This is a genomic window from Paraburkholderia phosphatilytica, assembly GCF_003443895.1.
Taxonomy (GTDB): domain Bacteria; phylum Pseudomonadota; class Gammaproteobacteria; order Burkholderiales; family Burkholderiaceae; genus Paraburkholderia; species Paraburkholderia phosphatilytica.
On the sequence record NZ_QQOA01000024.1, the window covers coordinates 1 to 114,697 of the forward strand.

General features: G+C 64.2%; 99 protein-coding genes and 8 pseudogenes (1 of these 107 cut by a window edge). 61 read left to right on the forward strand and 46 right to left on the reverse strand.

All coding sequences use genetic code 11. The annotated features are described in order from the left end of the window. The first annotated feature begins 293 nt into the window (after positions 1-293). Together DVS29_RS23170 and DVS29_RS23175 are read left to right on the forward strand one after the other, a co-directional pair. Complete coding sequence (locus tag DVS29_RS23170) at positions 294-1,226, forward strand: HTH-type transcriptional regulator ArgP (RefSeq protein WP_118182859.1); 933 nt, start codon at positions 294-296, stop codon at positions 1,224-1,226. 107 nt (positions 1,227-1,333) lie between these two features. Then, positions 1,334-1,711, forward strand: a pseudogene (locus tag DVS29_RS23175) (phosphodiester glycosidase family protein); the annotation flags it as partial. 26 nt (positions 1,712-1,737) lie between these two features. On the opposite strand, the pseudogene DVS29_RS23180 reads toward DVS29_RS23175, so the two are convergent. Then, a pseudogene (locus DVS29_RS23180) lies at positions 1,738-2,800 on the reverse strand (IS701 family transposase); the annotation flags it as partial. 85 nt (positions 2,801-2,885) lie between these two features. Here DVS29_RS23180 and tnpA point away from each other — a divergent pair. The 3 genes from tnpA to tnpC all read left to right on the forward strand — a co-directional run bounded on the left by tnpA (position 2,886) and on the right by tnpC (position 5,455). Continuing rightward, positions 2,886-3,374 carry an IS66-like element accessory protein TnpA gene (gene tnpA, locus DVS29_RS23185; protein ID WP_118182860.1) on the forward strand — a complete coding sequence of 163 codons (489 nt, stop codon included), beginning with the start codon at positions 2,886-2,888 and terminating at the stop codon, positions 3,372-3,374. 8 nt (positions 3,375-3,382) lie between these two features. Beyond that, positions 3,383-3,727 (forward strand): IS66 family insertion sequence element accessory protein TnpB, encoded by a 345-nt coding sequence (gene tnpB, locus DVS29_RS23190; RefSeq protein WP_164707970.1) that lies wholly within the window; start codon positions 3,383-3,385, stop codon positions 3,725-3,727. Positions 3,728-3,817: 90 nt separating this feature from the next. After that, a complete protein-coding gene (gene tnpC / locus DVS29_RS23195) occupies positions 3,818-5,455 on the forward strand; it encodes an IS66 family transposase (RefSeq protein ID WP_118182862.1) in 1,638 nt (545 codons plus the stop codon). Between the two features lie 138 nt (positions 5,456-5,593). Here tnpC and DVS29_RS23200 read toward each other — a convergent pair. The 3 genes and pseudogenes from DVS29_RS23200 to DVS29_RS23210 form a co-directional block, all read right to left on the reverse strand. Next, positions 5,594-5,842: pseudogene (locus tag DVS29_RS23200) on the reverse strand (transposase); the annotation flags it as partial. A gap of 191 nt (positions 5,843-6,033) precedes the next feature. After that, entirely contained in the window at positions 6,034-7,302 is a 1,269-nt protein-coding gene (locus DVS29_RS23205; RefSeq protein ID WP_118182863.1) for an SLC5/6 family protein, read from the reverse strand. Then, positions 7,295-8,239 (reverse strand): fatty acid desaturase family protein, encoded by a 945-nt coding sequence (locus tag DVS29_RS23210; RefSeq protein WP_118182864.1) that lies wholly within the window; start codon positions 8,237-8,239, stop codon positions 7,295-7,297. The genes DVS29_RS23205 and DVS29_RS23210 overlap by 8 nt, the downstream gene beginning before the upstream one ends. A gap of 212 nt (positions 8,240-8,451) precedes the next feature. Between DVS29_RS23210 and DVS29_RS23215 the strand changes: the two genes are divergently transcribed. The 21 genes from DVS29_RS23215 to DVS29_RS23315 all read left to right on the forward strand — a co-directional run bounded on the left by DVS29_RS23215 (position 8,452) and on the right by DVS29_RS23315 (position 28,142). Continuing rightward, entirely contained in the window at positions 8,452-8,850 is a 399-nt protein-coding gene (locus tag DVS29_RS23215; protein WP_118182865.1) for an ACT domain-containing protein, read from the forward strand. Between the two features lie 242 nt (positions 8,851-9,092). After that, entirely contained in the window at positions 9,093-9,629 is a 537-nt protein-coding gene (locus DVS29_RS23220; protein ID WP_118182866.1) for a hypothetical protein, read from the forward strand. 116 nt (positions 9,630-9,745) lie between these two features. After that, positions 9,746-9,979 carry a helix-turn-helix transcriptional regulator gene (locus tag DVS29_RS23225; RefSeq protein WP_118182867.1) on the forward strand — a complete coding sequence of 78 codons (234 nt, stop codon included), beginning with the start codon at positions 9,746-9,748 and terminating at the stop codon, positions 9,977-9,979. Continuing rightward, complete coding sequence (locus DVS29_RS23230) at positions 9,972-10,256, forward strand: hypothetical protein (protein WP_118182868.1); 285 nt, start codon at positions 9,972-9,974, stop codon at positions 10,254-10,256. Before DVS29_RS23225 ends, DVS29_RS23230 begins: the two co-directional genes overlap by 8 nt. A gap of 343 nt (positions 10,257-10,599) precedes the next feature. Continuing rightward, a complete protein-coding gene (locus DVS29_RS23235) occupies positions 10,600-11,205 on the forward strand; it encodes a hypothetical protein (RefSeq protein ID WP_118182869.1) in 606 nt (201 codons plus the stop codon). Then, positions 11,205-11,876 (forward strand): lytic transglycosylase domain-containing protein, encoded by a 672-nt coding sequence (locus DVS29_RS23240; RefSeq protein ID WP_118182870.1) that lies wholly within the window; start codon positions 11,205-11,207, stop codon positions 11,874-11,876. Before DVS29_RS23235 ends, DVS29_RS23240 begins: the two co-directional genes overlap by 1 nt. Before the next feature lie 92 nt (positions 11,877-11,968). Continuing rightward, entirely contained in the window at positions 11,969-12,268 is a 300-nt protein-coding gene (locus DVS29_RS23245) for a TrbC/VirB2 family protein (RefSeq protein ID WP_276314336.1), read from the forward strand. Positions 12,269-12,308: 40 nt separating this feature from the next. Then, positions 12,309-12,641, forward strand: coding sequence for a VirB3 family type IV secretion system protein (locus DVS29_RS23250; RefSeq protein ID WP_118182956.1), 333 nt, complete (start codon positions 12,309-12,311; stop codon positions 12,639-12,641). Beyond that, a complete protein-coding gene (locus tag DVS29_RS23255) occupies positions 12,631-15,087 on the forward strand; it encodes a VirB4 family type IV secretion/conjugal transfer ATPase (RefSeq protein ID WP_118182872.1) in 2,457 nt (818 codons plus the stop codon). The genes DVS29_RS23250 and DVS29_RS23255 overlap by 11 nt, the downstream gene beginning before the upstream one ends. After that, positions 15,084-16,244 carry a TrbL/VirB6 family protein gene (locus DVS29_RS23260; RefSeq protein WP_118182873.1) on the forward strand — a complete coding sequence of 387 codons (1,161 nt, stop codon included), beginning with the start codon at positions 15,084-15,086 and terminating at the stop codon, positions 16,242-16,244. The genes DVS29_RS23255 and DVS29_RS23260 overlap by 4 nt, the downstream gene beginning before the upstream one ends. A 14-nt stretch (positions 16,245-16,258) precedes the next feature. Continuing rightward, a complete protein-coding gene (gene virB5 / locus DVS29_RS23265; protein WP_118182957.1) occupies positions 16,259-16,954 on the forward strand; it encodes a P-type DNA transfer protein VirB5 in 696 nt (231 codons plus the stop codon). 183 nt (positions 16,955-17,137) lie between these two features. Continuing rightward, entirely contained in the window at positions 17,138-17,842 is a 705-nt protein-coding gene (locus DVS29_RS23270) for a VirB8 family type IV secretion system protein (protein WP_118182874.1), read from the forward strand. Between the two features lie 2 nt (positions 17,843-17,844). After that, the gene (locus tag DVS29_RS23275) at positions 17,845-18,669 is read left to right on the forward strand and encodes a TrbG/VirB9 family P-type conjugative transfer protein (protein WP_420816157.1); all 825 of its coding nucleotides are present in this window, start codon (positions 17,845-17,847) and stop codon (positions 18,667-18,669) included. Then, positions 18,662-19,906 carry a type IV secretion system protein VirB10 gene (gene virB10 / locus DVS29_RS23280; protein WP_118182876.1) on the forward strand — a complete coding sequence of 415 codons (1,245 nt, stop codon included), beginning with the start codon at positions 18,662-18,664 and terminating at the stop codon, positions 19,904-19,906. The genes DVS29_RS23275 and virB10 overlap by 8 nt, the downstream gene beginning before the upstream one ends. Beyond that, a complete protein-coding gene (gene virB11 / locus DVS29_RS23285; protein WP_118182877.1) occupies positions 19,903-21,021 on the forward strand; it encodes a P-type DNA transfer ATPase VirB11 in 1,119 nt (372 codons plus the stop codon). Before virB10 ends, virB11 begins: the two co-directional genes overlap by 4 nt. A gap of 7 nt (positions 21,022-21,028) precedes the next feature. After that, positions 21,029-21,430 (forward strand): hypothetical protein, encoded by a 402-nt coding sequence (locus tag DVS29_RS23290; RefSeq protein WP_118182878.1) that lies wholly within the window; start codon positions 21,029-21,031, stop codon positions 21,428-21,430. Then, the gene (locus DVS29_RS23295) at positions 21,427-23,163 is read left to right on the forward strand and encodes a type IV secretory system conjugative DNA transfer family protein (RefSeq protein ID WP_118182879.1); all 1,737 of its coding nucleotides are present in this window, start codon (positions 21,427-21,429) and stop codon (positions 23,161-23,163) included. The genes DVS29_RS23290 and DVS29_RS23295 overlap by 4 nt, the downstream gene beginning before the upstream one ends. Further along, a complete protein-coding gene (locus DVS29_RS23300) occupies positions 23,160-25,001 on the forward strand; it encodes a PriCT-2 domain-containing protein (RefSeq protein WP_118182880.1) in 1,842 nt (613 codons plus the stop codon). Before DVS29_RS23295 ends, DVS29_RS23300 begins: the two co-directional genes overlap by 4 nt. A gap of 51 nt (positions 25,002-25,052) precedes the next feature. After that, positions 25,053-26,576, forward strand: a complete 1,524-nt coding sequence (locus DVS29_RS23305) for an LPD7 domain-containing protein (protein WP_118182881.1) — start codon at positions 25,053-25,055, stop codon at positions 26,574-26,576. 14 nt (positions 26,577-26,590) lie between these two features. Next, positions 26,591-27,127 (forward strand): plasmid stabilization protein, encoded by a 537-nt coding sequence (locus DVS29_RS23310; RefSeq protein WP_118182958.1) that lies wholly within the window; start codon positions 26,591-26,593, stop codon positions 27,125-27,127. A gap of 1 nt (position 27,128) precedes the next feature. Then, entirely contained in the window at positions 27,129-28,142 is a 1,014-nt protein-coding gene (locus DVS29_RS23315) for a relaxase/mobilization nuclease domain-containing protein (RefSeq protein ID WP_118182882.1), read from the forward strand. A gap of 250 nt (positions 28,143-28,392) precedes the next feature. On the opposite strand, the gene DVS29_RS23320 is transcribed toward DVS29_RS23315, so the two are convergent. Further along, positions 28,393-28,821, reverse strand: a complete 429-nt coding sequence (locus tag DVS29_RS23320; protein WP_118182883.1) for a hypothetical protein — start codon at positions 28,819-28,821, stop codon at positions 28,393-28,395. A gap of 142 nt (positions 28,822-28,963) precedes the next feature. After that, positions 28,964-29,455 carry a hypothetical protein gene (locus tag DVS29_RS36975; protein WP_124800690.1) on the reverse strand — a complete coding sequence of 164 codons (492 nt, stop codon included), beginning with the start codon at positions 29,453-29,455 and terminating at the stop codon, positions 28,964-28,966. A gap of 210 nt (positions 29,456-29,665) precedes the next feature. On the opposite strand from DVS29_RS36975, the gene DVS29_RS23330 reads away from it, so the two are divergent. Next, a complete protein-coding gene (locus DVS29_RS23330) occupies positions 29,666-29,989 on the forward strand; it encodes a helix-turn-helix domain-containing protein (protein WP_118182885.1) in 324 nt (107 codons plus the stop codon). A 243-nt stretch (positions 29,990-30,232) separates the two neighbouring features. Here DVS29_RS23330 and DVS29_RS38265 read toward each other — a convergent pair whose 3' ends face one another. The 6 genes from DVS29_RS38265 to DVS29_RS36980 all read right to left on the reverse strand — a co-directional run bounded on the left by DVS29_RS38265 (position 30,233) and on the right by DVS29_RS36980 (position 36,703). Further along, positions 30,233-30,457, reverse strand: coding sequence for a zinc-binding dehydrogenase (locus DVS29_RS38265; protein WP_338069345.1), 225 nt, complete (start codon positions 30,455-30,457; stop codon positions 30,233-30,235). Then, entirely contained in the window at positions 30,378-30,770 is a 393-nt protein-coding gene (locus DVS29_RS37925) for a zinc-binding dehydrogenase (protein WP_240655757.1), read from the reverse strand. The genes DVS29_RS38265 and DVS29_RS37925 overlap by 80 nt, the downstream gene beginning before the upstream one ends. Continuing rightward, a complete protein-coding gene (locus tag DVS29_RS37930; protein ID WP_338069346.1) occupies positions 30,767-31,078 on the reverse strand; it encodes an alcohol dehydrogenase catalytic domain-containing protein in 312 nt (103 codons plus the stop codon). Before DVS29_RS37930 ends, DVS29_RS37925 begins: the two co-directional genes overlap by 4 nt. A 527-nt stretch (positions 31,079-31,605) precedes the next feature. Continuing rightward, positions 31,606-32,469, reverse strand: coding sequence for a class II glutamine amidotransferase (locus DVS29_RS23340; RefSeq protein WP_118182886.1), 864 nt, complete (start codon positions 32,467-32,469; stop codon positions 31,606-31,608). A gap of 172 nt (positions 32,470-32,641) precedes the next feature. Further along, positions 32,642-36,070 (reverse strand): ankyrin repeat domain-containing protein, encoded by a 3,429-nt coding sequence (locus DVS29_RS23345; protein WP_118182887.1) that lies wholly within the window; start codon positions 36,068-36,070, stop codon positions 32,642-32,644. Between the two features lie 48 nt (positions 36,071-36,118). Then, positions 36,119-36,703, reverse strand: coding sequence for a hypothetical protein (locus DVS29_RS36980; RefSeq protein WP_124800691.1), 585 nt, complete (start codon positions 36,701-36,703; stop codon positions 36,119-36,121). Positions 36,704-37,049: 346 nt separating this feature from the next. Here DVS29_RS36980 and DVS29_RS23360 point away from each other — a divergent pair, with 346 nt between their 5' ends. Then, positions 37,050-39,305, forward strand: a complete 2,256-nt coding sequence (locus DVS29_RS23360; RefSeq protein WP_124800692.1) for a hypothetical protein — start codon at positions 37,050-37,052, stop codon at positions 39,303-39,305. 20 nt (positions 39,306-39,325) lie between these two features. Here the strand turns inward: DVS29_RS23360 and DVS29_RS23365 are convergent, their stop codons facing one another. Continuing rightward, the gene (locus DVS29_RS23365) at positions 39,326-39,823 is read right to left on the reverse strand and encodes a lytic transglycosylase domain-containing protein (protein ID WP_118182891.1); all 498 of its coding nucleotides are present in this window, start codon (positions 39,821-39,823) and stop codon (positions 39,326-39,328) included. 1,049 nt (positions 39,824-40,872) lie between these two features. Between DVS29_RS23365 and DVS29_RS23375 the strand changes: the two genes are divergently transcribed. After that, positions 40,873-41,684 (forward strand): IS5 family transposase gene (locus tag DVS29_RS23375; RefSeq protein ID WP_118182893.1). Its coding sequence is split into 2 segments (ribosomal slippage): positions 40,873-41,221 and positions 41,221-41,684, totalling 813 coding nucleotides; the frame shifts between segments, so codons are not numbered across the junction. Between the two features lie 66 nt (positions 41,685-41,750). Here the strand turns inward: DVS29_RS23375 and DVS29_RS23380 are convergent. Next, a complete protein-coding gene (locus DVS29_RS23380; protein WP_240655758.1) occupies positions 41,751-42,044 on the reverse strand; it encodes a hypothetical protein in 294 nt (97 codons plus the stop codon). Positions 42,045-42,301: 257 nt separating this feature from the next. Next, positions 42,302-43,066 carry a TorF family putative porin gene (locus DVS29_RS23385; RefSeq protein WP_118182894.1) on the reverse strand — a complete coding sequence of 255 codons (765 nt, stop codon included), beginning with the start codon at positions 43,064-43,066 and terminating at the stop codon, positions 42,302-42,304. Between the two features lie 369 nt (positions 43,067-43,435). On the opposite strand from DVS29_RS23385, the gene DVS29_RS23390 reads away from it, so the two are divergent. Both DVS29_RS23390 and DVS29_RS23395 read left to right on the forward strand, forming a co-directional pair. Next, positions 43,436-44,839 (forward strand): hypothetical protein, encoded by a 1,404-nt coding sequence (locus DVS29_RS23390; protein WP_118182895.1) that lies wholly within the window; start codon positions 43,436-43,438, stop codon positions 44,837-44,839. 270 nt (positions 44,840-45,109) lie between these two features. Further along, positions 45,110-46,522 (forward strand): S8 family peptidase, encoded by a 1,413-nt coding sequence (locus tag DVS29_RS23395; RefSeq protein ID WP_118182896.1) that lies wholly within the window; start codon positions 45,110-45,112, stop codon positions 46,520-46,522. Between the two features lie 10 nt (positions 46,523-46,532). Here the strand turns inward: DVS29_RS23395 and DVS29_RS23400 are convergent, their stop codons facing one another. Next, positions 46,533-50,393 (reverse strand): hypothetical protein, encoded by a 3,861-nt coding sequence (locus tag DVS29_RS23400; protein ID WP_124800694.1) that lies wholly within the window; start codon positions 50,391-50,393, stop codon positions 46,533-46,535. 49 nt (positions 50,394-50,442) lie between these two features. Here DVS29_RS23400 and DVS29_RS36985 point away from each other — a divergent pair, with 49 nt between their 5' ends. The 5 genes from DVS29_RS36985 to DVS29_RS36995 all read left to right on the forward strand — a co-directional run bounded on the left by DVS29_RS36985 (position 50,443) and on the right by DVS29_RS36995 (position 55,758). Next, on the forward strand, positions 50,443-51,519 hold the full coding sequence (locus tag DVS29_RS36985; RefSeq protein ID WP_124800695.1) for a hypothetical protein: 1,077 nt from the start codon (positions 50,443-50,445) through the stop codon (positions 51,517-51,519). A 154-nt stretch (positions 51,520-51,673) separates the two neighbouring features. Further along, positions 51,674-51,853: a hypothetical protein gene (locus tag DVS29_RS23410; RefSeq protein ID WP_118182899.1), complete on the forward strand. Its 180-nt coding sequence runs from the start codon at positions 51,674-51,676 to the stop codon at positions 51,851-51,853. A gap of 5 nt (positions 51,854-51,858) precedes the next feature. Beyond that, on the forward strand, positions 51,859-52,506 hold the full coding sequence (locus DVS29_RS36990) for a hypothetical protein (protein WP_124800696.1): 648 nt from the start codon (positions 51,859-51,861) through the stop codon (positions 52,504-52,506). Positions 52,507-52,632: 126 nt separating this feature from the next. Then, positions 52,633-54,888 carry a hypothetical protein gene (locus DVS29_RS23425; RefSeq protein ID WP_118182902.1) on the forward strand — a complete coding sequence of 752 codons (2,256 nt, stop codon included), beginning with the start codon at positions 52,633-52,635 and terminating at the stop codon, positions 54,886-54,888. Between the two features lie 156 nt (positions 54,889-55,044). Then, on the forward strand, positions 55,045-55,758 hold the full coding sequence (locus DVS29_RS36995) for a hypothetical protein (RefSeq protein WP_124800697.1): 714 nt from the start codon (positions 55,045-55,047) through the stop codon (positions 55,756-55,758). Positions 55,759-55,936: 178 nt separating this feature from the next. Here DVS29_RS36995 and DVS29_RS23435 read toward each other — a convergent pair whose 3' ends face one another. The 3 genes and pseudogenes from DVS29_RS23435 to DVS29_RS23445 form a co-directional block, all read right to left on the reverse strand. Continuing rightward, positions 55,937-57,505: an ankyrin repeat domain-containing protein gene (locus DVS29_RS23435; protein ID WP_124800698.1), complete on the reverse strand. Its 1,569-nt coding sequence runs from the start codon at positions 57,503-57,505 to the stop codon at positions 55,937-55,939. A 242-nt stretch (positions 57,506-57,747) separates the two neighbouring features. Beyond that, entirely contained in the window at positions 57,748-58,713 is a 966-nt protein-coding gene (locus tag DVS29_RS23440; RefSeq protein WP_118182905.1) for a hypothetical protein, read from the reverse strand. A 3-nt stretch (positions 58,714-58,716) separates the two neighbouring features. Then, positions 58,717-59,313: pseudogene (locus tag DVS29_RS23445) on the reverse strand (histidine phosphatase family protein). Positions 59,314-59,688: 375 nt separating this feature from the next. Here DVS29_RS23445 and DVS29_RS37000 point away from each other — a divergent pair. Further along, on the forward strand, positions 59,689-59,895 hold the full coding sequence (locus tag DVS29_RS37000; protein WP_124800699.1) for a hypothetical protein: 207 nt from the start codon (positions 59,689-59,691) through the stop codon (positions 59,893-59,895). Positions 59,896-60,124: 229 nt separating this feature from the next. Here the strand turns inward: DVS29_RS37000 and DVS29_RS23455 are convergent, their stop codons facing one another. The 11 genes from DVS29_RS23455 to sctU all read right to left on the reverse strand — a co-directional run bounded on the left by DVS29_RS23455 (position 60,125) and on the right by sctU (position 69,244). Next, entirely contained in the window at positions 60,125-60,580 is a 456-nt protein-coding gene (locus tag DVS29_RS23455) for a CesT family type III secretion system chaperone (protein ID WP_118182908.1), read from the reverse strand. Positions 60,581-60,668: 88 nt separating this feature from the next. Continuing rightward, positions 60,669-60,875: a hypothetical protein gene (locus DVS29_RS37005; protein WP_124800699.1), complete on the reverse strand. Its 207-nt coding sequence runs from the start codon at positions 60,873-60,875 to the stop codon at positions 60,669-60,671. Between the two features lie 125 nt (positions 60,876-61,000). Next, positions 61,001-61,249 (reverse strand): hypothetical protein, encoded by a 249-nt coding sequence (locus tag DVS29_RS23460; RefSeq protein WP_118182909.1) that lies wholly within the window; start codon positions 61,247-61,249, stop codon positions 61,001-61,003. A gap of 8 nt (positions 61,250-61,257) precedes the next feature. Then, positions 61,258-62,283: an HrpD5 family protein gene (gene hrpD5, locus DVS29_RS23465; protein ID WP_118182910.1), complete on the reverse strand. Its 1,026-nt coding sequence runs from the start codon at positions 62,281-62,283 to the stop codon at positions 61,258-61,260. A gap of 47 nt (positions 62,284-62,330) precedes the next feature. Further along, complete coding sequence (locus tag DVS29_RS23470; RefSeq protein WP_124800700.1) at positions 62,331-63,080, reverse strand: hypothetical protein; 750 nt, start codon at positions 63,078-63,080, stop codon at positions 62,331-62,333. Further along, positions 63,077-63,337: a type III secretion system export apparatus subunit SctS gene (gene sctS / locus DVS29_RS23475; RefSeq protein ID WP_118182912.1), complete on the reverse strand. Its 261-nt coding sequence runs from the start codon at positions 63,335-63,337 to the stop codon at positions 63,077-63,079. The genes DVS29_RS23470 and sctS overlap by 4 nt, the downstream gene beginning before the upstream one ends. 3 nt (positions 63,338-63,340) lie before the next feature. Then, complete coding sequence (gene sctR, locus DVS29_RS23480; protein ID WP_118182913.1) at positions 63,341-63,988, reverse strand: type III secretion system export apparatus subunit SctR; 648 nt, start codon at positions 63,986-63,988, stop codon at positions 63,341-63,343. Then, the gene (gene sctQ, locus DVS29_RS23485) at positions 63,972-65,042 is read right to left on the reverse strand and encodes a type III secretion system cytoplasmic ring protein SctQ (protein WP_118182914.1); all 1,071 of its coding nucleotides are present in this window, start codon (positions 65,040-65,042) and stop codon (positions 63,972-63,974) included. Before sctQ ends, sctR begins: the two co-directional genes overlap by 17 nt. 38 nt (positions 65,043-65,080) lie before the next feature. Continuing rightward, positions 65,081-65,797 (reverse strand): type III secretion system protein SctP, encoded by a 717-nt coding sequence (sctP, locus tag DVS29_RS23490; protein ID WP_118182915.1) that lies wholly within the window; start codon positions 65,795-65,797, stop codon positions 65,081-65,083. A 16-nt stretch (positions 65,798-65,813) separates the two neighbouring features. Next, entirely contained in the window at positions 65,814-67,865 is a 2,052-nt protein-coding gene (gene sctV / locus DVS29_RS23495; protein ID WP_118182916.1) for a type III secretion system export apparatus subunit SctV, read from the reverse strand. Beyond that, positions 67,862-69,244, reverse strand: coding sequence for a type III secretion system export apparatus subunit SctU (gene sctU / locus DVS29_RS23500; protein ID WP_240655759.1), 1,383 nt, complete (start codon positions 69,242-69,244; stop codon positions 67,862-67,864). Before sctU ends, sctV begins: the two co-directional genes overlap by 4 nt. Here sctU and DVS29_RS23505 point away from each other — a divergent pair. The 11 genes from DVS29_RS23505 (at position 69,222) to DVS29_RS23555 (ending at position 79,442) form a co-directional block, all read left to right on the forward strand. After that, a complete protein-coding gene (locus tag DVS29_RS23505) occupies positions 69,222-69,722 on the forward strand; it encodes an HrpB1 family type III secretion system apparatus protein (RefSeq protein WP_164707971.1) in 501 nt (166 codons plus the stop codon). The two genes, sctU and DVS29_RS23505, sit on opposite strands and share 23 nt — an antisense overlap. A gap of 10 nt (positions 69,723-69,732) precedes the next feature. Continuing rightward, positions 69,733-70,149, forward strand: coding sequence for a hypothetical protein (locus DVS29_RS23510; protein ID WP_118182919.1), 417 nt, complete (start codon positions 69,733-69,735; stop codon positions 70,147-70,149). Between the two features lie 129 nt (positions 70,150-70,278). After that, positions 70,279-71,007, forward strand: a complete 729-nt coding sequence (gene sctJ / locus DVS29_RS23515; protein ID WP_240655760.1) for a type III secretion system inner membrane ring lipoprotein SctJ — start codon at positions 70,279-70,281, stop codon at positions 71,005-71,007. Next, on the forward strand, positions 71,004-71,696 hold the full coding sequence (locus DVS29_RS23520; RefSeq protein ID WP_118182921.1) for a type III secretion protein HrpB4: 693 nt from the start codon (positions 71,004-71,006) through the stop codon (positions 71,694-71,696). Before sctJ ends, DVS29_RS23520 begins: the two co-directional genes overlap by 4 nt. Next, on the forward strand, positions 71,681-72,484 hold the full coding sequence (gene sctL / locus DVS29_RS23525) for a type III secretion system stator protein SctL (protein WP_118182922.1): 804 nt from the start codon (positions 71,681-71,683) through the stop codon (positions 72,482-72,484). Before DVS29_RS23520 ends, sctL begins: the two co-directional genes overlap by 16 nt. Position 72,485: 1 nt before the next feature. Continuing rightward, positions 72,486-73,805, forward strand: a complete 1,320-nt coding sequence (sctN, locus tag DVS29_RS23530) for a type III secretion system ATPase SctN (protein ID WP_118182923.1) — start codon at positions 72,486-72,488, stop codon at positions 73,803-73,805. Positions 73,806-73,808: 3 nt separating this feature from the next. Further along, positions 73,809-74,312: a hypothetical protein gene (locus DVS29_RS23535; protein ID WP_118182924.1), complete on the forward strand. Its 504-nt coding sequence runs from the start codon at positions 73,809-73,811 to the stop codon at positions 74,310-74,312. Further along, a complete protein-coding gene (gene sctT / locus DVS29_RS23540) occupies positions 74,305-75,141 on the forward strand; it encodes a type III secretion system export apparatus subunit SctT (RefSeq protein WP_118182925.1) in 837 nt (278 codons plus the stop codon). Before DVS29_RS23535 ends, sctT begins: the two co-directional genes overlap by 8 nt. A gap of 258 nt (positions 75,142-75,399) precedes the next feature. After that, entirely contained in the window at positions 75,400-76,857 is a 1,458-nt protein-coding gene (locus DVS29_RS23545) for a helix-turn-helix transcriptional regulator (RefSeq protein WP_164707972.1), read from the forward strand. 40 nt (positions 76,858-76,897) lie between these two features. Further along, on the forward strand, positions 76,898-78,844 hold the full coding sequence (sctC, locus tag DVS29_RS23550) for a type III secretion system outer membrane ring subunit SctC (protein WP_240655761.1): 1,947 nt from the start codon (positions 76,898-76,900) through the stop codon (positions 78,842-78,844). 109 nt (positions 78,845-78,953) lie between these two features. After that, on the forward strand, positions 78,954-79,442 hold the full coding sequence (locus tag DVS29_RS23555) for a GNAT family N-acetyltransferase (RefSeq protein WP_205962509.1): 489 nt from the start codon (positions 78,954-78,956) through the stop codon (positions 79,440-79,442). A gap of 71 nt (positions 79,443-79,513) precedes the next feature. On the opposite strand, the gene DVS29_RS23560 is transcribed toward DVS29_RS23555, so the two are convergent. Then, complete coding sequence (locus DVS29_RS23560; RefSeq protein ID WP_124800701.1) at positions 79,514-81,211, reverse strand: hypothetical protein; 1,698 nt, start codon at positions 81,209-81,211, stop codon at positions 79,514-79,516. 197 nt (positions 81,212-81,408) lie between these two features. Beyond that, complete coding sequence (locus tag DVS29_RS38170; RefSeq protein WP_164707973.1) at positions 81,409-82,413, reverse strand: hypothetical protein; 1,005 nt, start codon at positions 82,411-82,413, stop codon at positions 81,409-81,411. A gap of 547 nt (positions 82,414-82,960) precedes the next feature. Here DVS29_RS38170 and DVS29_RS23570 point away from each other — a divergent pair. Together DVS29_RS23570 and DVS29_RS23575 are read left to right on the forward strand one after the other, a co-directional pair. Then, a complete protein-coding gene (locus tag DVS29_RS23570; RefSeq protein ID WP_420816158.1) occupies positions 82,961-83,488 on the forward strand; it encodes an RNA polymerase sigma factor in 528 nt (175 codons plus the stop codon). Next, the gene (locus tag DVS29_RS23575; RefSeq protein ID WP_118182930.1) at positions 83,485-83,985 is read left to right on the forward strand and encodes an anti-sigma factor family protein; all 501 of its coding nucleotides are present in this window, start codon (positions 83,485-83,487) and stop codon (positions 83,983-83,985) included. The genes DVS29_RS23570 and DVS29_RS23575 overlap by 4 nt, the downstream gene beginning before the upstream one ends. Before the next feature lie 362 nt (positions 83,986-84,347). On the opposite strand, the gene DVS29_RS37655 is transcribed toward DVS29_RS23575, so the two are convergent. The 4 genes and pseudogenes from DVS29_RS37655 to DVS29_RS23595 form a co-directional block, all read right to left on the reverse strand. Then, the gene (locus DVS29_RS37655; RefSeq protein WP_118182931.1) at positions 84,348-84,533 is read right to left on the reverse strand and encodes a hypothetical protein; all 186 of its coding nucleotides are present in this window, start codon (positions 84,531-84,533) and stop codon (positions 84,348-84,350) included. A gap of 98 nt (positions 84,534-84,631) precedes the next feature. After that, a complete protein-coding gene (locus DVS29_RS23585; protein ID WP_164707974.1) occupies positions 84,632-85,483 on the reverse strand; it encodes a response regulator transcription factor in 852 nt (283 codons plus the stop codon). A 290-nt stretch (positions 85,484-85,773) separates the two neighbouring features. Further along, positions 85,774-85,933, reverse strand: a pseudogene (locus DVS29_RS37660) (IS3 family transposase); the annotation flags it as partial. A gap of 151 nt (positions 85,934-86,084) precedes the next feature. Then, positions 86,085-86,333 (reverse strand): hypothetical protein, encoded by a 249-nt coding sequence (locus DVS29_RS23595; RefSeq protein ID WP_118182933.1) that lies wholly within the window; start codon positions 86,331-86,333, stop codon positions 86,085-86,087. A gap of 139 nt (positions 86,334-86,472) precedes the next feature. Between DVS29_RS23595 and DVS29_RS23600 the strand changes: the two genes are divergently transcribed. Next, positions 86,473-87,168 (forward strand): hypothetical protein, encoded by a 696-nt coding sequence (locus DVS29_RS23600; RefSeq protein WP_124800703.1) that lies wholly within the window; start codon positions 86,473-86,475, stop codon positions 87,166-87,168. Positions 87,169-87,171: 3 nt separating this feature from the next. Here the strand turns inward: DVS29_RS23600 and DVS29_RS23605 are convergent, their stop codons facing one another. Further along, entirely contained in the window at positions 87,172-87,414 is a 243-nt protein-coding gene (locus DVS29_RS23605) for a hypothetical protein (RefSeq protein ID WP_118182935.1), read from the reverse strand. Next, the gene (locus DVS29_RS23610; RefSeq protein WP_118182936.1) at positions 87,407-88,249 is read right to left on the reverse strand and encodes a response regulator transcription factor; all 843 of its coding nucleotides are present in this window, start codon (positions 88,247-88,249) and stop codon (positions 87,407-87,409) included. The genes DVS29_RS23605 and DVS29_RS23610 overlap by 8 nt, the downstream gene beginning before the upstream one ends. 605 nt (positions 88,250-88,854) lie before the next feature. Here DVS29_RS23610 and DVS29_RS23615 point away from each other — a divergent pair. The 3 genes from DVS29_RS23615 to DVS29_RS23625 are packed head-to-tail and all read left to right on the forward strand — an operon-like array spanning position 88,855 to position 91,404. Next, positions 88,855-89,451 carry an RNA polymerase sigma factor gene (locus DVS29_RS23615; protein WP_118182937.1) on the forward strand — a complete coding sequence of 199 codons (597 nt, stop codon included), beginning with the start codon at positions 88,855-88,857 and terminating at the stop codon, positions 89,449-89,451. Continuing rightward, positions 89,448-90,128, forward strand: a complete 681-nt coding sequence (locus DVS29_RS23620) for a zf-HC2 domain-containing protein (RefSeq protein ID WP_118182938.1) — start codon at positions 89,448-89,450, stop codon at positions 90,126-90,128. Before DVS29_RS23615 ends, DVS29_RS23620 begins: the two co-directional genes overlap by 4 nt. After that, the gene (locus tag DVS29_RS23625) at positions 90,112-91,404 is read left to right on the forward strand and encodes a hypothetical protein (protein WP_124800704.1); all 1,293 of its coding nucleotides are present in this window, start codon (positions 90,112-90,114) and stop codon (positions 91,402-91,404) included. Before DVS29_RS23620 ends, DVS29_RS23625 begins: the two co-directional genes overlap by 17 nt. An 8-nt stretch (positions 91,405-91,412) precedes the next feature. Here DVS29_RS23625 and DVS29_RS23630 read toward each other — a convergent pair whose 3' ends face one another. Then, positions 91,413-92,810, reverse strand: coding sequence for a S8 family peptidase (locus tag DVS29_RS23630; protein ID WP_118182940.1), 1,398 nt, complete (start codon positions 92,808-92,810; stop codon positions 91,413-91,415). 48 nt (positions 92,811-92,858) lie between these two features. Beyond that, positions 92,859-93,590, reverse strand: a complete 732-nt coding sequence (locus tag DVS29_RS23635; protein ID WP_164707975.1) for a TorF family putative porin — start codon at positions 93,588-93,590, stop codon at positions 92,859-92,861. 414 nt (positions 93,591-94,004) lie between these two features. Between DVS29_RS23635 and DVS29_RS23640 the strand changes: the two genes are divergently transcribed. Beyond that, entirely contained in the window at positions 94,005-99,038 is a 5,034-nt protein-coding gene (locus DVS29_RS23640) for a hypothetical protein (protein WP_124800705.1), read from the forward strand. Positions 99,039-99,934: 896 nt separating this feature from the next. Here DVS29_RS23640 and DVS29_RS37945 read toward each other — a convergent pair. The 3 pseudogenes from DVS29_RS37945 to DVS29_RS23650 all read right to left on the reverse strand — a co-directional run. Then, positions 99,935-100,286: pseudogene (locus DVS29_RS37945) on the reverse strand (IS3 family transposase); the annotation flags it as partial. A 592-nt stretch (positions 100,287-100,878) separates the two neighbouring features. Further along, a pseudogene (locus DVS29_RS23645) lies at positions 100,879-102,032 on the reverse strand (IS91 family transposase); the annotation flags it as partial. An 18-nt stretch (positions 102,033-102,050) separates the two neighbouring features. Further along, positions 102,051-102,173: pseudogene (locus tag DVS29_RS23650) on the reverse strand (integrase); the annotation flags it as partial. Positions 102,174-103,180: 1,007 nt separating this feature from the next. Here DVS29_RS23650 and DVS29_RS23655 point away from each other — a divergent pair. From DVS29_RS23655 to DVS29_RS23665, 3 genes are read left to right on the forward strand one after another with little or no spacing between them, the layout of a single operon-like run. After that, positions 103,181-103,642 (forward strand): hypothetical protein, encoded by a 462-nt coding sequence (locus DVS29_RS23655; protein ID WP_118182943.1) that lies wholly within the window; start codon positions 103,181-103,183, stop codon positions 103,640-103,642. Positions 103,643-103,652: 10 nt separating this feature from the next. After that, positions 103,653-104,345, forward strand: coding sequence for a nucleotide-binding protein (locus tag DVS29_RS23660; RefSeq protein ID WP_118182944.1), 693 nt, complete (start codon positions 103,653-103,655; stop codon positions 104,343-104,345). Beyond that, positions 104,338-105,108, forward strand: a complete 771-nt coding sequence (locus DVS29_RS23665; RefSeq protein WP_118182945.1) for a hypothetical protein — start codon at positions 104,338-104,340, stop codon at positions 105,106-105,108. The genes DVS29_RS23660 and DVS29_RS23665 overlap by 8 nt, the downstream gene beginning before the upstream one ends. On the opposite strand, the gene DVS29_RS23670 is transcribed toward DVS29_RS23665, so the two are convergent. The 3 genes from DVS29_RS23670 to DVS29_RS23680 all read right to left on the reverse strand — a co-directional run bounded on the left by DVS29_RS23670 (position 105,103) and on the right by DVS29_RS23680 (position 112,025). Beyond that, the gene (locus tag DVS29_RS23670) at positions 105,103-107,328 is read right to left on the reverse strand and encodes a ParB/RepB/Spo0J family partition protein (protein WP_118182946.1); all 2,226 of its coding nucleotides are present in this window, start codon (positions 107,326-107,328) and stop codon (positions 105,103-105,105) included. The genes DVS29_RS23665 and DVS29_RS23670 overlap by 6 nt on opposite strands. A 124-nt stretch (positions 107,329-107,452) precedes the next feature. Next, on the reverse strand, positions 107,453-108,286 hold the full coding sequence (locus DVS29_RS23675) for a DUF932 domain-containing protein (RefSeq protein WP_118182947.1): 834 nt from the start codon (positions 108,284-108,286) through the stop codon (positions 107,453-107,455). 1,165 nt (positions 108,287-109,451) lie between these two features. Further along, entirely contained in the window at positions 109,452-112,025 is a 2,574-nt protein-coding gene (locus DVS29_RS23680) for a DNA phosphorothioation-associated putative methyltransferase (RefSeq protein WP_164707976.1), read from the reverse strand. A gap of 186 nt (positions 112,026-112,211) precedes the next feature. Between DVS29_RS23680 and DVS29_RS23685 the strand changes: the two genes are divergently transcribed. From DVS29_RS23685 to DVS29_RS23695, 3 genes are all read left to right on the forward strand, one after another. After that, positions 112,212-112,475, forward strand: a complete 264-nt coding sequence (locus DVS29_RS23685; RefSeq protein WP_118182949.1) for a helix-turn-helix domain-containing protein — start codon at positions 112,212-112,214, stop codon at positions 112,473-112,475. Positions 112,476-112,654: 179 nt separating this feature from the next. Further along, on the forward strand, positions 112,655-113,953 hold the full coding sequence (gene dndC / locus DVS29_RS23690) for a DNA phosphorothioation system sulfurtransferase DndC (protein ID WP_205962510.1): 1,299 nt from the start codon (positions 112,655-112,657) through the stop codon (positions 113,951-113,953). Beyond that, a protein-coding gene (locus DVS29_RS23695; RefSeq protein ID WP_118182951.1) for an AAA family ATPase crosses the window boundary here: on the forward strand, positions 113,950-114,697 show its beginning. Its footprint extends 1,310 nt past the window's final position; the window shows 748 of its 2,058 coding nt (coding positions 1-748); the start codon lies at positions 113,950-113,952; its stop codon lies off the right edge, out of view. Before dndC ends, DVS29_RS23695 begins: the two co-directional genes overlap by 4 nt.

Below are 114,697 nucleotides of genomic sequence, written 5' to 3' on the forward strand. Positions count from 1 at the left end.
TCCATCTTGGCCATGAACCGTTCCTCCGATCAAGGTACTGACCTTATAACGCGCGAACTGAAGGTCGGTTGTCATGGATTAAGTAAACCTCAATAGGCAGTGACCACCTCCAGATAGCTCGACGGTTGCGCAGTCCTGACGCCGTGTCAAGTCAGAGCGGCCCTGTCCGAGCAGACGGCGGCGTTTGTAGATGGTCACGATTACGGGTTCCTCACAGGTGACATGCTAGTTCGCGGCGCACTCGGAAAGGGAGAAAGGATTGTGAAAACCAATGATTCTTAGCGCCGAGTAAGATGACCTTCGACCGACAGCAACTTGAAACATTTGCCGTACTCATCGAGACCAGGCACTTCGCCCGTGCGGCCGATGCGCTGAACGTTACACGTGGCGCCGTGTCGCAGCGGATGATTGCTCTCGAGGAAGCGTTCGGCACCCCGTTACTCGTTCGCGATGGCATGATGCCCACCCCGGCGGGGGAAACGCTGTTGAGTCACATCCAAGCGCTGAAGCTTCTCGAGGCAGACACCCTGCAACGGATCAAGCCAGGGGGTAAGCAGAGGGCAAGAATCGCGATCGCGGTCAATGCGGACTCGCTTGCCACTTGGTTCGAGCCAGTCGCGTGCGCGATTGCAAGGGAGTACTTTGAGCTTGAATTGATCGTGGATGATCAGGACTACACCCTGTCGGTGCTGACGCGCGGCGAGGCGATGGGTTGCGTGTCGACGGCGAGCATTGCACCGACGGGGTTTGTGGCGGAACCAGTTGGCGCGATGGAGTATGAATGTGTCGCGATCCCTGAGTTTGCGAGGTCACATTTCGCAGAGGGCGTCACGCTGCACCACATGCTTGGGGCGCCTGCAGTACTCTTCAATCGCAAGGATGGACTCCATGATGTCTTCCTGGAGCGCCTGCTCGGGTTTCCCGTAAGCGGTTATGCAACACACTTCTTCCCGTCGCCGATCGCGCTACTTACTGCCATCCGAGCCGGGGTCGGGTATGGTCTCGTGCCCTTGATGCAGGTTCAGCCATTGATCGACGCGGGTGATTTGATTTCGCTGGCACCGCAGCATAGGATCGCGGTAGATCTCTATTGGCATCACTGGAAGGCAGCGCCGCCAAACGCTCGGCAGATCAGTGAACTGATAATGTGTCAGGCCCGTCAGGCACTCCCGCAATTGCCGCCCGGATCAGTCGACAATAAGAGTGGGGGCAGTGGTCGGAACTGATTGACGCGGAAGGTCGGGAAAAGTGATGCCTAAAGTGAGTGAGAACGGTGCCCAGCGCGGTGTCGTACTGTTCAGCTTTAAACGCTTGAATTCTTATATTCTTATAGGGCTGGTTCTACGCGCGAAACCCGCGGACCATGATCGGCGAGGCAGTGGACGAGACCGTTCTGCTGGTGTAGGTCGATGTCCGGCAACCCAGTCTCTCGATCGGGACCACGATCCCGGAAGCGGCTAACGTTATGCAATGGCTCGGGGCGACATCGGCCACGAATCTTTACGGCGGCGGATCAAGTGCGATGATCGTCAACGGTGCGGATGTCGGTCATCCTTCGGACAGTTCGCCGTCGAATCCGACGCAGCGAGCGGTAGCGTCTTCGCTAGTGCGACGACCGGCAACTAGTCTTACTGTGTCACAAATTCCCTTCGTCCCATCGGACTTCGACAGCATGGGCATATGCCGAGACTGGCGACAAGCCCCACGGTGAGTTGATAGCGAATTGTCGCGAGCGAATCAGGTGTGTGGCGTTGCGCGCGGCGGACTTCCCCTCGCAATGTAATCTTCGGGAACACCAGGCGTCTGGCGTGCTGCGAAGTTTTTTTTGGCGCTGACCGCAGCGCCAGTAGCGAGACGTTCAGAGAGCAGAAATCCGTAGGCCGCAATGGCCGGGGCCGCATGGTGATGAAACCCCCGCCACCCTCGACCTTCATAGTGCCCAAGCCTCAGTTCCTGCTTCAGATCCTGGTAGTCCCGTTCAATGCGCCAACGCATGTGCGCATACGCGACGAGTTGCGCCAGCGCGGTGTCGGCTGGCAGGTTGGAGGGGTAGTATTTCAGCGGGTCCGCGTCGTCAGCAGGCCATTCGATGAGCAGCCACTGCTCGGGACGTAACCGTGCCTTGCCGGTATTGCCGCCCGCGTGGCGCGCACGAACCGCTGCGAAACGCCTGCTGAGCGTCTCGTTCGAACCCTCGCGCCAACTGAGCGTCGTGAAGGCATCAGCGGACAGTGAATGGGCCAGTTCTCTCACGTTAACTGGTTGCCGGGAGGGCGTACGGCGCGGCACCACAGGCGGGCGGCCCATGCCGCCATATGGTTTCGGCGGCAATGGTTCGACGCCCGGCGGCCAGACCACCAGCGCCGAGGTGATGCCGACCACGTATGCCAGACCCAGATCGTCCAGATGTTGCCGGAATGCGTTATCGATGCCGTAGCCTGCATCAGCAAGCACGCAGTGCCGCGGCGCCCCCGGCAGCCAGCAAGGTCTCGATCTGCCGCAGTGCTATCTGCGGCTTGGTCTCAAACCCGATATGGGCAGGAATGCCGGCTCTCGCGCGTCGTTCGTCATCCTCTGCCCAGTCCTGCGGCACATAGAGTTGCCACGCCACCGGAATGCTGGCCTGCTCGCAGGCCAGAGAGACACTCACTGCGACCTGGCAATTATCCTTTTTGCCGAGCACGCCGCAGTACTGGCGTGACACACCGACCGAATGACGGCCTTTCTTGGGGAAGCCCGTGTCGTCCACGATCCAGAAGCCGCTATCAGAGAAGTCCATTCGCGGCACGACCCACTGACAGTAAGCGATCGTTTCTACGCGCCTGGCGTGTCCGCTGTCCGGAGATCAAGCTTGCGTCCGCAATCACTCAACTTGCGGACGCAACATGACCCCAGACGAACTTGATTTTCTTCCTCTAAAAGTTACGCACATCGATGAAGGCGGTCGGCGCTGCTTCGATCCTGAGGGTAAGCGACGGCTGATCGAGGCGTGCGAGAACCCCGGCGCATCGGTGGCTGGCCTGGCGCTCAAGGCTGGCGTGAACGCCAACCAGCTGCGCAAGTGGATCATGCTGGAGCGCAGGCGGCTCACGCATACGGACTCGCATAAGTCGACCCGCTCGGGCTCGGTGGAGTTCGTACCCGTAGTGGAGATAGCCGAACCGGATGCTGTGACGGCAGGCACAAGTCTGCCGTCGTCGCCAGCCATGACGCCGGTGCTCAGGCCGCGTGAAGTCGTGCGAAGTTCGCCGCACCCACCGTCACCGTCGCGTCTGGTGGCGCGACTGCCCAACGGGGTGAGTCTCGAACTTGAGTGCGGCGCACAGGATCCGGCATTGATCACGGCGATGATTGACGCGCTGAGGAGCCGGTGATGCTGCGCTTGGCCAACGACCTGAGCGTCTACCTGTATCGCGAACCGGTTGATTTCCGGTGCGGCATCAACACCCTTGCTGTTCTGGTCGAGGAGTCGATGCGGCTGGATCCGCTTGCCGGCGCCGTCTACGCGTTCCGCAATCGTAAATGTGACAGGATCAAGCTCCTGCTGTACGAGCGCACTGGCTTCTGGCTGTTGCTGCGCCGGCTCGAGGAAGACCGCTTCGTGTGGCCGCGACGCGATGAGGACGTGATCGAGCTGAGCACGCAGCAGTTGCACTGGCTCCTGGACGGTATCGATATCGACGCGCTTCGCCGGCATCCTGTCCGTCATTACGAGCACGCCGGCTAGTCTCCCACGTAGCCCGTTCGCCACGCGATGGGCACTGGTTACAAATTGACGTAAACCTGTCGCGCACCACACTCCGCTATCCTGGAGCGCATGACGAATGCACCCGATCTCAAGCGCGTGCCCCATGCCGTCCAGGGCTACATACACGATCTCGAAGAGCGCGTGGCCGGCGACACGAAGCGCATCGGCGAGCTGAGCCAGCGCATTGAGCAGCTCGAGGAGCAGGTCCGTCTGCTGCAATCCGAGCGTTACGCACCGAAGAGCGAGAGACGCCAGGACCGGATGTTCGACGAGGCGGAGCAGCTTGCCAGCGAACCTGGCGACGAAGACGATGCGGATGCGGGGGCTGCCTTGCCCGACACCGGTTTGCCACCGGTCGACCCGCCTGGGCGAAGCAAGGTCGGGCGCAAGCCGTTGCCGGCATACCTGAAGCGGGAGCGCGTCGAGTACGATCTGCCTGAAGAGCAGCGAGGCTGCCCGTGCTGCGGCAATCCGATGCATCGCATCGGCGAGGATGTCAGTGAACAGCTGCACGTCGAGGTGAAATGGACGGTTCGCCAGAACGCGCGCGCAAAGTATGCGTGCCGGCACTGCGAGCGTCACGCCGAACATACGCCGGTCGTGCTCGCGCCGATGCCGGTGCAGCCGATTCCGGGCAGCCATGCAGATGCCTCGGTGATCGCGACGGTCGCGACCGCGAAATACGTCGACGGCATGCCGTTGTACCGGATGCAGGCGGCACTTGCCCGCTGGCAGATTCCGGTGAGTCGGGGCACGCTCGCGCAATGGGTGATCCGTCCCAGTGAACTTCATTACAGTCGCCTGTACGACGCGCTGTACAGGACGCTGCTGTCGCAGTGGCTGATTCACGGCGACGAGACCACGCTTCAGGTACTCAATGAGCCTGGTCGGGCGGCGCAGAGCAAAAGCTATGCATGGGTCTACCGGAGTGCGGAGGATTGTGCCGAACCGGTCGTGCTGTTCGAGTACCAGCCCGGGCGTGGCCAGACGCATCCGCAGAAGTTCCTGGGTGACTACAGCGGCATGTTGATGAGCGACGGATACAGCGCCTGGCGAACACTGAAGAAAGCGACGCACTTCGGCTGCATGGCGCATGCGCGCAGGCTGTTCGTCAAGGCCGACAAGGCTGCGCAGAAGAAAGGGGATGACGGAAAACCGAAAGCGCCGAACGCACGCGTGGCAAAAGCGCTCGAATACTTCCAGGCCCTGTACCGTGTCGAGGCGCTCGCCAAAGGCGACCTGCCTGCCGGTCAGACCCGCGCCGACTACACATACCGCCTGCGACAACAGCACAGCGCGCCGGTGCTCGACGCGTTCAAGGCATGGCTCGATGAACTGGCGCCGAAGGTGGTGCCGCAAAGCCTGCTGGGCAAGGCCATCGCCTATACCCGGAACCAGTGGGTGTATCTGGGTCGCTACGTCACCGATGGCCGTGCCCCAATTGATAATAACGTCTGCGAACGGGACATCAGGCCGTTTGCGACATCAAGAAAATCGTGGCTGTTCAGCGATACGGTCGACGGCGCGAAAGCCAGCGCCACGATCTACAGTCTCGTGCTGACGTGCCGGGCCTGCGGGGTCGAACCATACGACTATCTGCTGCACGTACTCAAGGAACTACCACAGCGCGCGCCAGATGCTGACGTGACTGATCTGCTGCCGTTCAACTACGCGCGCCAGCAACAGGTCGCAACAGGTAGTGGCTGACCAGAGCGAAGCGCCTCCCCCAGCATACGATTGCAGGCACCCCTGCATCTCGCCGACTCAAACGTCTCCGGTGTGACCGGAAAACTCGCCTATCCGTTGCCGACCGTCAACAACCTGGTGTGTTGAATCGATCGCTTACCACTGACAGACCCGGCGCAGCAGTTCATCGTCCGACCAGTCGGCCTTGGCAACGAAGTGGTGCAAGGCTTGATGCCGCGCGCTGGCATGGAGCGGATCGACACTGGCGGCCATTGGCTCCACACTCTTGCCCGTCAATGGCAGCATCAGGCCGGTGTAGTAGGCCTTCAGGCCTGCGTGACGGTCCGCATGCCCCAACCCTCCAGCCAGATGTTCAATGTACTGCTCAAACCGCGTTTGCGCGCCCATTGATCCTCGCCCGATGCCTGGATATCCTTATTGTATTCGTCGCGCAGCATTTGAGTAAATCGCGTCAGTTTTATGACACAGTAAGACTAGGATTCAAGGTGCGCAGCATCAGATCGAGATGAACCAGACTGATGCGGCGGTGCTTCGGAGGAGCACCGCCAGCGTATCGTGCTGGGTAGTCCAATCATGCGTCACGAGTCCCTGATTCGCTCGCTTCCCCGGCAGGCGGTTGAGCGGCGCCAGAGCAATACGGCAATCAGAAGCAGGGGGAGAAAGGAAACGGCCAACGGATTGGTCTCCGGGATCCTCGTCAAGCCTGTCCACCGCGCGAGGTATATTGCGATCGCCATACCGCTACCGATCGCCAGTGTCGCGTTGGCGCACCGGTCGGAAATGCGGCGGTTGAGCAATGCGAATCCCACGAGTGGCCCGACGGCGGTAAGGTAGACCATGTTGAGATCGACCATCATGTCGACCAGGCTCTTACCGTGAAGGGCGACGATCGTTCCGAGGGCGATCGGCACGACGCGAGACCAGATGGGCCGAGCCGTTGAACGCGGGCCGAGAGAGGCCGTGGCGTCGGTCATCGCCCGAAGTATTGAACAGCCGGCGCCCAGTGCGGTTGTGAGCAAAACGACGATGACGAGCGTACTCGCCGTATTCGCCGAATGTCCTGGGAGAGTGTGTATCAGCACAACCGGAATGACCTGAACGGGGTCGGCGAGGTGCTGCAGATGCCAGACCGGAGAAGCCGCGATGACTGCGGACGCTGGCAGCAAGCCGATCAGGAACACGAACCCTGCCGCGAGGAGACAGCCGTTTCGCGCCATCGCGGACGTGCGCGCCGCGAGCACAAACTGCTGATAGTCTGCGCCACAGATGACCATGAGCACGACCGACACGACCGTGAACCCTGTATGGTCCAGCGTCGCGCCCTGAAGTCCGTCCAGAAACTGGACGGGCGCACGCAGCCACACGTCGAGTCCATTGGTCAGGAACAGCGTGCGCACGAGCACGGCGTTGCACGCGAGCATGCAGATCGCGAATCCTGCGGCAAGCCACGACAGTCGCAGTGTCGAAAGACAGATCAATAACCCGTCGACGAGCAGGAGCGCGGAAGTCGGACCGATGCCGGCCAGTGTGAGTATCGCTGCTCCCCCCCGGATCTGTGCAGCGAGTACGCCGGTCATCCAGACAAGGGAGAGCAGGGCCACTGCGCGGCCAACTGAGGTGCCATAGATCTGGTCTAGCCTAGTCCAGATGGATTGCCGCGTTATCGAGAGCCCACGTGCGCATGCGGCGAGCGCAACCAGGCCCAGCGCGCTGGCGACCGCATAGAGACAGCCGACCATTCCTTCTCGAAGCGCGAGTTCGCCGGTGCCAAGGAGAAAGCCCGTACCGCAGCTTGTGGAAACGAGCAGGCTGGCGATCTGAACCGGTTTCAGGGTGCGGTCAGACATGCGCTGCCCCCCACTTCGTTACGCTGGCACGAGCGCCTTTCACGTAAGAATCGCAGATGATCGCGCGTCGACTGAACGCGGGGATCTGTTTCAGGTCGGCGTGCAATTTGGGCAGGTCGAGGTAGGGAATATGCGGAAACAGGTGATGTGTCAGGTGATAGCCATTGTGATGCGGGTGCAGGAGGATGGAACTGAGTCCGTGATACGGAATGTCTCGCGTATACGAAAAAATGCCACCCGGTTCGAGCCCGTAGTGATCGGTCATTTCGCGAAACGTCGTGATGGCATGGAACACCGTCGCGCGCGCGACGATCCATAGCGCAAAAAACAGCAGCGCGAAATGCACTCCGATCGTGATGTCAAGTAGTGCTTCGCACGCGGCCCACCACAGAGCAATGGCGAGCTTCTGACGCAGGGCAAGACGGGCATTGATGAGATGCCCGAACACCGAGCCAGCCCAGATGGATGGTGTGGTCAGCACGCGCAGGTAGACGCTAAACCAGTGGTCACCCGCATGTGTGACGCTGGAGAGATAGTCTGGATCGTGAGCCGGGTCGCCGAGCGAACCGTGATGCCAGGCATGCTGGAGACGGTAGAGCGTGAGTTCGTTGAAAAGTGGCGGTGCAAGCAGGACGCCGGCGATGCGGTCGTTCACGTCGCGGCTGTTGCTCAGGTTCTGGTGTCCGCCCTCATGCAGGAGATTACCGAGCGCCCGCTGGCGGTTGCCGATCACGAAGATCGCAGCGATACTTACCCAGACCCCAATCCGGTAGGCAATCCAGACGGTAAGGCATATGATTGCCCAGTCCGTGGCGATGTCCGAGAGCGATCGCCACGTTCTGGCGCGCGGGGTTATCCAGTCCATGTCTGTAGAGTCCAGGGCGGTGTGCATGGCTGTCTGATCGGCAAAAACGGATGATGATGCGGGTGATCTCATCGCAGGCTCCTTGTGATGACGTGAAGTCCCCGGCGGTCCCCGATCCTTGATTGCGTATCTGTTCAGTAAAAGCTTTGACCTGATCTTAGGCGGTTGATCCTGTCCGGGCCGCGGCAGTTAAAAATGCTGCCCGGTGTGCAGCATTTTTAAACTCATGACGCGTGTGCCGCGCAAGGCGTGGCATAACGTCACCATCAGGGGAGGGTGGAAAGTTGAGTGAAAAGGACCTTGCAAAGCTGTGTGCGACGCTCAGTCCTGTCGTGGCGGAGGCCACCTATGTCTATTGTTCGTTTCCGGACTTCACCTTGCCGGCCGGGCTATTGGCCTTCTGCCTCGTGCGCGAGAGCGAGGGTCTGACGGCGATCATCGAGCGTGATGAAGCGCTGCGGCGCGGACTTGCCTATACCTACGACGCCCGTCTCATCACCCTGTCGGTCCATTCGAGTCTCGAGGCGGTCGGGTTTATCGCGGTGATCAGCCGCAGGCTCGCCGGGGCTGGCATCTCGTGCAATGTGGTCGCGGGCTACTACCACGATCACATCCTCGTGCCGGTCGATCGGGTCGAAGAAGCGATGACGCTCCTGCTCGACATCGCCGCGTCGCCCGGCTGACGCATATCTGCCCCGATGTGCGGGCGCGAAGGTCAGGCCTGCCAATTTTTCTGCATGACGGGCAATTTTTGTTACCCGGGCGGGCTCTGGCTTGCTGTGCGGTGACGCAATCAATAGATTAATGAGACGACAGGGGACCCGGAGTGGCCCCTGCGAAGGAGGAATATCTGCCTGGTCATGCCGTGATTGGAATATCGACGTCGATGTCGAACGGTCCCGTGCTGTACTGGAAAGGAGGGAGCATGTCCGAATCGACTGACGGCCGACCGGTGCAAGGCGCACAGGATCAGACCTCAAACCCCGAGCCTGAATGCTGGCAGCGGCGCAGTGAAGAACTGCAGGCCCTGATTGCGCGCCTGACCGTTCGCCTCAGGGGCCGCGAGCGCCGTATTGCCCGTCTGGAGCTTGCCATCTCCCGGACCGTGGTGATGCATCACGTCTGGGCGTCCCATCTTGAACGCAGGCTCGAACGCCTGCCTTTCACTGTGACCACCGTCGCCGGCGACACACCGGCCGCAGCCGCTGCGCACGGGCCCGGCGTGACGGTGCGTCTGCCTCACCTGACGCGAACGCTGGAAGCGCTCTTTGAGGTCATGCAGGAGTACTGGTCGGAGTGGGAGCCCGATCGCCCGCCCAAATCCTCCACCGTTGCGCGCGCACTCGATGAAAAACTCGGGCTAAAGGGGCAGGCCAATGGCGAGGCGTCGCGCAGCGCGCAGACGTTTGCTGCCGCATTGAGGCCCGACTCGGTCAACGAGTCAGACGGCCGCTATCACTGACAATCACTTCCGACGGGGTCTTCCGACGATATGACGGAATTGCCCGTCAGGCTCCTCGACTGCTTGAATGAGACCCATGCAGCAACTCTTTCGAACAGGACAGCGGGAGGTTGGCCATGTCGGTCCAGTTGAGGGGAACAGGCGCAATACTACGGCGCGGGCAGGTCGAACGGGAAGTGGGCCTGAAGCGGTCGACGATCTACCAGCGGATGCAGGAAGGCACGTTCCCGCGCCCGATCCGTCTGGGCGAGCGTGCGGTGGGCTGGCGTGCATCGGATATCGAGCGGTTCCTCGAGGACCCGGCCGGGTATCGCGTCTCACCGCCTGCCGGGGACGATCGCGATGTGTGAGCGCACCTCGCAACGGTCTCTCGATGCGCGGCTCGATAACTGGGCGAGTGCCGGCCGTGGTCCGTACGATCCGGTTGATGCCGACCATATCGAACGTGCATGGCGGCGGCTGGCCGTGCGTCACCGCGATCTGTTGCGCATGGTGTATCTGTGGCGTGCCGGTCGCGAGGTGATATGCCGCCGGCTCGGGATTCCAAGGTATCCCTGGCGCGGCTATGAGCTTGAACTGTCATCCGCGAAGCAGGCGCTGGCGGGACTGCTGGTGGAAAAGCCATGAATTGAAGGGTCCAGGATGCCGGAACGACGCGCGGCCGATCAGTGCGGCACGATCTCGCGCTTCGGCGGCATAGCCCCGGAAGCAGTTCGACAACCTGTTCCGGCCGATGTGCGACATGCACGGCCGAGTACGCATAAGCGGCCCCGACGTATCGACGGATGCGTGTGAGCATGGCGGTGGTTTTCCGATCTGGGACCTGCGTTCGCAGGTCTTTCTGTTTCTGTGCCTGATCCTGACGACTGATCCCCCTTGAGCCCGCGGTTTGCCTCCCAGGCGCCGCGGGTTCCTTTTTTCCCCATCCGGTTCGACACCTCGGCGCTGCCTCGATGTGAGGAAACGGATCATGAATGTGTTCTGGTTGAAAGCGAATGGAGTGCGATTGCGGGCGATGCGCGGCATCGTGCGTCGGTGGGCGCTTGCCCTGGCGCTGTTCGCCGGCACGTCCGTTCTTGCGCCCGGCGTCGCACACGCGGATGACTGGGGCTGTCAGGTCCTGCTATGCCTGTCCAATCCGGGCGGCCCGGAACAATACGGCGCGTGCGTGCCACCGATCGAGCGGCTCTGGAGCGCCCTGCGTCATGGCGATCCGTTCCCGACCTGTGACTTCGGCGCAGGCGGCTCGCAGGGAACGTCCGCGACCAATACGTTCGCGAGCGGGGGCTATTGCCGGGAAGACCTCCTTTACTGGGGCGGCCCGGAGCAGAGCGAACTGTTGTGCCGTGCCACGGGCGCGATCAATGTCGACATCGACAACCAGCTCTATACCCGCGTCTGGTGGGACGTCGCGGGTGCGGGGTCGACCATCACCGAGTTCTACAGCACGGGCAGTACGCAGGAGCCCTCTCAGATCCCATACGACCCATCGCAGTCTGCTGCGCTCTTCCTGCAGCAGAGCGAACAGCAAGGTGGTCAAAGTGGCCAACGTGGTCAAAGCGGCGGGGGGCACTGATGCTGCCGCTCGATTTCGCCACGCTCGTGCAGCAGTGCGCCCCCCAGGTCTCGCCGATCACGATGGCCGCGATCGTGCGGACGGAGTCCGGATTCAATCCGTATGCGATTGGCGTGGTGCACGGTCGACTGGTGCGTCAGCCAGCGAACCAGGCTGAGGCTGTGGCCACGGTCCGCGCGCTTGCGGCCGCCGGCTGGAACTTCAGCGTCGGTCTCGCTCAGGTCAACCGAGCGAACTGGGCGGCGTATGGCCTGAACGAGCAGAGCGCGTTCGATCCGTGCCGCAACCTGGCGGCGGGAGCTGCGGTCATCGAGGGCTGTTTTACCGCAGCGCGCCTTGCGCAAACGGATGCCCGGCGCGATCCACAGGCTGCGCTGCGCGCAGGCCTGTCGTGCTACGCGAGTGGCAATTTCTCGACGGGGTATCGCACCGGGTATGTGCAGCGCGTGGTCGATAACGCCAGCCTGCCCGAGTCGATTCCCTCACAGACCTTCGTGCCGGCGATTGAGCCCATTCCTGTTGTTCCGGCCGGTCAGGCTGGTCCTGGTGAGCGGACCGTGCCCGCAGCCCGGACGTCGTCACAACCGGCGAGGCACCGGATGCCGGATCCACCGGATATCGCATCCGGCACGAATGCCGATGACTCGCCCGGTAGTGCAGTGGTGTTCTAGCCCGATATCCATTCGATAGTAAATCCAGTTCAGGCAGAAAGGAGTTTTTCATGAATTTAGGAATCCATATCAGAAAGAAGAAATGCGGACGTATGCCTGTCCCGTTTTCTTCTGCCCGTCGGATGGCGCGGTGGGCCGCTGCCATCACGACTGCGCTGCTGGTGGCCTCGCCCGCCTGGGCGCAGCTGTCGCAGGTTAATACGCTGCTGAGCACGATCCAGACGACCCTGCTGGGTGTCGGCGGTGTGATCTGCTCGATTTCTATCATCTGGGCGGGCTTCCGGATGATGTTCCAGCATGCCCGGTTCGGCGACATTGCGAATGTGTTCATCGGCGGTCTTTTCGTCGGGTGCGCGACCGTGATCGCCGGCATGCTCATCCCGACGAGCTGATCCGGGGCCAGCAACCATGAACGCGACCATGAACCCGATGATGAATACGCTCAGGGATCCTGTCTTCAAGGGATGCACGCGGCCCGCGATGCTCTGGGGTGTGCCGCTCGTGCCATTTCTCATGGTCGGTGGCGGCATGCTGATCCCCGCCATCTGGGCCCTGCTGGCCAGCCCACCGCTCGGTGTCGGGCTCCTGTTCCTGATGATCCCGGTGTTCGTCGCCATGCGTGTTGTCACGCGCCGCGACGACCAGCGCCTCGCGCAGTACGCACTGCGCCTGCGCATGGTGCTGCGGCAGGGCAATCGCCGTTTCTGGGGCGCGCGCGCCTACACGCCGGTTCGCCTGAAGAGGAGGGGCCGACATGTTGGCTGATCCGACACACGGCGCCGTTTCGAAACGTGAGGTGGCGCTTGCCGACTACATCCCTTACTCGATGCACGTCACCGATCAGGTGATCAGGACACGCGAGGGCGATTACCTGCGGATCTGGAAGCTTGCCGGCATCGCATTCGAGGCCGCCGATCCGGTGGACATCCTCGTTCGTCACGATGGGTTCAACCAGCTCGTGCGTGCGCTGCCCGGTGGTCATGTCGCACTCTGGTCACACCGTCTGCGCCGGCGTGTCTCGGACCACTTTGCCACGCCTTATGACAACCGCTTCTGCCAGGAGCTGGCGACACGCTACTACGCGAGCTTCGCGGGTTACCGGATGATGGCCAACGAACTGTATCTGACGCTCGTCTATCGCCCCAACCGCACGAAGCTCGGACGCGTCTTCAGCCGTGCGGCGCGCCGCACGCGCGATGACATCCGGCGCGACCAGCAGGAAGCGCTGAAAGTGATGGACGAACTCGGCGCCCAGGTCGAGTCGGGGCTGAAGCCCTATGACCCGGTGGGGCTCGGGGTCTATCGTAAGTCGAGTCCTTTCATGAAGCGACCGCGCCGGTATTCGTCAGCGCTGGAACTGCTCGGCTATCTCGTCAACGCCGTCTGGGAGCCAGAGCCAGTCCCCTCCGGAGCGATCCGCGAGGCACTGCCGACCTCGCGCCTGTTCGTAGGCGTCGAGAAGGTCGAGATCCGCATGCCAGCCGCGACGCGCTATGCCGCGCTGCTCGACCTGAAGGACTATCCCGAAGAGACCGAGCCGGGCATGCTCAATGGCCTGCTGTATGGCGACTTCGAGTATATCGAGACGCAGAGCTTCACGATCCTCGACAAACCCGGTGCGAAGGAAGCGCTGGAGCGGCAGCGCAACCAGCTTATCGCCGGCGAGGATGTGGCTGTCTCCCAGGTCGAGGCGATGGATCTGGCGCTCGACAATCTGATCAACGGCGATTTCGTGCTGGGCGAATATCACTATTCGCTCGCGGTGCTGGCCGATACTCCAGCAGCGGTCTCAAAGCACGTCGCGAAGGCCCGCACGCAGCTTGCCGATGCCGGTTTCCAGACTGCCCTGATTGACCTCGTGGCGGACGCTGCATGGTTCGCACAGTTGCCGGGCAACTGGCGCTACCGGCCACGCGAAGCGAAGCTGACCTCCCGCAACTTTTGCGGCCTGTCCAGTCTGCACAATTTCGCGACCGGAAAACGCGACGGCAATCCGTGGGGCGAGGCGATCACGATCGTCAAGACGCCGAGCGGCCAGCCGCTGTACCTGAACTTTCACGTGACGCCCGAGAAGCAGGATTCGGCCGACGAGAAGGCGCTCGCCAATACCCAGATCATCGGCCAGGCCGGTGCGGGCAAGACGGTGCTCGAACTGTTTCTCCTCGCGATGGCGACGAAGTTCGGTCTGACCGCGGTGCTGTACGACAAGGATCGCGGCACCGAGATCGCGATCCGGGCGATGGGCGGCACCTATACCGTATTCCGCCGTGGCGAGGCGACCGGACTCAACCCGTTCCAGATGACGCCGGACGAGTCGGTGCTCGACTTCTGGGAGCGGCTGGTGCGCAAGCTCGTTGACACGGGTCTGTTGCTGTCCGCCAAAGAAGAACTCGACATCTCGCGCGCCGTGCGCGAAGTCGCTCGCATGGAAAAGCCATTGCGGCGCCTGTCGATGGTGAGGCAACTGCTGCCAAATGTGGGCGAGAACAGCCTGCACGCGCGTCTCGCGAAATGGTGTGCGGGCGGGCGCCTGGGCTGGGTGCTCGACAACCCGACGGACACCGTGGACCTCGCACGCGCGAATCTCTTCGGCTTTGACGATACCGAACTGCTCGACGACGCGGAAGTCTCGACTCCGGTCACGATGTATCTGCTGCACCTGACGGAAAGCCTGATCGACGGCCGGCGCTTCATCTATGTGATGACCGAATTCTGGAAACGGCTGGGCGACCCGGTTTTCACGGACTTTGCGAAGAACAAGCAGAAGACGATCCGCAAGCAGAACGGGCTCGGCATTTTCGATACCCAGTCGCCAGCGGATGTGCTGCGTAGCGATATCGCACGGGCGCTGATCGAGCAGAGCGCGACCTTCTTCTTCCTGCCGAACCCGCGAGCCGACTACGACGACTACGTGCATGGGTTCAAGCTGACCGAAGCCGAATTCAACATCGTGCGCAATCTTGGTGAGAACAGCCGCATGTTTCTGGTCAAGCAGGGGCACCGGTCGGCGATCGGAAAGCTCGATCTCGCGGGGCTCGGGGATGTCCTCGATGTTCTGTCGGGTACGACCGACAACGTCGAGCTCCTCGACACGATCCGCGCACAGGTGGGTGACGACCCCGATGTATGGCTGCCGGTTTTCCACGCGCAACTCGCGAAGCGCCGGGCGACCCAGGCAACCCAGACAACTCGTGCAGGAGGTACGCGATGAGCGGGCTCTTTACCGCGATCGGCGGCACCCTCGAAAACGGCATGTCGACCTACGTCACGAACGTCTCGTCGGCGCTGTCGGGCGCGCTGGTTCCCGTTGCGACGACCGCCGTCACGATCTGGATCCTCGCCTATGGCCTTGCGATCGTGCGCGGTGAGGCGCACGAAGCCGTGCCCGCATTCGCATGGCGAGGACTGAAAGTGGCCGTCATCCTCGCTTTTGCGCTCGGCAGCGGCCTCTACCAGCAACAGGTCGTGACGGCCGTCAGCGGTGCGACGTCGGGCCTTGCCCAGACGATCCAGATCGCCGCCAACACCACGGGTGGCGGCAACCCGGGTTGTGGATCGGTCAGCGGCAGCAGCGTGACGCCGACGAGCGCAACCAGTATCTACCAGACGCTTGACTGCTATGACCAGCAGATTGATCTGGTGCTGGATGCCTATTCCGAGAAGGCGACGCACGAAGGGCTCAGCCCGAGTGGCCTCGCTGCCGCCATCGGCGACATCGTGTGCGGGTTCATCGCGGCGGTTGGCGGCTCGATCTTCCTGATCGTGCTCGCGTTCGAGGTCGTGATGGGACGCATGCTGCTCGACCTGGTGCTCGGGATCGGTCCGATTTTCATTGCTTGCGCCGCATTTGCGCCGACGGCCCGTTTCTTCGAAGCGTGGACCGCGAAGGTCGCGAACTATGCACTGCTGCAGGTACTGGTGGCCGCTTTCCTGGGAATGGCGCTGACGGCGTTCTCGACTGAGCTCGCACCGTTCCAGGTGACGACGTCAGCGCCCGGTACCAACGCGGCGGCGCTTGTGGCGGCCAGTCAGGCTGCGCTTGAGGCCGCGTCGGCGTGGGGAGCCGCGCTCGGTATGTTCGCGACGGCGATCTTCCTGGCGATGGTCGGCTGGCAACTGCCGTCGGTGGCGTCCGGTCTGTCCGGTGGCGCGACCGTGTCCGGATTCGGCGCGTTCGTAGCCGGCGTGGCATCGCGGCGTCTCGCCACCGTGATCGGTCAGATGTTCACCCGCGGCGGGAATGGTCCGCGTCCTGGCGGCACGATCCGTGACCGGACGGGCCCTGGCGGCGGATCGGGAAATTCATCGGGTGGCGTGGCGCCGGCTTACCAGCGTGCCGCGCATGCCAACCTGGGACAGGGCAGTTAAGAGAGGTGGACATCATGAGAGCACGATTGAAGGTAGCCGCTGCTGCGCTTATCTGGGCGGTAGTGTCTCCGGCGGGCTACGCCCAGGGCATTCCGGTATTCGATGCGCAGAACGTGGCGCAGGCCATTGCGACTGTGCTCCAGCTTGAGCAGGAGGTCCAGCAGGAAATCCAGATCTACCAGTCGACGGTCGGCACACGGGGCTTTGGTGCGCTGCTAAGCAATCCGGTGGTGGCGAATTCGCTGCCGTCGAACTGGCAGAGCGTGTACACGGCAGTGCAGAACGGCGGTTACGTGGGGCTTACCGGAAGCGCACAGGCGCTGCGTTCGGCCAGCGAGATCTATAACTGCGAGGACCAGGCCGGCATCGACCAGCAGGTGTGCCAGCGGGCGCTGAACAAGCCGTTCCAGGACAAGGCGTTCGGTCAGCAGGCGTATCAGACGGAACTGCAGGAACTGAACCAGATCCAGAGCCTGATGCAGCAGATCGACGTCACGCAGGATCCGAAAGGGATTGCCGAACTGCAGGCGCGCGTCCAGACCGAGACCACGGCGGTCGGTGACGAGATGATCAAGCTGCAGCTCTTCCGGATGCTGGCGGATACGGAAGACCGGCTCGTCGCCGAACAGCAGAGCGAACTGGTATTGAGCCGCGCGGGCAATACCGTCCGGCTGCAGGACCAGATGGTGCCGGCATCGTTCGGTAACTGAGGGGACGATCATGAAAACATTGCTCATCGGATTGTTCCTTGTAAATTTCGTTATCCTTATCGATGGATGCTCGTCGGGCCCACCCAAACCCGTCCTGCCGGATGGCTGGCATCGCGTGCCAATCAACCGCGAGCTTCCCGTTCCAGGAATGCCATCCGCTGCGTCGACGGTGGGGGCTGGATCATGAGCGCGGACAACGACTATGGACGCGTGCTCGACATCGAGGCGTCGCTGACGCACCTGCAGGAGCGGTCCGAGCGACGGGCGTGGCACGTTGCGTACGGAGCGGTCGGTGTGGCCGTGCTCAGTGTGATGACACTGGCCGTCATGGTGCCGTTCTACCGGGTGGTGCCCTTGCCGATCGAGGTCGATCGTCTGACGGGTGAGTCGCAGGTAATCGACGTGCTCGATGCACGTCACGTGCACACGAAGGAGATCCAGGACAAGCACTGGGTTGAAGAATACGTACGCGAGCGTGAACGCTATGACTGGGGGCTACTGCAGATGGACTACGACAGCGTGCTTGGCATGAGCGATGACATGGTCGCGCGCGACTACCGCGGCATCTACAGCGGTCCCGATCCACTGGACCGGCAGCTTGGCCCGAACACCGAGCGCCGTGTGCGGATTCTCTCGACGACGCTGCCGCCGGATGAACCAGGGCACGCGGTCGTGCATATCGAGCGCACGACTCTGAAGAACGGTCAGGCGAACGCTGAGCCGACGCAGCGGTTCGTCATCACGCTGGCCTACGCCTACCGGCCGCCGGTTTTTACGCGCGAGAGCGTGGCCGTCGCGAATCCGTTCGGCTTCAAGGTGATGGCTTATAGCCGCGATCCCGAATATACGCCGCCGGCTTCATCGTCGAGCGCGGGAGGTGCGCCATGAGAATGCGCTCTGTTTCGATGTTCTGCCTTGTGTTTGTACTGATAGCAAGTCCGGTCGCCCGTGCTTGGGACGTGCCGGGCTGGTCCGATGACTCGCGGGTCCGGCAGATCGTCTACGCATCCGACGCCGTCGTGCGCATCGAGGCGCAGCGCGGGTTCGCCACCCATATCGCGCTCGATCCACACGAGCAGATCCAGGTAGTTGCACCCGGCGATCGCGATGGCTGGCAGGTCGTGGCCAACAAAGGCGACCACGACGTCTATCTGAAACCGCAGCTCGCCGCGCACAACTCGAATCTCGAGATCCGTACGGACAAGCGCAGCTACAGCTTCGACCTGGTGGTGCTGCCCCTGAAGGCGAAATTCGGCAACGGCGACGAGATGTATCGGGTGACGTTCGTCTACCCGGATGAGCTCAACACCCAGACGCATGCTGAGGCCGATGCGGCGCTGGTGGCGCAGCGTCTTGCCCAGCCGTCCGTGGTGCGCAACACCCGGTACTCGATGCAGGTCATGCCACATTCGGACGACATCGCGCCGGTCGCGGCGTGGGACGACGGGCGGTTCACCTGGATCCGCATTCCGGCCAACCGGCGCATCCCGGCGATCCTCCGGGTGGCGGATGACGGCACGGAAAGCGTGGTCGATAAACATATGGAGAACGACACGATCGTCGTACATGAAGTGGCGAAGCGCTTCGTATTGCGGCTCGGCGACGAGGTCGTCGGTATCTGGAACGACGCGTACGACATGGATGGCGTGCCGCCCAGTGACGGCACGACGGTCGATGGTGTGAAGCGCGTCTTGCGGAGTCAGGATCATGAGTGACGATATCCGCAACACGATTGAACCGGATGATCCGTCCGGCCGGCATCCGGCCGGATCTGACCGCAGTGCCGTCGACGCGTTCGGAGCGCAGGTCGATCGCGGCATGCCGGCACTTGGGCAATACCGGGGCGCGCGCCCGCGCGCCTGGTGGTTGACGCCACTTGTCGTCGTCCTTGTGGCCGGTGCCGGTGCGGTCTGGACGGTTCACACCTTCCTTGCACGTCACGATGCGGAGGCGAAAGCGCACCGCGATGCGGTCGAGGGCACGGCGACCCAGGGACGTGTGTTCAGGGAGGCGCCGGTGGCCGCGAGCGCGGCCTCGGCGCCAGCCGCGGCAAGTGCACCTGCTGAGGTCTCGAGGCCAGTCGCCACCCGTTCCGCTGTCACGGTTCAACGCCCGGCACCAGCCCGCAGTTACTACGATGCGCCGTTACTCGCGAACGGTGGCGCAACCGGGGCGAGTGGTCAGGGTGGAGGCCTGACGGGCATGCTCACGGCGGAGGGTGTTGCTGGCGGCGCTGCGGAAGCAGCCTCGTCGGTGGCGACATCGGTTTCCGGCCAGCCGTTGACAACAGCGGGCCAGGGTGGGATGGGGGCACTTGCACAGGCGTTGACCCCGACCGCCACGCCGCGGGTGCGTGCCGGTACGCTCGGTGACCGCAGCCTGATTCTCGCGCAGGGCGCAAAGATCGATTGCGCAGGCGACACCGCGTTCGATTCGACGGAAGCGGGATTGTCGACCTGCACGGTGACTAAGAACGTCTATTCCGATGACGGGCGGGTTGTCCTGATCGAACGCGGTTCGCAGATCAACAGCCAATACCGCTCGAACCTGTCGCCCGGACAGAAGCGGACTTTCATCCTTGCGGCACGCATCGAGACGCCCCACGGCGTGACCGTCGAGATTGACTCGCCGGCGGCCGATGCGCTTGGTCGCATGGGGATCGATGGCTACGTCGACAACCACTGGGGGCAGCGCATTGGTGCCGCGATGATGCTGGGCATTACCCAGGACGCGATCGGCTATCTGGCTACGCGAGGCGGTAACAGCAACGGGTCCGTCGTCTACGAGAACACGCAGCAGCAGGGCAACGACATGGGGACGCGGGTGCTCAACAGCACGATCAATATTCCGCCAACGCTGACGCAGAACCAGGGGGCCGAATTTACTATCGTCGTCGCGCGCGATCTGGATTTCGGGACGGTCTATGCGCTTCAGCCGGAGCGTGCGCCATGATCGCCGGTGCTGACATGCAGGATCGATCCGCCAATGCCGCACTCGCGCGGCTTCCCGACGACGCGTCGGTACGCGAGCTGATGCGGCCGTTTGCGCCGCTGCTCGACGATGCCGACGTGACTGAACTGGTCATCAACCGGCCGCAGCGCGTGCTGACCGAGACCCATCTCGGCTGGCGCGGTCATGACTGTGCCGATCTCGACTACGAGCGGCTGATGTCGTTCGCGGTCGCGGTCGCAACGCTCACGAACCAGGAGGTATCGGCGCAGCATCCGGTGCTCTCGGCCTTGCTGCCGGGCGACGCACGCATCCAGATCGTGGTGCCGCCCGTCGTGCCGCCGCGCACCGTCTCAGTGACGATCCGCCGGCCTTCCGTGCGAGAAAAGACGCTCGACGCGTATCGCGACGAAGGGCTGTTCGACGATACCCTCTGGCACCGCCCGGATGGGCTCGACACGGTGTTGCCAGCGTTGCGCCCGACAGACCGGAAGCTCGTGCAGTGCCTCGAAGAGCTGGACTGGTGTGCCTTCTTCGAGCGGGCCGTGACCGGGCGCCTGAACATTGTGATCGTTGGCAATACCGGCTCGGGCAAGACCAGTTTCATGAAGACGCTCTGCCGGTCGATACCGTCGACCGAGCGGATCGTGACGATCGAGGATGTCCGCGAACTCTTCATCCGGCATATCGAGAACTGTGTGCACCTGCTGTACAGCAAGGGCGGTCACGGCCAGGCGCGTGTGACGCCGGCCGACCTGATCGCGAGCACGATGCGCATGCGACCGGATCGCGTGCTGCTCGCCGAGCTGCGCGGCGCCGAAGCCTATGACTTCCTGAAACTGCTGACGACGGGCCACGCTGGCTCGATCACGAGCTATCACGCATCAAGCGCCACGGTCGCGATCGAGCGCTTTGCATTGATGGCGAAGGAGCACCCGGAAGCCGCAGCCTATGACGATACGGCACTCAAGCGCCTGCTCACACTGACGATCGACATCGTTGCGCACATGGAAGCGTATCCGCTCTACGACGAGGCGGGCAGACAGATCGGCAAGCGCTGGGGCATGACGGAAGTCTGGTTCGATCCGGTGCGCAAGGCGCGCACGACGTTTTCGTGAGGCCGGCATGGACACGAATTGTCGTTCCTCAAATTCCTCCGACACCGCTGTTCCGGCAGCGCGTCATGTGCGTGCCAATCTGGTCACCGTCGCCGTTCTGGCGATTGTCGCTGGGGCTCTTCTGGCCTCGCTGTGGGTTGCATCATTTTTCCTGTACGCGAGCCTGCGGCTGAACCCGTTCCACGCGGGACTATGGGGCTGGCCCGATGCACTGCTGGCCTGGCATGGCGGCCTGATGCCGAACGGCGGCCGGCGTCTCACGGGCTCGGCCTTGCTCGGTGTGCTCGTCGCTATGGGTAGCCCTGCGATGGCGTTGTATTCGATCTGGGAGCGGACCGGACGGCGGCGTCTCTACGGCAGTGCCCGGTTCGCCAGCGAAGCAGAAATCCGCGCGGCGGGGTTGCTATGAATGCGCGGACGCTGATCGATGCACCGCCCATCGTCGTCGGGATCTGGCGAGGGCGCTACCTCCGCTTCGCCGGACAGCAGTTCGTACTGCTCGCCGCGCCCGCCCGGTCGGGCAAGGGCGTCAGCATCGTGATCCCGAACCTGTTGAGTTACCCGGATTCGGTCGTGGTCCTTGACATCAAGCGCGAGAACTATGCGATCACGGCAGGATTCCGGCGCGCGCACGGGCAGGAGGTTTATCTCTTCGACCCGTTCGCAGAAGATGGCCGCACGCACCGGTTCAACCCGCTGTCGGCGATTTCCGATGGCCTGTTCCGCGTCGGCGACATCCTCGCGATCGGCTACGCCCTGTATCCACCCGGTGGCCACGACGACTTCTGGAAGGACCAGGCGCGTAACCTGTTTCTCGGCATCGTCCTGCTGCTGAGCGAGTGGCGTGACGCACGACGGACGGGCAGGGGTGAGTCCATTCCCGACTATCCGGTCACGATGGGTGAGGTGCTGCGCCAGTCGTCGGGCCACAGCATGCCGGTCAAGGCATACCTGCAGCGTGCACTCGTGCAACATCGAACTTTGCTGACCGGCGCATGCGTCGATGCCCTGAACCGCTTCCTGTCCAACGACGACAAGGTGCTGGCGAGTATTCTCGCGACTTTCCACGCGCCGCTGACGATCTGGGCAAACCCCATCGTCGATGCAGCGACGAGCGCCAACGACTTCGACTTGCGCGACGTGCGTCGGCGTCGCATGTCGGTCTATATCGGAATCACACCGGATCACCTGTCCGAAGCGGCGCTGCTCGTGAACCTCGTGTTCTCGCAGCTCGTCAACCTGAACACGAAACAGTTGCCGGAGGCGGATCCAACCCTGCGGTTCCAGTGCCTGTTGCTGCTCGACGAGATGACCGCAATCGGCAAGATCCACATCATCGCGCGCGCCGTGGCCTACATGGCGGGCTACAACCTGCGTCTGCTCTCAGTCGTGCAGTCGATTGCGCAGCTCGAATCGGTCTACGGCCGGGCCGACGCTCGTACGTTCCTCACGAACCACGCGATGCAGATCCTCTATGCGCCTCGTGAGCAGAAGGATGCGAACGACTATTCCGAGATGCTCGGCACCTTCACCGATCAGTCACGCAGTGTCAGCCGACCGAGCGCGGTGTTCGGCGGCCGCGGTGGATCGAGCGAAAGCATGTCCGAGCAGCGTCGCCCGCTGCTGTTACCGCAGGAACTCAAGGAACTGGGGCGCGACAAGGAAATCATCGTGCTGGAGAACACGAAGCCGATCCTCGCCGACCGGATCTGCTACTGGCGCGACCCTGTTTTCGCTTCGCGGGTCTCGGGTGCACCATCGGTGCCGGCCATGGACCTGGCCCGCTTCACCGCTCAGATCGAACGACGTGTGCGCGAAGTCGGGTCTGACGAGATCGATCCGGACGGTGTGGGTCTGCTTCATCTGTCGGCCGAGTATCTGGAGGTGCTGCAGGCTTGGGATCCGCGTGATCTTCCACCGCGGCTCGCCGACCTCAGTGAGGACGAGGTCACGACCTACGTCGAACGGCATTTCATGCTGCTGGGCGTTCCGGCCAAGCGTATCGGGCAGGCAACGCGCCGCCTGTCGGTGGCTGACCTCGACGTCGCGGAGCTGGTGCCGCCAAAGTCCGCGCGAGCGAGGCGCGGTCCGGTGACACGTGCCGGGACGAACACGGCATCGATCGAGGGAGCAAGGCGATGAGTATGCCTCAGGTGGATGAAACCGCGCGTGTACGGGCCGCTCTTGCCGTGATTCCGGCGGAGGACTACGGCACGTGGGTCGATATGGCGTTTGCACTGAAGCACGGTTTGGGTGACGCGGGCTTCGAGATCTGGGACGAATGGAGTCGCACAGCCGGCAACTATGACGAGCGGTCGGCCCGCACGACCTGGCGCTCAGTGAAGGAGTCAGGCGGCAAGACGCTCGCGTCGCTCTTCTGGCTCGCACGAGAGCATGGGTTTGACCTCAAACGTGGGCACTACCCGGACCAGATGGCAACGACGCTCGTGCCGGGTCCCGATGTGCTGGAACGCCGCGCACGGGAAGCGGCACGCCAGCAGGCACGGCATGCTGCCGCGGCTCGTGAGGCACAGGAAATCTGGCAATGGGCACGACCTGTTGGTCCGGAACATCCCTATCTCGTGCGCAAGGGTCTCGATCCCGCGCAGACACTGCGCGAGCTGGAAGCGCCTGAACTGCGTGCGTTGCTGGGCTATGCCCCGGCGAGTGAGGAGCGGCTGCTTTTCGGGCGCGTGCTGGTTGTGCCGGTCTGGATCGGTCCTGCCATTTCCACACTGGAGCTGATCGACGAAGCGGGCAACAAGTCGTCGCTGGCCGGTGGCGTCAAGAAAGGCGGTTACTGGATCGCCGGACTTGCGCCCGTTGCAGGCGGCCAGACGACGCCAATCCTGATCGGCGAGGGCATGGCCACCATGCTTTCTGCGCATCGCGCAACGGGATGGGTGGCGCTGGCGGCACTCTCCAGCGGCAATCTGCCTCCCGTCGCGGAATCCGTGCGCGATCAGTTCCCGGACGCAGACATCGTCGTGCTGGCCGAACTGGGGCCGGGCGAGGCCAAGGCACGACAGGCTGCGGACGCATCCCGCGCGCGCGTGGTCTCACCCGTATTTGCCGCCGACGCGCGAATTGACGACAAGGTGCCAACAGATTTCAACGACATGACGGTGCTCTCCGGATTCGATCGTGTAGGCGGACGTCTGCGCGAAGTCGTGGGCCGCGATGATGCGCGGGTGGTTGATGGCACTGGGTCGCTGGCGGGCACAGCAAACGGCAGGGAGCCGGACGAACCGATGGAGGACAGGATGGGCAACGTGAAGGAAAAACTCGTCAATGCTGGCGACGGCACACCGCGTCGTCGCACATCGAAGCGCAGCGCACCAAAGCCGGCCACTCCGTCCGAAGCACCTGAGCCGATAACGGCGTCGGCGGAGGCACAACCGACGGTTGAGCAGTCTACGGCTGATACGCCGGCCGCTGAGCCGAGACGCTTCGCACCAACGCGTCCGCCAGTTGGCGAACCATTGTTCGCCGTAGCGGATGTGCCCAATGAGGTCCGGGCACTAGCCGAACATCGGTTCGGTTCACCGCTCCGTATGGGTACACCGCGCGAAAACGGTGGACCGTATCGTGGCGAAGTGTTCAATACCGAGCACTACCTGATCCAGGAGGTGGCGACGCGCAGCGTTGTTTTCCATCCGAAGACGCAGATGGAATTCGTCTCAGAGCGGCTGCGATGGATGGACGAGAACGCCCGGCTCAATGGATCGGAACTGCAGGTCGGCTACGAGGGTGATCGGCCCAGGGTCTATCCGTGGGATCGCGCGCGTGACCTGCTCGACCGCACAGTCGGCTCGCTCAAGAAGTCTGCGCGGGAACTGAATTTCAGTCCGAACCTTGAGGGGATGCTCGATCAGCTGCAGGCGCGTTCATGGGCCCGGATACGCGAAGCGCGCACAGCGGCGCTCGAGCAGTCGAAGGAGCGGTCGGCATCGCAGGATCCGCCTGGCCCGGATCGCTAGACCAAAGCATGTATCGCCAGGAAGCCTGACCGATCAGAAAGGAGCTCCACCATGTCTGAACCCCTGTCGTCTGCCGAGCCGGTCATCAATCTGATCGAGCAGGATATTCCCGGGCGTTCGCTATCCAATGAACCCCCGAAAGGTGATGGCGATACCATTCGCCTCGACGCGGCCGCCCTGGATGCTGTGTCGGCCCGGCGCCGGCGTGAGTTTGACTCGGCGCGGGCGCGTCTGCGCGATCAGGCCATCCGGGACGATGCCGGCGTGGCACGTCAGTCTGCTTCCCGCCCGGCCGGTGATGTTCCAACGGAGAGGGAAGGTGCCGATGCCGATCGCGCGCCGCTTGATCAGGTGCCGGATCGCGTGCGCAAACGCTACCTGCGTGCCGGCAACCAGTACTTCCTGAAGGATGCGCCGTATCAGCTCGCGTTCGAGGATATCGGACCGTACCTTGTCACCGAACACAACCGGCCGGACGTGGTGGAGTCGATGGTCGACATGGTGGCGGCGAAATCGTGGCGCCGTATTCGCGTGTCCGGTCATGAGGCGTTTCGCGGCGAGGTGTGGCTGCAGGGATCGCTGCTGGGCATCGAGGTCAGCGGGTATGAGCCAAAGGCCGCCGATCTGGCGCGTCTGGCCGATGCGCGACAGGGCCGTCTGAACAACCGGATCGAAGCGGATGTGTCGTTGCATGCGGCCGGTTCGCCGATAGACGTAGCAGAGCGCAGTCGTGCAACGTATGCCCCCGCGCCAGCCGCCGGGCCGCCGGATGTGGCGGATAGCGCTGCATCTGCAGCCCTGCGACGTGATGCTCAGCGGGGTGATCCTCCTGACGCGGAGCGACAGCCGGCAGCGGGCGACGAAGCCGACACCCCGAGGCGATATACCGGTGAGCTGCGCGAGCACGGCGGTGCGCCGTACCAGAATAATCCGGCGCGCAGTGAGTCGTACTACGTTGTGTTTCGTGATGCGGCGGGCGCAGATCGCGTGGTCTGGGGCGTGGATCTCGAGCGCGCAGTTCGGGAATCGGGCGCGCAGCCCGGGCAGCAGGTTGCACTTGAAAACCTGGGGCGACGGCTCGTCACGGTCAAGGTACCGATCCTGGACGAGCACGGTGTGGTGATCGGTGAAGACGAGCGCGATGTGCACCGGAACACCTGGCAGGTAGATGTGACGCGACGAGAGCGTACGGTGGCGCAATCTGTATCAGAACGCGAACGCGTAGCGGGAGCAGACGCGACACCTGCGGGCACGAATGCGCGCGAAAACGGCCAGGAGTTGCGACGCCCGAGCGTCTCCGATGAGGACAAGGTGCTGCACCTGGCCGTGCTCGTCGGCGCGATGCGGGAGCAGGGATTCAGCGCGCGCTCGATCGAGCGTGTGCAACGGCGTGCGGAAGCGCTGCTCGATGCGTTTGGTCGCGAGGGCATTCCGGTGCCCCGGCCGAGGGTCTTCGATCCGAAAGCGCCGTCGGAACGGGATCGCCGGACACGCACTGGCGCGGGACGTACGCCCGCGCGCGATGTCGAGCTAGAGCTGGTGCACACACCCGTCGAACCTTCGCCTGCGCGCTAGGAGCTGTCATGCGTGTGCGTGAACGTGAGCGCCTGTGTGTCGAGCTTGGTGGCGTGAGACGGGATTGGGAGCGCTGGTGCGTGCGCCGGGGCTTGACCGTTGGTGAGGGGGCTCGGCAACTGGTTGCCGCCGCGTTGCGTGCGGACGCTGGCAATGGCGATCCGGGGATCGACGCGGATGTCCGTTGGACTGCTGTCGGTGATCTTCGTACGCGGATCGAACTCAGGCTGACGGCTGCCGAACTCGAGGCTGTCGGGCTGCGCGCGGAGGCATCGGGCCTGACCGCTAACCGCTGGATCGTCGCGCTGATCCGTGCGCAGTTGACGCACGAACCCCAGCTCGGCGCCCGGGAGATGCGGCTGCTGTCGGATTCCAACCTGCAGCTCGCTTCGATTGGCCGGTGGCTCAGGCAACTTGTCCGCGACGGTCACACACGACGTAACGGCTGGGATGGGAACGGGGAAATCGAGGCCATCCGTGGAGCGATCGATGCGCACCTACGTGTCGTGGCGGCCGTGGTGCGTGCGAACCTGGATCGATGGAGCCGGTGAGATGCCTTATCCGAAGGTCTACATCGATGCGATGCTTCTGAACTGGGGTGACCGGCTGTTTCAGGAGCCGTTCAGGCACGCACGGGCACAGCGGCTTTCGCAGGCGAGCCTGCGCGACGAAGCCGCGCTTATGCGCGAGCAGCTGGCGCGCACGCTCAGGCGCACGCCGGAAGTGATGATCAAGATCACGAACAAGGCATCGGGCGCGCAGGGCATCGGCGCGGTGCGCCGGCATCTTCGATATATCTCCCGAAACGGCCAGGTGGAACTGGAAGATCAGAACGGCGACCGCATTTCGGGAGCCGAGGCCGTGCGTGATCTCGTGCAGACCTGGCAATTCGGCGGATGGGGAGTACCGGAAACGAGTGCCCGTCGCGAGGTATTCAACATCCTGCTGTCGATGCCGCCGGGAACGAACCGTCAGGCCGTGCGGGACGCCGTCCGGGATTTTGCGGCCGTCGAGTTTGGAGATGGGCGTGCCTATGTGTTTGCTGCCCATGACGACGAGGCACACCCGCATGTTCACCTGAGCGTGCAGGTGCGTGGACCGGATGGCCGGCGCCTGAATCCGCGAAAGCAGGATCTGCGGCGCTGGCGCGAGCGGTTCGCCGAGCAGCTACGCGCAAACGGGGTGGATGCCAATGCGACGCCCCGACGGGTACGTGGCGAGACGCGACGGTATCCCGTTCAGGGTGTCAGGCATATCGTGGAGCGTGGCGAAACACCGAAGTACTGGCGCGCCGTGGCGAACGAAAAGCAGCGACAGGCTGGGTGGGAGGCACACGACAAGGCATTTGCTGCGTGGCGGGAGGTTGCGCGAACCGTGGCCGCGTCCCCAGCCGGTGCGGACCGCGCGATGGCCGTCGGCATCGTGGAGTTCGTGCGCGCCATGCCGGTCCAGCGGGACGCCAGTGCGCCCGACGTAAGCCGGGATCCTGTGCCGGTGCGCGAGCATCGAACGGTTCCAGAGCGCGATAGCCAGCCTGGCGGTTCCAATCCGGACATCGAACGCTAGTGCAGCCAGGGGGATGCTACCGTTCCCGACGGGCGAAGTAAGAGGAATGCGGTCAGGTATCAGCATCGACGCGCCGCGTCGGGCTCTATCAGCCAGTCTTGAAGGACGCGTCTCGCATGGCCGTGTATCCGTTAACGTGCACTTGCGAAGATGACGTTGAAGTTGCGCTCGGTATGAACGGTGTGCTGGCGTGAGAAGGACCGTGACCACACGGCGCATGCAGGCGCGGTTGTGATCAACTGCAAGCTGTTCACAGGTCGATAAGCCACACGGGTGCGCCCTTGTATGTCGCGAAGAGCAGGAAAATCAGGGCGATCGCGAGGAGCGGCAGACCGTAGAGTGCCACCGGAAAAAACAGCACGAGCTGGAGAGACGAGCCGACGACGCCGAGGAGGGTGTTTGTTGCGTGAACGTTTTCGTAGATCAGCCAGCCCGCTGCAGCGATACCCAGAGCCATCAGGGCAAGTCCTCCTGACGGCGGCGCGTGATGAAGTGCGGCCGTCGCCCACGCATAGTATCCCCACCATAGGAAATTGATCGCGATGGCGGCCAGCCAGAATCCGCGCGCAGTAAAAAAGCTGTGGCCGAAACGAACCCGGCAGTGGCGACCGCATAGCCGGATTGCCCTGGCAGTACCAAAAAGAATGCCGACCACGACAGCAAGTTTCAGTAAAGCCATATGACGTTCTCCTGTGAAACGTGGCTGCGCAGAATTTGAGGAAAACGCACAGCCTCAATATCCCGCAAATGCAATATAGACGTTACCCCGTCGAATGCCATGAGGGGTTAGAAAAGATGACTCTTGGTTAGTGTGCTGCTCGTTACCACGAGCGCAGTTGCTGTTGTATTAGTGCGATGTCGATGCATAGCGTGCCGATGCTCAGTAATTTCGCCGTGTCCTTTTGCAGTGCGCGTTCATAGAGATCCAGAAACAATGGGCACCAGTTTTGACGACAATCCCGAAACGGCCATGGCGTTCGAACGCCGTTGCAATGGCGATTATCCTCAAGGAGGGTTGCGGGCAGGATCGGGATATCGATTCGCGTCACAACGCCATGGCGCCCAGGTTCGAAATCAGGATGGTCCTTCCGTATCAGGAACAGTACAGTAGCGATCAGTTCCACGTCTTCGTCCAGCCGATCAGTGTGACGGGTCTGGGCAGTAGCAAGGCCGTACGCCGCGACCATTTCACTGCTGCGACGAGTGATCCACTGTTCAGCCTGCGCCAACTCGTCGTTGAGAAGGCGCAGGCGGTTGCGATCCTGTTCGTTGAGGTCAATGCCGAGGTCGGTGGGCGGTCGCTTGTCCTGCATCTTTCACTTCCTGCGTTGCCAGGCTTCGAGCGTTTAGAGCGCCGGACCGCGATCGTGCAGCAACCGCCTTGAAGCGGTGCTTATTCGAAGCGATCCCGATGGGCGCTTGAATAGCCTTCGAGTTGCTGCTAGATACTACGATAATCGTAGTATCTAAGCAGGCGCTTTGCAACGATATTCGTAGCTTCGTATGTAACGAGCTACCAGCGAATGTCTGCGGCGTCATCTTCGATTTTTGGAACGCGACTGAAGGAGGCTCGCCTGGAGGCTGGGCTGTCGCAGAAGCAGCTTGGCATCGAGGCGGGCCTGGATCCATTTGTCGCGAGTACGCGCATTAATCGCTATGAGCTTGGCATTCACAAGGTGGACTACACGATCGTGATCCGCCTAGCGGCAGTACTCAAGGTACCAGTGGCGTTTCTATATGCCGAAGACAGCGAACTTGCCAATCTCATTCTGGTTTTCGGCAGGCTTTCGAAACGAAAGCGAGCCGATCTGTTGTCCTATGCGCGGACCTTGGAAGCAGGGTCGTAGGGCACGATTGGATATTGCTTGCGGAGGTGGTCAACCTGATCCGGTCACAGGCGGCTGGGTTCGTCGGCCAATATCGGTCACTCGGAGATTCCCGAAGAAAACCGCTTCGAGACTGCATTCGGCCGGTTGCCATGATTCGTTGCCACCTTGATTCATGTGACGCTCACCAGACCTGAATTGGCTAGGGAGAGTCGGGCACTGGTCGCTTTCCCTCGAAAAAACATGCCCCGGTGATTTCAGATCTCAATCATGATCGCGAGTAATAACAACCTTGCCGAAATGGGAGGCAGATTCAAGACACCGATATGCCTCGATCGCCTCCTCGAAGGGAAAGACCTTACCGGCGACCGGTCGAATCTTATGGTGTGCCACCATTCGGTTCATCGCTTCATGGTCGGCGGTAGAGCCGACCGTAACGCCCACGAAGTGTCTTCCAGGGCACCAGCAGGCGCGGGCCGAGCGTGCCATTGGATAAGGCGCCGATCATGTGAACCTGGCCGCCTACCGCAACACTAGCTACCGAGCGGTCGATTGTGCCGCCGCCACCGACCTCGACGACATGGTCAACACCACGCCCATTCGTCAGACGCAGGGCTTCTTGCTGCCATTCCGGATGTACGCGATAGTTGATGGTGTCGCTCGCTCCGAGCTTGCGTGCCGAATTGAGCTTGTCGTCGCTGGATGAGGTGGAAATAACCCGCGCGCCTGCCGCTGCAGCGAACTGAATGGCAAACGTCGAGACGCCGCCTGTGCCGAGCGTTAGAACCGACTGACCGCTCACCAAAGGGCGCGGACCAAACAGGGCATTGAAGGCCGTGACACCAGCACGAGGCAGTTGCCGCCTCCTGAAACACAAGTGCTCGGTATCAGTACCGCATGTCGTTCATCGCAAGCCACGAGTTCGGCCAGCACGCCATCTACTAAAGCACCACGAAAACGTGGTGGATCCGCTGCGGTCATCGGACCGGCAACCCAGGTTGTGGAAAAGGTCGGGCTCACCCGATCGCCAATTTTGAAGCGGCTCACATCACGCCCAACCGCTATGACCTCGCCCGATCCATCCGACAACGCAATGGTGTGGTTCGGCACGCAGGCCGTTGTAGTTATCGTTGGTGATCAACAGATCACGGAAGTTCAGCGACCATACCTTCAGGCGCATGTAACCAATACCGTTCACCGATATGGAGATCCGGATGCGCGACGCGGTGCACGTCTGCGTAATCGGTGGCCCATCATCCTTGTTGCGGTTGCAGTTCGGTCAGGAATGCCTTTGAGCGCTCCCGCGTCACCACGACCGAGCGCTTCGCGTGTGTTGGAGATTGTTAATTTTGATTGCGGTGTTCATGGGAGTGCTAATGCTGTCCATTGATTCTGCTAGCGCCGTCGACCGGTATCCGCAAACAAGCGTCTCTCGCGGTAACGGCTGATCGCCTGATGCGCAGCATCGAAGTGCTTTGATACCCGGATTAATCTGCGAGCCTTATTGGTAATTTATTTACAGGCTGCTGTTTCTATACTTGCGGCGGCTGAACGTTTGCGTTTGATAGGAATTTGCTGAAACGGGGTAAGCGTCGATCCAAGCAAGGATCAACGCTCGTGCGGCGGGGGAAACCCGGTCAGGCGGTGTGGGCGACATTCGCGTCGGCGGGACGCGAGACCTCGGAGGGCGCATAGCGCGCGGTGGCGAGCACGTCGGCGGGCACCGGGATGTTCGTGTGGCGCAGCAGATCGCCGTCGCGGAACATCATGAAATCGCCGGGCCGGCATTGGGTCCACGCTTCGTCGGTCAGCGGCGTCGTGGCAATCACGGCCGTGCGGTCGGCGGTGGTGCCTACCGCCGAGAAGTCGACCGTCCAGTCCGTGTCGATTAGCTGCGCGCTCGAGAACGGCCAGCGCCGGATCACGTACGACAGGCGTGTCGAGCAATACGCAAACTGCACGTCGCCGTTGGACAGCAGGAAGTTGAAGATGCCGAATCGGGTCAGCCTGGCGATCAGGCGGCTCATGACGTCGAACAGCCGGTCCGGATCCTGGATGTGGCCGTCCGTCTCGTCATAGAGGGCATTCATGATCACGCAGAAGGCGGTCTCGCTATCGGTCGTGCCGACCGGCGCATAGGGGCCGCAGCCGTCGGCGGTGAGCGCGCTCATGTCGCCGTTGTGCGCGAAGACCCATTGCTTGCGGCGCAATTCCCGCATGAACGGATGGCAATTCTCCAAACCGGCGGCGCCTTGCGTGGCTCTGCGAATATGGGCGATGACGTTGCGCGACTTGAATGGATTGCGCTTGACGAATTCGGCCATCGGCGATTCGCATGCGGGCCGGTCGTCGATAAAGAGCCGGCAGGCATTTTTCTCGTAAAGCGCAACGCCCCAGCCATCGACATGATGATCGGTTCGTCCGCCCCGCGCGGTAAAGCCGGTAAAGGAAAACGTGACGTCGGTCGGTTCCGCGCAATTGAGCGCGAGCAGTTGGCACATGACAGCTTAACGGGTGCGGGAATTTTTATGGATTGGTGCGGATTTTATCAATCAACGGAAATCGTTGATATGGAAAAATATTCTATAGATCGATGAGAAATCGCTTTCCGAGGGTTATTTCTTCTCCTGAAGCAGCCGCGACCTGACGCGGCGCGAACCACGCCCCGCCGATTCAACCTCCTGGCTGGTTTTGCCACCACCCGATCATGGCTTGCGCGATGTGCCCATGTCCCCACTGCTGGGCCAGCGCGCCAGCGGACTTCCCGTTCCTGTCGCATAGCTGAAGCGACGCTCCCGCGTCGAGGAGCGCCATGGCCATCTCGAGCTGGCCGTGCCGGGCGGCCATCATCAAGGCGGTGCGCCCGTCGTAGGCTTGCTCGTCGATGCGCGCGCCGGCCTGCCGCAGCACGTTCAGGATGTTCAGCCAGCCGTTGCCCGCCGCGTACATCAAGGGCGTATACCCCTGGGCGTCGCGGTGATTGGGGTCGAGCCCGGCGCGAAGCAGCGTGCGCGTCGCTTCGAGGTCGCCGCTCATCGCGGCGAAACCCAGCGCGTTGGCCTGATTGCGGTCGACCAGCCTCGGATTCGCGCCAGCCCGCAGCAGTTCTTGCACGACGTCGGTACGGCGCTCCCAGGCCGCATCCATTAGTGCGCTTTTGCCTTCGAGGTCTTGGGCGTCGATGGCCGCCCCGACCTGCACCAACGCCTTGATGCAGTCGAGATTGCCGCTGGCGGCGGCTGCTGCGAGCGACGTGCGGCCGCGCTGGTCTCTCGCGTTCGCGGAAACGCCTGCTTCGATCAAGCGATGGAGGATCGGAAGGCGACCCGCTTTGGCCGCCGCACTCAGCGCGGCCGCCCCATCCATGGCCGGCGCGCCCGGTTCGGCGTGCTTCGCGAGCAGCGCCTCCAGGCAAGCCATATCGCCGCGGTGCGCGGCCCAGCTCAGGGCCGTCCAGCCCGTGCTGTCCTTGCGGCCGATATCCGCGCCTCTTGCCAGCAGCGCGCGGATGGCTTCGAGATGGCCGCCGCTCGCCGCGCTCATGAGCGGCGTCGCGCCCGACTGACTCACCGCCTCGAGATTCGCGTGCGCGTCGAGCAGCGGCGCGAGGCATGCCGCTTTCCCGTGGGCCGCGGCCAGGAACAGCGCGGTGCGCTCTTTCTCATCGCGCCGTTCGATTTGGATGCCGGGCTGCTGCAAGAGCATGCGGATCAGTTCGTGATGTCCCGCGCCGGCGGCGCACATCAAGGCCGTCGTGCCGTCGTTCGCGGCTTCGTTGACCTTGGCCCCGGCGCGCAGCAATGCGGCCGCGCACGTTTCATGGCCAGAACGGGCCGCCATGGTCAGCGCCGTGTGGCCCATTTGGCTCCTGCACGCAATGCCGGCGCCCATCGCGATCAACGCTTCGACCGTTTCGTGTTTTCCATAGTACGCGGCCCGTATCAGCGCGGTGAAGCCTTTGTCGTCTTTCGTATCGAGCTTGGCGCCACCTTGACGCAAGGCTTTCAGGGCGTCGATGCGTCCATATTCCGCTGCGAGCATCAGCGGCGTGATTTGCGCCGGTCCGCCGGCCTGATCGACCGGCGCGCCGGCCTTCAGCAGCACCTCGACGACCGCTGCGCGCCCGGTCCGTCCCGCCTCCATCAGCGCCGTCCAGCCTTGCTTGTTCATCTCCTGAAGCCGGGCGCCTTCACGCACCAGCATCTGGACGACTTCGAAATGTCCTTGGCGCGCGGCCTGAATGGTCGGGGTGTCGCCGGCTTCGTCGAGCGCGTGCGGATCGGCGCCGAACCCGAGCAGCAGATCCGCCACATCGTCATGGCCGCTGCGAGCGGCAATGTGCAATGCCGTATCGTTTTGCGGGGTCTTCGCATCGACTGCGGCGCCGTTGTTCAGCAACTCGCGCAAGGCGTCGGCCTGACCATGCCCGGCGGCAAACATCAGCGGGGTGTAACCCGATGCGTTGACGGGGTCGGGCTGGTCCGTCTTCCGCGTGAGCGCCGCCACCGTCCGCACGCAGCCGTACTGGGCGGCGAGGTGCAGCAGCGAGTTGGCGTTCGTCTCGGCTTCGTCCACCTCGGCGGCGTTCACGTCGGTTGCATCCGCCGCCACGCGCGCCACCAGCCGGTCCTCTTTCTGGCTCAGCCCTTGGCGCAGCGCTTTTGCGCGTTCGGCGCTCGGCTCGCCGCGCAGATTCTCGAACGCCCGGTCGAGCAGGAACGCCTCGTGTTTTGCGTCGGCTTCGCGAAAGCGCAGCACCGCATGGTGGCTCAAGGCGCTCAACCAGCCGTGCGGCTGCGGCTCTGCCTCGAGCATCGACCAGACGGTGGAGGGCAGCAGCGCCCGCAGGCTCTCCAGCTCGCGCGTGTTGATCAGCGCGGCCTTGACCATCGCGGGCGTCGCGTCCCGCGCCGGAAGGTCCGCCGCGTACAGCGGTTTGAATCCGGTGCCCCGGTATCCGGTCGATTTCGGGCCTCTGGTCTTGACGTAGAACTCGTCGTCGCCGATGTGCTTGATCGCGAATTCGCTTTCTTTCGTGCCATGCGCGATCGGGAATTTGAATGTCTCGAAGACGCCTGCCGTGCGCAGGTTTCTCGCGATCGCGCGCATCAGGAGCGCCGGGCGCTCGATCAGCGCATAGGGCGCGTCCTCGGTTCCCTTGTCCTCGTATTCGTTGACGATATCGTGAGGATCGATCTTGCCGTACCGGTCGGCGAGCGACGCATCGAGGTCCTTGCCAAAGTCGTCGTAGATCGACCACACGTCCTCATCGGTGAGCTCGCGATTGCGGAAGGCGCCGAAGTGATCGTGGACGTCGCTCAGGCACATTTCGGCCAGGTGCCGCACCAGACCGATGGCGGACACGCGCTGCTCGACGAATGCCTTGCATTGACCGAGACGTTCCGGATCGCCAAGTGTGGGCGACACGAAATGGTCGATGCGCTGCGTCACGCCGTACTCGTCCGCGAGGAAGTTGCGGTAGCCGTTGACGTAGTGAATTTCGTTGCCTCGATAGTTGGCATCGTGCCCGTGATGCGCTTCGACGAATTCGCGAATGGCTTGATCGAGCAGCGCTTCCCACGCTTTGTTGGCCTGGTTGCGCACGCCGCCCGTGCTGAGCCTCAGGTTCTGCGTGGCCATGATGAGATTGCTGACCGTGCCGCTCGCGCAAACGAGCACGTCGTTCGAGAGGTTCGCGATCTGGGTCCGGCGGACGTCCAGCGGAATCGACGGGTTGTCGATGTCGTCGCACAGCGAGTCCAGGGACTCCTTGCCTTGCCCATACAACAGCGCCACCTCGGTCGAGAAAAAGCCCGTGCGGCCCTCTTCGACGCGGTCCGCGAAGCGCCCGAAGCGCGCGGCTGCCGCCTCGTTGTCGGCGGCGTTATCGGCGGAGTCTTCGGCGCGCAGGAAACACTGCAGCTTGCCGACGCCGACGCGATATTGCCTGACGAGCTCTTTCCCTTTCGCGGATTGCTCGAACGCCGCCAGCGGACCGTCGTTCTGCGCGCGGTACGACACGCGGGCTTCGCTTCCCTTCGGCTCCGCTGCGCGAGATTCCGGTCCGGCGGGGTGGGTGAATTGACGCGAGAGCTTGAGCATCGGATTGCCGTCGTGGTGAATGGGAGGGATAGCTTTAGACGAATCGCATCACGCCTTGAGCCAGGCAAACGCGACGCGTTTGCGAACGATTTCCATGGTCTGCGCCAGCAGCGCCTCGGCTTCGTCGTGGGTCTGGATGCCGAGCATCACGGAGACGAAGCTGCCGTCCCTATAGACCATGACGGCTTGTGCGGTCGGCAGGCGCTCGGACTTGAAATCGCGCAAGAGTTTGAGATACGGCTCGAGCGCGGCGCGCGACGAGAGCCGCGCCTCGTCGGGCTGCCAGTCGTCGATGCTGCCGCCCCACCAGCGCGTGTCGCTGCCGCGAATGAAGGCGATCAGCGCTCGCCGGCTCGCGTACGTGTCGCGCGCGCGGCATAGTGCGTCGCGCAGTTCTCCCGCCATTCGCTCGATGTTCCGCTTCATGTGTCCATTGTGTTGTCTTGTGATAGCCCGACAGGCGTGACGTGGCGAAATTCTTCGTTCGTGAGCGAACCGGCGTTCCCGGCAATGCAGGAAGCGTGCGTCGCTGTCGGCAGGCCGGAAATGGGTGTCGTAAGAAGTTGAAAGGATCGAAAATCGGGCTTTCCGTCGACAAGTCGAGGGAAGCATCGCCGATGTGAAGCTGCGCATCGACGATTCGGCTAGGTCGCCCGTTTTTCGCCCGAACAGCCGGGGAGGGTGAAAGGCATAGCGAGAATCTGGAAACATTCGTCATGGGTCGTTTTTAATGGCCGGAGCAGGGCACGACTATCCGCCGCCGAATACGCGGCCGCGCTTCCATAAGGACGCCTTGGCCCTGCATCCCGACGAGCAAGGGGGCAGCACGGTCAAGTGCCAGGAAGTGCGATGGGCGTACGAAACGGCGATGGCGGTTCTCGACGCGCGTGAACGGGGTGAGGCCGTGCCGCCGCGGGGTTGAGCGCGCCAGGCGGCGCAGCGCTTTCTTGCGTCGCAGCGTAGATAAGGGAGACTTGCCATGCGTGCCAGAATCACCTTCGGTTCCAAAAGTGAAGTACGCGGGGTTGCCGAGCAATCCGCGACGCCGTCGGCGTCCGGAACGCGGCGTACAGCGCCGCCGCTCGCTGGCCCGCTCGCGCAGTTGCCGCAACGGCGAAGCGAGCAGGCAAGGGCTTCGATAGACTCTGGCAAGCCCGAAAACAAGCGCGCGAGGGCCGACCAGTCATCACCAGTTTCGACCGGCGACGCGCCGCTCAAACGGCCACGCACCGGCACGCTGGCTGGGCCGTTACAAGGCTCGCGGCAAAGCGTGACGGCCGCGATGGTTTATACCATCCTGCTTAATCGGGCGCGCAACGTGCGTCCGGCTGACATAGTGCGAGCACATTCGATCGCGCTATCTACAGTCAACATGTGGGTGAGCGAAAAGCGATGGCGCAGCGACAACCTTGTGGGCCGGCTCGCGAAGCTGCCCGACTACGAAACCTACCGGACATCACTCGACGAGCTTGCGAAGCAGCTCGTCCTAACAGCCGACGATCTGCCGCCCCCCGCCAAGCCCCGACAGAAAATGGATGCCGCCAAGCTGAAGACGGCGCTGGAACTGCTGATCGACAAGCAGGCCATTCGCGGTGCGGGATATGGCAAGGGCCCGAACGTGCTCGAGATGGTCGGCGACGAAGTGGGGTGTCAGATTTGGCATTGGCTCAAGGCTGATGGCGGGCTGCGGAAGCCGGAAGGCGCCGTTGCGCGTCTCGCGGGTTACGACGATCTCAAGGACGATCTGCGCGACCTGTTCAGGCGCATGGGGCATGTGGAAACGGCGCAGAGACTGCCGCAGACGGGAGAGAATTCGGTGATTAGGGTCTCGACGCGATTGCTCGCCGACGCACTTTCGATGCTTGCGGCCGACCGCGCGAAGCCGTTGCGGGAGATAGGCGCCGCGCTGCGCGTCGAGACCTCGTTGCTGGCGAACTACATTGGGCGCGAAGATGGCAAGCTCCGCGATGTCAGTGGTGTGCAGAAGCTGCCCGACTACGGGGAGAATCGCGAAGCGCTGGCTGGCGCACTCAGCTTACTGGGCCATACGGCACAGGCGGACAATCTCCCGCTGGCGCCAGTCGATGCTGTCGGCTTCTTGAAGACGTTGCGCACGAGCCTCGTCCAATTTGCGACGGCGATCGCCGCGATGCGAAGCAACCCGACGCTGTCGACGCATGAAGCGGCGAATGGCGCGGGTCTGCCGCCGGCTGCGTTGAGCGCCGTGGTCGGGCCGGACGGCGTGATGCGCGAGCGCGCGAAGATCCATGCCTTGCTTAAGGGATTGAAGCCCTATCTCGTACCGGGCATCGATGAGCAACTCGACCGGCTGGAGGCTGGTGCCGAAGGGCATCCGCTCGCGTCGGCGTCGGCGCCGCTTATGGCGACCATCGAATTTCCTGCTCGCGGTTCCATTCCGGCGAAGGTGTTCGTCGTTCGATCGACCACGCGTGATCCGGGATCCGGGACGCTCAATCGTCTGCAAAACATCTACGCCGACAATCCGGAACTGGTGCGCGCGCCGCGATCGTTCGACTCCGAGCGCCCGAGGCAGGTCTTGCGTTGGCTCTCCACGGTGTTGCGCAAAGCCTTCCCGTTGTCGCGCGAAATCCAGTGCTACTACGATGTGAAGGGAAAAGAGATCCTCGTGTCGTCGAATGTGACCTCGGTCAACCAGCAACTGGCATCGATACTTCCGCGGGGCGGCCTGTTGGAGATCATCGAAGGGCGGTGCGATGTCGCTCACGTGCGAGATAGCCGGGAAGCACGGCATCTGGAAAAGCTGATCGTCTCGCTGTCGGCGGATCCGGTTCCGGTGCGGCCGCGACTGCTGGACGACGTGTTGATGGCGATGAAGAGGGCGAAATTCCACGTGCCGCAGCAAAACTTCAACGAGCGCGGCAAGCATGTCCATTTGCATGCGGAGCGTCGTATCAAAGAGGAATTGCAGCGGAACAGGGGCGCCCGGGTGGATAGCCGCCTGCTTGCCGGGACGATGCGCCCATGCGGAAGCTGCGCGGACGACCTTAAGTTGGACGATGCGGAGCGTCGCGGCCCGTTCTGGCTGTCGCAGCCGGCGGGAGCATTTGTCGATGTGCCGCGGATCATCGAGCGCAACCAGGCTCGCGCCATCGGGACGTATGTCACACAAACGCGGGCTGGCAAGATCACCACGGACTACGATACCGACAGCGACACTGACGTGGACACGGAGGCCGTGCCGCCGCGGCGTTGAGCGCGCCAGGCGGCGTAGCGCTACGGCGAATGTTGTTGCCTGTCGCCGTTTGCCGCCGGCTGCTGAGGCGGCACCTCATTCCAGCCCGCGAGAATGCGCGCGATCTTGTGCGCGTACGCATCGCGCTCGGCCGGCGTCTGCGAGTGATAGGCGCCGATCGCGGCCCAAGTGTTGCCGTATTTCTCCATCATGCGATGCAGGTGCCACGCCGCGATATAGACGTTCTGGCACGGCTGCATCAGCGTCGTGCGCGAGATGTTGTAGCGGCTCAGCTCATGCAGATGGATTGAGTTGATCTGCATGACGCCGTAGTCGACGGAGCCGTTGTCGTTCAAGTGCGTCGCCTCGGGGCGGTTGCGCGATTCGAGCCACGCGATGGCGCGCAGCACGTAAGGGTTCACGTGCTGATAGGCGGCCGCGTCGTCGAAGCAATCGGCTTGCGCCGGGGGGGCGAAAAAGGCACCGAGTGCACAGACGAGGGCCACGAGCAGCAATCGCGATGGGTGGCGGAGTTTCATCGGCGTGTCCTGTCGGGTCTTGCAAAAAGCGATTCGACAGACCGATTGTCATCGTCCCCTAAGAAGCTTTAACAAGTGCGACGCGTGTCGCCGTCCGCCGGACGTAAATCGGCAACGTAGTGGATGGCAAAGCTCTTCTCTGCCTTGTCACATTCAACCACCTGAACATCGGAGAGTGAAGCCGTGACCTGCTGTACGACCAGCAGTTGCCTACCCGAACGTGCGCGACCGGTAACGGTCGGGTGCGAAGCTTCGGGAACAACGTACCCTCCTCATGGGCGACTCATCCGGGCGACCGGAAAGGAGTTGACACTGCCAGCAGCCGTGCGGTGTGGGGGCCAGGCAAGTTCCGCATGCACAACGTAAGTGAACTGTTGCAAACCCCGTTAGCTTCAAAGAGCCAAAGCTGCTGAGAGGCTCTGACCAAAATGGTGAATGGCCGGTTGCATCCCTTTGTTATGGATGCACGTCGTCAAAGCGCCATCGGGGGATAGGCAGGTGCTAAACGGATAGGCCCGGGAGGCCCCGGGTCGGTAGGGATGGGAACGCGGGAACCCCGATTCCTCGCCGACGCCCGATTCATTGGAACGTTGGCAGGTGAACCGCAAGGGACGCTGCTGAGGAAGCGGGATTGAGAATGCGCAAGAAGCGAATGGTTGCCTGTAACGGGTGACATAGGGGTTCAAGATTTGCCCCAACCTGAAAGGGTGCTGACGTGCGCGTGGTGCGGCGGTCGTTGGCCTGCATCGAAGTTTGGGGAAAGGGAAGCTTGAGAGAGACCGGTAGCACTACGGTTCGGCGCCCTTGTCCCGTGTCCGCGGGATGAATCGACGATGCGACGTCAGCGAAGGTTGTGTTGATACAAGCACGACCGGCATCAGTGAGATGCTTCGTGCCGTGCTTGAGCCGTATGCGGGGAAACTCGCACGTACGGTTCTTCGGGGGCCGCGATCCCGAGAGGGAACGTGGCTACCCTCTAATGACGCATGGGACTGTTTACTTCGGGCCATTCCTGTTAACCTTTTCGTTGTTTCGACTGCGAAAGGGACATGGCCAAACCCATACTCGACGACGACCTCTGGGCACTGATCGAACCGTTGCTGCCGCCGCCCAAACCCCGGCGTTCGCGCTACCCCGGGCGCAAGCCGTTGGACAATCGTGCAGTGCTCACCGGCATTCTGTTCATCCTGCAGACAGGTCTGCGCTGGGACCTGCTGCCACAAGAGATGGGCTGTGGCAGCGGCATGAGTTGCTGGCGGCGCCTGCGCGACTGGCAGGAAGCGGGTGTGTGGGACCAACTGCACGAATTGCTGCTCGCACGTCTACGCGCTGCCGACCAGATCGACTGGTCCCGGGTCATCGTCGACTCCTCTTCAATCCGTGCGCTCGGCGCTGGTCAAAAACGGGACCCAATCCCACCGACCGCGCGCGACCCGGTTCAAAGCACCACCTCATCACCGAAGCGCAGGGCATCCCGCTCGCGGTCATCCTGACAGGCGCTAATCGCAACGACGTTACCCAGCTCCAGGCACTGGTCGATGCAATCCCGCCGATCGGCGGCAAACGCGGAAGGCCGCTGTTGAAACCGCGCATCGTTCAGGGCGACCGGGGCTACGACCACGACAAATACCGTCGCCCGCTACATGCCGCCGGCATTGCAACCGAGATAGCACGTCGAGGCGAGCCTCACGGCAGTGGGTTGGGCAAAACCCGCTGGGTCGTCGAGCGCACCATCTCGTGGCTTCACAACTTCCGGCGCCTGCGCATCCGCTTCGAGCGACTTGCCTTCATTCACGAAGCTTTCCTGAAGCTGGCCTGCTGCATCATCTGCTGGCGTCAGCTTCAAAAGTCATTTTGTTAAAGCTTCTAAGCGCGTTACGGCGCGGGTGGGCGAATCTTGGATGCCTGCGGCGAAACGATGCCGGGGTTACACGGCGGAGGGGCAGGCAAGAACCTCGGCGCAGCAGTCCGCCAACTTGCCGAGCATCTGCAGCGTTTCGCGATCGACGGCATCACCGTGCTGCCTCCTGAGCTGGCGCAGCGTTTCGTCGAGCTTGCGCAGCGACGTTGGATCGCTGTTCAGCAGCGGCCAGCAGCGCATCAGATACGAGAGGGCCGTCACATTGTTCGTGTCGCACCAACTATCGAACAGGCGTTGGCAAATCGAGTGGATATCCTCGATGGCGTTTTCGCGTCGGATAGGAAGGGGAACATGACGCACTTGACGAACGGGCCGGATAAAGGGTGACTAAAGGGCGGCTAAATGAGTTCATCGTAAAGCGGCCACAGATGATGAGGAGTCGGAACGCACCGAAAATGCGCGGCATCTGCCCTGAATCGAATGCCAGGAAAGCCTTAGCGCAGGCCGAATCGCGGCGTGCCGAATCGGCCTGGGAATGGGGCGATCGCGCTGCCGATGGAACGCCCTGCTCATTGCGGCGCAACCTTCAGCCCGCACGGCATCTTCAGAAAACGGCCTCAAAAATGCCAACTGGCCTGCGCGACCCAGCGATGCACGAGCGACGGGTCAAGGTCGGCATGGATGGCCGCCGACGCGCGAGTGCCGAAGTATCCGACCTGGAAGTTCACGTCGCGGTACTGGTAGCTCAGGCCGATGTTGTCGTAGAGAAAGCCGCCGCCGAGCCCCGCCTGCAAGTCGTAGTAGCCGACCCCCGCGATAGCCGAGAGCCCGTGCGACAGCGGCACGTGCGTCGTCAGGTTGTAGCTGTACGCCCAGGTTCTCGACGACGGCCCGTAGGCTGTGTTCGGCGAAGCGCTCACGGAGAAGAACACGAAATCCCGCCAACTGCCGATCAGATCGAGGTCGTCGTACTCGAGGTGGGACGCCGCGGGGCTGTGCGCGAACTGGTAGTGCGCGAGCATCGCCGTCAAGCTCCAGTCGGCCTTCCAGCGCCAGGCGTAGCCGACATCGACGAGAAACTCTCCGCCGAGGGGCGCGCCGTCGAAGAGCTTGATCGTCCATGCCGAGGCGCCCGCGAATAAGCCGCTGCCGGGATACCAGTCGACTCCCGCGCCGATCGACGGCGTATTGACGCTTTGGTCGATGCCACGGTTGATGCGGTCGGTCGCCGCGTTGACTTGGGACTGCCAGTCGCTGGGTTCGGCAGGCGCGCGCAGCGAGAAGGCGGCGACGCACACGAAGGGAATGCTGTGCCGAAGGAGGCGGGCGGCGCGCTTCGCGGCCGCCGGCGAGCGCGTGGGCGAGAGACGGCTAGACGTCATGACGTCCTGATGGGTTCCTGTCGAAAGTGTTTCCTGAATGGACTAGCGGCCGCGCGCTCGAACGAAGGCGGGAGCGGGGCTCTGGCCGGCCTGTGCCCGATCCTACTTCGGAACGCCACGCGAACGAAATTCTGTCGGCCCCCGATGGTGCGCCACACCGCCTTGTCGAATCCGAGGCCATCGGTTCGCTGAAGTCTCGCGGTTTTCGCCGCACCCCGCGTGGCGCGCCGGCCGCGCGCCTATCGTTGCGCGAAGAGCGACGCGTTGGGTCCGGGTCTCATGCGCACCACGGGCGCGCGCGCTGCTTGCACGGCGAGACCCGTGCCGCCGCACGCGGCCCGGTACTTCCATTCCACGACGAGACCTACCATGAACGTTTCCATCAATACCACCGCTTCTCCCGATCCGGCCAGCGCGGACAGTTCGCAAGCAGCGCAGCCCGGCGCGACTACCGCCGATTTCGATTCGATCTATGGCTCCGCCTTGGCGTCGCTCGAGCAGATGGTGCAAGAGCTCTTCGCGCAAGACGGTGTGAGCGGGTCCGATCTCGACAGCACCGGCGACGCGGACAGCACCAGCGACACCGGCGCCACGGCGGACGCGGGCATGACGGCGCAGAGTGCATCGGGCGCGCTTGCCGGCTATATGAACCAGAACGGCATCAAGACGCTGAATCCCGATCAGCTCTACCAGATGACGTACAACGCGAAAGCGAGCACGCCGCCGGATGTGACGGCGGCGGCGAAGTTCATGTTGCAGAACCCCGATGTCTTGAATCAGATCGAGACGCACGACGTCGCCGGCGCGGACGGCATCGCGGGCGCGAACGACTTCGATTGGGCGGCCGAAGGCGGCCTCGACGACGACGCTTCAACGCAGGACGACAGTGGCGCCGGTTCCGACAACGGCTCCGGAAGCAGCAGCCCGATGAGCGTGCAAAGCGCAGCGGGGGCGCTGTCGAGCTACATCAGCCAGAACAGCGTCTGGACGCTCGATCCGAGCCAGCTCTACCAGCTCGCGTACAACCCGAAGGCCGGCACGCCGGCTACGGTGTCGCAAGCGGCGAAGACCATGCTCGAGAATTCCGACGCCTTCAACCAGATCGAAACGCACGATGCGCCGGGCACAGACGGCATTGCCGGCGCGAGCGATTTCCAGTGGGCCGCACAAGGCGGGCTGACCACGGGCAACGCTCCGAAGATGAACGCGCAAACGGCGGCCGGCGCGCTCGCGAGCTACATGAACCAGCACGACGTCTGGACGCTCACGCCCAATCAGCTCTATCAAATGGCGTACAACCCGCAAGCAGGGACGCCGGACTCGGTGTCGAAAGCGGCGAAATACATGCTGCAGCACTCGAACACGTTCAACCAGATCGAATCGCACGATCAGGCGGGCGAGGGCGGCATGGCCGACGTGCAAGACGTCGAATGGGCGGCTCAGGGCGGACTGGGCGCACTCACGCCTGCGCAGCCGCTCACCAACGCCGACGGCACGCCAATGACCGCGCAGACGGCGTCGAGCGCGCTCGGCGCTTACATGGACCAGCAGGGCATCGGCACGCTCGATCCGAACCAGCTGTATCAGATGGCTTACCACCCGCAGAGCGGTACGCCGTCCGAGGTGACGAACGCGGCGATGTTCATGCTCGACCATCCGAGCACGTTCAATCAGATTGAAACGCACGACGTCGCCGGCGCGGACGGCATCGCGGGCGCGAACGATTTCGATTGGGCGGCCCAAGGCGGTCTGGATCAGTCGCAGACGAGCTGATCGAACCGGTGCGCGGCAGCGTGCCCACTGCGCCGCCGCGTCTGCCGCCCACTCGTCCCATCCCCGCCGTGCTCCGCACCACCTCCTCCATTCGCTGAGCTCGTTTTCATCGGCCTCGGCAGTCACCGCCTTCGACCGCGCGCGCGGACCGGCTCCGTCCCCGTCCCCGCTTTCCGGCGCAAATCATTTGCAACCCGGGTCGCCGCGACCGGCACTCACCTTGAGCGGCATCCCGCCATTTCTCCAACCTGCAAAGAGAAAGACCCGACAATGGACCGTCTTGCGGCGCGCCCCGCGCTTGCCTCATCCTGGGAGAAAACCGTGAAACCAATTGAAAGGATGCGCGTGGGATCAGCGCTGAAGCGCTGCGCCCGGCTCACGTGCCTGCTCCTGCCGCTGTTCGCCGCCTGCACGGAGATGCCGCTGATTCCGCCCTCGAACTTCGAGATCGATCCCGCCGCGCTCGAAGAGATGAATGCGCATGGCGACCGGATGATCATCGTGACGGTGGCCAACCCCAGCGAATCGGTGCCGATGCTGGCCGGCACGACCGGGGGCGCCTATGACGGCGCGCCGGGCTACGCGGCCTACGGCAGCGCGCGGGCGACGGTGGCCGAGCTCGAACGCGATTACCCGGTGCGTCAGGTGACGGCCTGGCCGATCATGCCGCTGCAGGTGCATTGCGCGGTGCTCGAGGTCACGGGCAAAGAGAGCCGCGAAGACGTGCTCGCCAGGCTCGCGCACGATCGGCGCGTGAAGATCGCTCAGCCGCTGCAGTCTTTTCGCACACTAGGGACGGTGGGTACGCTGGCGGCCCCCAATTACGACGGCAACTACGTCGATCTCGAACGCGGACTGAAGGACATCGACGCGTTCGCAGCCCAGCGCATTTCGCAAGGCAAGGACGTGCGGGTCGCCGTGATCGACACGGGCATCGACGTTTCGCATCCCGATCTTGCGGGGCGCATCGCGCTATCGCGCGATTTCGTGGACCACGACCCATCGCGCTTCGACCGCGACGCGCACGGCACGGCGGTGGCCGGCGTGATCGCGGCCAATCCGAGCAACGGGCGCGGCATCATCGGCGTCGCGCCGGGCGCGAAAATCCTGGCGCTCAAGGCCTGCTGGCAGCAGAGTGCCGCTAACCAGGGTGCGCCGGCCGGCGTGTCGGTCTGCAATTCGCTGACGCTCGCGGAGGCGCTCACGGTGGCGATCGATTTGCATGCGCAGGTGGTCAACCTGAGCCTCTCCGGGCCGCCCGATCCGCTCTTGACCCAGCTGATCGAATACTTGCTGCGGCACGGCGCGATCGTCGTCGGCGCCATGCCCCCCAACGGGGACCTTCGGGCGTTTCCGGTCGGCGTGCCGCAAGTCATTGCTGCGGACGTGGTCGGTTCCGGCTCGAAATCCTCCGCAGTGATCCATGCGCCGGGCCGCGACGTGCTCACCCTCGCACCGGGCGGCCACTACGATTTCAAATCCGGTTCGTCGTTTTCCACTGCTTACGTTTCCGGCATCGCGGCGCTGCTGTTGGCGCTCGATCCGCAGCTCGACGCCGACCAGGTCTTGGCCGCGCTCAAAGCCAGCGTGAACCACGCTGGCGCCGTGCCCACGGTCAATGCCTGCAACGCCTTGGCGGCGGTGGTGCTGAACGCCTGCGCGACGCTCAGCGCCACCCGCTGAGGTTTCATCCTCACACCCCGGCCGTATGGTCTTCGGCGGTTTGCCGCACGCTCGAGTCGTACGGTCCTTCACCGCGGCGCCACTCCTCTTTGCGCAGGCGCGTCCATTCGTCCGCGATCGGCAGCGGCACGGAGACGGCGGTCAGCTCCCGGTCGCTCGAGACCGCTTCCGTCGCGCTGAACTGCACGCCGAAATTGAGGCCCAGCGTGTCGCGGGCGGTCTGTTGCTCGAGCGAGAAGAGCTGAGCCGGGACCCAGGTATCTTCGTCCTCCAGCCGCGACTTCATGGCCCGCTCGATCTTCGGCAGCTCCGGATCGTTCGGATTGCGCTCGTAAGTGGCGTGGGCGACGGCCGCCAGCTCGTCGAGGATCTTGCGGTCCTCGGTGCGCACGCGATAGCGCGCGACGAAGTGCTGGGCGGGGCCGGCCCAGTTCTTCGTCTTCGTCAGGAAGTTATCGAATTCTTCCTGGCCGTGCTCGTCGCCGTAGGCAGCCTTAAAGACCTGCGTGAACTGAGCGCGGCGCGACGGCTCATGCAGGAAGTTCACGTACGCCTTCGCATCGCGCTCTTCGAACTCGCGCAGCGTGAAGGGCTCGGAGAGCTTGCCGGCCTTGATGATGGCGCGGAACGTCGCATTGAAGCCGCGGTCGTCGAGCGCGAAGGTGTGCGTGACCGACGTCGGTCCGCTCGCCATCGACGCCGTGACGGCGCCCGTGGCGTGGCTGAGCGGAATCGGCGGGTTGGTCAGCGTCACGCCGGCCGTCATGTTCTTCTGGAAGCGCCACAGGTGGTTCGCCCGGACGTTGCGGTTCTTGCCCGATTCCTCCCGGCGCCGGTTCGAGCCGAGCGTCGTCAGGTCGCCGGCGAAGCCGACGTTCACCGCGGCGCGCTCGACTTCCGAGTTCGTGAAGGCGCGGGCGATCCACTTGCCGATGGTGTGTCCGGCGCGCACCCCGACCGACGTGTTGTAGCCGTGATGCAGGGTGTCCGCGTCCTGCTCCTGCCAGCCGATGGAGAGCGTCGGGCTCTTGAAGAACTGGTCCGCGATCAACTCCCACGATTGCTCCGGGGTTACCGGGTTCCCGTCCTTGTCGTGCTCGCCCTTGGCGATCGACCAGATGAGGTCGTTGAACTTGACGAGCTCGCCGCGCGCGGCTGCGGTGTCGAAGCCGCTGCGGTCGGCTTTCTCGGGACGCAGCGAGCGCACCATCACGCCGCGCGTCTTCACGGTTTCATAGGCGAGCGGCGTGATTTCCGCATTGCCCGCAGCCTGCCCAAGGATATGCTTGAGGACGCCGGGCCCGATGCTCGCGGACACGCCCACGCCGAACGAGGCGGCTTTCTGCCGCTGCGTGCCGATGAAGATCTCGCCGCCGTGCGTCGACGAGCCGATGTTCATCACCGCATTGTTCGTGCGCGAAATTCTCAGGTCGAAGCTCGGCACCACGCTCGCCGGCAAGACCTTCTTCGCGAGCTTGTGGATCGACTCGGAAATCGAGCCCGTGTTGATCCCCGCGGAGCCGCCGTTCGACGCGACGAGCGGATTGCCCCAGTTGTGCTCGAGCAGGTAGGTGCGCGTGTACCGGTGCAGACCGTCGGGGGTGAGGTCGTCCGCGCGCACTGCCGGCGCGTTGACGACGGCGAGCGAGCGTCTGAGCGCCTCGGCGAACTCGGTTTCCTGAATGTAGGTTGGCGAGCCAGCGGGCGTCGGCGTGCCGGTTGCTCCGTCGTGCTCGGGCGACGCCGCTGCGAGCTCGGCGGCCTCTTGCGGCGACGCGCCGCCGGCCACCGCCGCGCCAAGCGGCGTGTGCATCCGCAGCGGCATGTTGGCGTCCTTGGCCCACCGCTTGAGGTCGCCGACCGTCAGCTCGCGGCTCACTTTGCGATTGAGCTTGAAGCCATGGCGCTTCAACCGTGTGCCCGTCCATTGGCGCAACTGGGTTTCGATCTGGCTGCGCGTCGCTTCGCGGTCGACGCCATAGCGCACCGCGATCTTCTCCGCAATCTGCTTCACCGCCGCGTCGTCGAGCTTGAGCCCGAGCGGGCGCATGTTGCCCGTTTCGAACTGCGACTCCCAGTGCTCGAGCACCGCCTCGCGCAGCACGGGCTTCGGCAGATTCCGCGAGCGGGTGTCGGCGAGCTGCACGGCATAGTCTGCATGGCTGCCTATGCTCTTTTGCAGGTGATGGCGCAAGAGCTTGACGGCGACCTTGGCGTTGTTGTCGAGAATCGGAGGGTCTTCGTCCGGGTGCATCAGCCAGTTGTTGATCGCGCCGAAGGTGCGCATGCCGGTGAGCGGCGACTTCTTGCGGCCCACGGTCTGCTGGGCCCGCATGGCGAAGATGCGCGCCTTCGCGTCGACGACCTTCGCCCCCGAGCGCAGCGGGGCGTTGCGGTCGAAGCGGACGTTGCGCAGGTTCTGCAGATGGTTCGCGCGCTGGACGTATTTGCCCATCTTCGCGAGGCGTCCCTGGACTTTGGCGAGATCGCTGCCGGGGCCGCGCTCGCGAAAGCCATTGTCCCACGAGAAGATCGCGGCTTTGTCTGCGGCGGAGAGCAACGCGTGCGGGTCCTCGTCGACCGATTCGAGCGCATGGCTCTCGATATGCAGCACGTGCTGCGCGAGCGTGGCCTGGTTTGTATCGAGCGCGCCGCGCGCGGTGATCGTGTGCAAGGCGACGTCGGCCGCCGCACCCCGTTCCGCTTCGACTTTGGCGATGGCTTCCAGCAGGCGCTTGAAGTGGGGCTGGCGGTTGTCCGGCAGTTGCGGCTGCAAGGCGCGCGTGAGCGCTTCGTAGCCGGTGGGCGATTCACCGAGCTTGGCCGCGACGCTGAGTGCATCGAGCTGCGGTTGCGCGCGCGACTCGCGGTTGCGTGGCAAGGCGATTAGCGTCTCGAGGCGCTCGGGGGGCGCCTCGTTGCCGAAATCGACGGTATGAAACGGCAGGAAGCGGCCTTGCGTCAGCGCGTCGAGGGCGGTGAGCGCGCGGGGGGCGTCGCCGCCTGTGACCTGTGCGAGGCGCTCCGCGATCAGCGCATGATGCGTGAAACCGAGCTCGGTATTGTTTGCGGGCGCAAGCGTGTGGGGATTCGCGGGGTCCAGCGCCGCATTGAGTTTCTGCGCCAGCTCGGTGGCCGAGGTGTCGCCTTCGGGCGCGTGAAAGAGCGACTGCACGCGCGCGCCGAGGCCGTCCGCGCGGGTCAGCGAGGGCAGCATCTCTTCGAGGTTGGTCCGCGACCTCCGCGAGCCATGCGATCGGGTCGCGAGAATGGATTGCGGCAGCAGTTGCGCGACGAAGGTCTTGACGGCCTTGAGCGTCTTGTTCTTGCGCACGCCGGTGACGGGCGACGCGGGCGGGGGCGGCGCGATTTCGTTAGTTCCGGCCGGGGTGACGGGGTGCAGGGGGGTCAACGCAGGGCCGGCCTGGTTCAGCGCCATGGGAACGCCGGGCGTCGTCGTGCTTCGGATTCCGAACCACGTTTTGTTGACGCCGGCGTGGAATCGGTGAGGGTTGCGCTGCAGGTGCTGGTCGTTCAGCAGGTTGGCCGGGCCGCCCCGAGCGGCCAGGATCGGCGTGGTATCACGGCTGATCGACGACGAGCCGTGGCCGTGCGATTCGTTCTCCGAGTCGGATCGGCTGTGCGTGCTGTGGCCGTCTTCCTCGTAGATCTCGCTCGTGCTGGATGCTTCGTCCAATACCGGCTCTTCGTCGAATACCGGCGGGCCGTTGTACAGCGCCTGATTCTCCACGTGCTCGGTGTCCGTTAGCGGATTCGAATATTCCGCCGGGGGCGGGACCACTTGCACGAGCTCGTCTTCAGGCGCGATGCTCGCGAGCCGCTGTCGCTCGGCGTGGTTCTCGCGCTCCACGAACGAGCCCAGGCGCGGATTCTGGCGTTGCAGATCGAGCGCATGAGGATTGCTGTTCGAGCGCCTGAGCGACGAGGCGTTCGACGATGAGCCGAGCCCGGAGAACGAGCGGAATGCGCTGAAAATCGCGCTCTTCCTGTTTTTCCGGCCACTGGCCGCCGATTCGGCTGTGGGCCCGTTCGGCGTGTCCGGCGCGTTGGCCTCGGCAGTCGCCAGCGACTGGTTGGAATGCGAGCGCGTCACAGTACTCGAGGAAGGCATGGCGACCCCGTCTGAGGTTAGGGTGTTGTCGATGGGCGACGCAAACCACGGAATGCGGCAGCAAGCGTCGAGTTCAGCGAAGGGTAGTGGCGCGGCTCCGCGGGGCGCGACGGGCCAGCGAAAGTTTGGGGGCGGCGGCGAACATTCGCACGGCGCGCTCCGCGGGCGTCGGGATGGGGTGTGCCGTTTCGCTGCTGTCCTCGGGGTTTCGCTTCGGTCGCGTGCGGCGAGTGCGGAAGGTGACGAGAATTCGGTGGCCTCGCGTCGTCACGCTTCACGCCAGACATCAGGACCATCCAACATCGCCATGTCGAGAATCATGAGAGGAAGCGGCAGCCAGGGGCTGGCGGCCGCGCCGCCGGCAGAAGGCGCAAGCGCGCCGGCGGCGCGGCGGCTCGCGCGTGCCGCTCCCGCTTGCAGCCACGGTCTGGCCGCATTGACGCCCGCTCACGCGCCTAACGCGCAACCTTTCGCCGTGAGACCGAAGATCGGGCGCAAGCCCGAAACGAAGCGCCGGCTCCATCGCCTGCGCAGGGAACTCGGCCGGATCAGCCCGGCGCCGTCCGATCCGGCTCACGCGCGAGCGTCGATCGTCGACGCGATGGCGCGTGCCGGCCTGCCGGGGTGGACCGTGCCCGCTTTCGCGGACGAATCGACGGTTCGCTTCGCCGATGGCTCAGCTCAAGTCACGTTGATCACTCACGTCATCGTCTTCAATCCCGGCGGCGCATTCCGGATCGTCGACCTGTGTCCGCCCGCGAGCGTCTATTTCGAAATTGCGGGCCGCGACGGGCTCGCCTTTGCTGCGCCTTCCGATGACCGCAACGCGCGCAGGACGCCGCGCCGCTCGCGCTTCATCCGCTGAGTCGGGCGTGGCTGCGTTCGGCCCTACATCATGCGAAGTGCGAACCGTTTCGCCGCCGTCTCCGCCGATTCGCTCCGGGCGGCGCGGGCGCACATCGGGCGCGTGGACAATCGGCTCGTCATATTGTTGCTGATGACTTGATCAGGAGAAGACGATGAAAGCCAACCTTGTCCGCCGCCGGCATAAGCCGCGGCTGCTTCCGATTTCGGTCGCCTGCTGTCTCGGCGTGTGTTGCTCGCAGCCGGTTTCCGAGGTTCGCTTCGAGCCGGCGCCGCACTATCGGGCGGCCTACGTGCTCGCGCATCCCGAGCGCGCGCCGCTGCTGGCAAGGTGACACGAATGCCGAAGATCACGAGTAGTCAAAGCAGTGCCGCGCATGCCGACGCGATGCCGCCGGTGGGAAACACGCCCCCGCCGGCGGCCAGGCCGACGCTGCGGCGAACCCGTTCAGAGCCGTCGCTGTTGCCACTTGAGCGGCGTGCCTCGCCCGCCGGCGAAGCGACGAACGCCGAGACGCGCGCAAACGCCGCGCCGCCGCGTTCGGCCGCCGCCAAGCTGAGCCGCTTGAGCTCGTTGAACCGGTCGAGCCGGGAGGAGGCGCCGCCGCTCGCGCGGGCGCAGCATCCGGTGCCGTCGGCGAGCGAAGCGACAACGAAGGCCGAGCCGCACGGTGCCGGCGATGCGAAGACCGAATCCCAGCCTTCCGGCGCTGGCGATGCACAACCTACGGCCGACAGCCACGACGCCCAGGAGGCCGCGCCTGAAAAAGGCTCTGCGCACGGTCCTCATCACGGCGTCGGATACGCACTTCACGAAGGCGCCGAGCACATCGAGCACGCCGCCGACCACGCCGCGCACCTGGCCTACCACCAGGCGCAGATCGCGGCGGCCAAGGCGCACCTCGACCGTCAGCAGAATTTTTCGGACAGCCTGAAGCGGCTGACGCAAGTCCAGTCGGATGCGATGTCAAAGCTCGTCGGCAATTGAGCAGGATGGTTTCCGGCGGCACGGGACGCTTGCGGTTCCCATGCCTCATCAACGATTCCCGGGGCGCGCGACACGCCATCGTTAGAACGACCAAGCGATCCGCCGCGACCCGATACAAGGATGCATATGGTTCAGCCCATTCCCACAACGCGCGCCCATCTGCCCCACGAGGGCATCGCCGCGCATGACGCACACGGCGCGTCCTCCGCGCAGCAATTGCCCCCGGAGTCACCGCAGCGCAGCCCGCGCGCTTCCACCGGCGGCGCGCTCGGCGCCTTGACGCCGCGGGTGGCAGTGGAGGCGGAATCGTCCGCCGGGCCGTCGCGCACGGGCAAGGCGCCGCTGACCGCGCGCCAGGCCAGCGCAAGCGCCACGGCCCCCGCCACCGCTGTCTCGCGGGAAGCCAGGCAGCGCGAAATCCAGGCGGTCGTCGAGCTGGCCGACGAGATTCACACACTCGAAAAGCAACTGGCCGACCTGATGGCGCCGCCCGAACCCGCCGACGCCGCGCCGCCGATGTCGAAGGGTGATCTGCAGCAAGTTGTCCGGCGGCTCGAAGCCTCGCGCGCCGACGCCGCCGGCCGGATGGACGAGCTCGGCGTCCAGTGCGAGGAGGCGCGAAAGGTCGTGGAGCAGCTCAATGCGTCGCTCGCGGGCAAGACGCAGCGGCTCGCGAGGCTGCAAGAGGAGCACGCGGCCGCGTTGCCGCGGGCGCCGTCCGCCGCAGCTTGGAGCACGCCGCGTCCGGCACCCTCGGCGGCCAGTGCCAGCCACGCCCCGCGGATCGACGCGCTGACGAAGCGGATCGCTTCGCTGCAGGAGAGCCGCAAAGCGGCTGCGGGCCATGCCGGCGAGGTCGCCGTGCGCGACAAGATGAGAGCGCTCACGGTGGTGGCCGCGTTCGAATCGATGGATACCGTCACCCTTGAGCTCAAGAGCGAGGTCAAGACGTGGTTGCGCGGCTTGCCGAAGCCGTCGACGCGCGCCGTGCGGCGGCCCGGCGATCTCGACCGGCAGTTTCAGAAGGCGCTCAAGACGGCGTTCGCGCCCGCGCCCGAAGGCGACGCGACGGCCGAGCATGCGCGCGCGGCGCTGGGTGCGTTCATGCAGGCCGCGTCGAGCACAGGGCTCGAATCGATCGGGCCCGACGTCGAGGACAATCTCGCGGACGACATGGGGCGCAGCCTGCGCGTGGCGACCGTTGGCTCTCGCAGCGGCAAGTCGCTCGACCAGATGAACCGGGTGCGCCGCTGGCTCAACCAGGCGCCTTCGCGGGTCGTCGCGCGCCACATCACGAGCGAATTCAGGAAGGCGCTGGAAGACATGTCGAGCGTGGAGCGGCGCGGGCTGCCTACCATCGGCTTCGGGAGCCAGGTGCTGACACGGCAGGACGTTGCCGCCGCCGTGCCGCGTCTCAGGGCGATGGTTGATCACCTGGAGAAGCATCCCAAGGCGCTCGAATCGATGATCGACGCCCTCGAGCATCACTTCGTGCAAGCCCACGAAGTGGACGATGTCGAGAAGATGGGGCAGACGTTCGGGCCCGGGCTCGATGCCGTCTATGGCGCGCAGATCGCCGGCCTCAATCGAGAGCGGACCGCGCTCAACCGCGAGGCGGAGCGCAAGCGGCAGCCAGGCGGCATGCAGTCGGCGATCACCGAAACGTCGACTCGCGGCGACGGCGTCAGCCTCGACCAGCTCGAGGTGCGCATCGGCCGTCTCGCGGGCGAGATCGAGCGGTACACGGCGCAACACAAGAAGGAGTTCGAGAACTATGCGGGGCTGAGCGCGCGCCATATGGCGGCATCCGACGACTTGGACGCGATCGAGGTCGAGCTGGCCGCGCATCGCAAGACGCTCGGCGAGCTGCGCGACGCGCACCGTGAGGGGGTGCGCCGGCGCGCCGCGCGCGGCGACGAGGCGGGACGTGTCGAAGCCGAACTCGACAGGCGCTGGGAAGCGGCGCTGCGTAATCCGGAGCTGCACAAGCTCATTGCGCCGGACGCGCTCGTGCGCGCCGTCGACGTGCACGTCGGACAGCGCCCGGAGGAGATGCGCGCGCGCCTGACCAGCGTCGCGCGCCACGGAGTGTTTCGTTCGCGCGCGAGCGTGCTGCGCGTGATCGCCGACATCGCGAAGCACGAGCTTGCGAAGTCAGGATCGGCGCTGCTCGCGCCCACGTCGGACGAGATCGAGCGCATCGCGAGAGGCGGGCGCGTCGACGCTCTCTGCAACCACGGCCGCGAGATCGGTCAGGGCGTGCGCAACAGCGCACGCGGCATCGAAACGGCGCGCACGAGCACGAGCCAGTACGCGATCGAGTGGCGTCGCGGCGACGGCCCGCGGATCAGCCATCTGCATCCTTGGGTGTCGCCGTATTGATGACGGCAGTAGTTTTCCGAGCGCGGCAAGATCGGGAAAAGATAGGTAAGCGATGCATATTCGCTTTAAGCATCGAATTTTCGGGTACCGATAGCGCACGATCCATGCACGCGACGCAGTATCGACATACCCATTGAGCAATCACGCGAGGATAGGATGAAGCTGACGAATGGTATGCGCTTAACGAGGTCACAAACGGAAAACGCAGCAGGCGCCGGCGAGCAGTCCGGCTCGCGTGCGACATCGACGCGCGAATCGCGTCGCCGCGGTTCTCTTGGGGGCGCCCTGGAAAGTCTTCATAAGGCTTTTTCGCCGGCGCGCCAGCCTGCCACGCCGGCGCCGCGCCGTGCCGCGCCCTCGCTCTCGAGCGCCGAAGCGCATCGCAGCGGCGACATTGCCGCTGCCATCAAACACATGCACCGAGGCCATACGAGCGACGCGCCTAAATCCGCGAACACGGGGCCGACGCACTCGGGCGGCATGGCTCCCAAGCGGGCGCCGGCTGGCCAGATCGCCTCGACGTCACAAGCGCATTCGAAACCGCCGCGCCGGTTGGGCGAGTTGATGCACGAAGAACGTCCCACCTCGGTGACGGCCCGGTTCGTTGCCAAAGCAAAATATGCGGCGGAGTTCCAGAAGCGAAAACCGGAGCCGGCGAGTCCCAGCAACGCTCAGAAGGCAGCCGCCTCGGACGAACAGGAATTCGAGGCGGCGCTGGCGGCGATGCGAAGCCGCGCGGCCGCATCGACCTATCCAGAGATAACGCCCGCGATCAGGGCAATCATGCAAGAAATGGGCAGCAGCTCGACGCCCCGCGCAAGCCGAGAGCCAGCGCTCGGGAGCATCCAGGAAGAAGGCGACTCGGAATAAGCTGGATTAGCTGAGACTTGACCGGACAGGTGGTCTCGCTGCCGACCACGACGGACGCTCGAACAGCTGCCCCACGATATCACACATCTGCAAGCCCTCGTTGCGAGCGACACACGAACGATGCCCCGATGGCTTTCCGATCACCGGGGCATCGTTCGTGAGCATCTCGATCGAAGCGTCAGGCAGCGGGTTCGTCGCGTAGGCTGCCGACCAGTTCCGCCAGCTTGTGGATCTGACCCAGCTGCCGCGAGATCGAAGTGTAGTCCGCTCCCACTAGCGCTGTGGGCGTTTCGTTGTCCTCATCCCCCCCCAAGTCGATATCCTCATCGATGGCGTCCTGAACCTCGCCGACAATGGCCTTCGCGACCGTCGGATTGTGGTCCATGGCGGCCACGCGGGCCTGATCGATCCGCGCGAGGTAACTGAGCGCGCGCGCCGCCTGCTCAGGTGTGGCAGCCTCAGAGGTGCCCAACTCGGCGCGCTCTTCCAGCAGCTCGGTGATCACGCCGTCGATCTTGCGGCGGGTCTCCGCGTTTTGCGCGCGGATCGCTGCGGGCGATTCTCGGGCGGCTGCGATGGCCTGGCGGTGCACCGCGTCCGCCAGCATGCGGTACAAGGGCGCGTAGAAGTGCGAGGCCTGCGTGATCCGACTCATTATGTGTAGGACCGTTTCGTGGTTGCCGTCGGGCGTGCGCAGGTCGAAGTTCGCCCTTCCGCGGGTCGCCTCCAGGATGCCGCGCACGGTGTTTTCCATCCACGTCACATGCTTCTTCATAAGCGTGACATGGGTCATCGGAAACAAGGGCGGTGTGAATTGAGCGATGTGTGTGAGCGGCGTGTGGCCCTGCGCATTGCACGCTTGCGGGTTGACTCTGGGGTTCGCCATCAGGTCGGGCAGCATGGTTTCCCAGGGCATGTCTCTACCGTAGTAGTTCTCGCTCTTTTCCCAGTGCTTCATCACTTGCCAAACGGGCGTCCGTCCGCTTGCGTCGGGCATGTCCGGATCGGCGTTGGCATGGCGGGCAATGGCGCTCACGACTTCCGGCGTGCCGCGCTCGATGGCGGTTTGCATGGGTGTCTTCTGTCCAGGCGGCGTCTCGTCGGGGAGCAGGTCCTGCCGCGCGAGCATGGCGAGCGCCACGTCCTTGCCGTTGCCTCGGGGCCGACCGCGCACCCGGGCGACTGCATGGTTCAACGGCGTCATGCCCTTCAGGTCGGGCCGATTGATGTCGGCGAGCGGGACTCGGTGGCCGGGCGCGGTCTCGTGGTGGAGTTCGAGAAGCTGCCTCGCGATGTTTGCCTCGCCCTGCAGCGCCGCGTGGGCGAGGGCCGTGCGGCCTTTGAGATCGGGAAGATTCACAACGCCACTCAGCGTGATGTTCAAGTCCGTGCCGGCATGCCGCGCCGCGGCTTCGGCGCTTTCGGCCGCCCGCAGAATGATGTTCACCGCATCGTGGCTGCCGGCGGCGACCGCATGGGTCAGCAAGGTGTGGCCGGCGGCGGTGTGCTGCGTCAACAACTGGGGCTGCGCGGCCAGCAGCTTGTCGAGGCGCGTCGCCGCGCCCTTGTCGATTGCCTTGAGCGCTTCTTTTACCGACACATCGGCGCTCGGTGCGCCGCTGCTCGTCGCGCCAGCGCTAGGAAGGAAGGCGCGCGGCTGCGACGGAGTCGCCGGCGTTGCCGCCGCGCGCGCAGGGCTGCGCAGGTTTTGCAGCCAGCTGGATGCGTTTCGGGCCGGCGAGGCCACGCTGCCGCGAACCGGTTGCGTTTCGTGGGACGGCGCCGGACTGGCGGGCGGCGTGCTGGAAGTGCCAAGTCGAATGGGTCTCATGATCGATCTACAGGGTCTCGGGAAGGCCCCCCGCGCAGCTCGGACGCGAGGGGGGCGGTTCTTAGTCTCTTGCAAAGCGGCAAGCGAGGTTCGGCGCACAGCGCAAAAACGTAGCCAAATTCGAAACGTCTGGGCGCGGCGCTCACGTCACTCGCGGCTCATCGCCCATGCGAAACCAGCGCCACCCGGCTGAACACCCTCGCGGTGATCGCATGCCGGAACCGTCGCACAACGATCGCTTCGTCGAGTAGCGCGAACGCAAAGAAATCGAGCAGCGTGCCCGCGATCGGCGTCGGCGCGTCGCAAAACGCGCTCGGCATCAAGAGGCTCAGCCAGAGAAAGATGTTCGGCGACGTTTGCAGCAGGTGGAGGTCGCGCGCGACGGCGGGCGGAGCCGGCCGCTCCGTCATGCGTTGCTGGAGCCGCACATAAAGCGCGCTGCCCACGCGGCTCGCGCCGAACAGGACGAACGGCATCAGCAGCACGGCCCATGCGCGCCAATTGCCCGAATGCAGCGCGTCGGCCGCGAGCGAGCCCGTCCAGCCCCAGTTGGTGGACAAACGCCCGGCCGCGATCGGCCGCGCACGCCGCCAGCCTTGCGTGGCGAGCGAGGGCAGCGCCAGGGCGACCACGAGCACGATGAAAAAGCGCTGCAGCGGCCACATGCCGCCGATGATCTCGTGTTGTTCGACGTAGAGCAGGGCCAGGATCGCGGGCAGCACGATCGACAGGATGAGCGTATATCGCGCCGCGAAGAAGTAGTCGCCGCCTCGCGCCAGCGAAAACGTCGGCGCCGATAGCGCGGGCGGCACGGTCAGCAGCAGTCCGATGAGATGCAGCCATTCGCTGCGAAACCCGGTGAGCAGGGCGCCCGCGCCAGTCACGCGCACGACGCTCATCACGCCGAGCGCTACGTTCTCCGGGCCGCCGCGAGTGCGCAGTGAACCCGGCTTGACGCGTGACGCGAGGAAGAACGCATTCACGACAGCAGGCAAACGTTTGCGAAATTGTGCAGAACATGCGGCATGTTGAACGCCGAAGAGCGACAGCCCGAAGCCGCATAGCGCCGCGCTGAGCATCCACTGCAGCAGGAAGATCTCCACGTGCTCGCCGGCATAGCTCAAAGCCTACCAACTGCGCGCCGTCATGCGCTTGAGTTCGTCCCATGAAAGCGGGCGCGAGTTCGGCAGCCTGAAGTCGATGTATGCGTCGAGCGACAGTGCCGCGGCGATCAGCGCGAAGATTTCGACGGCGTACTTGTGCACGACGACGAGCAAGTGCTTGCCTTGCCGATCGAGCGGCCCGAGTACGTCGTCGTAGCAGATCTTGCAGCGCGAGAACATGTCCATCCAAAGCTCGCCGTGCGGCGGCGCGCCTTCGAGATGATGGGAGCAGAAGTCGTAGAGCCGATGGCCGATCGACTTCTTGATGAGCGTTTTGTTCTCGCCCGCGAAGATGCCGAAGTCGCGCTCCACCAACGCGGCGCTCGTGACGATGTGCGGTTTGCCCGGCGCGCCGTCCAGGATGATCGACGCGGTCGCTTACGCGCGCTCCAGCGTCGAGACATGCACTTCGTCGAAGGCGATGCCGAGGCGCTCGATGTAGCGCGCGGCCTGCTGCGGCTGCCGGTGCCCGAGCGAGGTCAGCGGGGAGTTCTTGGCGCCCGCGAAGTAATTCTGTTCATTGGCGAGGGATTCTCCGTGGCGAACGAAGTAAAGCGTCATGGCGGTTTGTCAGTGAGGGTTCTTCGGACCGGCACAGCCAGGAGGCGCGCGGCTGCACTAGGCTCGCGCGAGAGGCAAGCCGGTCTGCAGCGTAGATATTGCCGCGGCGTTAAAAGTTGCTAACGGGGGCGCAGGTTTGGCTTCGGGACCTGCTCGGCGGGGTGAAGCGCTGACGATGCGACGGTTTCGCTCACGACCAAGGAAATTCGTTTGCTGCGCGGATTGCCTGCGGGGACTCGCCTAAAGTTGACTCCAACGCAGACACATCGGAAACGATGAAAACGCGGAAGACCTTGCAGCACCCGTGGCCACGAGGCCACGGCAACACGATGCCCCGACCGGGCTCTTTCTTGACATTACTTAAGGAGTACTACCATGGCAGGCAAAACTTCCGCAGCTGCAGCTGGCGCAAGCGCAGGGGATAGCGCAGCAACTGTCGCCGCAATGCAGGCCAGCACGGCCGCTTCGATCGCCGAGCAGGACGCGGCAACGATGGACGAAAACGCGCTGAACAACGACGCGGCCAAAGACCAGCTGGAAGAAGCCGGTCCGAAGAACGCGAAGAGCCTGACGCAAGGCTAAGCGTGATTCGGGTGCGTCCTCGCGCCGCGCGGGGCGCACCCTTTTTTTAGCTTGTCCGCATCGTCCTTCTTCGGCAAATGCGAGAAAACGTTTCATCCTCCGCCATCCACCATGGCGAAGTGCGTCACCCGACGCCGATGCCCGTGCAAATTGCCAACCCCACGCTGTACAAGGTGAAAGCCACAGGACCCCTTTGGCCGGTTAGCGCGTGCGAGTCAGCAGCGTTGGCCTAAGCGCGAATCCAAACATACGCACCATCGCAGAGATGCCGAAACATCTCATCGTCCGACAGCAAAATATTTTCGCGCCAATAGCGCCCATGCTCGACGTAGTGCTCGATCATGTCGACGAGCCATTGGCCATCGGCGTCTTCGTTGAGCATGCCCCGCACCACCAGCACGATGCCGCCGGTTTCGGCTTCGACGCCCAGCTGCGCCTGGTCCTGCGCATAGACAGACAGATTGGCTTCGAGCAGCAGCCGGAACACGCGCAGGGTGCGGCCTCCCGATACGACGCCAAACTGGAAGTTCACGTAGATGGCTGCCGGATCTTCTTCGAAGTAGTCGATTGCGATATCGAAGTCGTCGATGCAGACGATGCCTTGCTTGACCGCATACCCCGCGTCGCCGATGCCGCGCAGTTTGCAGAGCTCGCGTACCAGTTCATCGCGGCGTTCTAGGCTCATGGGAGAATCGCGGTGTCGATGAGAGGGCAGGGGACGCGAACGAAAAAGGGTGCGCCCCGCGCGGCGCGAGGACGCACCCGAATCACGCTTAGCCCTGCGTCAGGCTCTTCGCGTTCTTCGGACCGGCTTCTTCGAGCTGGTCTTTGGCCGCGTCGTTGTTCAGCGCGTTTTCGTCCATCGTTGCCGCGTCCTGCTCGGCGATCGAAGCGGCCGTGCTGGCCTGCATTGCGGCGACAGTTGCTGCGCTATCCCCTGCGCTTGCGCCGGCTGCAGCTGCGGAAGTTTTGCCTGCCATGGTAGTACTCCTTAGGTAACGTCAAGAAAGAGCCCGGTTGAGCATCGAGCTGCCGTGGCCTCATGGCCAGGGGTGCTGCAAGCCCGCACCCGCATCCGCGTACGGAGAAAGCGAGGTGCTGCGCGTCAGGAATCCGATTCCATCGCCGTGCGGCACAGCTGCGCGGCGGCGGCCAGGCCGTCGGCTACGGTCGTCGCGGACTGGCGCGCGAGCGGGTCGGAAAGCTTCACGGCCTGCGATACGATCCCGGCCGAAATGCGCTGGAGCTCGAGGGCCGCGTCGCCGAGCTTGCGGCGCTGCGCCGGCTGCTGTTCGGCAAGCGTCTTCACGTTGTCGAGAACGTCGATCAATTCAGGGGTCATCGCGTCGTACATGATCTGGCTCATTCGGTTGAAGGGGGCTGGGCGGTGTGCAGCGCGTCGACGAAATGCTTCGTCCCGTCGCTCGACACCATATATTGCAGGTCGTCTACGGCCAGCAGCGATTCGATGTCGGCGGGCGCCGCCATGCGATCGTCGGACGTGAACTGCAGCGCGATGCGCGTCACCATCGGCATAAGGTCGCCGCTGATTTCCTCGAGCGTCGCGCGCGCCGCGTTCGCATTCTTTGCGACGCCGGCAACGGCGAATTCGCGTTTGCCGAGATAGCGGACCGTCAGCGCCGCGTCGTGCAGCGACTCCTGCGTGCTCCGCACGATCTCGTCGACGCAGCCGATGCGCCAGTCGAGCCGGCCCGCCGCGATCCGTTCGAGGACGTTGCGCGCCATCGCTTCGCTTGTGCTATCGGGCACGATGCCGACGATCGTGAAGCGTCCGCCCTGGGGTTTCACTTCGACGTCCGCGAGGTTCAGGCGCGTCAATGCGCTTTGCAGCATCGTGGCCGTGAGCTGCGGGGCCTCGCCGCGAATCTCGGCGGCGGGGCGCGGCTGCAGCACGGCCGGCAGCGCGATGCCGACGCAGCCGATCGCCAAGAGTGCGACGCCAGCGAGCCCCACATTGCGCGCCGTATGGCGCTTGCGCGCGGCGACGGCAGCCACCATCGGCGTTTCGATCGCGGAGACTTCCGCGGTCTCCGTCACAGCGGCAACCGGCGCCGCAGCGGGCGCGAGCAGCGTTTCGAGCAGCGCGATGTCCGACGGCCATGCAGCTCCCGCCTCGCCCGCACAGAGCACGATGTTGCCGAAGCGCTGCGGCACGAAGTCGTCGAGCATCACCGCGTCGCCGTGTCCGGCGGCGTCGGCGATCGAAAGGCGTCCGTCTTCGTGGTGGCTCAGTTGCATGGCGGGCAAGTCCCAGTCGCTGATCTGAATGTCCGCTTCGTCATCGTGGCCGATGCGCGTCAGCGTTGGATTCAACTTTATGCGTGCTCCGGCATGGCGGCCGGTCAGCAAACGAATTTCCTTGGTCATGAGCGAACTCCTTGCTTCGTCGTGCGGCGCGCGCTTTTGCGCACCGCTTACAGGCGCGCCCGGCGGTGGCCGAGCATCGCGTTAATCTTGGCGAGCGCGAGCTTGCGTTCGTCGTCGGTGCGCTTCTTTTCGAGCATGAGGCGCATTACCGGCATCAGCGTGTTGATCGATTCCTGCTGGGCAGGCGCGCGCGAAACCGGTGCCTCCACTGTTTCGATCAGGCGTTGGCGCACCGCGGCGAGCGTGCCGTTTTCTTTCGCGACCGCGCTCGGCATCGCGAGAAAGTCGCGCATGATCGTCAGCACCGCGTAGGTTGAACTCGTGTTTACCCGCTCGGTCGCCTGCGCGCGGCGCGTCTCGAGCAGTGCCGCTTCAGCGTCGAGTCGCGCCGCTTTGATGTCCTCGGGGCTCTGCGCGCCGCGCGCGAGCCGCAGGCGTCGGCGTGCTTGCGAAACGCTTGGCGCCGTCTCGTGCTCGCCGTCGTCCTGCTGTCCGCCCGAGTTGCTGTGCTCGCCGTGATAGCGCTCGCCGACGCGCATCACCGTTTCCGTGTTGCGCTGCTGATGCTCGGCCAGCATCATCACGAGCTCTTCGCTGGCGCCGCTTTCATCCACACCGTCCTGCGGGTCTGCGCCGCGGCGCTTCTTGGCGCGCGGGTGGGTGGCCGGCTTGTGGGTCTGCGCGCGCGCCGGCCCGCGATGCTTGTGGACCTCCTGCGTCTGCGCCGCGCCGGACGCGTTATCGGAGGACGGGTCGTTGATCGGCGGGGCGATCGGCGAGTTGACGCGCATGTTCATGGGAACACCGTACGCAGCGCCGATTGCGCGAACTGCATCACCGCGGACGCGCCCCACGGGGCGGCGACGATGATCACCACGGTCACGATCAGGAACTTGAGACCGTGCGAAATGCTCGTGTCCTGCAGCGACGTGACGGCCTGAATGAACGAGATCAAGAGCCCCGCCGCGGCCGCGACACCCACCGCGGGCAGCGAGACGAGCAGGCACAGCGTGAGCGCGTTGGTTGTCAGGTGTGTGATTGCATCGGCGTCCATGGGTCACCTATAAGTCGAGACGAGGCCGTGAATGAGCGTGGACCAGCCGTCCATCGATACGAACAGCAGCAGCTTGAATGGAATCGCGACGTTGGTCGGCGTGACCTGCGAGAGGCCGAGCGCCATCAGCAGGTTCGCGATGATCAGGTCGATCGCGACGAACGCGAGATACAGCAGAAAGCCGATGCGGAACGCGGCGGTCAGCTCGGTCAGCGTGAACGCAGGCGCGAGCACGATCAGGTCGTCGGGCTTCAGTTCCGCGGCTTTGTCCGCCGGCCAGATCTGCTGCGCGGAGCGCATGAAGAAGGCCTTTTCGCGCTCGGCGGTGTGCTTGATCAGGAACTGGCGGAACGGCTCGCGCGCCGCGTCGAAGATCGGCATCACCTGGCTCGTCGGCGACTGCTCGCTGGACAGCTGTGCGCGATGCACGGCCTCCATGCCGACCGGCGCCATCACGAAGCACGTGACGATCATCGCGATGCCGTTGAGCACGGTGCTGGGCGGCACCTGCTGCACGCCGAGCGCGTTGCGCAGCAGGCCGAGCACGACGACGATCTTCGTGTAGGAGGTCACTACCATCGCGGCGAACGGCAGCAGGCCGAACGCGAGCAGGGCGACGAGCAGGGACGCGACGTCAAGATTGCCGTTCATCGCTCGCCGCCATGCGTTCGATTTGCATACCGAGGTTGTCGCCGACGGCGACCAGCTTGCCGAGCGCGATCGTCTGCCCGTACGAGACGAGGCGCACCGTGGCGTCCTGCAGCGGCAGCGGCAGGTCGACCACGTAGCCGGGTTGCAGCGCGCTCAGCTGCGCGACGCTCAGGTTGACCGTCAGCAGCTCGATATGCACGGGCAGGTCCATGGCGGCGACTTCGGCAACCGCTTCGCCGGTGAACTGGGCCGCGGCGGCTTCGTGCGGGTTGAAGTCGTCGAATTGGGCGTCGTTGACTGAACTCACGGGGGTCTCCAAGGTAACGAAATGCGTGTCGATGCGAACGCCGACGCAGACCTGGCGGCCGCGCGCCGCGCCGAAGCGCAGCGTCGCATGTTCGAGGGGCGCGCCTTCGGCGAACGAGGCCGACGGCTGCCAGCCGATCAGCACGTCGTGGCGCTTGAGCGACGCGAGCAGGGCGGGCGAGCAGCGCCGGCTTCTCAGACGCACGACGCCGGGCACGGCGAGGTCGTCGAGGGCGTGGGTGGCGCGCGCGCGGTTCGCGCCGAGCCATTCGCGCGCGTACTCGTCGGCGAGTGCGGCGGGCAGCTCGACGACGAGACCCGTGCGGTCGACGCCGTCGACGGCAAAGCGCAGCGGCACGCCGGGAATTGCGCCGACGTTCTCCGCGAGCGAGACCGCCTTGACCATTGGCGTGCCGCCGCGAGACGTGCGCAGGCGCGCTAGCAGCCCGGAGAGCCACATGTTCGCGAGAGCCGCGGCGCGGGCTTTCTCGGTATCGAGCGCGATGGTGTGGAGCGCCGGGAAATCGTCGGCATCGGCGACGACGGTCAGCGCACCGTGATCGCATTCGAGCGCGAACGCGAGCGAATGCGCGAATACCGCCGAGCCGATACCGCGCGTGCGCAGGCCGTATTCGACGCCGGGGTGCGCCGCGCGCGCATCGCACAGCGCGCGGGTGAGCCGAGCGAGCGCGATCGTGCAGCTCGGCAACCGGCCTTCGAGCGCTGATGGCGAGGCTTCGTTAAGCATGCGCGTGATCTCCTGGTGGCAATGGGGCAATGACTGGTTCAGGCGATGACGTCGATCCGGCGGCTCAGCACATCGGCGAGGCGCGCGCGCAGCGCGTCGGTGTTATCGACGATAAGGCGGGAGGCGCGCGGGTCCGTCGTTTCAAAGCGAATAACTAGGCGCGACGGCGAAAGCTGCAGATGCAGCAAGGTGTCGGGCAGCACGGCGGGGTTCAGCGGCAGCGTGACTTCGCAGCCGGCGTCGTCGGTGGCGCCGGACATCGAGCAGAAGCGGGCGATGCGCTCGCTCAGATGCTGCGTCAGGACTTCGCCGTGCGCGGCGCTCGCGCAGGCGCGCACGATGTGTTCGCCGAGCGATGGGTCGTCGGTTGGCGCGGTGGCGTCCTGCTTGCGCTTCGCGGCCGTGAGGCGCAGCTTGGGCGTCGTCGCGGCAGGCGTGGGCTTTTCCGCTTCGTCGCTTGCGATCTCGGGCAGGGCGGGCGCGACGTCTGCCGGATTCTGGTTAGCGTCCGCCTGGCCGCCGGCATCGGCAGATCCCGACGTTCCCGCATCGGCCTCGCTCTGTTGTGACGCTTGGTCCCCGTCGTCATCGGCGGCGTTCATGCCGCCACTGCCGAAGGCGCTCGCCTGCTCGGCCAGCGCCCGGAACAACTGCACCGCGGACGAATTCGCTGTACCGCGCGCGGACGGCCCCGCCGCGCTCCCAGGCGAGGGCACGATACGGATGTCGCGGGCGTTGCGTGCGCGATCGGTCATGACGCTCTCCCGTGGGCTAGAACGTGAGGCGTCCGACCGGCGAAAGATGCGCGTCGGAGCCGAGTTCCTGGAACGAATAGACGTGCAGCCACGGAAAGCGCTGCTCGATCATCCGGCGCGCGTAGCGGCGGATGTCCATGGCCGTGACCACGGCGAGGTGCTTGGCGGGGTCTTGCCCGCAGATGCCTTCGAGGTTGCCGAGCAGCGTATCGATCAGCGATGGTTCGAGCGCAAGGAAGTTGCCCGCCGGGGTCGGCTTGATCGCCTGGCGGATCGCTTGCTCGACTTCGGGATCGAGCACGATGGTGGGCAGGTCACCGGTGCCGCCCGTCGCGCGGTGCGCGATGAAGCGACCGAGGTCGCTGCGCACGTATTCGGTCACCATCAGCAGATCTTTTTCTTTCGGACCCCAGACGACGAGGCTTTCGAGAATCACGCGGATGTTGCGGATCGGCACGTGCTCTTCGAGCATGCGCCGCAGCACCTCGGCGATGCGCTGCACGGGCAGCGCCTTCTGCACTTCGGCGACGAGGCCCGGATAGTCGGCGCCCGCGCGTTCGAGCAGCCACTGCGTTTCCTGCATGCCGAGGAAGAGCTTGGCCTCGGCGCCGAGCCGCGCGACGGCATGCTGCGCGATCAGCGCTTCGCGGCTGATCCCGGCCGACGCGGCCTCGCCCGAGACCTTCGCCGAATCGATCCAGTAGCTCAGTTCGAGTCCCGCGACGTTCGCGTGCTTGTCGCAATGTTCGAGCAGAGCGGCGGGCGCGTCGAGCAAGACGGTGCGCCCCGGCGGCAGGTCGACCGGATCGGACGGCACGTCTTGCACGAGCAGCTGATAGGTGTGGTCGCGCAGGTCGTCGGCGATCCACAGCGCGGTGCGCGGGAACGGCAGGCCGAGATCGGCCGAGAGCGCGCACCGGCCGCGTTCGAACGCGGAGTCGAGCGCGGCGGCGTCGATCAGTGCGGCGAGCGCGGGCGAGAGGCGGATCGCGAGCGGCACGGCAAAGGCAGGCGGCTTGGTCGAGATCGTCGGCGCGCTCTCCTTCGAGCCTTCGCGCTTGAGCGCGGGCAGCTCGGGGCCGGCCGGCTCGCCGGCCTTGCGCTGCTTCTTGCGAAGCGCGAAGCCGCCTGCGAACAGCGCGCCCGCGAGCACGACGAACAGCGACGCCGGGAAGCCCGGCACGAGCGCGAAGCCGCACAGGAGTGCGGCGGCGCTGAAGAGCGCGCGCGCGTTGCCCGAGAGCTGCTCGATGATCTCGGTGCCGAGGGAGCGCGGTGCCGCTTCTTCGTCGGCGACGCGCGTGATCAGCACGCCGGCCGCGACGGAGATCAACAGCGACGGAATCTGCGACACCATCGCATCTCCGATCGAGAGCACCGAGAAGCGGTTCGCCGCCTCACCTGCCGACATGCCGTGATACGTCACGCCGATCACGATGCCCGCGATGATGTTGACCATCGTGATGACAAGGCCCGCGATCGCATCGCCCTTGACGAACTTCATCGCGCCGTCCATGCCGCCATGCAGCTGGGTTTCGAGGGCGAGCAGCGCGCGGCGCTTCTGCGCCTGCTCGGCGGTGAGGTTGCCGGCGCGCACGTCGGCGTCGATGCTCATCTGCTTGCCGGGCATGCCGTCGAGCGTGAAGCGCGCACCGACTTCCGCGACGCGCTCCGAGCCCTTGGCGATGACGATGAACTGCACCGTCGTGATGATGAGGAACACGACCAGGCCGACGACGAGATTGCCGCCCACCACGAGCTCGCCGAAGCTCTCGATGATGTGGCCGGCGTCGGCGTTGAGCAGAATCGATTTGGTCGAGGCGATGTTAAGCGAGAGGCGAAACAGCGTCGTGAACAGCAGCAGCGACGGAAACGCCGAAAGCGAAGTCGCCTTCGGGATGTACATCGTGACCATCAGCAGCAGGACGCTCGTCGTGATGTTGATGCCGAGCAGCGTGTCGATGAGAAAGGTCGGCAGCGGCAGGATCATCAATGCGATGACGGCGACGACGACGCCGCAGATTGCGATTTCGCCGCTGTACTGCGAGAGGTTGGTACGTTTGCTCATGGCCGCGGGCCTCGCGTGGAAAAGTCGGATGAGTCGGGCAGCGTGCTGTGGGCGGCCTCGTCGCGTGCGCTGCCGGTGCCCATGTCCTCGACCCAGGCGAGCACGGCGGCGACGGCCTTGAAGCAGGTTTCGGGAATCGCCTCGTCGAGCGCCACGCGGTAGAGCGTGCGGGCGAGCGGCGGGTTGCGCACGATCGGCACGCCGTGGCGTTCGGCCATGCGGCGGATCTCCATCGCATCGGCGTCGATGCCCTTGGCGACCACGCGCGGCAGATCGAATTCGTCGGGCATGTAGCGCACGGCGACCGCGTAGTGCGTCGGGTTGACGATCACGGCCTGGGCGTCGGCCACGCGCTTGTCGGGGTTGCTTTCGACGATCTCGCGCGCCACCTGCTTGCGCTTGCCCTTCAACTGCGGGTCGCCCTCGGACTCCTTGTGCTCGCGCTTCACCTCGTCCTTGCTCATGCGGTGGTCGCGAATGAAGAGCCAATGCTGGACGCCCCAATCGGCGGCGCCGATCACGAGGTAGAGCACGCCGCCTACGGCGAACAGGCGGCACAGCGCGGTCCACGAAATCTGGATCAGGTCGGAAAGCGGCTCGTAGGCGACGCCGACGATCAGCGGCACGAGCGCGAGCAGCGTCTTCCAGAGCGCGGCGAGGATGATGCTGGCCTTCACGAGCATCTTTGCGAGATCGATGAAGGAGCGCATCGAGAACATGCGCTTGAGGCCCGTGCCGGGGTTGATCGCGCTGAACTTCGGTTCGAGTGGCTTGAACGAGATCTGGAAGCCGACCTGCGCCGCGACCGCGACGGTGGCCGCGATCACGGCGGCGACGAGCGGCAGCGAGAGCAGCAGCGCCTGTATGCCGATTCCCGCGATGGCGCGGCGCGCATCGAAATCCTCGCGGTTGGCCGACTGCACGTCGAGGGCGAGGTGCAGCAGCGCGCGCAGATGGTCGCCCATCGCCGGACCGGCGAACGAGAAGCCGAGCGAGGCCGCGAGCAGGAGCAGCGCGAACGAAAGGTCGGTGCTCTTGACGGTTTCGCCGTCGTTGCGGGCGTCCTTCAGCTTCTTCTCTGTCGGCTCTTCGGTCTTTTCGTCGGACATGGCTTGCGCTCCGCGCGATGGGTTCGGAGCGGAGTCTCGCCGCGAATGCCGCAGCGCATGCGCGTGGGCGGCGAAACGGCGGGGCCTGTAGCGAATCCGTGCAATCGTTAGCTGCGAATTCGCTGAGGGGCGAGAGATTTCGCGGCGCGGCGGCTCGCCTCGGGCGCGGGTCGGATACGTTACGGCCATCGGCGCAGAGCACTGTCTGCTGCCTTCCATGAACGACTCCCAAGCGCGAGGCTTAACGATGAATCTCACGACATGCAGCAACCGTCTTGTGTCCGGCCTGGTCGAGATGCTGACCTGGGCAGCGAGAAAGGGGCACCTCGACGAAGCCGATCGTCTGCTGGCGGCGCTCCACCTGATGCGCCCGAAGTTCGTCGAATTGCAGGCGTACGACGCGTGGCTCCTGATCCGCCGCAACCGCATGGCCGACGCCGCCCAGCTGCTGCGCCAGCTCGAAGGGCGCGAGCTGCAGGGGCCGTTCGGCCCGTACGTGACGGCGCTGCTGGCCGTGTGCCTGTCGTCGCTGCGCGATCCGAGCTGGCGCATCTACGCGAACGAAGTGATCACACGCGATGAGGATGCCGAATCGGTCGGCCTCGTGAACCTGCTGCTCGGCAAGCGCGAGAAGTTCGACAAGGACGACGGCGCGCAAGGCGTGGCGGTGTCGGCGAAGGCACCTTCAGCCGACGCCACGGCCGAGCTGCTGCGCCAGGCGATGTCGTTCAGCTACCTGCGCGCTTAAGGAGCCCGCCATGACTTCCGCAATCGCACCTCTGCCTCCGCTGCCGCCCCTTCAGTCGGTAGGTGGCGCGGAAGCCGCCGGCCCGGCCGCTTCCACCCACTTCGCCAACGAGGCGCCGGGCGGTCTCGGCGACCGCTTCAAGCAAGCGCTCGCCGAGGCCCGCCTGGTGCCCGAAGACGGCTCCCACATGCAAGGTCCGTCCTCGATCTCGCAGGCCATCACGACGCAGGACCAGGCGTTCGGCGCGCTGACGGCGAAGATCGACGCCTTCGAGGCGTCGAGCGGGAGCATGTCGATGCAGCAGGTGACCGCGCAATCGCTGCAGATCCAGCATGAGATCACCGGGCAAATGGTGAAAATCTACACCGGCACGGCGGTGGCGCAGGGCGGCAAGAGTACGGTCCAGACCTTGATGAAGAACCAATAGAAGGGAGCCGCGATGCGCCGCTTATCGAACTTCTCTGCGTACCTTTCCTCGAGCCCGTCTTCGAACATTTGTCGCGCGCTGGCCGTGGCCGTCGCGTGCACCGTCTTGCTCGCGGGATGCAGCAAACAGTTGTTCGCGCAGTTGCCCGAGGCCGATGCGAACGAGCTGATGCGCGTGCTGCTGGAGGCCGGCATCGACGCGAGCAAGTCGACGCCCGACAGCGGCAAGAGCTGGGAGGTCACCGTCGACGAGGACGACTTCGCGCGCTCGATGGAAGTGCTGCGCGCGCACGGGCTGCCGCATCAGCGCTACACGTCGCTCGGCGAGATGTTCAAGAAGGACGGCCTGATCTCGACGCCGACCGAAGAGCGCGTGCGCTTCATCTACGGCGTGTCGCAGCAGCTATCGGCGACGCTCACGCGCATCGACGGTGTCGCCTACGCCGACGTGCAGATCGTGCTGCCCAACAACGATCCCCTTTCGAGCGTGATCAAGCCGTCGGCGGCGGCGGTGTTCATCAAGTATCGCGAGGGCGTCGATATTCAGGCGCTCGTGCCGAGCATCAAGAACCTCGTCGTGCATAGCGTCGAGGGCCTCGCCTACGACAACGTCAGCGTGACGCTCGTGCAGGCGGCCGAACCCGCGGCGGCGCCTGCTTCCGAAGAGCGTGCGCATGGCGGCCACGGTCTCGGGATCGGTCTGGCAGTGGCGGCCGTGCTCGGCGTGCTCGCGGCCCTGGCCGCGGCGGCGTTCGCCTTCGCGCCGGAGCGCGTGAAGCGCCTGCTGCCGGCACGCCTCGCGGCCAAGCGCGAGAAGACGGCGGGCGAGAAGGCGGTGGGCGAGGCGCAGCCGTCATGAGCTCCGCTCATCCGCTGATTCGCATGCTCTCGGCGTTCGAGGCGCGCGTGCGCGAGCTAACCGAAGTGCTCGGCGATGCGTCGTACGAGCCGAGCCCGGAGCGCGCCTTGGCCGCCCCGTGGATCGAGGCGCATGCGCACGCGCTCAGGGCCGAAGCGGCACGCCGGATTTGGTTCGCCGTGCCGGTGCCGCTCGCCGCGTTCCTCGAGCCGGGCAACCGCATGGCGATCCTCGCGCCCGACGCGCTGCGCCGGCTGCTCGCGGCGCGCGCGCTGTTCGCGTGCCGCGATGCCGTGCGCCGCTGCGTCGACCGGCGCGTGCGCGGCGCGCTCGCCGAGAGCGTCGGGCCGGACGCTCTCGGCGCTCTCGCCGCCGTGCCAGCCACGCGCGGCGCTGCCGATCATGTGCTGCCCGAGGACGTCTCGCCCGACGCGCTGGCCCGCGACGGCTGGCGCGCGCTGGCGTCGATCGGCGCGTGTGGCCATCCGAGCCTGCGCAACCTGATCGAGCTGAGCCTGGCCGTGGCGAGCGACGCCGCGCAGCAAGCAACCGGCTTCGCCCGGTTGAGCACTCACGGTGGGGATGTGTGCGCGCCTGGGCAGGCCGCCTCAGAAAGCAAAACAGAAATGACCCGCTTTTTTTCCGCCGCAGGCGGCATCTTTCCGGAGCTGCAATGGCTATTTGGCTGAAACACAATCCGAAAGTCGTGGCCGTGGAGGGGGACGTCGTGCGCGCCGGGGACAGCGCGCGCCTGGTCGAGATGAGCGATGCCCTCGACGCGCTGCACGAGCTCGTCGCCGCGACGATGTCGGACGCCACCGAGCGGGCACGTGCGCTATTGGAAAAAGCGCGCCAGGAGGCCGACGGCTTCGTCGACGCCGCGCGCCGCCGCTTCAACAACAGCGCGCGGCTCGGCTATGCGTCCGGTAGCCGGCGCGCGATGGCCGAGGTCCACGCGCGCTATCTCGCGAAAAGGCGCGACGAGCAGGAAGAGCTGCAGCGCTCGGCGCAGCGTTTGTCGCGCATCGTGCTGAAGGCGGTGGAGCAGGTCGTCGCCGAGAGTGATCGCGACGCGCTGATGCGCCGTGTCGTGCTCACGGTCGGGCGCGCCATCGACGACACGACGCACCTCACCGTCACCGTGCCCGGCGCCGATGCCGAGCGCGCGCGGCGTCTGTTCGGCGAGATAGGCCGCGAGGCGTCGCCGCCGCTGAACGTCGACGTCGTGATCGACGACGAGGCGCCCGAGGGCACCTGCACGTGCGATTGGGACTACGGGGTGATCGAGGCCGACCTCAACGCGCAGCTCGCGGGACTCTCGCGGGCGATCGCCAAGGGCGCGGCGTGGAGTGCGTTGACGGACTGGCCGGAGGGTGACGGCGGCGGCCATCCGGAGTCGGGCTTTGACGACGAAGACGATACCTTCGACACAAGCGACGACCACCCGGGCCACGACGAGGCCGCCGGAGACGACTGACATGAGCACGATCCTCCATCTCGCCGACCGCCTGGAGGCCGCGCTCGGCGGCAGCGCCGCGCTCGAGCGCTACGGCAGGGTGCTCGAAGCGGTGGGCACGCTCGTCAAGGTCGGCGGCCTCGACGTCCAGATGGGCGAGCTCTGCGAGCTGCGCACGCCGGAGGGCGAGCTGATGCAGCGCGCAGAAGTGGTGGGCATCGCGCGCCAGCATGCGTTGCTCGCGCCGTTCGGCAGCATGTCGGGCCTTTCGCGCAGTACGCGCGTGACGGGCAGCGGCCAGCCGCTTTCGGTGCCGGTGGGGCCGGGGGTCCTGGGGCGCATCCTCGACGGGCTCGGCGAGCCGATCGACGGCGCCGGCCCGATCGACGCCGAAGCCCGCGTGCCCATCAACGGGAATGCGCCGGACCCGCTCGAGCGCCGCATGATCGAGACGCAGCTCGCCACCGGCGTGCGCGTGATCGACGGCCTGATGGCGCTCGGCGAAGGCCAGCGCATGGGCATCTTCGCGCCGGCCGGCGTCGGCAAGAGCACGCTGCTCGGCATGCTCGCGCGCGGCACCGCGTGCGACGTCAACGTGATCGTGCTGATCGGCGAGCGCGGCCGCGAAGTGCGCGAGTTCATCGAGCTGATTCTCGGCGAGGAGGGGATGGCGCGCAGCGTGGTGGTTTGCGCGACGTCGGACCGCTCGTCGATCGAGCGCGCCAAGGCCGCCTACGTCGGCACGGCGATCGCCGAGTACTTCCGCGACCGCGGCCTGCGCGTGCTCCTGATGATGGATTCGCTCACACGCTTTGCGCGCGCGCAGCGCGAGATCGGCCTCTCGGCCGGCGAGCCGCCGACGCGGCGCGGCTTTCCGCCATCGGTGTTCGCCGAGCTGCCGCGCCTCTTGGAGCGCGCGGGCATGGGGCGCGACGGCTCGATCACGGCGCTCTACACGGTGCTCGCCGAAGACGAGGAGGGCGGCGACCCCGTCTCCGAGGAAGTGCGCGGCATTCTCGACGGGCACATGATCCTGTCGCGCAAGATTGCGGCGCGCAACCGCTATCCGGCCATCGACGTGCTCGCGAGCCTCTCGCGCGTGATGCCGCAGATCGCCTCGCGCGAGCACTGCTCGGGGGCGGGTCGCGTGCGCCGCCTGATGGCGAAGTACGACGAGATCGAGATGCTGCTGCAGATCGGCGAGTACAAGCCCGGCAGCGACCCGTTGGCCGACGAGGCGATCGACCTGCACGACGAGATCGAGGAATTCGTGCGGCAGCGGACCGACGATCTGGCCGATATCGACGAGACGCGCGACACGCTGCGCAGTTTTGCCGAGTAAGCCATGAGCCGCGCGCTGACGCAGGTGTGGAAGGTGGTCGTCGCGGCGAAGGCGCGCGCGAAGGAGCGGCTCGAAGCCGACCTGGCCGAGGCGCGGCGTCATCACGAGGCCCTGCTCGGCGCGCTCGAAGAAGCGAAGGCGCTGGAGGGCCAGGCTCAGGCGAAGCAGCTCGCGCATGAGGAAAAGATTGCGCGCATGCTGGCCGACCCGCGCGGGTTGGCGCCGACGGCCTACCTCGACTACGACCTTTATCGCGCGCCGCTCGCGCAGGCGATCGACGAGGCACGCGCGGGCGTGCGGCGCGCGAGCGACGCGACCGATGAGCAAGCGCGCGAGGTGGCGCGGCTCGGTGTGAGCGTGCGCCGCGCGGACGCGGCGCTCGACGCCGCGCGCGAGCAGTTGAAGAAGACGATCGCGGCGGCACAGCGCCGCGCGGACGAACGCAACGACGACGAGGCGGGCGAAACGGCGGCCGCCCGGATGAGACGCGGAGGAAACCATGCATGAAGGACTGGCGGTCGGCCAGGCGCTCGCCGACGCATTCGCCGAGTATCAAGGCTTCTTTTTCACGCTCGCGCTTTCGGCCGTGCGCATTGCGGTGGTCTTCCAGATGCTGCCTGCCACCAGCGGCGAAATGCTTCCCGGGCTCGCGCGCAATGGCGTGATCTACGTGTTCGCCATCTTCATCGCGGCGGCTCAGCCCGATCATCGTGTCGACGCCCTGGGTTCGGCCGAGCTGCTCGTGCTCTCGCTCAAGGAGATGTTCCTCGGCGCGGTGCTCGGCTTTGCCGCCTCGTCGGTGTTCTGGATCGCGCAATGCGTGGGCACGCTCATCGACGACGTCGCCGGCTACAACAACGTGCAGATGACCAACCCGCTACGCGGCGATCAGAGCACGCCGGTCTCCAACACGCTGCTGCAGCTCGCCGTGACGCTCTTCTACGTGAGTGGCGGCATGACCTTCCTGCTCGGTGCGCTGTTCGAATCGTTCAAGTGGTGGCCGCTGACGACGCTGACGCCGTCGATGAGCGGCATCGCCGAATCGTTCATCGTCGCGCGCACCGATTCGATGATGACGGCCACCGTGAAGCTCGGCATGCCGATCATGCTCGCGCTCGTGCTCATCGATCTGTCGATCGGCATTCTCACGCGCGCCGCGGACAAGCTCGAGCCTGCCTCGCTCAGTCAGCCGATTCGCGGGGCAGTGGGTTTGCTGATGTTGATTTTTCTGGTGGCCGTGTTCGCGCAGCAGGTGGCCGGGTCGCTCAGGCTCGATACCTTCCTGCACGAGGCGGCGTCGCTCTCGGCCCCGTCCGCCGGGGCTCCGGGGCGTTGACAGCAAGCGCGTTGAGGGTTGTTGAAGAATGTCGGGCGTGTTGAAAGTCGTTGAGATTTGCCGCGTTGAAAATTGTTGTGGCGGTTGTGAAGGTTGTTGTGGATGTAGGGTGGATCGTTGAAATTGCGCTTTCTGGCGCTGGCTAAGATGGTTTCCAGCAGCGGCGGTTCGCGAACGAAGTGCGATGCGATGGCGCCGATGTCCGGTCCCTACCCGTCGGCCGAACCAGACAGGGTGACTTCGCAAGAGTGCCAAGCTATGTATCCAACGGTCTATATGGCGTTGCTGTCTGCTCTCAAATTCCGCCACCTCCTGCCGCGCTATAGCGCAGCCATCCTCGACGGCGATTTCTCGCGGGCTTATTGCACGGTGGACGATGCGGCCGAGACCGCTGCACGCACCGGCGCCAAACCGCGCGAGCGCGGCAACGACGAACTCACCGCCCTCGCCGACGTCTCGCTGCTGCTCGACGAGGCGGAGAAAGCGGAGGAGTACTACCATCGCGCGCAGAAGCGGATCTGGAAAAGCGATCAGCAATTGCGCGTGCAATCGTGCCGTAACACGGGCTGGAGCGCGCTGATGCTCGGCCGCCTGAGCGTCGCGCAGCGTAGCTTCGGGCGCATCGCATCGGAGGTCGAGGCGCAGGCCGAAGAACGGATCGGAGCCTACATCGGCATGGCGCTCGCGCATCATCAGCTGGCCCAGCAGCAGGCGGCCGATGATGCGCTCATGGAGGCCGCCGAGCTGGCCGATACCTGCGACGAGCCGCGCTATCGCCTCATGATCGATCTGCTCGGGCAGGAGTTCGACGTGCGCCTGAAAGTGCGCGCGGCGCGCGCGCTGAACGATCACGCGTTCTGGCAATCGGCGCTCGCCGCGACGTCGCTCGCCGCGAATGCGCGCAGGCGTCTCGAGCCGGCTTCGGCGATCGCGCCGCGTCCCGCGATCCAGGCCCGCCGTAGCGAAGAGCTCGTGCCGTTGGAGCGTCTTGCCGGTGGCGAGCGCCATGCGTCGGCGCAACTGCTCGCCGCGCGTGCGCGCCACGGCGCCGCGAGTCCGCGCCACGTTTTCCACGCGAACCTCGACCTGATGCTGGCCGCGCTGGCCGGCGGCTTCGACGACATCGCTGCGGACGTGATAGACCGCATGCCGCCCGGCCACCTCGAGGAGCAGCGCCGCAATGTCGACTACCTGTACTGCCTCGCGAAGGTTGCCGCGCTGCGCGGCAATGCGGAGCAGGCGCTCAAGTTCTACGCGAGATACACGGCCGAAGCGTTGCGCTGCCTGCGCACCGAAACGCCGTCGCTGCGCGCGGCGCACACCACGACACGCCAGCGCGCTAACGCCGCCGGCGCGGGGAGCGACGACGTCAACGCGCGCCTGCCCGCGAAGTACCGGCGCGCCTATCGCTTCATCGTCGAGAACATCGATCGCGAGGATCTGACGACGCGCGCCGTTGCTGCCGAGCTCAACGTCACGATGCGCACGATCCAGCTCGTCTTCAAGCGCGCGCTCGGCGTGACGCCTTGCGCGCTCATCCGCTCAATGCGGCTCGAAGGCATCCGCGACGAACTGCTCGCGGAACACGGCCCGGCGCCCTCGGTGTTCGACACGGCGGCCCGCTGGGGCGTGAAAAGCCGCTCCACGCTCTCCAAGGGCTATCGCAAGTACTTCGACGAATCGCCGTCGGAAACCATCGTCGCGCATGCGCGCTAAACACCCTTCGCACCCTTAGATCTCGCACGGAGTTCCCGGCATGAAAGACTGTGAACGCAAGCGGCGCCTCGCGCGCCGCATGCAGCGCGCGAGCGCGCTCGCATTGGCGATGTGGATCGGATTCGGCGGCTGTGTGCGCAACGCGTATGCCAAGCCGATTCCCTGGAAGTCGAATCATTTCCAGTACGTCGCCGATCGCAAGGACATCAAGGAAGTGCTGCGCGACCTCGGCGCGGGCGAGAACGTGATGACGTGGATCTCGCCGCAGGTGGACGGCACGGTGACGGGCCGCTTCGACGAATCGCCGCAGCGCTTCCTCGATCGGATGGCCGATTCGTTCGGCTTCATCTGGTACTACGACGGCTCGGTGCTGCGCGTCTCGGGGCCGAACGAGGCGAAGAGCGCGACGATCGGGCTTGTGCACGCCTCGACCGACGATTTGCGGCGGGCGCTGGCGAGGCTGAACGTCACCGATCCGCGCTTTCCCGTGCTCTACGACGACGCGACCGGCACGGCCGTCGTCTCCGGGCCGCCGCGCATGGTGGAGCTGGCAACCGACGTCGCCCATCTGATCGACCGCGACGTCGAGCGTGCGGACGAGCCGCAGATCCGCACATTCCCGCTGCATTACGCCTGGGCCACCGACCGGAACCTGACGATCAACGGGCAGTCCGTGGTCGTGCCGGGCGTCGCGACGGTGCTGCGCAGCCTCTATCCCGACAGCGTCTACCCCCAGCGCAGCGATGCGCCCGCACGCACCGACGCCTATAAGATGCGCAGCCTCGATACGTCGAGCCCTGCAGGCGGCTATGCGCGCACGGCAGCGGGCTCGTCGATGCCGACGCTGCCGAGCTTGTTCGGAGGCGGCGCGTCCGCAAGTGGTTCGGCGCCGCCGCCGCTGCCTGCCGGCTACGCACAGCAGGGCGCGGGCAGTGCGCCTGCGGGGCTGCCGTCCGATCCGCCGGCGCCCGGCGAGGCGGAGAGCGTCAGCCATCTCGACAATCCGGTGATCCAGCCGGACCAACGCAACAACGCGGTCCTTGTACGTGCCCGCGCCGAGGCGATGCCCGCGATCGAAAAGCTGATCGCGTCGCTCGACAAGCGCCCGGGTGTGCTCGAGATCGACGCGAGCATCATCGAAATCACCGATACCGGGCTTCAGCAGCTCGGCGTCGATTGGCGTCTGCACTCGGGTCACTTCGATCTCGAGACGGGCAACGGGCAGAACGCGCAGGCGAGCTTTCCGGGCTCGACCAGTCCGCAGGGCTTCAACAACCCGAACGACACGACGACAGCCGGCATCCTCGCGACGCCCGCGGGCGGCGTGATGACGGCGGTGATCGGCGGAGCGGGGCGCTATCTGCTCTCGCGCATCAGCGCGCTCGAGCAAACCGACAACGCGCGCATCACGGCGAGCCCGAAGGTCGCGACGCTCGACAACGTCGAGGCCGTGATGGACAACAAGCAGACCTTCTACGTGCCCGTGCAGGGCTACCAGTCGGGCGATCTGTACAGCGTGTCGGCGGGGGTGTCGCTGCGCGTGCTGCCGAGCATCGTCGTCGATCAGTCGAAGCCGCAAATCCGGCTCGACATCCACATCGAGGACGGCCAGTTCACGGCGCAGCAGGTCAGCCAGCTGCCGGTCGTGAGCAACAGCACGATCGATACGCAGGCGCTGATCGAGGAAGGGCAGAGCATCCTGATCGCCGGCTACTCGGTGGATCAAAACGACGACAGCAAGTCGGGGGTTCCGGGGCTTTCGAAGATTCCGCTGATCGGCAAGCTGTTTCAGTACAAGAACCATCAAGGGCAGAAATTCCAGCGGCTCTTTCTGCTGACGCCGCGCATCATCTCGGCGTCGCCTGAGCAGGCTCAGACTGCGTTGCCGGCGGTGCCGGGCGTGCCGCCTTTGGCGCAGGACGCGCAGGGTGCGTTGCCGGCGACGGTGTCCATGCCGGAGGCACCGGCACCGCGCACGTCGCCGTAGCAAGCCGCGCGGTGCGGGAGTGACGCGCCGGGTGGCGGGGAATCGCAGCTAAAAAACGCAGCCAAAAAACTCAAATCGAAATTCACATGGACATGGAAAGGCGTGCCGTATGAAGCGATTAAGAATCACGGACCAACTGGACCTGGGGGTCTATTACGACGCGGATGCGAGCTACTACGAGGCGTCCGGAATCCATGCGCAGACGGTCTTCACCAAAGAGAAGTTCATCGCTCATTATAGGAACTGCCGCTCTATCGGCTTCGCATACGACGATACGCCGATAGGGGGGGTCATCTACTACCGCGGATATGTGCATATCGCGGTGCTGCCCGATTATCACGGACGCTGGGCGTGGCTTTGGGAGGCGGCGCTCGAATGGCTGTTCAGCTTCGAGCAAGCCGCACTCGCCTTGGTGGACGCCGGGAATCGGCCCTGCTTGGAGCTGATGAGGCGCAACGGATGGTCCCCGGTGAGCCATGTCGATGGCAGTGTGATTTTCCGCATTACGCGTGAAGGCCGGACATGTAGGGCGAGAAGTAGAGGTCGTGCTGTCGATTTGAACGGCGGGACAGAGGCCGAAGCGCAAGTGAGGACGTGAGGTCGCAGAAAAAAGTGTCGGCGGTTTCCGCGAGGGGCGCACCCCTCGCGGAAACCGCTTAGTTCGTCTGCTTAATTCGCCGCCAGTTCTTCGCGGCGCTTGTTCTCACCGTTCGAACCTTGGCTCATGCCAGCCTGAAGCATGAACATCTCGAGCATCAGCTGGTCGATCTGAGCAGTGCCGCCCGCCTGATCGTTGGCGATCGTGTTGTTGGCGGCGTTCTGGGCATTGTCGTCGACGTCCTCCTTCTTTTGCTTCTTGTCTTGCGCCGATTCCGCTTCCGGGGTGTCAGCCGTGTGAGCCGAATGCTTGCTGAACCCCAGCCGTTCGCGCAGCGACGACGTACCGCTCGCAGACGCGCCATGAGGCGCGGCCGCTTCCGGTTCCGCCGTATGCGCCGAGCCCTTGCCTAGGCCGAGACGCTCGGTGACCGACGCGAACTTGCCGTTGCCGATCTGGTTGAGATGCTGCCCCAACGAGCGGCGCGCGTTGCGCCTGATCGCATTCAGATGCTCGCTCGCCGACGCGTTGCTGCTCGCGCCGCTGAACTTGCCGACCTGTTCGTTGAGCGAAGTGCGCGCGTTGTTGCGGATCAGGTTCAGATGCTCGCCGACCGACAGGTCGCTGCCGCCGCCACTGATCTTGCCGAGCTGCTCGCCCACCGAGAACTTGCTGCTGCCGCTGCCACCAGTGACGCCGCCGCTACCGCTGGCCTTGCCGAACGAATGCGTCGCGCCGTCGCCGGCTTCTTCGCCGCCGCGCTTCCCGTGCAAGCCGTCCATCGCCGCGCCCGCGGCGAAGCCGGCCGCCGCCATGCCCAGGGTGCTGCCCGCGCCGCCGCCTTGCGGCATGTGGTTCTCGATGAACGAGGTGGCCGCATTGCCGGCTTCCATCTCGCCGACGTTCTTCACGACCCCCTTTGCCATCTCCGCGACGTTGCCGTGCAGCGCGCCCGCGATCGCGCCGTCGAGCTGGGCGTTGCCGATGTGGGCGTTCATCAGCATCTGCGCGCCCACCGACGCCATCGCGCCCTCGGGCGTCAGGTCGCCGGCCGCTTGAAGCGCGTCCATGCCCGCGTTGCCGAGGTCGCCCATCGCGGCGCCCCAGTGCCCTTGCGCGGCGTCCTTGGCGGCCTGCACGGTGCTCTTGATCGCGCTTTCGGTGCCGTCGACCACCTGCTCTGTTACCTGGTCGGCGCTCTTGACCGCGTCGTTCTTCACGGCGTCGAAGCCTTGGTCGACCTTGCCCATCACCTTGTCCATGCCCTTGCTGATGTGGGTGTTGGCCAGCGTGTTGAGGGTCGATTGGATGCCCGCCGTGGACAGATCGGCGAAGCCCTTGATGCCGTCCTCGGCGGTCTTGACGCTGTCGTCGAGCGCCGCCTGGAAGTGACCGTGAATCAGGTCGTTGCCGGTCTGCTTGGCGTCCTTGAGGATCGCGCCCGCGTCCTGCTTGAGGGTCTGCTCGACCTGGCCGACGCCGGTCTTCACCGCCGTGCCGATCTTCTGCATGCCGGTTTCGGCCTTGCCCATTGCCTTGTCCATCTTCTTGTTCAAATGCATGTTGGCAAGCGAATCGACCGTCGCCTGTTCGCCGGCGGTCGCGGTGTCGTAGCCGGTCTTGGCGAGATCCTGGCCGGCCTCCATCGCCTTGTTCAAGGCCTCGTGCATACGGCCTTGCATCATGTCGCCGACCGACTCGGCGGCGGCCGCGACGGTGCTCTCCACATCCTTGGCCAAGGTCTTGCCGATGGTTTCGACGCCGTCCACGACGCCCTTGCCGACTTTTTCGATGTCCTTGCCCGCGGTCTCGAGACCGTGGGCGACGTCTTTTGCCGCATGCTCGATGCCGTGGGCGACGCTCTCGGCAGCGTGTTTGATTGCACTCATGACATTTCCTTTAAGTCAATTCGTTCGTGCGAAATGACGAACGCCGGCGAGGACCGCCGGCCTTCGCCGCATCAATATCAGATCCCGGAAGAACCCGGCGTATCCTTGCCCTTCATCATCTGAAGGACTTGCTGCAGCTTTTCGAGCACCTGATTGAGCTGCTGTTGCAGATCGCCTCCGCCCGTCTGGCCGTCGGCGTTGCCGCCGCCGCTGCTCGGGGCGGCGCCTTGTTGCTGGGCGCTTTGCGATTGCTGCAACTCCCTGAGCATGTGCATGACTTCATGCAGCATCTTTTCGAGTGGCGACGATTGGCCTTGACCCTTGGCGCCTTGGGTCTTGTCGGAGCCGTTCGTGCCGTTTTCGCTGTTCGCGCCGCTGGGGTCGCTTGCGCCACCAGCACCGCCGCCGCCGTTTGCGCTGTTGGGGTCGCGCGCGCCACCGGCGCCACCACCACCCGCGCCAGTCGCACCGCCAGCACCGGCACCGCCACTCGGTTGGCCGCCACCGCCGCCGCCCGCGTCACCCGAACCGCTGTTGGAGCTCATGCCCATTTGCTGCATCAGTTGCTCGAGCATCTGGATCAGCTCGCTCAGCATCTGCATCAGTTGGTTCTGGCCGCCGGCCTGGCTGCCGCCTTGGCCGCTGCCGTCCTGGGCTTGCGGCTGCTGGAGCTGCTGGAGCATCTGCTGCAGGCGCGACAGCATGTCTTCGAGCTGCGACACCGGATCCTGATTGCCCACGCTGTTGCCGCCGGACGGACCGCCCATGCTGTCGGGACCGCTCGCGCCCGAAGCGCCGCCCGGCGCGCCGGCGCTTGCCGTACCGCCTGTGCCTTGCGAGCCGCCGGGGGCGCCGCCTGCCGCCCGACTGCCGCCGCCGGACTGGCTGCCTTGCGGGTCCATGCCGGTCTGCTGGTTTTGCGCCTGAATGGCTTGCTGCAGCATCTGCTCGAGCATCTGCGCGAATTCCATCAGGACTTCTTCGAGTTCGGCGACCGTGTTGCCGCCGGACTGGCTGCTGCTGTTCGACGAATCGAACGACAGCCCTTGAGTGCCGAGAGAGTTGTCGATAGAGAGATTCATGAATGACCTCGTCGTGGATGATGAACCGGGGCCGCCCGAGAGGCGGGCCGATCTTCGCCGCGCGACGACGCGTCGTGAGCCTGTCGAGGGAGAGGGGCTGAGGACGCATCGCTCATCACCTACGATAGCGGCAGACCGTCGCCGCCAAGACCCGCTGCGGCGAACGGAATGCGACGCGCGCGAAACGAATGGGGCGCTGGGGGGCGTGAGTTGACACCATCGGCTAGAACTTGCCAACGGAGTTAACTCACACCGCGCCGAAAGCAACAACAACCGGAGCGCCGGCCGCCAATTTCGCCATTTAGAAACCGATTCCAAGGAAATCCCTAGAGCAGAATCCGCCGCCACTGATCGGCTCCTTCGCGCTCAGGGGACAAAGTGCACGAAGACGGGCTGGGTCGATTTTTTCCCGGCGCGTCGCAACATTTCTTCTAAGGGGAGGCACCTACAGTGGACCACCGTTTGGCGGATCGCTAACTGCACCATGTTGATAAACGAAGTCATGCCCGCAGCAGCGACGGGGCGCAGCGCCGATGTCGACGACGTCGTGTTGATCCAGCGCATCGTGCGCCGCGACAAGGCGGCGCTCTCGGCGCTCTACCATGAGTACGATCGTCGGCTCGTGCGGTTTCTCGGCCGCTTCACACGGCGCGAAGACCTCATCGAGGAAGTGATCAACGACACCTTCATGGTGGTGTGGCAGAAGGCCGAGGATTTTCGCGGGCAGGCGCGCGTGTCGACTTGGCTGATGGGCATCGCCTATCGCGTCACGCTGAAGACGCTGCGCCAGGGCGGGATTGCGCACGAGCCGCTCGACGGCAATGCCAACGAGCGCGCGAGCGAGCCGTTCGCGGACCATGAACTGACGGACTGGGTGACCAAGGGACTCGCGCGGCTTTCCGTGGAGCAGCGGCTCGTGATGGAGCTCGCGTATGTGATGGGAAATTCGCTCGAGGAGATCGCCGAGATCACGAGTTCTCCCGTCAGCACCGTGAAGGCCAGGATGTTCCATGCCCGAGTGAAACTGCGCAATGTGATGCCGGTCTTAGCCGGCACGATAGAGGGCAACCCATGACCAATATCCAAATCGAGAATGAGCGCGCGCATCTGCACGCTTGGGAGCTCTTGCCCTGGCTGGTGAACGGGACCTTGTCGAGCGCCGAGCGCGTGCACGTGGAAGCGCACTTGAGCGGCTGCCAGTCGTGCCGCGATGAGCTCGCGCGGCAGCGAAGCCTGCATGCGGAAATGACCGCGCGCGAGGTGGAAGGGCCGCTGCCGGAGGCGGGACTCGCGCGCTTGCTGCAGCGTGTCGACGAAGCCGGCCGGCAGACGCCGCGCGCGGCAGCCGCGCCGCGCGGGCGCGAAACGTCGCGCACCCACTGGGCGAAGATCGCCTACGGCCTCGCGGCGATGTTGCTGCTCGAGACCGGCGGGCTCGCCGTGCTCAGCACGCAGTCGGAGGTCGGCGATCATGCCGCGGCCTATCGCACGCTGTCGACGCCTGATGCGTTGATGTCGCGCGCGACCATTCGGCTCGTCGTCGATGCCTCGATGCCGGCGGGGCGCCTGTAGTCGCTGCTTGTACCGCTGCATCTGCAGATCGTTGCGGGCCCGACCGAGAATGGCGTCTATTCGATCGGGCCGCTCTCTTCGCGAGGCGATATCGACCGTCAGGTCGACGCGCTGCGCGCGGCCTCGGGCGTACGCTTCGTGGAACCGGTGAGCGCCGGCCGTGACGCGCAGTGAGGGGGCAGGCGCGCGAAACGTTTCGACGCTCCGCGCTCCACTTTTCTTAGGTCGAAGCACTTTGAAGCCGTCGCTCGACGGCTTTTTCGTTGACGCCGATCGTCCGTCGGGAGAAAGGCGAATCAAAAAAACTATGGATTTTTCAGGGGCGTGAGGTGCCTCGATCTTTCTTGGCGTGGCCCGCGCGCCTAGTTCTCAAGATCGACGAAGGGTTCTTCCGGCTGAGGCGGCTGCAGGGCGGCCGCGGTCGCTGCGGCTGCAAACCGCTCCAGCGATGCGAGCGAGCCGCATACGCTGTGATACATCTGCGGACCGATCTGCGCGTCGAGCAGCTCTTGCATACCGGATTGCCGGGCGATTTCCAGAAGGTCCATCGACCTTCTCCTTGCAACGGGCGCCCGAGCGAACGTTGGCGATGCAACCCGCAAGCTGCCGCGGCAAGCCCAATGAGCTTCAGTGTCCTTTACGCGGTTTACGATTCCGCGATGGGCGTCGCGGCGGCGAAGCGGAGGGGACGTGCGAATTGCACGAGGTTGTGCGCGGCTGACTGAGGCAAGACTCCGCCTGGCGCTGTGGGCTTCACGTCGATTTCGGCGGCGCCGGTCTCGGTCTCGTGCCGCTGAGTAACGTTGGCAACAATAACGTCCAGCTTGTAGCCGAGGGCGTAGACCGTCTTCAAGCTCACGCTGGACTCGTCCGAGAGCTGCAGCTTCTTGCGCAGCTTGTAGACGTGCCGTTCGATCGAGCGCGTCGCGACATTCTCGCGCGAGCCCCACACGCCGCTTGCGATCTGCGCGCGGCCCACGAACCTGCCGGCGTTCGAGAAGAACAGCCACGCGATGCCGAACTCGCGCGGCGTGAGCGTCAGTTCGCGGCCGTCGAGCGTGAGCGTGCCGAGGTTGCGGCGCAGGACGTAACCGCCGAGCGAGATCGCATCGGTGTTGGTTACGTACGTCTCGCGCTGAGTCACGACGTGCGCCCGCAGGCGGACCTGCTCGAGGTCGAAGCGGTTCGCAACATCGGTGGCGCCTGCATTGACCCAGCGCAGCATGGCGCTCAAGTTCGAGAACGGCGTCAGCACGATGATCGGCGTGGAGAGGTCCACGTTGCAGTTGCGCCATGACAGTAGCGAGTTCACCAGCATCGAGCTGTTCTTGGCATCGATCACGATGAGGTCGTAGGTCGTCGTGCGCAGCGCGCGCATCAGCGGAAGCTCGCTGCTGAAGGGCTCGACGGCGATCGCGTCGTCGGCGAAACAGTCGGTGAGGTTGGCGGTCAGTAGCGGGTCGTCGGTTACGAGGGCAAATCGCACGTTCTTCTCCACGTTGCGCACGGGCGCGCACATCGGTTATGCATCGAGCCCGGGGGATCCACGGCACGGCCTGTTGGCCGTGCCGCTCCGGCGCTGTCCGCTCCAGTCGTGGCGAAGCGTGACAGCTGGACCGGCGCGCTCGATTGCTTGATGTTTCTGTCCGTAAGTGCCGCGTGATGCGAATTAGGATGCCAGACCTATCGATCACCCCTATCGCCCGTCCTTTGCAGGACGAGTCCGTGCTTGAGTGCGTAGCGGACCATGGCCGCGTTGTTGACGAGATTGAGCTTCTGCATGACGCCACGTGCGGCTGCATACTTGTCGGCCAATAGCAGGCGTGCACGATGATAGAAGCAGGAACTGCGGGCAAGCCCCAGCACGGAAAGCAACTCCCGGCAATGCATAGGTTTGCTTCAAGGCGTCAACCAGCATCGTTTTCTCCCGGTTGCTCAGGAATTGCGGGTTGCCGCCCATCTACTCCTTATGTAAAGATGAAGCAGAGGCCCGTAGCAGGGCACAGGTTGTCCGCGGCCAGATGGCAGCGGGGTACAGCCACTCCGCACCCGGACCCATGTCTTGCACTGGCCGCGTGCGGAAAACGGGGATGTGTCGCCTACGAATCCGACTCCAGCGTCGTGCGGCACAGCTGCGCGGCGGCGGCGAGGCCGTCGGCGACGGTGATGGCGGACTGGCGCGCGAGCGGATCGGTCAGCCGCAGCGCTTGCGAGGCGATCTCCTGCGCGCTGCATTCGAGTCCGGCCGCCACGTCGGCGAACTTGCGGCGCTGTGCGGCCGGCTGGTCGGCGAGCGTCTTGACGTTGTCGAGCACGTCGATCAGTTCGGGGGGTATCGCGTCGTACATGGTCTCGTCCAATCGGTTGGGCCGGTTCCGGGTGACGGTGGCGATTCGCTGCACCGTCGCGTTGGAGTGAACTTTATGTGAGCGGTCAGGTCGCGCGTCGCTCCGCAAACGAATTTGTCTCGTCTGGAACGAACGCGTTTTGCCGCACAAAAATTTCCCCGGCAGCCGCAACTTTCGTGAGGCGCGCTGGTACTCACACGGAAGCAGACCTATCTTCGCTTTGCCGATCGATCGGAGAATTCGTGTCAATGATTGTCAGTATTCCGTGCCTGCTCCTCTGTTGGCCCCAACGCGGCGCGGCCGCTCCTATGCCGGGGGCGCGATGAAGCATCGCGTTACGCGGCTCACGACGCTGCTGTTACCGCTGCTGGCCGCCTGTACCGCCGTACCGCTGGAACTGCCGTCGAGTGTGTCCGGTGACGACGCGTTGCTGGCGCGCATCAATGCCGAGGGCGATCGGATGATCGTAATCACGGTGGACAATCCTCCAGACTCGATGCCGCTCACGGCGGGAACCTCCGCGGGACGCTATGGTGCTGCGCCGGGCTACGCGGTGAACGGCGGGGCGCGCGCGACGGTGACCGCGATCGCACGGGAGTACGGACTGCAGGAGGTGACCGCGTGGCCTATTCCGGATCTCAAGGTGCACTGTGCGGTGCTCGAGGTCGTGGAAGGCGTCTCGCGCGATGTCATTGTCGCGAAGCTCGCGAAGGACAGGCGGGTCCACGTCGCGCAAGCGCTGCAGTCGTTTCATACGCTGGGTATGCCGGCGCCACTGCGCGTGACCGACCCGGATCTGGTCAGGATGGAGATACTGCTCAGGCGGACCGCGTAGGGCTTACGCCGTGCGGGAATCGCGGCGCGATGCGGCCAGTACCGCGTCCGCGAAACGCTGCAGCGACGTCAGCGTGCCACGCACGCTGTGATAGGTCTGCCGGCCGATGCGGGCGTCGAGCACGATCTGCATGCCTGCCTCGCGCGATAGCGCGAGCACGGGCATGGGTGACGTGCGGATGTCGCCGCCCGCCTCCGCGTTCGGGTTGGCGGAACATGACGGGTCGATGGCGGCCGGCTCATGCATGATTCGCTTCCGCGACAGGTGCGAGCGACGCTTCGCCTGCGGGCCGCTGCCGCGCTGGCGGCCGCTGGAATGGCACGACGTTCGACGTCCTGGTCGCGGCGGCAGGGTGCTCGTCGAACGATGCCGCGTCATCCGGTTCCGCTGTGGCCGCGGCAGCCGTTGCGACATCCAGCTTGTAGCCGAGCGCATAGACCGTCTTCAGCATAAGGCCCGAACCCTCGCCAAGGCCCAGCTTCTTGCGCAGCTTGTAGATGTGCTGCTGGATCGAGCGCGCCGCGACATCCTCGCAGACACCCCATACGCTGCCCGCGATCTGCGCCCGGTTCAGGAAGCGCCCAGGATTCGAGAACAGCAGCCAGGTCATCGCGAACTCGCGTGGCGTCAACGGGATGTCGTTGCCGTCGCGTGTCACCCTGCCGAGATCGCGGCGCAGCACATAGCGGTCGAGCGTGATCGTGTCGCTGCCGGCGGCGTCGCGGGTGCGCTGCAGTGCGACGTGGGCGCGCAGGCGAATCTGTTCGAGATCGAAACGGCTTGCGACGTCCGTGGCGCCCGCGTTGATCCAGCGCAGCATGGCGTCCCAGCTGGAGAACGGCGTGAGCACGATGATCGGCGTGTGCAGATCGGCATGCGTGTTGCGCCACGATAGCAGCGAACTGACCAGCACCGCGCTGTGCTTCGCATCCACCAGCACGAGGTCGTACGCGGCTGTGCGCATCGCGCGCATCAGCAGCAGCTCATCGCCGAATGGTTCGACCGTGATCGAGCTTGCAGCAAAGCATTCGATCAGATTGCCAGTCAGTGCAGCGTCGTCGGTTACCAGGGCAAAGCGCACGTTCTTTCTCCAGGTCGGCGCAGCCAGTCGATCGCCGCGCGGACAGACTATTTCTTTTGGGACATCGCGATCTCTTCGCTCGCAATGCCTGGGCCGTTTCCCGAAACTGGTGGTGTTTGCGGCGCTATCCTCCCTTGGGGGGATCGTTGCGCCTTGTTGTGTCCGTAAGTGCCCGTTCGGAGCGAAATGGATGCATCGGAAACGGGGGCGAGGTTAATCGTTATCCCTGGCGTTCCGGTGAGACCGTTGCCGGTTTTCTGACAGCGATCGAGAACGCGGCCACCTGCTTCGGACGTGGCGCACCGAAGCCCCAGCGTGCGAAACGATGGGGCTCGCAGCGAGATTTCCAAGCCCGACATGTCCACTGCTTTCGAACACGGCGAGTCAGCAAATCGAACGCGTGTTCGCGCTTGTGAACTGACTTCCTGTTCAGTCGATCCCTACACGCTAATCCGGAATGTCTGACGCCACGACCATAGCGTCGCGGCGCCCGCGACCGGATACTGAGGCTCCTCGGAAAGATATTTTCGCGTGCCCGCAACTTTTTTGCGGTCGCACGTTACCTACGGCACGAATACCGTGCGAGGTGGATCGTGAGTTGCCCCATGTCATCGAACCAGGACGCCATATCCCGTAGAGACGTCAGTTCGCGTAGCACCGACGCGGACGATGCCGCCTTGCTGGCGCGCATCGCCGCGGGGGACAAGGCCGCGCTCGCTGTGCTGTACCGTCAATATCATCATCGCCTCGTTCGGTTTTTAGGTCGTTTCACGCGGCGCGACGACATGATCGAAGAAGTGATCAACGATACCTTCCTGATCGTGTGGCGCAAGGCGACGGAATTTCGCGGCCAGTCGCGCATGTCGACCTGGCTGATGGGCATTGCCTACCGGGTCACGCTGAAGGCGCTGCGTGACGGCGGTCCGCTCACCGAACCGCTTGCTTCGGACTACGAGGGCGCGTGCGTGGATCCGTACGCGGACCACGAGTTGTCCGACTGGGTGACGAAAGGGCTCGTGCGCCTGTCGGCGGAACAGCGTCTTGTGATGGAGATGGCGTACGTGATGGGTCACTCGCTCGAAGAAATCGCCGCGATGACCGATTCGCCGCTAAGCACGGTGAAGGCCAGAATGTTTCATGCACGCGTCAAGCTTCGCAACCTGATGCCGACGCTTGCCGGTGTAACCGAGGGACCGCAATGAATCAGACCGTCGATCTTGAACGCGCGCACCTGCGCACGTGGGAACTGTTGCCCTGGATTGTAAATGGTAGCGCAACCGATGCCGAGCGCGTGGAAGTGGACCGGCACGTGATGGCCTGCGAACGCTGCCGCGCCGAACTTGTGCTGCAGACGCAGCTATACGGTGCGATGAACGCGAATACGGTGCCGGGTCCCGACGTGGAGACAGGCCTTGCGCGTTTGTGGCAACAGATCGACGCGGCCGACCGGCAACCCGACGAAGATACGCCGGTGGGGGCGCCGGCAGCGCGGGGGGCGTCCGGGCGTTGGTGGGCGGCGGTCGCGTGTGCGCTGGGCGCGGTGGTGCTTGTGCAGACCGGCGGCCTTGCGGTGCTCACGGCGCAATCCACGCACGACTCGCCGGCGCGGTACCGCACGCTGTCCGCACAGCCCTCGGATGCGTCGGCACGCGCGACGATCCGGCTCGTCGTCGACCGGTCGATGTCGGTGGGCGAATTGCAGGGACTGCTGGCGTCGCTACATCTGCAGATCGTCGCGGGTCCTGGCGACAGCGGCGTCTATTCGCTGAGCCCGACTTCAGCACAGGCGTCTGGCAATGTGGCGGATCAGGTTGATGCGCTGCGCACCGCGTCCGGTGTGCGATTTGCGGAACCCGTTGAGCATGGCGGGGCTTCATGAGCAGGAGCAGGACAGTCTGGGGCATGTGACCGTGCATAGGATTGCAATGAAGCGTAATCTGTTTGCGAGAACGTCTCCAGGAAGCCGTTTCGTCGTCGGCGGGGCAGTCGCGCTTACACCTATTCTGATGCTGTGCTGCTGGCTGCTCGTCCATCAGTGGCTCGTCTACGTCGCCGCGAACCACGCGATACGCGGCTTCGACGCGTTCCGCGCGGCGCTGCTCGCGATGGAACAGGTGTCTGCCGAGCGTGGTCCGATGAATGGCGTGCTCGGTGAAGATGTGCCGATTCCGCTGACGAGAGCGGTGTTGCTCGAGGTGGCTCGCCGACGCAGCGACGCCCGCATCGCGCAACTGCTCGAGACGCTGCGCGACGAGTCGTCGCCCACCCGCGACGAAAACGTCGATCTGGTCATGAAGCTCCAGGCCGATCTGGCGTCGGCGCGCGACAACGTGGACCGGCTCGTCGCGCTACCGCGCTCGTGGCGTGGCGATCAGGCCACGCAGAGCGCGGTGAACCGGATGATCAACCTGATTCCAGAGTTTCTGCCGGTGGTGATCACAGAAATGTCGATAGCCACGAAAGGCGATCCGGACGTGTTCGACACGATGCTGGTCGCGAAGCTGACCGCGGACCTGCGCGAGCAGGCGGGGCAGCTCGGTTCACGCTTCACCAGCGCGCTCGCGATGCGCCGTGCGCTGACGAGCGATGAGCTACTCGCGATCGAGCTCTCGCGCGGCCGCATCGAGCAGCTGCGCGCGCTGATCGACCTGCGCATGCTCGATCATCCGGCACTGACGGCCGAAGCCTTCGCGACGATGAGTTCACGTTACTTCGGCGACGGCGAACGCTATGTCACGAACATTCGCGAACTGGCGAGCCGGCCGGGCGGCGTGAACGTGACAACCGGCCAGTTCGCCGAAGAATACGTACCGACGATGGGGTCGATCACGCAGTTGCGCGATGTGCTGTTCGACGAAACCGAAGGCAAGCTTGCGCGCCATCTGCACGCGTCGATGCTGGCGCTCGCGGGTGCGATTGTCGCGGTGGTAGTAGTGCTCCTTGCGCTCGCCTGGATGATCCGGATGTTCGGCCGCGAAGTGGTGCGGCCGTTCGCGGGACCGGGCGACATGCACGATCGCACGCAGCTATTCCGGTACGCGGACCATACACGCCACAACGCGAAACTCATGGATCGCGATTGTGTGGCAGCAGATGCCCATCGCGCGGAAGGTGGCTTGTCCGGGACAACGATGACGGAGAGCAGGACGCCTTGATCCGAAGTTCAGCGCTGCGCCTGCTGTTCGCCCTCCGTGCAGGTACGATGCATCGCGGTCATCGCGCGGCACACGTTGATCATCCGCGCGTGCCATTTCGTCGCACCGCTGGTCTGTTCGAGAACCATGTCGACGTCGTGCGCACTGACATGCGGCTGGACCCCGACCAGCAATGCCGCCGTCGCCGCGACATAGGCGGTGGCGAACGACGATCCCGACACGAAATCGTAGTGGCCGCCCGGCGTGAGGGTCAGGACGTTGTGCCCCGGCGCGTAGAGTACGCGGTCGCCGGGGTTGTCGGCCGGTGCGCCCGCATCCGGCGCGGGCTCCGCCGCAATCACGCCGGGGATGCCGACCGGGAAGGCGTTCAGGTCGCCGTCGGGCTGAACAGCGCCCACGACGATCACGCCTCGCTTCACCAGCAGTGCGACCAGTTCCGTCAGCAGTGGGTCCGGTGGGCCGCCCAGGCTCAGGTTAACGACCTGCGCGTGACTTTCGAGTGCGGCCTGCAAGGCTTCCGCGAGCGTGAACGTATGGCAGACGGCCGACTGATCCGGACCATTCTGTTGCCAACATGCTTTGATCGCGACGATCTTCGCGCGAGGCGCGACGCCTTCGATGCTGCGTGCGGGATCGATCATGCTGCCCGCATGATCGGCGGCGATGATGCCGGCCACCTCGGTGCCATGCCGGTCCTGATTGAACTGCTCCCAGTCGTCATCGACAAAATTGCGCGTCGACGCGATGCGATCACGCAGATCCGGATGCGTCGTGTCGATGCCGGTGTCGATCACGGCGATCTTGATCGAATCGCCCCGCGTGATCTTCTGCGCGGCCTCGGCGCCAATCTCGCGGAAGCCCTGTTGCAGCGCCACGTATCCGGCCCTTGCGGGCGGAAGCTCGCCGAGCGTGCGGAACGTGCGCAGCGGTTCCGCGAGGTTCACGCGCGAATCGGCCGCGAGCTTCGCGACGACTCCGCTGCGCGGCGCGTCGCCGACGATCTCGAGCATCGCGCAGTGCACGTTGAGCGATGGAATCGGCCACGCCGACACTTCACGCAAGCCGTATTGCCGCGCAAGCGCCGTCACCGTCGCTCGTGCGCTGCCGCCGGCGGAGTAGCCGCTCGCGGCTCCGTAGCCGCGAGCGGTTGAGCCGGCACGCAGCATCAGCGTCTCCGGCGGATTCGCCACCGCGACGATGATCATTCGCTCCGGATGTGCCGAGCTTGCGCGCGTCATGCTGGCGGGATCGTCCGCGGGGGGCAGCAGGCCGCAGCCGGATAGCGCGCAGCTGGTGACGACAATCAGCCCGAACGCGAGCGACGGCAGCCGCGCGCGCCGGAACGCCATGCGTCGTGCGGCGCGTTCGGTGCGAGGGTGGCTGGCGGTCGGCGTGGCTCTCATCATGAACGATTCATCGATAGCGGAACGAGGGTGCTGCTGTCGGCGTGCCGTTCAGAAGTGCCAGATTGCGTCGGCGATCCAGCGATTGACGAGTGTATTGCCCATCCATGCCTTGACCCCCGCGGGCGCGTGTGTTGCCACGTACATCACGTCGAACTGCATCGCACGATACTGCCAGGTCAGACCGGCGTTGCCATAGACATAGCCCGCGCCCAGTTCGGCGCTCACGTCGTAGTAACCGATGCCGGCCATCGCCGAAAAGCCGTGTATGAGCGGCAGACGTCCCGTCAGGTCGTACGCCATCGCCCACGATCTACGCAACGGACCGAAGCCGGTGTTCGGCGAGAACGCCACCGACAGATACAGTTCGTCGTGCCATCCGGCGGTCAGTACGGCTTCGTCATAGTCATCGCGATAGCCGAGCCGGATGTGCGCGAAACGGTAGTCCGAGAGCATTGCCTGCGTACTCCAGTCGCTGCCGAAGCGCCATACGTAGCCTGCATCGGTGACGGCTTCCACGCCCGTCAGCGAATCGCCCGCCATCCGCACCGATGCGGCCGAGACGCCTGCAAACAGACCGCCGTCCGGATACCAGTTGGCGGCCGCATGCACCGACGGCTGCTGATAGCTGAGGTCGAGGCCACGCGAGACGTTGTCGGTCGCGGCACCGAGTTCGAACTGCCAGTCGTCGAACGCGGCCGCGGGTTTTGGCCATACGACGACGCACGCTAGAACGAGTCGCGACGCCGCACGCCACGCTTCGCCGCGCCTTGTTCCTGTCAACGCTAGGTCAGGTCTTGACTTCATCTTGCTGGCGGTCGAGATCGGCATGCAGCATGGGGCAATCGGTACCGGGATGAGCGACAGGTGACCCATGCCCGGTGAATGATGTTTGATGCGATGCTAAACGGAACTAATCACGGTGTCTGTCAGGATTGCAAAGCTGTTTGTGTCAGGATTTCCTGAATATAGATGGCCGGTTCGAATGTGACGCCTCGATGAGCGTCGTCCGATGTTCTATCAGCCATTTGACGACCAGCACTCACTGGCGGGACGTTGGTGTGACACCGCTCGCGCACGGCAACGATGAGGCAGAACGTTTCGTTCGCGTGGCGGGATTTTCACCGCTAACCGCCGCCACGAGTGGAACCCAATGCTTCAATGTCCGCAACTTCTCTGATAGTTGCGAGGCATCCGATGGCCAGGTTCACGTTGTCGCTTCCCATACTGCGCCGTTCGAACGCACCGGCCAGCCATCCGTCTGCACCCGCAACGGGCGCGGTGCAGCCGCGTCCCGCGGAGGGCCGCAGACATGGGCGCACGGTGAGCCCGATGCTCGGCGAGATCAGCGCGCAGGCCCGCGAAACGCAAGTCGCGGGGCCGGCGGCGCCGCGCAACGCGGCGCCGCTCGCAACCCGGCGCGCAGGCAAGGCGCCGATGCAGGAGCCGGGCACGATGACGCTCGCAGACCTGTTCGCACGCTCTGAGCGGATGGACCCAGAGCACGTCGCATCGAGTTCCGGAACGAAACCGATAGTCGAAGTGACGAACGATGATGCGGCCGCGTCGACTTCCGCCGCTGCTCAGGCGGACACGGGCTACACGCCATGGCGGGGCCGCGGCGGCTGGGGCATGTCGGTGCTGCGTAGTCTGGGGCATGAATCGCCGGACGAAATGGCGAGTCCTGAACAACTGGTTGGGTCCGAGTACGGCTCCGCGCACGAGTCGCTGCGTGGCTCGCTGCACGGGTCGGAGCATGAGCCGCCACATGGCTCGGTGCAACAGTCGGGCCCAGGGTCAGTGCAAGACTCGCTGCGCGAACCGGAGATGGCGCCCGAGCCGGTCTTCACTTCGCGCTTTGAAGGCGGCGAGTTCACGCTGGCGGAAGCCCGCGTGCCGGAAGATGGCGATGCGAAGGCCGCCGTGTTGCTCGCGCAACTGGCGAGCGTCCCGCTAACGGGCGATGCAGGCGGGGATCACGCCGCCCACGAGCAATCCTCGCGCACTCGCGGTCCGCTCGAACTCGGCCGCGCGATCGCAGGCGGCGACGCCCTTGCGCTCGCGACGCTCACGCAGCTCGTCAGGCACGCGCATCAGGCCGCGCGTGCTGCAGCCGACACCGCGGCCGGGGGCGGCATGGCGGGGCTCGTCGCCAGCGGACGCGACGCGGGAGAGATGACGACCCATCTTGAAGCCGCGGGCGACCATTTCGACGCACTGGAACTCGCACTCAATTTCGCGGATGACGAAGCCGACGGCGTCGCCGTGGCGCGCATCCAGCTCGACGCCGCGCGTGCCGCAATCGCCACCGTTCGAGCGGACTTCGCGCATTGCGCCGTCCAGTGCGCGATCGACGAACACCGTCTGCTGCCGGAAGCCGCGGTGCTCGGCGAACTGGCGATGCTGGGTACGCTGCGTCCCGTGACCTTCGAAGCCGCGCATGCCGATCACGACGGCCTCGCACAACTGGCGACGCGCATGTCGCGCGATCTGCGCACGATGATGACGTCATCGCTCGATAGCGATCACGCGACTGTCGGCGCATTCGGCACACGCGAAAGCGAAGCGCCCGGCGTGTCGACGCTTCTTGGTGACGCCGCGGCGCGCGTGGCCGAACTGCGTGCCGCGTGCCCGCCGGGTGCGCCCGCACAATCTGCACTGGCGCAACTCGCCGACGCCATTCGCGCCACCCGGAGCTGGATCGACAACGGTCACGTCGACGGAGCCCAACCGCGCGCGACGGCCCGCATCCTGCCGACCGATCTGCAGGCGGCCGTCGCACCCGTCGTCGCGACGACACCTGAAGCGGTGACCGCGCGCATGGCGGAAATCGACCGTCAGCGAGCCGCGCTGGGCGAGCTGCCGAACCTGCTCGCGCGCGGACGTGCCGAGCTCGCGCCAAACGAATCGCCGGCCGAGCGCGACCGCGCACTCAACGATTCGATCACGGAGACGATCGGTCTTTCGTTCGGGCCGCACACGCCGGTCGATACGCGCATCGAGCTCGCGCGTGTGGCGATGCACTTTACCGTTGGTGACGGCGCGGAACGACTGCGCGTCGCGCGCAAGCTCACCAGCGCCGCGTTGGGGATCGAGCGGCCGTGCGCCGACGACGTGTTGCAGACACTCGGTGAGGCGGGCAGCGGGGTGCGCGTTATCGCGCTGTACGACCGGTTGGGCGACGTCATGGCGGGGATGTCGCCGGGCGAGGCGCAGCGCTTCGCGCAGACGTTCGACGAAACATGGTCCGTCGCGATCAACCCGCGTCAGGTGAGTTCGGTGCAGCACGCGGCGGAAGCGATCGCGACCGGGCGCCGTCCCGAGCAATACGCTGCCGACCGGGCCGTGCACCTGCCGGACGATCCCGCGTGGCTCGGTAGCAGCCGGCAACGCGCGACCGTCGTGCGCGACTACCTCAACCAGTGTAGCGGGCGACGCGCGTGCGGCAGCCTTTTGGCGACGGACGGACACGTCGACAATCGCGGCCCGTTCCGGCAGATTCTCGCGCTCGCGTCGAACATGGACGGCCTGCGCGGGCACCGCCATCATCTGGTGGCGTTCGCCAAAGAGCTGTTCGCGGAAGACGCCGGACGGATCGCCATCGGCTCGCGGCCAGCGGTGGATTCCGCGCAGCGTTACGAACTGCTGCATGCGATGGTCGCGCAGTTGCCGCGTGTTGGCAGCGCATCCGGCGACAGGCAGACGGTGGCCGACGTGATGTCGCTGATCCTGCAGCAGCTCGAGAAGCCTCAGCTGAATAGCCGTCACAAGTCGAGGCTCGCAAAAGACCTGATCGACATCGCCGGCCATCTCGCGACGAGCCGCTACAGCGGCAGCGATGCGCAACAGTCGCACGCGCTCGATGCGGTGCGCGCCGGTCTCAAGCATCTGCGCGGCGCTTCTCTCGCATCGCTGCTGAAGCAGCTGATCGCGTCGAGCGAAGACTTGAGCGACGCCCGCAGCGCGCACGTTGACATGCCGCGCACGCGCGGGCAAAAGCGCAGCCGGATGTGGTCGACCGTGGTGCCGCCGTTCGCGGCAGTTTCTGCTGCGGGCTTCGCATGGTCGGCCGTGACGGGGCGCGCGAGTCCGCGCAGCCAAGCGTTGCGCGTCGCACTGGAGGCGATCGAGCGCGACATCGCACACTGCCAGAAAGAGGGAGTCGCGCAGAGCGCCGCGTTTCGACCGATCTATCGGGAGATGCTGCAGTCCGTGCTGGCCGGCGTGGGGCAGGCGGACGCGAAGCTGGACGAGGCGCCGCGCGCACGGTTGCTGTCGAGTGTCGTCCAGGGCACGCTGCCCGCCGAGATCGATGTGCCGCAGCGCAATCAGATCCTCGCGGATGTTGTGGGTGACGATCCCGCGATGCGCGCGACGCTGGTCCGCACGCTCGTGAGTGCCGTGCAGGACCGCAAGGCGCCCGCGAACACGCCGCTGGGGCGGATTCATGCCGCGCGCTATCTGCAAAACCTGATCGCGGCATTCGGCAGCGACTTGCGGCCCGCGGATCTCCAGGCCGCGCGCGCCGCGATCGACCGCGCGACGCTCAGCAAATCCGCCGACTGGACGGACGCGCAGCAGATGTCCGTCCTGCTTACGATGGCGCGCGAATCGCAGCGCGATGGCGTGCCGGTGCGGCCGGAGGCGGCGCGCGCTGTGGCCGTTGCGCTGGCCGCGACGTTGCGTCCCGCGCCAACTGTGACCGGCGCGCGCGAAATCGCGTCACATGCGGCCGACGTCGTCAGGCTGTACCCGTTCTTCGATGCGCCTTCGCGCAACCGGCTGCACACGGCGCTAGCCGGCATCGCACCGGAGCAGCCCGAGGAGCGGGGGCCGGCGACGCGTAATCAGTTGCCGCTCCTGAACCTCGCAATGAGCATGGCGCACTTCACCGGCGACGCGGGAGACGCGGCGGAGCTCGCGCAGCTGCTGCGCCAGGTCTGGCCGCGCCTGAACGCAACGAACCAGCAGGCCGCGCTGCACAACATGTTCGACGCCTACGACGAGGCTACACCAGCTGGCCGCGACGCGGTGCTCGCAGTCGTGGTGGGACTCGACGATGGCGGCCAGTTCGCGAGCGCCGCGATCCGGCTGGTGGAGAGCGCGTTCCCGGAAGGCACGCAGACGGGCATGCCGGATCGCGCGGAACAGCAGCGTGTCGTCGATACCGTGCTGAACCGGATGGCGACGCTCGACGGCGAGCATACTTCGGAGCTCGCAAGCAATCTCGTGCGTGGCGGCAGCCACGTGCCACAGGCGCTGATCGACGGCTTCGTCGAAAGCGCGGCGAAGCTTGCACCCCGCACGCTGGCCGAAGTGCTGAGCGCGGAACTACAACGCGTCGGTACATTGTCGGTAGCGCAGGTAGCCGACGTGGTGGCGAACTGGCGCGACATCGCGGACCGGATGGCGCCGGACGCGCCGCAGCGCGACGCATTGTGGCTCTACGCCGACATCGCGTCGCAAGGGTATCTGGGCGCGCAGACACGGCACGATGCGGACGGCGAAGGCGTCGCGGTGTCGGCCGAAGCGGCAGGGCAGCTGCTCGCGGCGCTGCCCTCGTTCACGGACAGCATGCAGGCGGTGGTCTTGCGGCACATCGCAGGCGAAAGCGCGCCGGAGGACGTGCGGAAATCGGTTGTCGGAGACCTCTTCCGCGATTTCGCGAAAGCTGAACCCGCGCGGCGCCATCTCGCGATCGAACTCGGCGGTACGACAGCGATCGGGCGAGGCATGGAGGCGCTGGCAGCGCGGTTCGGAACGCCCGATCTGCACGATGGCCGGGCCAACGGCTGGTGGGATCTGGAGCAGCCGTTCATTGCCGCGGGTGGTCCGGACGGCACGCTGAAGACGCTCGGTTCCGCTTTGCGCTCGCCCGGCCGCCGGCCGCAGGAAGTCGGGGTCGTGCTCGAGGCGATCGCCGCGCGCTTCCAGGAACTGCCGCTGCGCTTTCGAGAACAGTTCGCGGTGCTCCTCGAGGAGCACGGCATGCAATTGCCGCCGCTGTTGCGCCGGCGCGTGATCGATACGCTCGCCATCGCGAATCCGTCGCTCGCGCAGGAGGACGAGTTCTCCGCGATCGGACGCGAACTACTGCAACGTCATGCTGCGGACGGCTCGAATGGACTTGCGAATGCTCGATTGCGCGGCATGAAAATAAACAATGCAGAAGGCGCTATCGTGCATCTGCGCGAAAGCCGGTTGACGGTGTTGGCAAACAATTCGGCGTGATGCGCCATTGGTCGGTTAACTGATGGAACGCAGTCGGCGCGGAAGCACAGCCGTCATGGTTCTCGCGGTTGGTAGCGTTCAGCAGTTCGAGTGAGGGAGTCTAGGCACGGAAGAGTCACGATCTGCTAGGTGCCGCGGAGTGTCGCAAATCGGTCCTTGATCGTCGGCTTGGCCGTTTCGCCGTCTATTCATGAGCGTGGGACTTCGCCATGGAGGGCGGATGCCAGCATTCGGCGCAAGAGTTCATGATTCAATGTCTTCATATTTTCGGCGGCGATCATAACCTGCCGTAAAAGAAATGAGTTGATGGCTTTGTGTGATGTAGGCTCCAAATAGGATGGAACGGTCATCTGCCGCCTTGACGGTCCATTCGACGCCTCAGTCAGCTACGCGTCCTGAGCATGCGACAATGCAGGTTCGGCTGTCCATCCAACAAGCAGAACCTGATGGGATCCACGACCATTGCCATTTGTCGGGCCCGGAACCGGCGCGATTCAACGCAAGGTCGTCAAACGAGCTTAGCTCGCACTGTTCTTCGCCAACCGATCTGCGAGCCGTGTCGCCACGGAGGCCTGTGGCAGCGCTCACCATTGGGCACGGTCGCGGCGACGCTCGCCCAGAAGTGCGGCTCATTGCAGCCCGGTTCGCCGGACCGTTCGTAAAGTCGAACAAGGACGACGCAACCGACGCTGCGGTAATCTGAGGAGCGGCTCGGCGACCGGGATGCGATTCGTGCCGTCAAGACGGATGACCCGCAGGTCATGCCTGCAATGCACCGCATGCTTCAGCAACTGGTCCGGACCGCGTCATGCTGGTCGACCAGTTCCGTGGACTGCTGTACGAATTCGGTGTTGCATGCACCGGTCGATGACTGTCTGCCCGAGCTCTGGTGCTTACCGGATGACCGAAGTCTTCCCGGGAGCGCGTTTTCTTTCATTGAGGATGCAACTCGTCGAGCCGGGCGACGAGGGTCCCATATTCCAGATATCTCAAGGGCCTTGTCGTTGCTGCGAGGCACTGGCCGTGGTTCATGTAGTGATCTGTGGCCGCGTTTTCCGTTCTGCCGAATAGCGCGGCCATACGCAAATACGTGCCTTCGGCAAATCGAGGCATCGAGTGTAGCTGTGATCCCCGCGCTTGAGGGACTTCATTTTGTGATCAGCCCGATTGCCGAATGTTCGCGGTAAGGCGCCTTCCTAGCTTCACGTAGAGCTTGACTGCTCGGATGCGGTCTACATGCGAATGTATGGACCAGCTCCTCGTAGTCCAAGAATTTCGCCGCTCCCCGTTTTTACCGTCGGTATGCTTGTCGGCTACCAGCGGATCACGGAGCGGGCAATGCATAGCCAGCATGGGTAACGTTGAACATGCGAGACTCGACCGTCTGAAGGTAATTCAGGTAGTTGTGGAATCCGGTCTGAAACCTGGACGTGTTGCTGAGAAGCCGAGCATGGCGGTCAGGCAGATCCGGCTGGTTGGCCGGTTGCGCGAGCCGGCCCGGGTGGTCTGGTATCTGGCCTGCGCTCGGAGCCGAGCAACAGACGGCGGGATGGAGGAAACCGCGGAGTGCCCCGATGCGGTTGGAGGCTTTGCGGCTATGGCGATTGATAGGCTGGGATGCTCAGTGGTCTCGGATGCGACGCGGTTAGGCGGGATGCCGGACGGGCGCGGATGCCGTAGCAAATCGGTGCAGTCGTGCAATCGCGATGATGAAGCAGGCGTGTGTGTCGCTTCGCGAAGCGACACACACGGACGTCCTCGCGTGGGTCGCATTGCCGCATCGCCGACGTTGCACAGGGAGATCGAGGAACCGTGATGCGCATGTCGGATCCCGTCGTATTGGCGGTGCGCGGATGGGGGCGCCGCGCGCGAGGATGTCGATGACGATCATCGGTGCACCGCAGTGCCGGCAGATGAACACGGGCCGGGTTTCGGTGACGTAGTCGTCCGGTGACGGACTGATCTCGGATGCAACGCGCAACAACTCACGCACCTTTGCGAGGCTGGCGCGGCGCACGGGGTTGGCGAGCAGCCCGTAGTGACGGATGCGATGGAATGGAAACCACCGGGCAGCACATGGAGCAGGAAGCGGCGCATGAATTCGCCTACCTCCAGCGTCATGGTCTTGTAGCGGGTGCGCCCCTTCGCGCGGTAGTCCTTCCAGCGGAACGTCACGTCACGCTGATCGAAGGTGACTAGGCGCTGGTTGGAGATGGCGACGCGGTGTGTATAGCGTGAGAAGTACTCGAGTACCGCCTTGGGTCCGGCGAACGGGCGCTTGGCGTAGACCACCCATTTGCAGGTACGTAGCGGCGCAAGCCACCGGGCGAAGGTGACGCGATCAGCGAGCCCGGTGTACTCGCCGAAGAACTGCAACTGGCCATGCCGGTGGGCCACTTCGAGCGCTTCGAGGAAGCGCCTGCGGAACAGGCGTGAGAGCACGCGAACGGGCAGGAAGAAGCCGGGCCGGCAGGCGATCCAGCGCTCACCGTCAGGCGAGAGTCCGCCGCCGGGGACGATGCCATGCACATGCGGGTGATGCGTGAGCGCCGAGCCCCAGGTATGCATTACGAGCGTGGCGCCGATGTTGGCACCCAGATGCTTCGGATCAGTTGCGATGGTGCGCAGCGTTTCGGCGGCGATGTCGAGCAGCAGCCCGTAGATGATCCGTTTGTTAAACCAAGCAATCGCGCTAATGGGCGCGGGCAGCGTGAAGACGATGTGGAAGTACTCGAAGGGTAGCAGATCGGCTTGGCGTGCCTGCAGCCAGCGATGGTCGGCGCTGGCTTGGCACTTCGGGCAATGCCGGTCCCGACAGGAGTTGAAGGACACCTCCGTCCTTGCGCAGCCAGAGCAGCGCAACACATGTCCGCCCAGTGCCGCCGTGCGGCACCGTTCGATGGCTGACATGACCTTCAGTTGCCCCAGGCTCAGGCGTGTCGTGGCCCGCCACGCTGGCCCGTCGCTGCGGAAGATGTCCGCAACCTCCAGCATGAGGCGCTACGCGCGGACCTACCCGGGAGGCAGGCGGTCCAGCGGACTGGTGACCTCGTGCAGCAGGTCGGTGGCCACCTGGATGTAGAGCGCGGTGTTCTCGAGCTTCGCATGGCCGAGCAGCACCTGGATCACGCGGATACGCGAACTCACCGTGAAGTGGATGCAGACGCTTGAGACGCAGAACGTGTCGACGGCCGGTCCGCCGACAAAGCGGCATTCGGAGCTACCTCACGAGTACGTGTGTGGGCGCGAGTGACCGCACCCAGCCGGTCCGGAACGTCACTGGTGATGCCCTCACACCTCCGATTTTCGTATAGCGCGCGTCATAGACCGGCGGTCTGCAAATGTGTCCACGGCGACCAAAACCGGCGATAGCCAATCCTGCCATCCCTTGTTCTCCGCGCATTTTTTATGGCACAGAGTAAACGCCGTGCGCAGAGGTCGCTGCCTTCGCGTAAACGTCCGATCGAGCCTCGGAGAACCACGTGCGTTGTCTTTGCGAAGACTATGCGCGGTGGGGTTGGCATTTGGGTCAACGCACTGCGTAAAGCGATGCCTTAAGGGATGCGTAACCGCTGCGCCATGAACTTCTGACCAGTGGCGAACCAGATGTGTGGAATGTGCGTACATTGTCGTGTTTGGCGCGCGCGAAAAGTGCGGATCGTTCGCATAGTAAATGCGCCGACCGATGCGTTTCGAGGGCCGTATGAAAAGCCAAGTCTGGTGCCCGGGCTGTCAACGTATTGCGTAGAGCAGACGAAGACCTGCGTGCGTCGAGATGCAGGCGACGCGCTATCGTGTGAGCGTGGATCTCACGGTTAAGTGCGGAGCACCGTGAGCAATTCAGGCAAGAGGGCTGGAATCTGCACGCGCACAGACGCGGCGGCCGAAGCCAGAAACGCGCGTCAAGGTGGTGTCGCTCGGCGTCAACGGCACGCGCCAATCCGGCGTACCTTGATGCGTTGGTCTAGCGTGTCGTGTGCGCACAACATTCGCTAAAAAAGTGCGTTGTTCTGCTGCTTTCCCTTCGCTACCGGTGTGTTCCTGCATGAGCAAGTCGTGCGGAAAAACTGTGTTGACGCGTGCTCAGGACGTGCGCACGATGATGTCACAGCGATGCGTAGCCGATGTTCAGGAGGGTAACGATGCCTGTTGCGAAGGTCTATACGAAGTCGCAATGGGAGGCTTTTGGTCGCGCACTCGATGCGCTCCCAGAGAAGCCGGATACCGAACGTGGCGTGACGGTGCGCGATGCGATGAAGGACATGCGTGTGCGCGTGCGGACTGCGCAGGCGAAGGGCTATACGCTGGAGCAGATCGCGGAGCAGGCTCAGCAACAGGGTCTTGACATCACGGCAGGGACGATTCGCTATGCACTGCGCTCGGCAGGAAAAGGCAGTGGCGCAAGCAGTGTCGCGCGACCCGCACCGGGCGCACGCGCGACGGGTGCCGAGAAGGCGTTTACGGCGCAAACGCGTGCGCAGGAGGCGACGTCCCAGACAAAGCACGTTCGCAAGGAAGGGGTAAAGACGGAAGCCAGACCGCAATCCGGGCCGGTGCAGGGCGCACTCGGATTTGCGATCCGGCCCGACACCCATGATCTGTAGAGGAGTCGAGATGGATACGACAGTCAATCCCATCTATCTTGTGGGCGGTGGCAAGGGCGGCGTTGGCAAGAGTCTTGTCGCGCTTGCCTTGGTCGATCACCTGCAGCGGCGCGGCGTCAAGCCCGTGCTGGTTGAGAACGACACGTCAAACCCCGACGTGATGAAGGCCGTGCAGGGCGAGATTGATTGCGCCGCGTTCGATCTGGACGAGGCGGAAGGATGGATCAATTTCGTGAACTACTGCGACGAGCATCGGGACGCGGTAGTGGTGGTCAGCACGGCAGCGCGTAACCAGGATGGCGTCGCCCGCTACGGCGCGACGCTGGCCAGCACGCTGGGCGAGCTTGGCAGGCGGCTCGTCGTGTTCTGGGTGATCAACCGGCAGCGCGACAGTCTGGAACTGCTGCGCCAGTTCGGTGAAACCTTTCCGGACGCGATGACGCACGTTGTGCGCAATGGCCACTACGGCACACCGGACAGGTTCGTGCTGTATCAGGACTCGAAAATCCGCAAGAGTGTCGAGGCGAAGGGCAAGTCGCTCGACTTTCCGGAACTCGCGGATCGTGTGGCGGACGATCTGCGCAGTCAGCGCCTGTCGGTGCGCAAGGCGGCAGAGTCGCTGCCCATCGGGCAACGCGCGGAATTGCTGCGCTGGCGGGCCCTCTATGACGCGATGTTCGCCGGGGTGACGGGCAATGCCTGAGCGGCGGGCGCGGCGCGGACGTCCTGTCGATCCGCTTGCCCGGCTCTTTTATGACGTCACCGGCGAGAAGCCGGACGACGCGAGCCTGCTACGGATGCGTCGGGTGTCGGTGGCCCTGAATCTGCGCGACAACGATGCGCTGTGGTCGGTGCTGGCGGTGCTCGAATACTATGCGCGGCTTTACGAAGCGATGCCGGAGCGCATCGAGCAGGCAGGCAAGGGCAATCTGGACGCAGTGCGGGAGGAGGCACGTGAGGCAACGGACGCACTGATGGCGCAGCACCGCGACGCGCTCGCACGCTGCAAGGCGACCGTCGAACTCGCGGAACGGATGGCCGTTGAACACGAGGCGAGGTATCGCGCAACGCTCGCGGCACTGAATGAACAGGCGTTGGTCACGCAGGTGGGGCGCGCCGCTGACCGGATTGCGCGCATCGCGGGAAACCGGGTGGTAGGCGCAGTGGCCGTTGCGGCGCGCGAGCATCGGCAGCAGCTCGACGCGGCGGTAGCTCTGTTTGAGCGGGAGATGAGCGAGGCAGCGGCGCGCGCCGGGAAGGTCGACCAGATGGCAACGCGACGGATGGTGAAGGCGTGCCGCGCACTGGTTGTCGTAGCGTTGATCGTGATTCTGCTCGCGGCGGTAGCGGGTGGGCTGGCAGGCCGCTACTCCAGTAGTCATATGGTGCGGCCAGACGGTTTGCCGTCTGCCCGCACGGGTCATGCGTCGTCGGTGTCGCCTTTCACGAACGGGAGGGCATCATGAAGCGTGTGCGAGGCCAGCAGCGGTCGGGAAGGGCCACGGCGGCGGCGTACCGGCTGAGGCGGGAGCCTCGGCCACATCGGAAGCCGTGTTATTGATGCCACTGTGATCGCTCTCGGGCTCGGCGGCGCCGTCGTCATCCTCCTGCGCGTCGTCGGGACCGTTGCGGGTGTCCGGGCCGTGTTCGTCCTCCCCTGCGTTCCCGTCCTCGCCGTCGCGCGCTTCCCATGACGGCGTGACCGGGATTTCCGTATCGGTGAGGATTTCCGGGAGCCACGCGACCTTCGCCAGACGTAGTTCGGCTGCGGCAGCGGCGTCTGCCTTCTTCATCTTTCCGAGGTCAGCGGCAACCTTGGGCGACACGGCTGCGGACACGACTTCCCCGATGCGCGCCTTACTGACATGATCGAAATACGTGGCGCGGGTCGGTGTCCAGTACCGGGTCATGTCCAGGTTCAGCGCGCCCGCGAGCGCGCTGATCGCCTGCGGCTTTTCCTCGCCCACGATGCCGTCGAGCAGGGTGCCGGTGCAGAAGGCAAGCAGGTCGAGCAGCGTCGTCCCGGGATCCTGTTTCGCGAGCCAGGGCAACAGATCGGCGCGTTTCGCAGGCAACTCGGCGACCCATCGGGCGCGCTGTGCCTCGATGGCGTTCCATGCGGGGCAGGTGGGCAGGTCGTCCGCCGCGCGCAGCAGGCTGTCTTGATTGTTGTCGCCGGATAACGCCAGATAGTCGGGTGCGGACGTGTATCCGTAGTGCTCGGGCAGCGCTTGCGGAATGAGATGCCGCAACAGGGCGGCGAGCGCGACGGCGGGCTGCGCGACCATTTCGGCGTGGATGGCGACGGTGCGGTGCGCGGTGAGTCGCTGGCAGAGTTTCGCGCTGTGGACCGGTTTGGTCCTCGGTACAGGATCATCTGCCGGGTCCGCAGCTTCCGCCTGCGGCGTGCCGGTGACCGTTGCACCCGCCGCGTCCAGCGCCGCACTGTTCTCGCGCCGCACGAGACCGCGCTCGATGAGCAGTTTTCCCTGCGGATCGATGATCACGAACGCGCCCGCCTTCACCATCTGCTGTGTATCCCACACGAGAGCGCGGCTTTCGAGTGCGACGATCGTGGCATTGGCCCTCCCAATTTCGGCATCAAGTCGGTCGGCTTCCTCGTAGGCGTTTTCGTCGTCCTCGGATAGCGCTTCCAGCTTCCCCGCCAGGTCGTCCTGCTGAGCGGTGAGTGCGTTCATCTCGCGCTGCTCGTCGTCCGTCAAGGGGCGCTGGATGGGGCGCAGCTTGCCGTAGCGGTTAAGCTCCAGCACGTCGCGCTCGACGCGGGTTTCTGTCCAGCCCCAACCCTCGGCGCGCACTTCTTCTGCAGCTACGTCGAGTTTCTGCGCGACGAGTCGCTGCAGCAGTTCAGCATCGGCAATGTAGCCAGCATTCCCGTCGTCACTGAAGAGGTCACGGCGTACATACCCGCCTGCTGCCTCGTAGGTGTCGAGGCCAATAAAGCGCACAAGGCGGCTGCGGCTCGCGTCGATTTCGGCCCGCGTGATGGCCTGCCGCAGATAGTTTGGCTGGCGCTGCCATTCATTCGCATCGAACCAGATGTGCTCCTGCGTTTCATGGTTGTCCGCAAGGGCGAGCGCGGCAAGCTGGTCGAGCGTGATCGCGTCCTCCCGCAGCAGGGCCAACAGCTTTGGGGATACGCTGGCGAGCTTCATGCGCCGTTTGACAGTGAGTGGCGAGGCGGAAAAGAGCGCGGCAATGTAATCGACGCTTCGCCCTTCCTCGGCCAGCATCCGGTATGCGCGGAGCACGTCGAACGGATCGAGTCCTTCGCGCTCGGTATTTTCGATCAGGGAAATGGCGAGGGCTTCGCCTTCACTGACGATCCGCACGGGGACCGGATAGTCGGCGGCAATGTCTTTCTGTTCGAACAGGAGGTCGAGGGCCGCCTTGCGGCGCTGACCGGCGCAGACGCCATATTTGCGCTGCCTGCCGCGCGATCCCTTTATCTCGTGGACGACGAGATTTTGTAGCAGACCCTTGGCCCGGATATTGGCGGCAAGGCTAGGAATGCCCGACAGGGGTTTCGTGCGCGCATTGAGTGGCGAAGGACGCAGGGTGGAATACGGCAAGGTCACGATAGGCTGCTCATTGCCGAAGTGCGTTTCGAGAAAGGTAGCCGGTTCGGCGGTGTCCGCCGTCATGGCTTCGGATTGGGCTTGCATGACTGACTCCAGAGAGTTGAAAAGAAAGTTCCGGGCCGGGCACTATCGGACTTCATCAGGACTCGACCCGGAGAGGAGTCCTGATGGATGATAAGAAGAAGCGGATTTCTCGCCCCTGTCGTGGCTACGCCTTCATCTGGCGCATTGCATCCGCAAGCATCCAGAGGGCGCGGTTGAGCTTCACGTTCTGGTCAATGCCGGTAATGGGACGGGTGGACATCGAGCGCCCCGTGCGCGAACGTCCATGCAGGCCTCCCTTGGTGAGGTTTTCCTGGACGCGGTTAAAGACGGTCCAGAGGTCGTCGCGGCGATCCTCGAAGCGGCGAGGGGCGAGCAACTGGCTGTCGGTGACCGGGGCCGGTGCCTCTGCGTCGGTCGGATCGTAGCGCAGCGCAAGTGCGGAGCGGGCGAATGCGTGCTGTTCGTCGCGGTCGAGTGTGACGGCGCGCATGCCTTCCTTCTGTTCGCGGATCAGGTCGAAACCGTCGAGCACGTCGAATGCACCGTTGATTACGTTCTGGACGATGTTGCCCTTGTGCGGGACGCGGATATCGGCGACGTTGTCTCCAGCCACCATGCCGTTCTGGCAGACGAAGCGCAGCATGCCCGCGAGCATCTGGTAACTGCTGGTGCCATCGTGCGAATTCAGCAGCACAATTTCGTCGGCTTCCTCGCCGGTAATCTGGTCGGCGTGACGAAGCCGAAGCATGTGTTTCGTGTATTCGCGGCGGTCGTCGTGCCGCACGCGCGTCTGGCAGACCATGAAGGGTTGAAAGCCTTCATTGCGCAGGCCGCTCAGCACGTCGATGGTCGGAATGTAGGTGTAGCGTTCGGAGCGGCTTTCGTGCTTGCCGTCCGCAAAGATGGATGGGGCAACGCGGCGAATCTGGTCATCCGACAGGGGGGAGTCGGCGCGAAGAATCGGGGAGCCGTAACGGAAAGAGGAAGCGAGTTGCATGGCAATCTCCACAGTCAAGGTTGAGGACCTGAACCGGGCAACGGGATGTGACTTGCCGTTGCGGCTGGACACCTCCCGGTGGAACTCGGGGTTGGCTTTGCTGCCGCCAGGCTCCCGGGTTTCCGCCCGTGCGACTGGAGGAGCCGATAGCGGGCAGGCGTCAAGGAAAAAGGCGAGGGAGGGGTGCGGGCGACACGGTCCCTCGCCCCTTGATGCCTGCCCGCTATCGGCTACGGTCGCGGGTCAAGGGCGGGAACCTGGGAGCCGGGTGCAGGCCATGCGTCGGGTTGACCGGGTAGGCGTGCCGTGCAGCAGGCGCGGCTGCTTGGCCGTGCCCACCTGGAAGATGAGCAGGGTTGACTGCTGAGTCAGGGATTGACGCACGACAGGGGCGACACGTGGAAGGCGGCTCTAACCGCAGTGCGAAACCGGGTCCCGGCGCGTCAACGTCGGGAGGCCTTCAGTCAGCATGCGAGGCACATAGTTGGATGAGGCTCACATATACGGCGAAAGGGCGTACAGCAATTTTGGTTATCGCCGCTTTTTGTCAACTGTGCGGTAAGCTGTGAAAGGTGGAGCGAGGTCTCGCCGTAGCTGGCCGAGCCGAACGTAAATTAATGGTCGATGGTGCTTCCGTCACCTGCCAGAGACTGGATGCGGAGGCAACGATCTTTTCATCGTTGACACTGCATTCTAATGTTAATCTAACTGCCGTTGTGTGATCGGTTTAGGTTAAGACCGCGGACCAACGAGAATTTGAGAGACTATCGGGGACGGGAAAGCAGTTTGCCGAGGAAATTGGATGACAGCCGAGTGCAAGACGCTGGGCGCCTGAGCAAAACGTTGATTTCTTTATACGAGTTGTCGCTGTCAACTCGGGGCGAACTCTGCGTCAATCGTTTGCGTAAGCATCGCATGTACGTCAAGATCTTTTCCGACCCGGCTAGCGCGATTGAGGGCGTCCTGTTGGGCGGGTTAGTTTGTGCTGCAAATTAACAGCGCATTTGCCGACGGCTAGGCCGGTATTGCTTGCAGCGGTGGCCCAGCTGGCATCGTCGAAAAAAGACCGGCAGTCAGTCGGCGACGCAAAGAAGGGCGATGCAATCGCGCTTCACTTCGGCGTGCCGACGTGCTCGGATGACGAGGTAATGGCGTACTGAGTGGATCAACGTGGAAGGGCAGAGAAGTCTTTCACGACCCGTGGGCGCACCCTCCCATCGCTCCGATCCACGAATATGACCTGTTTCGCTGGTTCAAGACTGTACGACACATGTATTGGACGATCTGCCCCATAGATGTAGATGCGATCAAACGCCAGATTTGCCGTGATCCATTCGGCGACCGCATACATATTCTCGTCCTGAATTAGAAAGTCGGCTGCGGCCCCCCCACGGGAACATATTAAATTGCCGAAGCGGTCAACTTCGTGGGAGGCGTGCTGATCAATATTGGCCGCGATCCGACCAGTGCCAAGCCGCTTAATTGTGCGTGCCAACTGTGGGGAGCAGAAACCATAGGTCAATTCGATTCGACCAAAATAATCGATGATCGGGTCAAGTATATTTTTAGTAAGTGCCAGTAGTGCATTGTAGCTTTGCGGCACAAGCGGTGTGTTTTCTATCCCGGTGTTGTGCACTGTCTCGCTGCACTGTATTAGGTCTCGATACGTGTACCATTTACCGCAAGCATCATCCAGGCTTGGGATGGCTTGCGAGGGCCGAAGCTCAAATCCGGATAGCTCAATCCGTTCGTTGCGCAGGAGCTGGTCAAACTCCAACTTGGTCGGGCCATGTTCGGGCAGCGATTGGCATAACGGCAGGAGTTGCTCATCTAGAGTCGCCTGCTGCGCGTACCCGGGGAACTCTTCGTTGATATACCTCGATTTGCCGAGTAAAAGCGTAGGTTCGTAGTTGTCCACATACTCGAACACGTCGATTTCTTGGGTGCGAAGGTGTATCTTCACGCGGCGCCGAAGCAGGGGCGTTGGCGATGAGTCAAAGTCCTTGAATTCAAGTATTGTCAGCTTTCCGGATCTGACGTGGACCTTGACTATGTCCGCGCTTCGGACGTCTCCATAAATTGTAGCAGCCGCTCCGATGTACGCTCGGAGGACCGCGGGAAGTGCTTCTACCAGTGAGGTGTGGACCTGCAAAGAATGGTTGTCCGAGTAGTAGCCGAATCCGTTTCGAGCGGCGAATTCGCAGGCTTCGGCGACGACGGAAGGCGAAGCGATGGTTTTGAGGAGTTCCGCGCCGGCGGCCTGGGCCGCGCCTAAAGAGCCGAAAAAGTACTTCACGTCCCGCTTCAGAGAAGCGCTCAATGTCTTCAGCGTGATGCGGCCGTCAAAGACCTGCAGCGCAAAATAGACCTCCAGGTCGTCGATCCGTTCGGATCGAGCCAGTTCGAGTTCCGCGCGATCGTTGTTTGCTTCGCACAGGCGAGTCGCTTTGGCAAGTGAACCGTTTGCGTCAAGAAGGTCGACAAACTCCTCAGCTTCCTCGCATACCGGTGCCCGTCCAAGCTGCAGCATCCTGCTCCAGAGCCGGTTAAATCCGTTTTGATTTGCGGCATAGAGCGCGGCCAAAGCATGAATGCGAGGTTGGGGATCACGCGAACTCGTCTGACGGGTTTGCACAACCCGTCTGAAGACGCGCGATGAGCGTTGGCGGTCCAGGCGAAATTGCTCTTCAAGCCGGTCGCTGGCAAATACAAAGGCTATCCCCGGCGCCACCAGCACAGCAGGCCGATTGAGCACTGATTCGATATAGGATTTTAATTCGGATTGCGAGAAGTATTTCTGGAATGTTCGGCGGGAAGTAATATAGCCATCGCGAAAGGATAGCCCTCGATTGTTTGACGAGCTCTCAGTCATCACTGCGACAGATAGTGCGACACGCGCAAGTCCAAATGCTTCGCTAAGCGTCCTATCCCGTTCCTCGCGATCTTCGATGACGTTCAGAACAAATCCGAGATTGACGATGTCGCCCGTGACTTGCGGCGCCGCAGCAGAGAAATGAGGATCCCATCCACCTGCGTTGTATCCTTCACGATTTAGTCCCTCAACATCATCGCCTTTCCCACACCCGTAGTCAAAAATTGATTTGTCTTTCGTTAGTACACCAAATCTAACTAGTGCCTGAACTGGAGCCGACAACCCTGAACGCGCCAGCGCCGTTCTATATCTCTCTACAGTCGTCGCCGGGTTGTCCGTGGGGGCGGGAATGTCTCCATCGACAACATTGCCCAAAGGCATGAATGTGTCCGCAACCAGGCTGTAACCGGCCTTGGCGATCCGCTCAAGCCAATCCTTGCGAAAACCTATCCTTGACGTTTCCTCGAACAGCCCGATTGCTTCTGCGTCTGCGGTGATTCGACTCCAATGCTCGCGTCGCGCGTCATTTGGAGGAAGCAGAAGTTCTTTCCTGTGCAGGATCGGCGGATTTAGGGAGGCGCGAAAATCGCGGACATTGAACTGTGGTTCAGGATCCAGTTTCACGAGGCAACTGGATGCAAGACATGGAAACGGTTCATCGTCGAAGAGAGGGTAGTGCAGGAAAGCGACTTCCCTATATGTGAGCGAGAGCCGGACCACATTCCATGCCGGCTCTGAGCGAGCGATGACTGCAAGCGCCTCGCGAAAAAGCTGTTCCGACGTAGAGTCGATGTGGCGCGTTGCGTCACGATGCACATACAGACTGGAGCCAACTCGCTTGCCTACCGCATCGGTGCTTCGTTTCATCACGCTCTCCCAATCTATGCCCCTTCTGGCAAAGCCGGGCAGGCATAGGTATTCGCGGTTTCGGCGCGTCTTGCGCCCGCCAGCGACCAATAGCGTCTCAGGGTGTAGACGTAAAAAGTGTAGATGTATATACAGTAGATTTAAAAACGGTAGACAACACATGCACGATCAGCGACGCTGCTGCCCATGAAAAGCGATAAAAATGAATTTGAGCCTTGGCTGAGAACATGGCTGTCCAATAACCTCCGTAGGCTGAGGGCGGGTCGGGGCTTTTCCCAAGAGACCTTAAGCGCAGAGTGTGGCTTCCACCGGACGTATATCAGCCAGGTAGAGCGCGCCGTGACAAACATCTCGGTTGACAACTTGCAAAAAATCGCCGTTGCGTTGGGCGTAGAGCCAGCGTCGCTATTGCATCAGCCACCTGATCGGACCCCATCTAGCGATGATTGATCGAGCAGCTAGCGTGCCGACACCGCAAGTCCAAGGCTGCCAGAGGGTACAATGTCAGGTTATTTCCTGCGAGACAAGAGCCGCGCGGGTCGCGTTCAGAGAAAACCGGGCGCGTGCCGCTCGCCCGCCTGTTATCGAATACTGAGCCGCGTTCGTGCGGTTGGCCTACGGGGTCCGTTTTGACAAACATCGACGAAACCAAAGCGCTGATGCGCGCGCAATATGAAGCCGACGAGCGACCATGGGTCGTTGCCTTCTCTGGTGGCAAGGATTCGACGCTGGTGCTCCAGTTGGTCATGGAACTGCTGCTGGAATTAGGTCCCCGCGCTTCAAAGCCCGTCTTTGTAATTTCCAGTGACACCCGCGTCGAAGCTCCGAACGTCTCACAATACGTTATCGAAGCGCTGGAGCGCATTGAGTCCGCGGCACGTGCGCGCAAGTTAAATTTGCATACGCAATTAGTTTTCCCTGCGCCGTCAGAAGGGTTCTGGGAGAAGCTCATCGGGAAGGGCTATCCGCCACCGAGCAGGTGGTTCCGCTGGTGCACCAGCAATATGAAAATAAAGCCGTCGCGGCGGGCGATTGACGATATTGTGGCAAAGCACGGCAGTGTAATTCTGCTTCTTGGTTCTCGCTCCGACGAGAGTGCTACGCGAGCGCAGTCGATTCAGGCGTATCAGAATAGCGAGCGTCGATTGAATCCGCATCACGAAATTCCGAATGCGTTGGTATTCAAACCGATCGTGGATTGGGCTACCGACGATGTTTGGGAGTATCTGGCATCCACGCCTCCTGCTTGGGGTGGTACGAACGATAAAATAATCCAGCTATACCGGCAGGCGAACGCAGGGGAATGTCCTGTCGTACTTGATCTTAGTACCCCGTCATGTGGGGGTAGCCGGTTCGGCTGTTGGACATGTACTGTCGTGAAGCAGGACAAATCGATGGAAGGCTTTATCGCAAATGGCGAGGAGTGGATGCGACCGCTCAACGCGTTTCGCGAGCAATTGATCTCGTATAGGGACAAGGAGGGCATGCGAAGCAGCGTTCGGCGGGATGGAACACAGGGACAAGGTCCTTTCACGCCCGATGCGCGCCGCGAAATCCTTCGTGAGTTGCTTCAGACGGAGCGTGAAGTGGGTTGGCCATTGATTTCTGACGAAGAGTTACTCAGCATTCAGTCGATATGGTCGACTGAGTTCGATTACACCGGAGGAGAGGCGCTTGAGATCTCGGCCGAATTCGATAGAAAGCTGCATGGCAAGCAGCAGTCGCAGTCTAGCAAACAGACTCGGGACCTATTGGAAAAGGCTGCGCTTGAGGTTGACGTGCCGCCTGAGTTGCTCCAGTCAGTGCTTGATTTGGTCAAACAAAGAGCGGCGTCGCTTTCCGTTTACGGGGCGAAAAGTGGGCTCGAACGCGACCTTGAGAAGATATTGATGCTTGCCGCAAAACAAGCGGAGCAGGCAACGCCATGAAAATTCTGAGTATCCGACTTCGTAACATCTACTCTTATCGCGACGCACACTTCGTATTTCCCTCGAGTGAGGCGAATGAAAAGAACGTGATATTGATTCACGGTCGCAATGGGTATGGGAAGACCAGTTTTATCAACTCTCTAAAGCTTTTCTTTTTGGGGATTGCCGACGAAGAGTTACGCACGGGCCCGCGCAGCAGAGTGTTTACTTCGCGAGAGTTTTTTCTGGGCACTGGTGCTGACTGGGAGGGAGCGTTCAATCGAGCAGCTTTGCGCGAGAAAGAAACGGAATGCAGCGTTTCGGTTGAGTGGCTTGAACCAGCTGGACGCGTCGTTGCGACCCGCTCGTGGACAATCGAGGGGCGAGGCGGTGTTATGGAGCATCTTGAAGTGCTCCCCGATTTCGCGATGGTGCCAGAAAGCTTGGTTGAGCAGGACCAACGGCAGGAGTTTATCGAACAGCGACTCGCACGCACGCTCGTGCCTTTTTTCATCTACGATGCAGAGCAGGTTCAGCGCATCGCGGAAAGTAACTCGGAAGCGGTGATTGAACAGATTGAGCGTCTTCTTGACATCACCTCCATCAACACGGCGTCCGAATACCTAAATAAATTGCTGGTAAAGCTCCGGCGAGAAAGCAACGCACGTGGCGAGCAGCTTGAGCTGGAGAGGTTGCGGGGATTGTACGAGGTCGAACGCGCTAAGAAGGGCCAAATTGAGGCGCAAATCGAAACTTTCGAACGCG

Excerpts from the sequence above, each read along its gene's own strand:
- DVS29_RS23170 (WP_118182859.1), top strand. The coding sequence starts at position 294 with ATGACCTTCGACCGACAGCAACTTGAAACATTTGCCGTACTCATCGAG.
- tnpA (WP_118182860.1), top strand. The coding sequence starts at position 2,886 with ATGACCCCAGACGAACTTGATTTTCTTCCTCTAAAAGTTACGCACATC.
- tnpC (WP_118182862.1), top strand. The coding sequence starts at position 3,818 with ATGACGAATGCACCCGATCTCAAGCGCGTGCCCCATGCCGTCCAGGGC.
- DVS29_RS23205 (WP_118182863.1), bottom strand. The coding sequence starts at position 7,302 with ATGTCTGACCGCACCCTGAAACCGGTTCAGATCGCCAGCCTGCTCGTT.
- DVS29_RS23210 (WP_118182864.1), bottom strand. The coding sequence starts at position 8,239 with ATGAGATCACCCGCATCATCATCCGTTTTTGCCGATCAGACAGCCATG.
- DVS29_RS23220 (WP_118182866.1), top strand. The coding sequence starts at position 9,093 with ATGTCCGAATCGACTGACGGCCGACCGGTGCAAGGCGCACAGGATCAG.
- DVS29_RS23225 (WP_118182867.1), top strand. The coding sequence starts at position 9,746 with ATGTCGGTCCAGTTGAGGGGAACAGGCGCAATACTACGGCGCGGGCAG.
- DVS29_RS23230 (WP_118182868.1), top strand. The coding sequence starts at position 9,972 with ATGTGTGAGCGCACCTCGCAACGGTCTCTCGATGCGCGGCTCGATAAC.
- DVS29_RS23235 (WP_118182869.1), top strand. The coding sequence starts at position 10,600 with ATGAATGTGTTCTGGTTGAAAGCGAATGGAGTGCGATTGCGGGCGATG.
- DVS29_RS23240 (WP_118182870.1), top strand. The coding sequence starts at position 11,205 with ATGCTGCCGCTCGATTTCGCCACGCTCGTGCAGCAGTGCGCCCCCCAG.
- DVS29_RS23245 (WP_276314336.1), top strand. The coding sequence starts at position 11,969 with ATGCCTGTCCCGTTTTCTTCTGCCCGTCGGATGGCGCGGTGGGCCGCT.
- DVS29_RS23250 (WP_118182956.1), top strand. The coding sequence starts at position 12,309 with ATGAATACGCTCAGGGATCCTGTCTTCAAGGGATGCACGCGGCCCGCG.
- DVS29_RS23255 (WP_118182872.1), top strand. The coding sequence starts at position 12,631 with ATGTTGGCTGATCCGACACACGGCGCCGTTTCGAAACGTGAGGTGGCG.
- DVS29_RS23260 (WP_118182873.1), top strand. The coding sequence starts at position 15,084 with ATGAGCGGGCTCTTTACCGCGATCGGCGGCACCCTCGAAAACGGCATG.
- virB5 (WP_118182957.1), top strand. The coding sequence starts at position 16,259 with ATGAGAGCACGATTGAAGGTAGCCGCTGCTGCGCTTATCTGGGCGGTA.
- DVS29_RS23270 (WP_118182874.1), top strand. The coding sequence starts at position 17,138 with ATGAGCGCGGACAACGACTATGGACGCGTGCTCGACATCGAGGCGTCG.
- DVS29_RS23275 (WP_420816157.1), top strand. The coding sequence starts at position 17,845 with ATGCGCTCTGTTTCGATGTTCTGCCTTGTGTTTGTACTGATAGCAAGT.
- virB10 (WP_118182876.1), top strand. The coding sequence starts at position 18,662 with ATGAGTGACGATATCCGCAACACGATTGAACCGGATGATCCGTCCGGC.
- virB11 (WP_118182877.1), top strand. The coding sequence starts at position 19,903 with ATGATCGCCGGTGCTGACATGCAGGATCGATCCGCCAATGCCGCACTC.
- DVS29_RS23290 (WP_118182878.1), top strand. The coding sequence starts at position 21,029 with ATGGACACGAATTGTCGTTCCTCAAATTCCTCCGACACCGCTGTTCCG.
- DVS29_RS23295 (WP_118182879.1), top strand. The coding sequence starts at position 21,427 with ATGAATGCGCGGACGCTGATCGATGCACCGCCCATCGTCGTCGGGATC.
- DVS29_RS23300 (WP_118182880.1), top strand. The coding sequence starts at position 23,160 with ATGAGTATGCCTCAGGTGGATGAAACCGCGCGTGTACGGGCCGCTCTT.
- DVS29_RS23305 (WP_118182881.1), top strand. The coding sequence starts at position 25,053 with ATGTCTGAACCCCTGTCGTCTGCCGAGCCGGTCATCAATCTGATCGAG.
- DVS29_RS23315 (WP_118182882.1), top strand. The coding sequence starts at position 27,129 with ATGCCTTATCCGAAGGTCTACATCGATGCGATGCTTCTGAACTGGGGT.
- DVS29_RS23320 (WP_118182883.1), bottom strand. The coding sequence starts at position 28,821 with ATGGCTTTACTGAAACTTGCTGTCGTGGTCGGCATTCTTTTTGGTACT.
- DVS29_RS36975 (WP_124800690.1), bottom strand. The coding sequence starts at position 29,455 with ATGCAGGACAAGCGACCGCCCACCGACCTCGGCATTGACCTCAACGAA.
- DVS29_RS23330 (WP_118182885.1), top strand. The coding sequence starts at position 29,666 with ATGTCTGCGGCGTCATCTTCGATTTTTGGAACGCGACTGAAGGAGGCT.
- DVS29_RS38265 (WP_338069345.1), bottom strand. The coding sequence starts at position 30,457 with ATGGCACGCTCGGCCCGCGCCTGCTGGTGCCCTGGAAGACACTTCGTG.
- DVS29_RS23340 (WP_118182886.1), bottom strand. The coding sequence starts at position 32,469 with ATGTGCCAACTGCTCGCGCTCAATTGCGCGGAACCGACCGACGTCACG.
- DVS29_RS23345 (WP_118182887.1), bottom strand. The coding sequence starts at position 36,070 with ATGCTCAAGCTCTCGCGTCAATTCACCCACCCCGCCGGACCGGAATCT.
- DVS29_RS36980 (WP_124800691.1), bottom strand. The coding sequence starts at position 36,703 with ATGCGCAGCTTCACATCGGCGATGCTTCCCTCGACTTGTCGACGGAAA.
- DVS29_RS23360 (WP_124800692.1), top strand. The coding sequence starts at position 37,050 with ATGCGTGCCAGAATCACCTTCGGTTCCAAAAGTGAAGTACGCGGGGTT.
- DVS29_RS23365 (WP_118182891.1), bottom strand. The coding sequence starts at position 39,823 with ATGAAACTCCGCCACCCATCGCGATTGCTGCTCGTGGCCCTCGTCTGT.
- DVS29_RS23385 (WP_118182894.1), bottom strand. The coding sequence starts at position 43,066 with ATGACGTCTAGCCGTCTCTCGCCCACGCGCTCGCCGGCGGCCGCGAAG.
- DVS29_RS23390 (WP_118182895.1), top strand. The coding sequence starts at position 43,436 with ATGAACGTTTCCATCAATACCACCGCTTCTCCCGATCCGGCCAGCGCG.
- DVS29_RS23395 (WP_118182896.1), top strand. The coding sequence starts at position 45,110 with ATGGACCGTCTTGCGGCGCGCCCCGCGCTTGCCTCATCCTGGGAGAAA.
- DVS29_RS23410 (WP_118182899.1), top strand. The coding sequence starts at position 51,674 with ATGAAAGCCAACCTTGTCCGCCGCCGGCATAAGCCGCGGCTGCTTCCG.
- DVS29_RS36990 (WP_124800696.1), top strand. The coding sequence starts at position 51,859 with ATGCCGAAGATCACGAGTAGTCAAAGCAGTGCCGCGCATGCCGACGCG.
- DVS29_RS23425 (WP_118182902.1), top strand. The coding sequence starts at position 52,633 with ATGGTTCAGCCCATTCCCACAACGCGCGCCCATCTGCCCCACGAGGGC.
- DVS29_RS36995 (WP_124800697.1), top strand. The coding sequence starts at position 55,045 with ATGAAGCTGACGAATGGTATGCGCTTAACGAGGTCACAAACGGAAAAC.
- DVS29_RS37000 (WP_124800699.1), top strand. The coding sequence starts at position 59,689 with ATGGCAGGCAAAACTTCCGCAGCTGCAGCTGGCGCAAGCGCAGGGGAT.
- DVS29_RS23455 (WP_118182908.1), bottom strand. The coding sequence starts at position 60,580 with ATGAGCCTAGAACGCCGCGATGAACTGGTACGCGAGCTCTGCAAACTG.
- DVS29_RS37005 (WP_124800699.1), bottom strand. The coding sequence starts at position 60,875 with ATGGCAGGCAAAACTTCCGCAGCTGCAGCCGGCGCAAGCGCAGGGGAT.
- DVS29_RS23460 (WP_118182909.1), bottom strand. The coding sequence starts at position 61,249 with ATGTACGACGCGATGACCCCTGAATTGATCGACGTTCTCGACAACGTG.
- hrpD5 (WP_118182910.1), bottom strand. The coding sequence starts at position 62,283 with ATGACCAAGGAAATTCGTTTGCTGACCGGCCGCCATGCCGGAGCACGC.
- DVS29_RS23470 (WP_124800700.1), bottom strand. The coding sequence starts at position 63,080 with ATGAACATGCGCGTCAACTCGCCGATCGCCCCGCCGATCAACGACCCG.
- sctS (WP_118182912.1), bottom strand. The coding sequence starts at position 63,337 with ATGGACGCCGATGCAATCACACACCTGACAACCAACGCGCTCACGCTG.
- sctR (WP_118182913.1), bottom strand. The coding sequence starts at position 63,988 with ATGAACGGCAATCTTGACGTCGCGTCCCTGCTCGTCGCCCTGCTCGCG.
- sctQ (WP_118182914.1), bottom strand. The coding sequence starts at position 65,042 with ATGCTTAACGAAGCCTCGCCATCAGCGCTCGAAGGCCGGTTGCCGAGC.
- sctP (WP_118182915.1), bottom strand. The coding sequence starts at position 65,797 with ATGACCGATCGCGCACGCAACGCCCGCGACATCCGTATCGTGCCCTCG.
- sctV (WP_118182916.1), bottom strand. The coding sequence starts at position 67,865 with ATGAGCAAACGTACCAACCTCTCGCAGTACAGCGGCGAAATCGCAATC.
- DVS29_RS23505 (WP_164707971.1), top strand. The coding sequence starts at position 69,222 with ATGAATCTCACGACATGCAGCAACCGTCTTGTGTCCGGCCTGGTCGAG.
- DVS29_RS23510 (WP_118182919.1), top strand. The coding sequence starts at position 69,733 with ATGACTTCCGCAATCGCACCTCTGCCTCCGCTGCCGCCCCTTCAGTCG.
- DVS29_RS23520 (WP_118182921.1), top strand. The coding sequence starts at position 71,004 with ATGAGCTCCGCTCATCCGCTGATTCGCATGCTCTCGGCGTTCGAGGCG.
- sctL (WP_118182922.1), top strand. The coding sequence starts at position 71,681 with ATGGCTATTTGGCTGAAACACAATCCGAAAGTCGTGGCCGTGGAGGGG.
- sctN (WP_118182923.1), top strand. The coding sequence starts at position 72,486 with ATGAGCACGATCCTCCATCTCGCCGACCGCCTGGAGGCCGCGCTCGGC.
- DVS29_RS23535 (WP_118182924.1), top strand. The coding sequence starts at position 73,809 with ATGAGCCGCGCGCTGACGCAGGTGTGGAAGGTGGTCGTCGCGGCGAAG.
- sctT (WP_118182925.1), top strand. The coding sequence starts at position 74,305 with ATGCATGAAGGACTGGCGGTCGGCCAGGCGCTCGCCGACGCATTCGCC.
- DVS29_RS23545 (WP_164707972.1), top strand. The coding sequence starts at position 75,400 with ATGTATCCAACGGTCTATATGGCGTTGCTGTCTGCTCTCAAATTCCGC.
- sctC (WP_240655761.1), top strand. The coding sequence starts at position 76,898 with ATGAAAGACTGTGAACGCAAGCGGCGCCTCGCGCGCCGCATGCAGCGC.
- DVS29_RS23555 (WP_205962509.1), top strand. The coding sequence starts at position 78,954 with ATGAAGCGATTAAGAATCACGGACCAACTGGACCTGGGGGTCTATTAC.
- DVS29_RS38170 (WP_164707973.1), bottom strand. The coding sequence starts at position 82,413 with ATGAATCTCTCTATCGACAACTCTCTCGGCACTCAAGGGCTGTCGTTC.
- DVS29_RS23575 (WP_118182930.1), top strand. The coding sequence starts at position 83,485 with ATGACCAATATCCAAATCGAGAATGAGCGCGCGCATCTGCACGCTTGG.
- DVS29_RS37655 (WP_118182931.1), bottom strand. The coding sequence starts at position 84,533 with ATGGACCTTCTGGAAATCGCCCGGCAATCCGGTATGCAAGAGCTGCTC.
- DVS29_RS23595 (WP_118182933.1), bottom strand. The coding sequence starts at position 86,333 with ATGTACGACGCGATACCCCCCGAACTGATCGACGTGCTCGACAACGTC.
- DVS29_RS23605 (WP_118182935.1), bottom strand. The coding sequence starts at position 87,414 with ATGCATGAGCCGGCCGCCATCGACCCGTCATGTTCCGCCAACCCGAAC.
- DVS29_RS23615 (WP_118182937.1), top strand. The coding sequence starts at position 88,855 with ATGTCATCGAACCAGGACGCCATATCCCGTAGAGACGTCAGTTCGCGT.
- DVS29_RS23620 (WP_118182938.1), top strand. The coding sequence starts at position 89,448 with ATGAATCAGACCGTCGATCTTGAACGCGCGCACCTGCGCACGTGGGAA.
- DVS29_RS23625 (WP_124800704.1), top strand. The coding sequence starts at position 90,112 with ATGGCGGGGCTTCATGAGCAGGAGCAGGACAGTCTGGGGCATGTGACC.
- DVS29_RS23630 (WP_118182940.1), bottom strand. The coding sequence starts at position 92,810 with ATGATGAGAGCCACGCCGACCGCCAGCCACCCTCGCACCGAACGCGCC.
- DVS29_RS23640 (WP_124800705.1), top strand. The coding sequence starts at position 94,005 with ATGGCCAGGTTCACGTTGTCGCTTCCCATACTGCGCCGTTCGAACGCA.
- DVS29_RS23655 (WP_118182943.1), top strand. The coding sequence starts at position 103,181 with ATGCCTGTTGCGAAGGTCTATACGAAGTCGCAATGGGAGGCTTTTGGT.
- DVS29_RS23660 (WP_118182944.1), top strand. The coding sequence starts at position 103,653 with ATGGATACGACAGTCAATCCCATCTATCTTGTGGGCGGTGGCAAGGGC.
- DVS29_RS23665 (WP_118182945.1), top strand. The coding sequence starts at position 104,338 with ATGCCTGAGCGGCGGGCGCGGCGCGGACGTCCTGTCGATCCGCTTGCC.
- DVS29_RS23670 (WP_118182946.1), bottom strand. The coding sequence starts at position 107,328 with ATGCAAGCCCAATCCGAAGCCATGACGGCGGACACCGCCGAACCGGCT.
- DVS29_RS23675 (WP_118182947.1), bottom strand. The coding sequence starts at position 108,286 with ATGCAACTCGCTTCCTCTTTCCGTTACGGCTCCCCGATTCTTCGCGCC.
- DVS29_RS23680 (WP_164707976.1), bottom strand. The coding sequence starts at position 112,025 with ATGAAACGAAGCACCGATGCGGTAGGCAAGCGAGTTGGCTCCAGTCTG.
- DVS29_RS23685 (WP_118182949.1), top strand. The coding sequence starts at position 112,212 with ATGAAAAGCGATAAAAATGAATTTGAGCCTTGGCTGAGAACATGGCTG.